This window comes from Lentzea sp. NPDC102401 (genome assembly GCF_044765805.1).
GTDB lineage: Bacteria > Actinomycetota > Actinomycetes > Mycobacteriales > Pseudonocardiaceae > Lentzea > Lentzea sokolovensis.
The window spans coordinates 12467-123554 of sequence record NZ_JBIWKS010000019.1; the positions used below are offsets into that span (position 1 = coordinate 12467).

At 68.7% G+C, this 111088-nt stretch carries 117 protein-coding genes, 1 tRNA gene and 3 pseudogenes (1 of these 121 only partly in view); 53 read left to right on the forward strand and 68 right to left on the reverse strand.

From position 1 onward, the window contains the following. Positions 1–100 precede the first annotated feature (100 nt). A complete protein-coding gene (locus ACIRG5_RS43310; RefSeq protein WP_030474606.1) occupies positions 101–469 on the reverse strand; it encodes an iron-sulfur cluster assembly accessory protein in 369 nt (122 codons plus the stop codon). 184 nt (positions 470–653) lie between these two features. Further along, positions 654–1700: a glycerate kinase gene (locus ACIRG5_RS43315; protein WP_402916402.1), complete on the reverse strand. Its 1047-nt coding sequence runs from the start codon at positions 1698–1700 to the stop codon at positions 654–656. A gap of 42 nt (positions 1701–1742) precedes the next feature. Between ACIRG5_RS43315 and ACIRG5_RS43320 the strand changes: the two genes are divergently transcribed. The 3 genes from ACIRG5_RS43320 to ACIRG5_RS43330 are packed head-to-tail and all read left to right on the forward strand — an operon-like array spanning position 1743 to position 4024. Continuing rightward, complete coding sequence (locus ACIRG5_RS43320) at positions 1743–2369, forward strand: DUF3043 domain-containing protein (protein ID WP_402916404.1); 627 nt, start codon at positions 1743–1745, stop codon at positions 2367–2369. Between the two features lie 3 nt (positions 2370–2372). After that, a complete protein-coding gene (locus ACIRG5_RS43325; protein WP_402916406.1) occupies positions 2373–3005 on the forward strand; it encodes a class I SAM-dependent methyltransferase in 633 nt (210 codons plus the stop codon). Between the two features lie 32 nt (positions 3006–3037). Continuing rightward, positions 3038–4024 (forward strand): aldo/keto reductase family protein, encoded by a 987-nt coding sequence (locus tag ACIRG5_RS43330; protein ID WP_330270061.1) that lies wholly within the window; start codon positions 3038–3040, stop codon positions 4022–4024. On the opposite strand, the gene ACIRG5_RS43335 is transcribed toward ACIRG5_RS43330, so the two are convergent. Next, positions 4021–4221 (reverse strand): hypothetical protein, encoded by a 201-nt coding sequence (locus tag ACIRG5_RS43335; protein ID WP_402916408.1) that lies wholly within the window; start codon positions 4219–4221, stop codon positions 4021–4023. The genes ACIRG5_RS43330 and ACIRG5_RS43335 overlap by 4 nt on opposite strands. Positions 4222–4237: 16 nt before the next feature. On the opposite strand from ACIRG5_RS43335, the gene cobU reads away from it, so the two are divergent. The 3 genes from cobU to cobS are packed head-to-tail and all read left to right on the forward strand — an operon-like array spanning position 4238 to position 6568. Then, entirely contained in the window at positions 4238–4789 is a 552-nt protein-coding gene (gene cobU / locus ACIRG5_RS43340; protein ID WP_402916410.1) for a bifunctional adenosylcobinamide kinase/adenosylcobinamide-phosphate guanylyltransferase, read from the forward strand. Beyond that, positions 4786–5856 (forward strand): nicotinate-nucleotide--dimethylbenzimidazole phosphoribosyltransferase, encoded by a 1071-nt coding sequence (cobT, locus tag ACIRG5_RS43345; protein WP_402916412.1) that lies wholly within the window; start codon positions 4786–4788, stop codon positions 5854–5856. Before cobU ends, cobT begins: the two co-directional genes overlap by 4 nt. Positions 5857–5866: 10 nt before the next feature. Further along, a complete protein-coding gene (gene cobS, locus ACIRG5_RS43350) occupies positions 5867–6568 on the forward strand; it encodes an adenosylcobinamide-GDP ribazoletransferase (RefSeq protein ID WP_402916414.1) in 702 nt (233 codons plus the stop codon). On the opposite strand, the gene ACIRG5_RS43355 is transcribed toward cobS, so the two are convergent. Continuing rightward, positions 6565–7656 (reverse strand): branched-chain amino acid aminotransferase, encoded by a 1092-nt coding sequence (locus ACIRG5_RS43355; RefSeq protein ID WP_402916416.1) that lies wholly within the window; start codon positions 7654–7656, stop codon positions 6565–6567. The two genes, cobS and ACIRG5_RS43355, sit on opposite strands and share 4 nt — an antisense overlap. Positions 7657–7748: 92 nt before the next feature. On the opposite strand from ACIRG5_RS43355, the gene ACIRG5_RS43360 reads away from it, so the two are divergent. After that, positions 7749–8027 carry a hypothetical protein gene (locus ACIRG5_RS43360; RefSeq protein WP_402916418.1) on the forward strand — a complete coding sequence of 93 codons (279 nt, stop codon included), beginning with the start codon at positions 7749–7751 and terminating at the stop codon, positions 8025–8027. Here the strand turns inward: ACIRG5_RS43360 and ACIRG5_RS43365 are convergent. Continuing rightward, entirely contained in the window at positions 7957–9192 is a 1236-nt protein-coding gene (locus ACIRG5_RS43365) for an APC family permease (RefSeq protein ID WP_402916420.1), read from the reverse strand. The genes ACIRG5_RS43360 and ACIRG5_RS43365 overlap by 71 nt on opposite strands. Before the next feature lie 199 nt (positions 9193–9391). Here ACIRG5_RS43365 and ACIRG5_RS43370 point away from each other — a divergent pair, with 199 nt between their 5' ends. Then, entirely contained in the window at positions 9392–10864 is a 1473-nt protein-coding gene (locus ACIRG5_RS43370) for a leucyl aminopeptidase (RefSeq protein ID WP_319978414.1), read from the forward strand. 249 nt (positions 10865–11113) lie between these two features. Here the strand turns inward: ACIRG5_RS43370 and ACIRG5_RS43375 are convergent, their stop codons facing one another. Continuing rightward, positions 11114–11482, reverse strand: coding sequence for a VOC family protein (locus ACIRG5_RS43375; protein WP_402916423.1), 369 nt, complete (start codon positions 11480–11482; stop codon positions 11114–11116). Positions 11483–11543: 61 nt separating this feature from the next. On the opposite strand from ACIRG5_RS43375, the gene ACIRG5_RS43380 reads away from it, so the two are divergent. Next, complete coding sequence (locus ACIRG5_RS43380) at positions 11544–12002, forward strand: MarR family winged helix-turn-helix transcriptional regulator (RefSeq protein WP_402916425.1); 459 nt, start codon at positions 11544–11546, stop codon at positions 12000–12002. A gap of 66 nt (positions 12003–12068) precedes the next feature. Further along, positions 12069–12533 (forward strand): OsmC family protein, encoded by a 465-nt coding sequence (locus ACIRG5_RS43385; protein WP_402916427.1) that lies wholly within the window; start codon positions 12069–12071, stop codon positions 12531–12533. On the opposite strand, the gene ACIRG5_RS43390 is transcribed toward ACIRG5_RS43385, so the two are convergent. After that, positions 12530–12856 (reverse strand): oxidoreductase, encoded by a 327-nt coding sequence (locus ACIRG5_RS43390; protein ID WP_402916429.1) that lies wholly within the window; start codon positions 12854–12856, stop codon positions 12530–12532. The genes ACIRG5_RS43385 and ACIRG5_RS43390 overlap by 4 nt on opposite strands. A 179-nt stretch (positions 12857–13035) precedes the next feature. Between ACIRG5_RS43390 and lpdA the strand changes: the two genes are divergently transcribed. From lpdA to ACIRG5_RS43420, 6 genes are all read left to right on the forward strand, one after another. Then, positions 13036–14424 carry a dihydrolipoyl dehydrogenase gene (gene lpdA / locus ACIRG5_RS43395; RefSeq protein ID WP_402916431.1) on the forward strand — a complete coding sequence of 463 codons (1389 nt, stop codon included), beginning with the start codon at positions 13036–13038 and terminating at the stop codon, positions 14422–14424. Positions 14425–14475: 51 nt separating this feature from the next. Beyond that, positions 14476–16224, forward strand: coding sequence for a 2-oxoglutarate dehydrogenase, E2 component, dihydrolipoamide succinyltransferase (gene sucB, locus ACIRG5_RS43400; protein WP_402916433.1), 1749 nt, complete (start codon positions 14476–14478; stop codon positions 16222–16224). 159 nt (positions 16225–16383) lie between these two features. Then, complete coding sequence (locus ACIRG5_RS43405) at positions 16384–17274, forward strand: TIGR01777 family oxidoreductase (protein WP_402916435.1); 891 nt, start codon at positions 16384–16386, stop codon at positions 17272–17274. Then, positions 17271–17861: a phosphatase PAP2 family protein gene (locus ACIRG5_RS43410; RefSeq protein WP_402916437.1), complete on the forward strand. Its 591-nt coding sequence runs from the start codon at positions 17271–17273 to the stop codon at positions 17859–17861. The genes ACIRG5_RS43405 and ACIRG5_RS43410 overlap by 4 nt, the downstream gene beginning before the upstream one ends. Next, positions 17818–18552, forward strand: a complete 735-nt coding sequence (lipB, locus tag ACIRG5_RS43415) for a lipoyl(octanoyl) transferase LipB (protein ID WP_402916439.1) — start codon at positions 17818–17820, stop codon at positions 18550–18552. The genes ACIRG5_RS43410 and lipB overlap by 44 nt, the downstream gene beginning before the upstream one ends. Before the next feature lie 43 nt (positions 18553–18595). Then, entirely contained in the window at positions 18596–19090 is a 495-nt protein-coding gene (locus ACIRG5_RS43420; RefSeq protein ID WP_402916441.1) for a hypothetical protein, read from the forward strand. Positions 19091–19131: 41 nt separating this feature from the next. Here ACIRG5_RS43420 and ACIRG5_RS43425 read toward each other — a convergent pair whose 3' ends face one another. From ACIRG5_RS43425 to ACIRG5_RS43435, 3 genes are read right to left on the reverse strand one after another with little or no spacing between them, the layout of a single operon-like run. After that, on the reverse strand, positions 19132–20061 hold the full coding sequence (locus ACIRG5_RS43425; RefSeq protein ID WP_402916443.1) for an LLM class F420-dependent oxidoreductase: 930 nt from the start codon (positions 20059–20061) through the stop codon (positions 19132–19134). A gap of 10 nt (positions 20062–20071) precedes the next feature. Then, entirely contained in the window at positions 20072–21070 is a 999-nt protein-coding gene (locus ACIRG5_RS43430) for a CaiB/BaiF CoA transferase family protein (protein ID WP_402916670.1), read from the reverse strand. Continuing rightward, the gene (locus tag ACIRG5_RS43435) at positions 21067–21369 is read right to left on the reverse strand and encodes an antibiotic biosynthesis monooxygenase family protein (protein ID WP_402916444.1); all 303 of its coding nucleotides are present in this window, start codon (positions 21367–21369) and stop codon (positions 21067–21069) included. The genes ACIRG5_RS43430 and ACIRG5_RS43435 overlap by 4 nt, the downstream gene beginning before the upstream one ends. Positions 21370–21463: 94 nt before the next feature. Between ACIRG5_RS43435 and ACIRG5_RS43440 the strand changes: the two genes are divergently transcribed. Next, on the forward strand, positions 21464–22240 hold the full coding sequence (locus tag ACIRG5_RS43440) for a cyclase family protein (RefSeq protein WP_319978427.1): 777 nt from the start codon (positions 21464–21466) through the stop codon (positions 22238–22240). Positions 22241–22425: 185 nt separating this feature from the next. Here ACIRG5_RS43440 and ACIRG5_RS43445 read toward each other — a convergent pair whose 3' ends face one another. From ACIRG5_RS43445 to ACIRG5_RS43480, 8 genes are all read right to left on the reverse strand, one after another. Continuing rightward, on the reverse strand, positions 22426–23343 hold the full coding sequence (locus ACIRG5_RS43445) for an acyltransferase domain-containing protein (protein ID WP_402916446.1): 918 nt from the start codon (positions 23341–23343) through the stop codon (positions 22426–22428). Between the two features lie 67 nt (positions 23344–23410). Beyond that, the gene (locus ACIRG5_RS43450; protein ID WP_402916448.1) at positions 23411–24625 is read right to left on the reverse strand and encodes a ketosynthase chain-length factor; all 1215 of its coding nucleotides are present in this window, start codon (positions 24623–24625) and stop codon (positions 23411–23413) included. Further along, on the reverse strand, positions 24622–25890 hold the full coding sequence (locus tag ACIRG5_RS43455) for a beta-ketoacyl-[acyl-carrier-protein] synthase family protein (protein WP_330270081.1): 1269 nt from the start codon (positions 25888–25890) through the stop codon (positions 24622–24624). The genes ACIRG5_RS43450 and ACIRG5_RS43455 overlap by 4 nt, the downstream gene beginning before the upstream one ends. Next, positions 25887–26600, reverse strand: a complete 714-nt coding sequence (locus tag ACIRG5_RS43460; RefSeq protein ID WP_402916450.1) for a hypothetical protein — start codon at positions 26598–26600, stop codon at positions 25887–25889. The genes ACIRG5_RS43455 and ACIRG5_RS43460 overlap by 4 nt, the downstream gene beginning before the upstream one ends. Next, positions 26600–26722, reverse strand: coding sequence for a hypothetical protein (locus ACIRG5_RS43465; protein WP_402916452.1), 123 nt, complete (start codon positions 26720–26722; stop codon positions 26600–26602). Before ACIRG5_RS43465 ends, ACIRG5_RS43460 begins: the two co-directional genes overlap by 1 nt. Before the next feature lie 75 nt (positions 26723–26797). Continuing rightward, positions 26798–27733: an aromatase/cyclase gene (locus tag ACIRG5_RS43470; protein ID WP_093600029.1), complete on the reverse strand. Its 936-nt coding sequence runs from the start codon at positions 27731–27733 to the stop codon at positions 26798–26800. Positions 27734–27762: 29 nt separating this feature from the next. Then, a complete protein-coding gene (locus ACIRG5_RS43475) occupies positions 27763–28014 on the reverse strand; it encodes an acyl carrier protein (RefSeq protein ID WP_093600032.1) in 252 nt (83 codons plus the stop codon). A gap of 159 nt (positions 28015–28173) precedes the next feature. Then, positions 28174–28983 carry a BTAD domain-containing putative transcriptional regulator gene (locus ACIRG5_RS43480; protein ID WP_402916455.1) on the reverse strand — a complete coding sequence of 270 codons (810 nt, stop codon included), beginning with the start codon at positions 28981–28983 and terminating at the stop codon, positions 28174–28176. A 209-nt stretch (positions 28984–29192) separates the two neighbouring features. On the opposite strand from ACIRG5_RS43480, the gene ACIRG5_RS43485 reads away from it, so the two are divergent. The 5 genes from ACIRG5_RS43485 (at position 29193) to ACIRG5_RS43505 (ending at position 37001) form a co-directional block, all read left to right on the forward strand. Continuing rightward, positions 29193–29378, forward strand: coding sequence for a hypothetical protein (locus ACIRG5_RS43485; RefSeq protein WP_402916457.1), 186 nt, complete (start codon positions 29193–29195; stop codon positions 29376–29378). Continuing rightward, the gene (locus ACIRG5_RS43490; protein ID WP_402916459.1) at positions 29375–31639 is read left to right on the forward strand and encodes a TOMM precursor leader peptide-binding protein; all 2265 of its coding nucleotides are present in this window, start codon (positions 29375–29377) and stop codon (positions 31637–31639) included. The genes ACIRG5_RS43485 and ACIRG5_RS43490 overlap by 4 nt, the downstream gene beginning before the upstream one ends. Further along, positions 31639–32310 carry a hypothetical protein gene (locus ACIRG5_RS43495; RefSeq protein ID WP_402916461.1) on the forward strand — a complete coding sequence of 224 codons (672 nt, stop codon included), beginning with the start codon at positions 31639–31641 and terminating at the stop codon, positions 32308–32310. Before ACIRG5_RS43490 ends, ACIRG5_RS43495 begins: the two co-directional genes overlap by 1 nt. Before the next feature lie 99 nt (positions 32311–32409). Then, entirely contained in the window at positions 32410–34674 is a 2265-nt protein-coding gene (locus ACIRG5_RS43500; RefSeq protein WP_402916463.1) for a sensor histidine kinase, read from the forward strand. A 62-nt stretch (positions 34675–34736) separates the two neighbouring features. Continuing rightward, on the forward strand, positions 34737–37001 hold the full coding sequence (locus ACIRG5_RS43505; RefSeq protein ID WP_402916465.1) for a sensor histidine kinase: 2265 nt from the start codon (positions 34737–34739) through the stop codon (positions 36999–37001). Here ACIRG5_RS43505 and ACIRG5_RS43510 read toward each other — a convergent pair. Beyond that, on the reverse strand, positions 36985–37992 hold the full coding sequence (locus ACIRG5_RS43510; RefSeq protein WP_402916467.1) for a ketoacyl-ACP synthase III family protein: 1008 nt from the start codon (positions 37990–37992) through the stop codon (positions 36985–36987). The genes ACIRG5_RS43505 and ACIRG5_RS43510 overlap by 17 nt on opposite strands. Positions 37993–37997: 5 nt before the next feature. Beyond that, the gene (locus ACIRG5_RS43515; RefSeq protein ID WP_402916469.1) at positions 37998–38585 is read right to left on the reverse strand and encodes a flavodoxin family protein; all 588 of its coding nucleotides are present in this window, start codon (positions 38583–38585) and stop codon (positions 37998–38000) included. A gap of 108 nt (positions 38586–38693) precedes the next feature. On the opposite strand from ACIRG5_RS43515, the gene ACIRG5_RS43520 reads away from it, so the two are divergent. Continuing rightward, positions 38694–39299 carry a DNA-binding response regulator gene (locus ACIRG5_RS43520; protein ID WP_090070935.1) on the forward strand — a complete coding sequence of 202 codons (606 nt, stop codon included), beginning with the start codon at positions 38694–38696 and terminating at the stop codon, positions 39297–39299. A gap of 22 nt (positions 39300–39321) precedes the next feature. Here ACIRG5_RS43520 and ACIRG5_RS43525 read toward each other — a convergent pair whose 3' ends face one another. Genes ACIRG5_RS43525 through ACIRG5_RS43535 form a run of 3 tightly spaced genes read right to left on the reverse strand, consistent with a single transcriptional unit; the run spans position 39322 to position 41655 of the window. Next, entirely contained in the window at positions 39322–40539 is a 1218-nt protein-coding gene (locus tag ACIRG5_RS43525; RefSeq protein ID WP_402916472.1) for an NAD(P)/FAD-dependent oxidoreductase, read from the reverse strand. 1 nt (position 40540) lies between these two features. Continuing rightward, positions 40541–41320: an SDR family NAD(P)-dependent oxidoreductase gene (locus ACIRG5_RS43530; protein WP_319978442.1), complete on the reverse strand. Its 780-nt coding sequence runs from the start codon at positions 41318–41320 to the stop codon at positions 40541–40543. 11 nt (positions 41321–41331) lie between these two features. Continuing rightward, complete coding sequence (locus ACIRG5_RS43535) at positions 41332–41655, reverse strand: 2Fe-2S iron-sulfur cluster-binding protein (RefSeq protein ID WP_093600065.1); 324 nt, start codon at positions 41653–41655, stop codon at positions 41332–41334. A gap of 152 nt (positions 41656–41807) precedes the next feature. Between ACIRG5_RS43535 and ACIRG5_RS43540 the strand changes: the two genes are divergently transcribed. Continuing rightward, positions 41808–42251 carry a DinB family protein gene (locus ACIRG5_RS43540; RefSeq protein WP_402916475.1) on the forward strand — a complete coding sequence of 148 codons (444 nt, stop codon included), beginning with the start codon at positions 41808–41810 and terminating at the stop codon, positions 42249–42251. 113 nt (positions 42252–42364) lie between these two features. Further along, positions 42365–43783 carry an alpha/beta fold hydrolase gene (locus tag ACIRG5_RS43545; RefSeq protein WP_402916477.1) on the forward strand — a complete coding sequence of 473 codons (1419 nt, stop codon included), beginning with the start codon at positions 42365–42367 and terminating at the stop codon, positions 43781–43783. A 57-nt stretch (positions 43784–43840) separates the two neighbouring features. Here ACIRG5_RS43545 and ACIRG5_RS43550 read toward each other — a convergent pair whose 3' ends face one another. Together ACIRG5_RS43550 and ACIRG5_RS43555 are read right to left on the reverse strand one after the other, a co-directional pair. After that, positions 43841–45073, reverse strand: coding sequence for a cytochrome P450 (locus ACIRG5_RS43550; protein ID WP_401039557.1), 1233 nt, complete (start codon positions 45071–45073; stop codon positions 43841–43843). Positions 45074–45103: 30 nt separating this feature from the next. Next, a complete protein-coding gene (locus ACIRG5_RS43555) occupies positions 45104–45862 on the reverse strand; it encodes an SDR family oxidoreductase (RefSeq protein ID WP_319978446.1) in 759 nt (252 codons plus the stop codon). A 99-nt stretch (positions 45863–45961) separates the two neighbouring features. Here ACIRG5_RS43555 and ACIRG5_RS43560 point away from each other — a divergent pair, with 99 nt between their 5' ends. Further along, positions 45962–46291, forward strand: coding sequence for a hypothetical protein (locus ACIRG5_RS43560; RefSeq protein ID WP_319978447.1), 330 nt, complete (start codon positions 45962–45964; stop codon positions 46289–46291). Positions 46292–46344: 53 nt separating this feature from the next. Here the strand turns inward: ACIRG5_RS43560 and ACIRG5_RS43565 are convergent, their stop codons facing one another. Together ACIRG5_RS43565 and ACIRG5_RS43570 are read right to left on the reverse strand one after the other, a co-directional pair. After that, positions 46345–47355 (reverse strand): zinc-binding dehydrogenase, encoded by a 1011-nt coding sequence (locus tag ACIRG5_RS43565; RefSeq protein WP_402916480.1) that lies wholly within the window; start codon positions 47353–47355, stop codon positions 46345–46347. 13 nt (positions 47356–47368) lie between these two features. After that, positions 47369–48583 (reverse strand): cytochrome P450, encoded by a 1215-nt coding sequence (locus ACIRG5_RS43570; protein ID WP_402916482.1) that lies wholly within the window; start codon positions 48581–48583, stop codon positions 47369–47371. Between the two features lie 124 nt (positions 48584–48707). Here ACIRG5_RS43570 and ACIRG5_RS43575 point away from each other — a divergent pair, with 124 nt between their 5' ends. Then, positions 48708–49832 carry an epoxide hydrolase family protein gene (locus ACIRG5_RS43575; protein WP_402916484.1) on the forward strand — a complete coding sequence of 375 codons (1125 nt, stop codon included), beginning with the start codon at positions 48708–48710 and terminating at the stop codon, positions 49830–49832. Continuing rightward, positions 49829–51235 carry an MFS transporter gene (locus ACIRG5_RS43580; protein WP_402916486.1) on the forward strand — a complete coding sequence of 469 codons (1407 nt, stop codon included), beginning with the start codon at positions 49829–49831 and terminating at the stop codon, positions 51233–51235. The genes ACIRG5_RS43575 and ACIRG5_RS43580 overlap by 4 nt, the downstream gene beginning before the upstream one ends. A gap of 46 nt (positions 51236–51281) precedes the next feature. Here ACIRG5_RS43580 and ACIRG5_RS43585 read toward each other — a convergent pair whose 3' ends face one another. Continuing rightward, positions 51282–52490, reverse strand: a complete 1209-nt coding sequence (locus ACIRG5_RS43585) for a cytochrome P450 (protein WP_402916488.1) — start codon at positions 52488–52490, stop codon at positions 51282–51284. A 142-nt stretch (positions 52491–52632) separates the two neighbouring features. Between ACIRG5_RS43585 and ACIRG5_RS43590 the strand changes: the two genes are divergently transcribed. Then, positions 52633–53469 carry an NAD(P)H-binding protein gene (locus ACIRG5_RS43590; protein ID WP_402916490.1) on the forward strand — a complete coding sequence of 279 codons (837 nt, stop codon included), beginning with the start codon at positions 52633–52635 and terminating at the stop codon, positions 53467–53469. A 66-nt stretch (positions 53470–53535) separates the two neighbouring features. Here the strand turns inward: ACIRG5_RS43590 and ACIRG5_RS43595 are convergent, their stop codons facing one another. Continuing rightward, positions 53536–53988: a hypothetical protein gene (locus ACIRG5_RS43595; RefSeq protein ID WP_402916492.1), complete on the reverse strand. Its 453-nt coding sequence runs from the start codon at positions 53986–53988 to the stop codon at positions 53536–53538. Between the two features lie 173 nt (positions 53989–54161). Here ACIRG5_RS43595 and ACIRG5_RS43600 point away from each other — a divergent pair, with 173 nt between their 5' ends. Together ACIRG5_RS43600 and ACIRG5_RS43605 are read left to right on the forward strand one after the other, a co-directional pair. Beyond that, a complete protein-coding gene (locus ACIRG5_RS43600; RefSeq protein WP_093600101.1) occupies positions 54162–54386 on the forward strand; it encodes an acyl carrier protein in 225 nt (74 codons plus the stop codon). A gap of 9 nt (positions 54387–54395) precedes the next feature. Next, the gene (locus tag ACIRG5_RS43605; RefSeq protein ID WP_402916494.1) at positions 54396–55436 is read left to right on the forward strand and encodes a ketoacyl-ACP synthase III family protein; all 1041 of its coding nucleotides are present in this window, start codon (positions 54396–54398) and stop codon (positions 55434–55436) included. A gap of 53 nt (positions 55437–55489) precedes the next feature. Here the strand turns inward: ACIRG5_RS43605 and ACIRG5_RS43610 are convergent, their stop codons facing one another. Beyond that, positions 55490–56971 carry an amino acid adenylation domain-containing protein gene (locus ACIRG5_RS43610; protein WP_402916496.1) on the reverse strand — a complete coding sequence of 494 codons (1482 nt, stop codon included), beginning with the start codon at positions 56969–56971 and terminating at the stop codon, positions 55490–55492. A gap of 141 nt (positions 56972–57112) precedes the next feature. Between ACIRG5_RS43610 and ACIRG5_RS43615 the strand changes: the two genes are divergently transcribed. Beyond that, a complete protein-coding gene (locus ACIRG5_RS43615) occupies positions 57113–57586 on the forward strand; it encodes a hypothetical protein (protein ID WP_402916498.1) in 474 nt (157 codons plus the stop codon). 119 nt (positions 57587–57705) lie between these two features. Here the strand turns inward: ACIRG5_RS43615 and ACIRG5_RS43620 are convergent, their stop codons facing one another. From ACIRG5_RS43620 to ACIRG5_RS43630, 3 genes are all read right to left on the reverse strand, one after another. Beyond that, positions 57706–59457, reverse strand: coding sequence for an MFS transporter (locus tag ACIRG5_RS43620; RefSeq protein ID WP_402916499.1), 1752 nt, complete (start codon positions 59455–59457; stop codon positions 57706–57708). Between the two features lie 245 nt (positions 59458–59702). Continuing rightward, entirely contained in the window at positions 59703–60782 is a 1080-nt protein-coding gene (locus ACIRG5_RS43625) for an acyl-CoA dehydrogenase family protein (protein ID WP_402916501.1), read from the reverse strand. Between the two features lie 21 nt (positions 60783–60803). Further along, entirely contained in the window at positions 60804–61229 is a 426-nt protein-coding gene (locus ACIRG5_RS43630; RefSeq protein ID WP_319978460.1) for a nuclear transport factor 2 family protein, read from the reverse strand. Positions 61230–61392: 163 nt separating this feature from the next. On the opposite strand from ACIRG5_RS43630, the gene ACIRG5_RS43635 reads away from it, so the two are divergent. Next, a complete protein-coding gene (locus tag ACIRG5_RS43635; RefSeq protein ID WP_093600122.1) occupies positions 61393–61875 on the forward strand; it encodes an SRPBCC domain-containing protein in 483 nt (160 codons plus the stop codon). Positions 61876–61951: 76 nt separating this feature from the next. Here the strand turns inward: ACIRG5_RS43635 and ilvN are convergent, their stop codons facing one another. From ilvN to ACIRG5_RS43650, 3 genes and pseudogenes are all read right to left on the reverse strand, one after another. Continuing rightward, a complete protein-coding gene (gene ilvN, locus ACIRG5_RS43640) occupies positions 61952–62218 on the reverse strand; it encodes an acetolactate synthase small subunit (protein WP_402916506.1) in 267 nt (88 codons plus the stop codon). After that, positions 62218–63936: pseudogene (locus ACIRG5_RS43645) on the reverse strand (acetolactate synthase large subunit); the annotation flags it as partial. The gene ilvN and the pseudogene ACIRG5_RS43645, both read right to left, overlap by 1 nt. A 5-nt stretch (positions 63937–63941) precedes the next feature. Beyond that, positions 63942–64757, reverse strand: a complete 816-nt coding sequence (locus ACIRG5_RS43650; RefSeq protein WP_030474542.1) for an AfsR/SARP family transcriptional regulator — start codon at positions 64755–64757, stop codon at positions 63942–63944. A gap of 543 nt (positions 64758–65300) precedes the next feature. Between ACIRG5_RS43650 and ACIRG5_RS43655 the strand changes: the two genes are divergently transcribed. Next, the gene (locus ACIRG5_RS43655) at positions 65301–66269 is read left to right on the forward strand and encodes a sensor histidine kinase (RefSeq protein ID WP_402916508.1); all 969 of its coding nucleotides are present in this window, start codon (positions 65301–65303) and stop codon (positions 66267–66269) included. A 207-nt stretch (positions 66270–66476) separates the two neighbouring features. Here the strand turns inward: ACIRG5_RS43655 and ACIRG5_RS43660 are convergent, their stop codons facing one another. From ACIRG5_RS43660 to ACIRG5_RS43670, 3 genes are all read right to left on the reverse strand, one after another. After that, complete coding sequence (locus tag ACIRG5_RS43660) at positions 66477–67082, reverse strand: DNA-binding response regulator (RefSeq protein WP_093600134.1); 606 nt, start codon at positions 67080–67082, stop codon at positions 66477–66479. A gap of 276 nt (positions 67083–67358) precedes the next feature. After that, complete coding sequence (locus ACIRG5_RS43665; protein ID WP_402916511.1) at positions 67359–68042, reverse strand: SDR family oxidoreductase; 684 nt, start codon at positions 68040–68042, stop codon at positions 67359–67361. A gap of 67 nt (positions 68043–68109) precedes the next feature. Next, the gene (locus ACIRG5_RS43670; protein WP_402916513.1) at positions 68110–68700 is read right to left on the reverse strand and encodes a TetR/AcrR family transcriptional regulator; all 591 of its coding nucleotides are present in this window, start codon (positions 68698–68700) and stop codon (positions 68110–68112) included. 89 nt (positions 68701–68789) lie between these two features. Between ACIRG5_RS43670 and ACIRG5_RS43675 the strand changes: the two genes are divergently transcribed. The 3 genes from ACIRG5_RS43675 (at position 68790) to lipA (ending at position 71216) form a co-directional block, all read left to right on the forward strand. Next, positions 68790–69098, forward strand: coding sequence for a hypothetical protein (locus tag ACIRG5_RS43675; protein WP_402916515.1), 309 nt, complete (start codon positions 68790–68792; stop codon positions 69096–69098). Then, positions 69095–69985, forward strand: coding sequence for an oxidoreductase (locus ACIRG5_RS43680; RefSeq protein WP_402916517.1), 891 nt, complete (start codon positions 69095–69097; stop codon positions 69983–69985). The genes ACIRG5_RS43675 and ACIRG5_RS43680 overlap by 4 nt, the downstream gene beginning before the upstream one ends. A gap of 229 nt (positions 69986–70214) precedes the next feature. Then, complete coding sequence (gene lipA / locus ACIRG5_RS43685) at positions 70215–71216, forward strand: lipoyl synthase (RefSeq protein ID WP_402916519.1); 1002 nt, start codon at positions 70215–70217, stop codon at positions 71214–71216. A gap of 125 nt (positions 71217–71341) precedes the next feature. On the opposite strand, the gene ACIRG5_RS43690 is transcribed toward lipA, so the two are convergent. Genes ACIRG5_RS43690 through ACIRG5_RS43730 form a run of 9 tightly spaced genes read right to left on the reverse strand, consistent with a single transcriptional unit; the run spans position 71342 to position 75161 of the window. Then, positions 71342–71881, reverse strand: coding sequence for an alkaline shock response membrane anchor protein AmaP (locus tag ACIRG5_RS43690; RefSeq protein ID WP_402916521.1), 540 nt, complete (start codon positions 71879–71881; stop codon positions 71342–71344). Continuing rightward, complete coding sequence (locus ACIRG5_RS43695) at positions 71878–72396, reverse strand: DUF6286 domain-containing protein (RefSeq protein ID WP_402916523.1); 519 nt, start codon at positions 72394–72396, stop codon at positions 71878–71880. The genes ACIRG5_RS43690 and ACIRG5_RS43695 overlap by 4 nt, the downstream gene beginning before the upstream one ends. Further along, entirely contained in the window at positions 72393–72740 is a 348-nt protein-coding gene (locus ACIRG5_RS43700; protein WP_402916525.1) for an Asp23/Gls24 family envelope stress response protein, read from the reverse strand. Before ACIRG5_RS43700 ends, ACIRG5_RS43695 begins: the two co-directional genes overlap by 4 nt. A gap of 2 nt (positions 72741–72742) precedes the next feature. Next, positions 72743–72919: a hypothetical protein gene (locus ACIRG5_RS43705; protein ID WP_402916527.1), complete on the reverse strand. Its 177-nt coding sequence runs from the start codon at positions 72917–72919 to the stop codon at positions 72743–72745. 11 nt (positions 72920–72930) lie between these two features. Next, the gene (locus ACIRG5_RS43710; RefSeq protein ID WP_402916529.1) at positions 72931–73374 is read right to left on the reverse strand and encodes an Asp23/Gls24 family envelope stress response protein; all 444 of its coding nucleotides are present in this window, start codon (positions 73372–73374) and stop codon (positions 72931–72933) included. A 57-nt stretch (positions 73375–73431) separates the two neighbouring features. Then, positions 73432–73725, reverse strand: a complete 294-nt coding sequence (locus tag ACIRG5_RS43715) for a hypothetical protein (RefSeq protein WP_402916531.1) — start codon at positions 73723–73725, stop codon at positions 73432–73434. Beyond that, entirely contained in the window at positions 73719–74066 is a 348-nt protein-coding gene (locus tag ACIRG5_RS43720) for an Asp23/Gls24 family envelope stress response protein (protein ID WP_402916533.1), read from the reverse strand. Before ACIRG5_RS43720 ends, ACIRG5_RS43715 begins: the two co-directional genes overlap by 7 nt. A 4-nt stretch (positions 74067–74070) precedes the next feature. Continuing rightward, on the reverse strand, positions 74071–74613 hold the full coding sequence (locus ACIRG5_RS43725; RefSeq protein ID WP_402916535.1) for an Asp23/Gls24 family envelope stress response protein: 543 nt from the start codon (positions 74611–74613) through the stop codon (positions 74071–74073). After that, on the reverse strand, positions 74604–75161 hold the full coding sequence (locus ACIRG5_RS43730; RefSeq protein WP_402916537.1) for an RNA polymerase sigma factor: 558 nt from the start codon (positions 75159–75161) through the stop codon (positions 74604–74606). The genes ACIRG5_RS43725 and ACIRG5_RS43730 overlap by 10 nt, the downstream gene beginning before the upstream one ends. Before the next feature lie 184 nt (positions 75162–75345). Between ACIRG5_RS43730 and ACIRG5_RS43735 the strand changes: the two genes are divergently transcribed. Then, positions 75346–75552, forward strand: coding sequence for a CsbD family protein (locus ACIRG5_RS43735; RefSeq protein WP_266043508.1), 207 nt, complete (start codon positions 75346–75348; stop codon positions 75550–75552). Positions 75553–75600: 48 nt separating this feature from the next. On the opposite strand, the gene ACIRG5_RS43740 is transcribed toward ACIRG5_RS43735, so the two are convergent. The 9 genes from ACIRG5_RS43740 to ACIRG5_RS43780 all read right to left on the reverse strand — a co-directional run bounded on the left by ACIRG5_RS43740 (position 75601) and on the right by ACIRG5_RS43780 (position 81262). Next, positions 75601–76626 carry a saccharopine dehydrogenase family protein gene (locus tag ACIRG5_RS43740; RefSeq protein WP_402916540.1) on the reverse strand — a complete coding sequence of 342 codons (1026 nt, stop codon included), beginning with the start codon at positions 76624–76626 and terminating at the stop codon, positions 75601–75603. 9 nt (positions 76627–76635) lie between these two features. Next, entirely contained in the window at positions 76636–76929 is a 294-nt protein-coding gene (locus tag ACIRG5_RS43745; protein WP_330270135.1) for a hypothetical protein, read from the reverse strand. Between the two features lie 86 nt (positions 76930–77015). Continuing rightward, positions 77016–77501: a GNAT family N-acetyltransferase gene (locus ACIRG5_RS43750; RefSeq protein ID WP_402916542.1), complete on the reverse strand. Its 486-nt coding sequence runs from the start codon at positions 77499–77501 to the stop codon at positions 77016–77018. A gap of 13 nt (positions 77502–77514) precedes the next feature. Then, entirely contained in the window at positions 77515–78717 is a 1203-nt protein-coding gene (locus ACIRG5_RS43755) for a cytochrome P450 (RefSeq protein WP_402916544.1), read from the reverse strand. 56 nt (positions 78718–78773) lie between these two features. After that, complete coding sequence (locus ACIRG5_RS43760) at positions 78774–79145, reverse strand: hypothetical protein (RefSeq protein ID WP_402916546.1); 372 nt, start codon at positions 79143–79145, stop codon at positions 78774–78776. 72 nt (positions 79146–79217) lie between these two features. After that, positions 79218–80075, reverse strand: coding sequence for a hypothetical protein (locus tag ACIRG5_RS43765; protein WP_402916548.1), 858 nt, complete (start codon positions 80073–80075; stop codon positions 79218–79220). 98 nt (positions 80076–80173) lie between these two features. Next, positions 80174–80248, reverse strand: a tRNA-Val gene (locus ACIRG5_RS43770). Positions 80249–80284: 36 nt separating this feature from the next. Further along, positions 80285–80749, reverse strand: coding sequence for a peroxiredoxin (locus ACIRG5_RS43775; RefSeq protein ID WP_402916550.1), 465 nt, complete (start codon positions 80747–80749; stop codon positions 80285–80287). 81 nt (positions 80750–80830) lie between these two features. Beyond that, positions 80831–81262 (reverse strand): DUF3052 domain-containing protein, encoded by a 432-nt coding sequence (locus tag ACIRG5_RS43780; protein WP_191305365.1) that lies wholly within the window; start codon positions 81260–81262, stop codon positions 80831–80833. A gap of 319 nt (positions 81263–81581) precedes the next feature. Here ACIRG5_RS43780 and aceE point away from each other — a divergent pair, with 319 nt between their 5' ends. Continuing rightward, a complete protein-coding gene (aceE, locus tag ACIRG5_RS43785) occupies positions 81582–84341 on the forward strand; it encodes a pyruvate dehydrogenase (acetyl-transferring), homodimeric type (protein WP_402916552.1) in 2760 nt (919 codons plus the stop codon). A 48-nt stretch (positions 84342–84389) separates the two neighbouring features. Here the strand turns inward: aceE and ACIRG5_RS43790 are convergent, their stop codons facing one another. From ACIRG5_RS43790 to pnuC, 4 genes are all read right to left on the reverse strand, one after another. Next, positions 84390–84824, reverse strand: a complete 435-nt coding sequence (locus ACIRG5_RS43790; protein ID WP_402916554.1) for a GNAT family N-acetyltransferase — start codon at positions 84822–84824, stop codon at positions 84390–84392. Further along, a complete protein-coding gene (locus ACIRG5_RS43795) occupies positions 84817–85617 on the reverse strand; it encodes a DUF4279 domain-containing protein (RefSeq protein ID WP_402916556.1) in 801 nt (266 codons plus the stop codon). The genes ACIRG5_RS43790 and ACIRG5_RS43795 overlap by 8 nt, the downstream gene beginning before the upstream one ends. A gap of 115 nt (positions 85618–85732) precedes the next feature. Next, positions 85733–86905, reverse strand: a complete 1173-nt coding sequence (locus ACIRG5_RS43800) for a M14 family metallocarboxypeptidase (RefSeq protein WP_402916558.1) — start codon at positions 86903–86905, stop codon at positions 85733–85735. Continuing rightward, positions 86902–87525 (reverse strand): nicotinamide riboside transporter PnuC, encoded by a 624-nt coding sequence (gene pnuC / locus ACIRG5_RS43805; protein ID WP_402916560.1) that lies wholly within the window; start codon positions 87523–87525, stop codon positions 86902–86904. Before pnuC ends, ACIRG5_RS43800 begins: the two co-directional genes overlap by 4 nt. A 55-nt stretch (positions 87526–87580) precedes the next feature. Between pnuC and ACIRG5_RS43810 the strand changes: the two genes are divergently transcribed. Further along, positions 87581–88690: a phytase gene (locus ACIRG5_RS43810; protein ID WP_402916562.1), complete on the forward strand. Its 1110-nt coding sequence runs from the start codon at positions 87581–87583 to the stop codon at positions 88688–88690. Then, a complete protein-coding gene (locus ACIRG5_RS43815) occupies positions 88678–89715 on the forward strand; it encodes a winged helix DNA-binding domain-containing protein (RefSeq protein ID WP_402916564.1) in 1038 nt (345 codons plus the stop codon). The genes ACIRG5_RS43810 and ACIRG5_RS43815 overlap by 13 nt, the downstream gene beginning before the upstream one ends. Here ACIRG5_RS43815 and ACIRG5_RS43820 read toward each other — a convergent pair. From ACIRG5_RS43820 to ACIRG5_RS43830, 3 genes are all read right to left on the reverse strand, one after another. Next, positions 89712–90755: a glucose-1-phosphate thymidylyltransferase gene (locus tag ACIRG5_RS43820; RefSeq protein ID WP_402916566.1), complete on the reverse strand. Its 1044-nt coding sequence runs from the start codon at positions 90753–90755 to the stop codon at positions 89712–89714. The genes ACIRG5_RS43815 and ACIRG5_RS43820 overlap by 4 nt on opposite strands. 140 nt (positions 90756–90895) lie before the next feature. Then, on the reverse strand, positions 90896–91666 hold the full coding sequence (locus ACIRG5_RS43825; RefSeq protein ID WP_330270150.1) for a mechanosensitive ion channel family protein: 771 nt from the start codon (positions 91664–91666) through the stop codon (positions 90896–90898). A 207-nt stretch (positions 91667–91873) separates the two neighbouring features. After that, complete coding sequence (locus ACIRG5_RS43830; RefSeq protein ID WP_402916569.1) at positions 91874–93430, reverse strand: alpha/beta hydrolase; 1557 nt, start codon at positions 93428–93430, stop codon at positions 91874–91876. A gap of 504 nt (positions 93431–93934) precedes the next feature. On the opposite strand from ACIRG5_RS43830, the pseudogene ACIRG5_RS43835 reads away from it, so the two are divergent. Beyond that, positions 93935–94702 (forward strand): annotated as a pseudogene (locus tag ACIRG5_RS43835) (PucR family transcriptional regulator); the annotation flags it as partial. On the opposite strand, the pseudogene ACIRG5_RS43840 reads toward ACIRG5_RS43835, so the two are convergent. Beyond that, positions 94677–94781: pseudogene (locus ACIRG5_RS43840) on the reverse strand (hypothetical protein); the annotation flags it as partial. The pseudogenes ACIRG5_RS43835 and ACIRG5_RS43840 sit on opposite strands and share 26 nt — an antisense overlap. A 164-nt stretch (positions 94782–94945) precedes the next feature. Between ACIRG5_RS43840 and ACIRG5_RS43845 the strand changes: the two are divergent. From ACIRG5_RS43845 to fabF, 4 genes are read left to right on the forward strand one after another with little or no spacing between them, the layout of a single operon-like run. Further along, positions 94946–95875, forward strand: coding sequence for an ACP S-malonyltransferase (locus tag ACIRG5_RS43845; protein WP_402916571.1), 930 nt, complete (start codon positions 94946–94948; stop codon positions 95873–95875). Then, a complete protein-coding gene (locus ACIRG5_RS43850) occupies positions 95875–96864 on the forward strand; it encodes a beta-ketoacyl-ACP synthase III (protein WP_402916573.1) in 990 nt (329 codons plus the stop codon). Before ACIRG5_RS43845 ends, ACIRG5_RS43850 begins: the two co-directional genes overlap by 1 nt. A gap of 46 nt (positions 96865–96910) precedes the next feature. Then, entirely contained in the window at positions 96911–97147 is a 237-nt protein-coding gene (locus tag ACIRG5_RS43855; RefSeq protein WP_089950824.1) for an acyl carrier protein, read from the forward strand. Beyond that, positions 97144–98379, forward strand: a complete 1236-nt coding sequence (fabF, locus tag ACIRG5_RS43860; RefSeq protein ID WP_402916575.1) for a beta-ketoacyl-ACP synthase II — start codon at positions 97144–97146, stop codon at positions 98377–98379. Before ACIRG5_RS43855 ends, fabF begins: the two co-directional genes overlap by 4 nt. Positions 98380–98858: 479 nt before the next feature. On the opposite strand, the gene ACIRG5_RS43865 is transcribed toward fabF, so the two are convergent. Further along, positions 98859–99431 carry a hypothetical protein gene (locus ACIRG5_RS43865; RefSeq protein ID WP_402916577.1) on the reverse strand — a complete coding sequence of 191 codons (573 nt, stop codon included), beginning with the start codon at positions 99429–99431 and terminating at the stop codon, positions 98859–98861. Positions 99432–100034: 603 nt separating this feature from the next. Between ACIRG5_RS43865 and lanKC the strand changes: the two genes are divergently transcribed. The 4 genes from lanKC to ACIRG5_RS43885 all read left to right on the forward strand — a co-directional run bounded on the left by lanKC (position 100035) and on the right by ACIRG5_RS43885 (position 106266). Next, a complete protein-coding gene (gene lanKC, locus ACIRG5_RS43870) occupies positions 100035–102596 on the forward strand; it encodes a class III lanthionine synthetase LanKC (protein ID WP_402916579.1) in 2562 nt (853 codons plus the stop codon). A gap of 34 nt (positions 102597–102630) precedes the next feature. Continuing rightward, entirely contained in the window at positions 102631–102789 is a 159-nt protein-coding gene (locus ACIRG5_RS43875) for a SapB/AmfS family lanthipeptide (RefSeq protein WP_402916581.1), read from the forward strand. A 142-nt stretch (positions 102790–102931) separates the two neighbouring features. Continuing rightward, positions 102932–104548 (forward strand): ABC transporter ATP-binding protein, encoded by a 1617-nt coding sequence (locus tag ACIRG5_RS43880; protein WP_402916583.1) that lies wholly within the window; start codon positions 102932–102934, stop codon positions 104546–104548. Beyond that, positions 104548–106266 (forward strand): ABC transporter ATP-binding protein, encoded by a 1719-nt coding sequence (locus ACIRG5_RS43885; RefSeq protein WP_402916585.1) that lies wholly within the window; start codon positions 104548–104550, stop codon positions 106264–106266. The genes ACIRG5_RS43880 and ACIRG5_RS43885 overlap by 1 nt, the downstream gene beginning before the upstream one ends. Before the next feature lie 30 nt (positions 106267–106296). Here the strand turns inward: ACIRG5_RS43885 and ACIRG5_RS43890 are convergent, their stop codons facing one another. Both ACIRG5_RS43890 and ACIRG5_RS43895 read right to left on the reverse strand, forming a co-directional pair. Continuing rightward, positions 106297–106800: a DUF3145 domain-containing protein gene (locus tag ACIRG5_RS43890; protein ID WP_402916587.1), complete on the reverse strand. Its 504-nt coding sequence runs from the start codon at positions 106798–106800 to the stop codon at positions 106297–106299. A 200-nt stretch (positions 106801–107000) separates the two neighbouring features. Beyond that, entirely contained in the window at positions 107001–108341 is a 1341-nt protein-coding gene (locus ACIRG5_RS43895; protein ID WP_402916589.1) for a S8 family peptidase, read from the reverse strand. Positions 108342–108484: 143 nt separating this feature from the next. Here ACIRG5_RS43895 and ACIRG5_RS43900 point away from each other — a divergent pair, with 143 nt between their 5' ends. The 3 genes in view from ACIRG5_RS43900 to ACIRG5_RS43910 are tightly spaced (at most 20 nt apart) and all read left to right on the forward strand, a layout consistent with a single transcriptional unit that may run on beyond the window. Beyond that, positions 108485–109717: a hypothetical protein gene (locus ACIRG5_RS43900; RefSeq protein ID WP_402916591.1), complete on the forward strand. Its 1233-nt coding sequence runs from the start codon at positions 108485–108487 to the stop codon at positions 109715–109717. A gap of 12 nt (positions 109718–109729) precedes the next feature. Further along, positions 109730–110089, forward strand: a complete 360-nt coding sequence (locus ACIRG5_RS43905; RefSeq protein WP_402916593.1) for a VOC family protein — start codon at positions 109730–109732, stop codon at positions 110087–110089. Positions 110090–110109: 20 nt separating this feature from the next. Then, positions 110110–111088, forward strand: partial view of a dihydrolipoyl dehydrogenase family protein gene (locus tag ACIRG5_RS43910; RefSeq protein WP_402916595.1) — the 5' portion only. Its footprint extends 362 nt past the window's final position; the window shows 979 of its 1341 coding nt (coding positions 1–979); the start codon lies at positions 110110–110112; its stop codon lies off the right edge, out of view.

Consider the following 111088-nt stretch of genomic DNA (forward strand, 5'->3'; position numbering starts at 1 on the left):
GCCCGCGGGGGGGGGGGGCGCCCGGGCCCCGCCCCCCCCCCCCCGGGGGCCGGGCCCCCCCCCCCCCCCCCCCCCCCCCCCGCCTCTCCGCGTGTTCGCCTTAGTGGAACGAGTCGCCGCAGGCGCAGGACCCGCCGGCGTTCGGGTTGTCGATCGTGAAGCCCTGCTTCTCGATCGTGTCCACGAAGTCGATGACAGCACCTTCGACGTACGGGGCGCTCATGCGGTCTACGGCGACCTTCATGCCGTTGAAGTCGACCATCGCGTCACCGTCGAGCGCACGCTCGTCGAAGAACAGCTGGTAACGAAGGCCGGCGCAACCACCGGGCTGGACGGCGATGCGCAGGTGCATGTCATCGCGGCCCTCCTGGTCGAGCAGCGCCTTGGCCTTGACGGCGGCCGCATCGGTCAGCGTCACGCCGTGGCTGGGCGCCTCAGTGGTCGAAGCGGCATCCTGAGCGGTCGTCATGGCTCTCCTAAGAGGTCCTTTGCGGGCGGTTCACCCATCAACAACACGGGCGTTCCCCGCCTTGTTCCGCTTCCCATGGTCCCACAACGGCAGGCCGGATCGCCTCAAGTGTCGACTGTCACGTAGACCACGCTCAAGCCAACCGATATATCAGCCGACCGGGAACACGCCGATGAGCACGGCTTTACCCGGACACCTGTCGCGACCACTGCCTCGCCACGTGCTGGGCCGTTGCAATGAGACTTTTGCGGGCGTCCGCAATCGACTTTTGCACAGAGCCGACGTGCTCGGACACCGAGTAGGCGGCCTGGACGCCGGCGGCGCCCATCTCGCGGCGGCCGACGCTGACCTGGCCCGCGATGGCGATGCACGGGATGCCGCGTTCGGCGGCGCCCGAGGCGACGGCGGTGATGAGCTTGCCGCGCAGTGACTGCCAGTCGAAGCTGCCTTCACCGGTGAGGACGACGTCGGCGTCGTCGAGGGCGGCGTCGAGGCCGGTGAGTTCGCGGACTAGGCCCGCGCCGGACGTCACCGCCGCGCCCAAGGAGAGGAGCGCGGCGCCCAGGCCGCCCGCCGCTCCGGCGCCCGGAATGTCGGACACCGGTTTGAGGACGTCCATGGCAGCTAGCTTCGCTTCGAGGCGTTCGACGGCTTCCAGGGACGCGCCCTTTTGCGGTCCGAACGTGTGCGCGGCGCCGTGCGGGCCGAGGAGCGGGTTTTCGACGTCGGATGCGGCCACGAGCGATATATCAGTGAGGTCGACGCCCGCGTCCTCCAAGGCGGCGAGCATGCCGGCGCCGCCGTCGGTCGTGCCGGAGCCGCCGAGGCCGACCGTGATGACATCGTTGTCATGCGCGGCTGCCGCGATGAGCTCGCCGACGCCTCGCGTCGTTGCCGTCTCGCAGGACCGTGGGCGGAGTTCGGCGGGGATGAGGTGGAGGCCGCAGGCTTCGGCGGACTCGATGTAGGCGACGCGTCGACCGTCGGTGTGCACGCTGAGCCAGCGCGCCTCGACCGGTTCACCGAGCGGGCCCGTCACGCTGATATATCGGATGTCTCCGTGGGTGGCGGCGTGCAGGACGTCGACGAAGCCGGGGCCTCCGTCGGCCAGCGGGCGTTGGGTGACGACGTCGTCGGGCTTGGCGTCGTGCCAGCCGGTGGCGATGGCGTCAGCGGCCTCGCGGGCGGTCAGGGTGCCGCCGAAGCAGTCGGGAGCGATGAGTACGCGCACCTCGCGAAAGGTACAGAAGAACCACTGTCCTACCCTGTCGTCGTGAGGTTCCTGCGTCGCAACGCCGCTGATACCGATGCCCCGGCCACCGAGTCGGCCGGCGAGGCCATCGACTCCAACCGCTCCGCGGGCAAGGGCAGGCCCACGCCCAAGCGGCGTGAGGCCCAGGGCAGGCGTTCCGGGCCGGTGCCGCCGCCTCCCCGCACGCAGCGCGAGGCGTTCAAGCGCATGCGCGGCAACAAGGTGAGCAAGGAAGACCGCCGTGCCGCGGCCACCGAGCGTCGCCAGCGCATGATGGCGGGCGACGACAAGTACCTGCTGCCGCGTGACCGCGGTCCGGTGAAGGCGTACATCCGCGACCTCGTCGACTCGCGGCGCAACCTCATGGGCCTGTTCATGCCGCTCGCGGTCCTGGTGTTCGTGGCGCTGCTGACGCCGTCGCTGGCCGTGCAGCGGTACGCGACGCTGGCGACGACGTTCATGCTGATCGCGATGATCATCGAAGGCCTCGTGCTCGGCCGCCTCGTCACGCGCAAGGTGCGGGCGAAGTTCCCGACCGAGCCGATCAAGGGTATTTCGATCGGCTGGTACTCGTTCATCCGCGCGAGCCAGATCCGCAAGTTGCGCGTGCCCAAGCCGCGGGTGAAGCCGGGCGACGCGATCAAGTAACCGATGCGCGCGAAGCCGTTCAAGCTTCAACTGCCGGAGAAGCTCTGGTGGGACCACAACGCGTGGTACCGCCGGTGGCTGCTCCGGCAGTTGCCGTCACGGGCCCAGTCGGCGCTGGACGTCGGGTGCGGCCACGGCGTCCTGGCGCGGTCGATCCCGGCTGACGAGGTCACGGCCATCGACGCCAGCGCCCGCATGATCGAACTCGCGAGCGCCACGAGCAGCCGGGTGCGGTGGATCCACGGGGACGTGCTCACCCACGACCTCGGGCAGTACGACGTCGTCACGGCCGAGGCGAGCCTGCACCACCTCCCGCTACGCGAAGGCCTCACGCGGCTCGCCGAGCTGACCAGGCCCGGCGGCACGCTGATCGTCGTCGGGCTCTACCTGACGGCCACACCGGCGGACTGGGCCGTGGAGATGGTGACGTTGCCCGCGAACGCGATCGTCGGCGTCGCCAAAGCCGTCAACGGAACAGCTGGCAAGCCGCACGACGTCGACATGCCCGTCGTGATGACCGCTCCGACGTTGAACGAGATCCGCACGGCAGCACGGGAGATCCTGCCCGGCGCACGCGTCCGCAGGCACCTGTTCTGGCGGTATTCCATGGTGTGGCACGCGCCCGAAGTTCATTAGCAGCACGAACGATTTCGGCTAAGCTCGGATGTATGAAGTTCCGTCGACTCGGCCGCAGCGGCCTGTCCATCAGTGAGATCTCGTACGGCAACTGGCTCACGCACGGTTCCCAGGTCGAGGAGGACCAGGCCCACGCCTGTGTGAAGGCCGCGCTGGAGTCGGGGATCACGACCTTCGACACCGCCGACGTCTACGCCAACACCGCCGCGGAGTCGGTGCTCGGCCGGGCGCTGCAGGGTCAGCGGCGCGAGTCGCTCGAGATCCTCACCAAGGTCTACTGGCCGACCGGTCCCGGCGGCCCCAACGACCGCGGGCTCGGCCGCAAGCACATCATGGAGTCGGCCAACGCGTCGCTCAAGCGCCTGCAGACCGACTACGTCGACCTGTACCAGGCGCACCGGTTCGACTACAGCGTCCCGCTGGAAGAGACGATGCTGGCGTTCGCCGACCTCGTCCGCCAGGGCAAGGTCCTCTACGTCGGTGTCTCCGAGTGGACCGCCGACCAGATCACCCGCGGTGCCGCGCTGGCCCGTGAGCTCAACGTCCCGTTCGTGTCGCACCAGCCGCAGTACTCGATGCTGTGGCGCGTGATCGAGCCGCAGGTCATCCCGGCGTGCGAGCGCGAGGGCCTGAGCCAGATCGTCTTCTCCCCCGTCGCGCAGGGCATCCTGACCGGCAAGTACCTGCCGGGCGCAGACGTTCCCGAGGGATCACGCCTGGCCGACGCGCGCGGGTCGCAGATGATCGCGCGCTGGATGCGGGACGACGTGCTCAACGCCGTTCAGCAGCTCAAGCCGATCGCCGAGGAGGCGGGCATCACGCTCGCGCAGCTCGCCGTCGCGTGGGTGCTGAAGAACCCGAACGTCGCCTCCGCGATCATCGGCGCGTCGCGTCCTGAGCAGGTCTTCGAGAACGTCAAGGCCATCGACGTCGAGCTCGGCGACGACGTGCTCACGCAGATCGACAAGGTCCTCGAAGGCGTCATCACCGACGACCCGCGGCTCACCGCCCAGGGCTAACCCGCTGGGTGCAGGCTCATCGGGCCGTACACCTCGGATTCCGACCGCAGCAGCGTGACCTGCTCGACCCCGGCGTCGAGCAGGTCACGCCACTGCGCGCTGAACCAGTCCTCGGCCTCGGTCTGCTCGGCGAACGTCACATCCGGGCCCGCGACGTCGCGTCCCTGTGCATCCTGGTAGCGCCAGCGGTATTCCACGGACGAAGGCTAACTCTTGTCATCTCGGACGCTCGTGCTCGGCGGAGCGCGGTCAGGCAAGTCAGCGCACGCGGAAGGTCTGCTCACCGAGGCGACCGTGACCTACGTCGCCACCGCGCGCAGATACCCGGACGACCCGGACTGGGACGCACGCATCGCGCAGCACGTCGCGCGGCGTCCGTCCACATGGCACACGGTCGAGGCGTCGGCTCCGGCCGATCTGCCCGCCCTGCTCACCGCCACCCAGTACGAGGACCCGCCGATACTGGTGGACGACCTGTCGACGTGGCTGGTCGGCGTACTGGACGACGCCAACGCGTGGGAAGGCGCCGAAGACGAACACGGCGGTGAAGCGATCGCGAGCGGCATCGACGCGATCGTGCGCTCGGTCGCGACCTGCCGGGCGCGACTGGTGCTGGTGACGGCGGAGGTCGGCCTCGGCGTCATTCCGTCGACGCGTTCTGGCAGGCTCTTCCGAGATCACCTCGGTGCGCTCAACGCGCGCGTCGCCGAGGTGTGCGACGAGGTCATCCTGCTCGTCGCCGGCATCCCGTTGAAACTGCGATGAGGAGTGACCAGGTGAGCACCGAGTTCCCGCCGGTCGAACCGCCGGACGAGACCGTTCTGCGCGAGGCCGAGGCCCGGCACGCGGTGCTGACCAAGCCGGTCGGCTCGCTCGGACGGCTCGAGGAGCTGGGCAACTGGATCGCGGCCTGCCAGGGCGTCGTGCCGCCCAAGCCGTTCGTGCGGCCGCGTGTCGTCGTGTTCGCGGGCGACCACGGCATCACCGCTCAGGGCGTGTCGGCGTTCCCGAGCGAGGTGACCGGCCAGATGGTCACGAACTTCCTGACCGGCGGCGCCGCCGTGAACGTCCTCGCGCAGGTCGCGGGCGCCACGGTGCGCGTGGTCGACATGGCCGTCGACGCGGACACCCCGGCCGCGGTCAGCCAGCACAAGGTGCGGCGCTCGTCCGGGTCGATCGACCGCGAGGACGCGCTCACCCGTGAGCAGTGCGAGCTCGCGATCGCGGCCGGCCGTGCGCTGGCCGACGAGGAGGTCGACGCGGGCGCCGACGTGCTCGTCGCCGGTGACATGGGCATCGGCAACACGACGCCCGCCGCCGTGCTGATCGCGTCGCTGACCGGGTCGGAGCCCGTCGCGGTCGTCGGGCGCGGCACCGGCATCGACGACCAGGCATGGATGCGCAAGACGGCGGCGATCCGGGACGCGCTGCGCCGGGCCCGCCTGGTGATCAGCGACCCGATCGCGTTGCTCGCCACGGCCGGTGGCGCCGACATCGCCGCGATGGCAGGGTTCCTGGCACAGGCCGCCGTGCGCAAGACGCCGGTCGTGCTCGACGGTGTCGTCGTCGGTGCGGCGGCTGTCGTCGCCGAGGAGTTGGCGCCGGGTGCGCGCGAGTGGTGGGTGGCCGGGCACGAGTCGGCCGAGCCCGCGCACGCGATCGCGCTCGGGCATCTCAACCTCAAGCCGCTGCTGCAGTTCGAGATGCGGCTCGGCGAGGGGTCCGGCGCGGTGGCGGCGCTGCCGTTGCTGATCTCGGCGGTGAAGGTGCTCGCGGAGATGGCGACGTTCGAGAGCGCCGGCGTCACCAACCGAGAAGATACGACGGGGTGAAGCTCCGCCCGTGAAACTGGCGTTCTCCTGGCTGACGGTCCTGCCGTTGCGCGTTGACGACGTCGACGAGCGAGCGGCAGGACGGGCCATCGCATGGACGCCCGTCGTCGGCGTCGTCATCGGCGCGTTCGTCGTCGGCGTCCTCAAGCTGCTGGCGATATCCAATATATCGGCGCTCGTGGCCGGATTTCTGGTCGTCGGCGTCGTCGCGCTGTCGACACGCGGTATGCACCTCGACGGGCTGGCCGACGTCGCCGACGGGCTCGGTTGCTACGGACCGCCGGAGCGTGCGCTCAAGGTCATGAAGGACGGCGGCGCCGGACCGTTCGGCGTCGTCTCGCTGATCGTGGTGCTGGGTGCCCAGGCCGCCGCACTCCCCCACGCTCAGTGGGGTGTCGTGCTGCTCGCGTTCGCGACGAGCCGGGCGACGTTCGGCATCTGTTGCATGCGTGACATACCCGCCGCACGGCCTGAGGGGCTCGGTGCGCTCGTTGCGGGCACACAGCATCCGTTGATGGTCATCGGCACGTGGGTGGTGCTCGCTGCCGCGGCGATTCCGCTCGGATGGCGCGCGGTCGTCGCCGTCGTCGTCGCGTTCGCGCTCGTGTGGCTGCTGGTGAAGCACACCGGAAAGCGTTTCGGCGGCATCACCGGTGATGTGCTCGGTGCTGCCGCCGAAATCGCGCTTCTGGCCGTGCTGGTGATCGCCTAACCCCAGAGCTTGGTCATCCAGCCGTGGGTGTCGGCGACGTGGCCGTGCTGCAGGCCGGTCAGGCGCTCGCGCAGCTGCTTCGTCACCGAGCCGGTGCCGCCGTCGGCGATGTCGAACTCGCCACCGGCGTGCTTGACGTGGCCGACCGGCGTGATGACCGCGGCCGTGCCACAGGCGAAGACCTCGGTGAGCTCACCGGAGGCGTTGGCCTTCTCCCACTCGTCGGTCGAGATGCGGCGCTCCTCGACGGTCAGGCCGAGTTCGGCCGCCAGCGCCAGCAGTGAGCTCCGGGTGATGCCGGGCAGCAGCGTGCCGGTCAGCTCGGGCGTGATCACCTTGTCCCCGAAGACGAAGAACAGGTTCATGCCGCCCATCTCCTCGACCCAGCGGCGTTCCACCGCGTCGAGCCAGACGACCTGGTCGCAGCCCTTCTCGGCGGCCTGCGCCTGCGCCACGAGGGACGCGGCGTAGTTGCCGGCGAACTTGGCCGCGCCGGTGCCACCGGGAGCCGCGCGGACGTACTCGGTCGAGAGCCACACGCTCACCGGCCGGACGCCGCTCGCGAAGTAGGAGCCGGCCGGGGAGGCGATCAGCACGTAGAGGTACTCGGACGCGGGTCGCACGCCGAGGCCCTTCTCCGTGGAGATCATGAACGGCCGCAGGTAGAGGGACTCCTCCTCGGCCGAGGGCACCCAGCGGTCGTCGACCGCGAGGATCTGCCGCACGGACTCCAGGAAGAGCTCGTCGGGAAGTTCGGGCATCGCCATGCGGCGGGCCGAGGAGCGGAAGCGCTCGGCGTTGGCCTCAGGGCGGAAGGACGCGATCGAACCGTCGGGCTGCCGGTAGGCCTTGAGCCCTTCGAAGATCGCCTGGCCGTAGTGCAGCACCATTGCCGCGGGGTCCAGTGCGAGGGTGGAGTACGGGCCGACTTCAGCGTCGTGCCAGCCCTTCTCGCGGTTCCAGCGGATCGTCACCATGTGGTCGGTGAAGTGCTGCCCGAAGCCCGGCTTGGCAAGTACCTCCGCTACGCGCTCCGGGGTCGCCGGGTGCGGGTGGGGAGTCCGGGTGAAAGGCAACTCGCTCGTCATGTGAGCACGGTAACCCGCAGGTGGGGATACGGAAAATCCTGTTCCCAAAACTCGGACGTCCTACTAAGTGAACCTCGATAGAGTCCCCTGCCATGACCGAGCCGGAAAGATCTTCGAAGGGTGCGGACGTCCGCACGGTGCTGCAGGCCGCGCTGCTCGTCCTGGGCACCGGCATGACGTTGCTCGACGGCTGGGTGATCGGCGGTGTCGGTGGTGTGGTCGGCGCGGTGTTCCTCGCCGTGTTCTTCCTGGCCGGCTACTACGGCATCGCCAAGAACGGCCCGTCCAACAACGGCCGCGTCATCGGGCTTGCGGTGTGTGTTGGCGTGACGCTGCTCGTCTTCCTCTCAGTGACGCTGTCAGGCCAATGAGCCCGGTGCCGACGCCCAGTCCCGCGATGGAGATCAGCATCGCGGGAATGGGCATGCTCATGGCGAGCAGCACCGAGAGCCCGAGGCCGAGACAAGCCGTGCGCATGGGCCACGTGCGGTCGTTCTGCAGCAGGACTCGAGCAGACGCGTTCGTGAAGGCGTAGTAGAACAACGTCGCGCACGCCGCCACGCCCAGCGCCATCCCGAACGGCATGAGCACCAGGGCGAGCGCGGAAGCGACGACCACGACGAGCGTCAGCGCACCGGGCTTGAGGCGGGTCGGCAGGTCGCCGTCCTCGGCCAGTCCGGTCAGCGTGCGGTGGGCGGACGCGAGGACGAAGTGCAGCGCGGCCACACCGGCCACCGCCGCGGCGATCTGCACGAGCGGCACCAGCGCCGCCGAGTCCGCCGCGACCAGTGCGTCACGCAGCGGAGCTGGTGACAACGCGAGGCGCGCGCTACCGAGCTGACGGAGCACACCGGCGCCCACGGCGAGACTGACCACGAACGACAGTCCGATGAGGACCGGAATCGCGATCTTCAGCACGGACGGCGAGTGGTGCTTCTCACCGCGATGCGGGGCGGTGATGCGTTCGAAACCGGCGAACGCCATGAACATCAGGCCGGCGACGCCGACGAGTTCGTTGACGGTGCCCGCCTCCCCCGCCGACGGCACGGGCGCGATCGAGAAGCTCGCCGCGACGACCAGCGCCAGCACGCCGAGAACGACCACGGACACCAGCACGCTGACACCGGCCGTGAAGCGGAAGCCGACCGCGCCGAGCAACGCCGTCGCGACGACAAGAGCGAGCGCGCCGATCAACGGCTGGTCCGGCACCACGTACGCGCCGAACATCGACGCCACCGCGGCCGCCATGGCGAACCGGCCCAGCAGGTGTGCGCTCGCTGTCATCCTTGCGGGCCACACGCCGAGCTGCGCGCGCACGTATCCGTAACCGCCGCCGACGTCGGGGTAGGCGCGGGACTGGTCGGCGGTCGAGAAGGCCGAGCAAAGGGCGGCGAACGCGGAGATGGCCAGCGCCGGGAGCACCCACCAGCCCGCAAGACCTGCGGCTGGAGCGAATCCGGCGAAGACCCCCGCACCGAGCACCGCGGGAAGACCGAGCGCGACCGTCGTGACGATCTCGCGAGGCGTGTGGGTCACGGGTACACGTTCTCAGATGCGGCATCCGGCCGTAACCACCCGGTCGACTGATGCGTGAAACGGGCGAATCGCCACTGTGCGCAACTGTCAACGTCACGGATTGCGGCGATCGTGGCGGGGCTGGGCATTAGTGGGACAGTCCGACCTTTAGCATGAGTCACGATTCCGAGCCCCGCCCGCAACAACCCTGGAGCAGCACGTGACAGCCCCGAAGCTGGCCCTCACCGAGGGTGACCTGAGCACCACCGCCGCGGACGCAGTCGTCGTGGGCACCCTGCAGGGTGCGGACGGTCTGGAGCTCGCACCCGGTGCCGAAGCTGTCGCCGCCGCGTTCGACGGCGCGCTGCTCGACGTGCTCGGCACCCTGCGCGCGTCCGGCAAGGCCGACGAGCTGGTGAAGGTGCCGACGTTCGGCAAGATCGCCGCCCCGCTCGTGCTGGCCGTCGGCCTCGGCAAGTCCGCAGGCGAGGAGCAGGTGCGTCGCGCGTCCGGTGTCGCCGCCCGCGCGCTGGGCGGCAAGAAGCGCGCGATCAACACGCTCGCCGCCCTGCACGTCGGTGCGGCGGCCGAGGGCACGCTGCTCGGTGCCTACTCGTTCACCGAGTACAAGTCCGACAAGGGCGAGGGCCCGGTCGTGAAGGTCGACCTGCACGCCGCCGGTTCCAAGGAGAACAAGGCCGCGCTGAAGGCCGCCGTCGCGATCGCCGAGTCCGTCGCCATCGCGCGTGACTTCATCAACACGCCGCCGAACGACCTCTACCCCGCCTCGTTCGCCGCCCGCGCGGAGAAGCTCGCCACCGCGGCCGGTCTCGACGTCGAGATCCTCGACGAGAAGGCGCTGAAGAAGCAGGGCTTCGGCGGCATCCTGGGCGTCGGCGTCGGTTCGACGCGCCAGCCGCGCCTCGTGCGCATCTCGTACAAGGGCACGAAGGCCGTCAAGAAGGTCGCGCTCGTCGGCAAGGGCATCACGTTCGACACCGGCGGCATCTCCATCAAGCCGGCCGCGGGCATGGACGAGATGACCTCGGACATGTCGGGTGCCGCCGCGATCGTCGCCACGATGGTGCTCGCCGCGAAGCTCAAGTACCCGCTGGAGATCATCGCGTCGATCCCGATGGCGGAGAACATGCCGTCCGGTGACGCCTACCGCCCCGGCGACGTGCTGACCATGTACGGCGGCAAGACCGTCGAGGTGCTCAACACCGACGCCGAGGGCCGCCTGATCCTGTCCGACGCCATCGTGCGCGCGTGCGAGGACAACCCCGACTACCTGATCGAGACCGCGACGCTGACCGGCGCTCAGGTCGTCGCCCTCGGCAAGCGCACCTCGGGCGTCATGGGCTCCGACGAGTTCCGCGACCGCGTGGCCGCCATCGGCACCGCCGTCGGCGAGTCGGCGTGGGCGATGCCGCTGCCCGAGGAGCTGCGCGCGGACCTCGACTCGCGCCTCGCGGACCTCGCGAACGTCACCGGGCACCGCTGGGGCGGCATGCTCGCCGCCGGGCTGTTCCTGCGCGAGTTCGTGGCCGAGGGCGTGCAGTGGGCGCACATCGACATCGCGGGTCCGGCATTCCACACGGGTGGCCCGTACGGCTACACCTCGAAGGGCGGCACCGGTGTTCCGGTGCGGACCATCGCGGCTGTTCTGGCGGACATCGCGGCCAACGGCTGAGCAATTCTTTCTGCGCACGGGCGGAGCTCCTCCGGGGGCTCCGCCCGTTGCGTTGCAACTGATATATCGGCTGCTTCACCGCCACTGAACAGCACTTTTGCAACGAGTCTTTTGACTTCGTCCGCAAACGTGTCGTTGCAAGGGTGCGCCAGGAAGGGGCTTGGCGAGGCGGCTGAAATGTGCCGCGCGGGTGTCTGTGATGGCGGCTTGCCAATTCAGCGATAGGCGCGGAGAAGGCCTGCGAACATTTCAGGCGCGGTCGTGGAGAGTGATCTGGTAGCCGTCGGGGTCGGCGAAGGTGAACGTCCGGCCGAAGGGGCCGTCGCTCGGCGCGGAGACGATGGTGTGTCCGTCGGCGGCGAGAGTGTCGTGGATGGCCTGGACGTCTGTCGCGTGGAACCAGATCGCGGCGCCGATGCCGGGCTGGGTGACGGAGGCGAGATCGGTGCCGGGGACGACGTCGCGGAGTGCGAACGCGATCGGCTTCGTCTCGAAGACGACGGCGTGCGGAGGTCCGGCCGGCGAGCGGACGAGGCCGAGGTACCGCTCGTAGAAAGTCTGCGAGGCGTCGAGGTCACGTGCCTGGAGTGAGATGAAGTCGGGGCCGGTGGCGGCCATGGGATACTCCTTGTCTTCGTGTCAGTATTCTGACACGGCCAACCTATGTCAGAATACTGACATGAGTCAAGACGGTGCCGGCGTCGACCTGGAGACGTCACTGGGCTACCTGCTGAAAGAGGCGTCGAGCGTGCTCCGCGCGGCCATGGAGGAGGTGCTGCGGCCGCTCGGGATGAGCGTGACGCACTACTCCTGCCTCGAACTGCTGGCGCAGCGGCCGGGGTTGTCGAACTCGGAGCTCGCACGGGGCGCGTTCGTGACGCGGCAGTCGATGAACGTGCTGCTCCAGGCCCTGGAGCGGGACGGCTACGTGACAAGGCCCGCGGCGGCACCGGTCGGGAAGGTCCTTCCCACGCGGCTCACGCCCCGCGGACAGCAGAGTCTCGAGAAGGCGTCCGCGGCGGTCCGGTCCGTCGAGGTCAGGATGCTGGCCGGTCTGACAGAGGCCGAGCAGGCAGGCGCGTTCCGAATCCTGCGGGGCATGATCCATTCCCTGCGCGACGGCGGCGACGGCGCGTAACCGGTTCACGGAGATGGCGGTCGCTCAGGGCTGTGCTCCGAGCCCCGGCGGGAGGAGTATTTCCACATGGGGACGCATCGCTACGAGGCCGACGTCGTCTGGACCGGGAACACCGGGAGCGGCACTTCCGGGTACAAGTCCTACGAGCGCGCGCACGAGGTTCGGGTCGAGGGCAAGGAGACGATCCTCGGGTCGTCCGATCCGTCGTTCCGGGGTGACCGCGGCCGGTACAACCCCGAGGAGTTGCTCGTCGCGTCGCTCTCGCAGTGCCACATGCTCTGGTACCTGCACCTCGCGTCGACCAACGGTGTCGTCGTGACCGAATACCGCGACCACGCCACCGGCGTCATGGCCGAACATTCGGACGGGTCCGGGCGGTTCACCGAGGTGGTGCTCAACCCCGTCGTGACCGTCGCCGATCCCGCGACCAAGGAGACGGCACAGGCGTTGCACGAGAAAGCGCATTCGATGTGCTTCATCGCGGCGAGTGTCAATTTTCCCGTTCGGCACGAGCCGATCGTGAGGATTTAGAGTTCGCCGGAAGCCTTTTTGCGCGCGGTGTAGTCGCGCATGCGCTTCGGGTAACCCACGATGCCCGCGTCGTAGATGGGCATGCCGAGTTTGCGTGCGAACGACCGCGCGGCGTCCGGCGAGGCGACTCGGCGGCGAGTCCACTCGCCGTCGTGAGCGACCAGGACCACAGTGGTCTCGGTCACCGTCGTCTTCGGCTCCACATAGGCCTCGACGCCCTGACGGCTCTTCGTCCACTGTTCGAGATGGCTCGTGTCCTGGCTCGAAGCGGTCCGCAGCACACCTGCGCGCGGCTTCCTGCGAAAACGATCGAACAGCCCCATCGAGCACCTCCAGCGCTTCCCTCCACCATGGTGCCAGGTAAGGGTGTTATGAGTAGGTGAATGATCAGAGCCGGGCGTGGTGTCCTATGCCGGATCACCGCGCTCCGGCAACTAGTGACAAGATGGCCGCGTACCTCGCGCGCACCCGCGCGTAGTAAGTAATCCCGAGGAGATCCGAAGTGACTTCGCCGGAACTGGAGTCGGCCACCAACGCCGATCTCGTCATCCTCGGCGGTGGTTCAGGTGGCTACGCCTGCGCGTTCCGCGCGGCCGAGCTCGGCCTGTCCGTCGTCCTGGTCGAGAAGGACAAGCTGGGTGGCACCTGCCTGCATCGCGGTTGCATCCCGACCAAGGCGCTGCTGCACGCGGCCGAGGTGGCGGACAACGCCCGCGAAGGCGACCAGTTCGGCGTGAAGAGCTCGCTCGAGGGCATCGACATCGCCGGTGTCAACTCGTACAAGGACGGCGTGGTCTCGCGGCTCTACAAGGGTCTGCAGGGTCTCGCGAAGGCCAACAAGGTCACCTTCGTCGAGGGCGCGGGCACGTTCGTCGGCCCGAACACCGTCGAGGTGAACGGCCAGCGCTACGTCGGCAAGAACGTGGTCCTCGCGACCGGTTCGTACGCCCGGAGCCTGCCCGGTCTGGAGATCGGCGGCCGGGTCGTCACCAGCGACCAGGCGCTCAACCTGGACTTCATCCCGGAGAAGGTCGTCGTCCTGGGCGGCGGCGTCATCGGCGTGGAGTTCGCCAGCGTGTGGCGTTCGTTCGGCGCCGACGTGACCATCGTCGAGGCCCTGCCCCGCCTGGTGCCGGCCGAGGACGAGTACGCGTCCAAGCAGTTGGAGCGCGCGTTCCGCAAGCGCGGCATCAAGTTCAAGACCGGCGTGAAGTTCACCGGCGCCACCCAGTCCGACTCGGGTGTGTCGATCACGCTGGAGAACGGCGACGTCCTCGACGCCGACCTGCTGCTCGTCGCGGTCGGCCGCGGCCCGAACAGCGCGGGTCACGGCTACGAGGAGGCCGGGATCACGATCGACCGCGGCTTCGTCATCACCGACGAGCGCCTGCGCACGAGCCTGCCGAACGTCTACGCCGTCGGCGACATCGTCCCCGGCCTGCAGCTCGCGCACCGCGGGTTCCAGCAGGGCATCTTCGTGGCCGAGGAGATCGCCGGCCAGAACCCGAAGGTGATCGACGAGGCGGGCATCCCGCGCGTCACCTACTGCAAGCCCGAGGTCGCCTCCGTCGGACTCAGCGAGGCCGCGGCCAAGGAGAAGTACGGCTCGGCCGAGGTCTTCATCTACGACCTCGCGGGCAACGGCAAGAGCCAGATCCTCAAGACGGCCGGTGGCGTGAAGCTCGTCAAGGCCCCCGACGGCCCCGTCGTCGGCGTGACGATGGTCGGCGAACGCGTCGGCGAGCTCATCGGTGAAGCACAGCTGATCTACAGCTGGGAGGCTTACCCGGAGGACGTGGCTCCGCTGATCCACGCCCACCCGACCCAGACTGAAGCCCTCGGCGAGGCGTTCCTCGCCCTGGCCGGCAAGCCGCTGCACGTGCACGGCTGACCGTTCCCCACACAAAGTCAGCCACACGAGAGCACGAGGAGTCAGCGAACAATGGCCTTCTCCGTCCAGATGCCCGCACTCGGTGAGAGCGTCACCGAGGGCACGGTCACCCGGTGGTTGAAGCAGGAAGGCGACCGGGTGGAGGTGGACGAGCCGTTGCTCGAGGTCTCCACCGACAAGGTCGACACCGAGATCCCGTCCCCGGCGGCCGGTGTCCTGCAGAAGATCGTCGCGCAGGAGGACGACACCGTCGAGGTCGGCGGTGAGCTCGCGGTCATCGGTGACGGCGACGCCGCCCCCGCCGCCGAGCCCGCCCCCGCGCAGGAAGCTCCCCAGCAGTCGACGCCGTCCGCGCCGCCCGCCGAGGAAGCCGCTCCCGAGCCCGCCCCCGCCGCCGAGGCTCCGGCCGCGCCGTCCGGTGGTCCGGCCGAGGGCACCGACGTCACGATGCCCGCGCTCGGCGAGTCCGTCACCGAGGGCACCGTCACCCGCTGGCTGAAGCAGGTCGGCGACAGCGTCGAGGTCGACGAGCCGCTGCTCGAGGTGTCGACCGACAAGGTCGACACCGAGATCCCGTCGCCGGTCGCGGGCACGCTGCTCGAGATCAGCGCCGGTGAGGACGAGACCGTCGAGGTCGGCGGCAAGCTCGCCGTCATCGGTTCGGGCAGCCCCGCGCAGTCGGCGCCCGCTCCGGAGAGCAAGCCCGAGCCGAAGCAGGAGTCCGCTCCCGCCCCGGCCCCGAAGCAGGAGTCCGCACCGGCTCCGGCTCCGAAGCAGGAGTCCGCACCCGCGCAGCAGCCAGCTCCCGCTCAGGAGTCCGCACCGGCTCCGGCCGCGTCTTCTTCCGACGACGCGAACGGCACGCCGTACGTCACTCCGCTCGTGCGCAAGCTCGCGTCGGAGAACGGCATCGACTTGGGCTCGCTCAAGGGCACCGGTGTCGGCGGCCGCATCCGCAAGCAGGACGTGCTCGCCGCCGTCGAGGCCAAGAAGGCCCCGGCTCCGGCACCGGCCGCTCCTGCCGCGTCGGCTCCGGCCGCTCGCACCGCCGCGCCGGCCGCGGCCGACAACTCGGGCAAGCGCGGCACCGTGCAGAAGCTCCCGCGGCTGCGTCAGATCGTCGCGCAGCGCACGCGTGAGTCGCTGCAGATGTCGGCCCAGCTCACCCAGGTGTTCGAGGTCGACGTGACCAAGATCGCCCGGCTGCGCAACCAGGCCAAGAAGGCGTTCGAGGCTCGTGAGGGCGCGAAGCTCACGTTCCTGCCGTTCTTCGCCAAGGCCGCCATCGAGGCCCTCAAGGCCCACCCGGTGCTCAACGCGTCGATCGACGAGGAGCGCAAGGAGGTCACCTACCACGGTGCCGAGCACCTCGGTCTGGCGATCGACACGGAGCGCGGCCTGCTCAACGCCGTGATCCACAACGCCGGTGACCTGAACCTGTCGGGCATCGCCCACAAGATCGGTGACCTGGCGGCGCGTGCCCGCTCGAACAAGCTCACGCCCGACGAGCTCGCCGGCGGCACGTTCTCGCTGACCAACCTCGGCAGCAACGGCGCGCTCTTCGACACCCCGATCATCCAGCAGCCGCAGGTCGGCATCCTGGGCGTCGGCGTGGTCAAGAAGCGCGCGGTCGTCCTGACCGACGAGGACGGCAACGACACCATCGCGATCCGTTCGATGATGTACCTCGCGCTCACCTACGACCACCGCCTGGTCGACGGTGCCGACGCGGGCCGCTTCCTCACGACGGTCAAGAACCGTCTCGAGGAAGGCGCGTTCGAGGCCGACCTCGGTCTCTGACCCGCGTTCACCAGCACTGATATCCGATATATCGGATATCGCCTGGATAGTGTGACCTGAAGGCCATCCCGGTTTGCCGGGGTGGCCTTCGGCACATCCTGGGTCCGGTATGCGAAGTACGGCTGTGCACGTGATGCGTCAGTGGGGAACGATCTAGGTATGCGCGTAGTCATCGCGGGATCGTCGGGATTGATCGGCACGAGCCTGGTGGCGTCCATGCGCGCCGCCGGCCACGAGGTGCTGCGGCTGGTGCGCCGCAAAGCCGCCGCGCCCGACGAACGCGGATGGGACCCGTACGCCGGGCGCATCGACGACGGAACGTTCGACGGCGTCGACGCCGTCATCAACCTGTGCGGCGCCGGCATCGGCGACAAGCGGTGGGACGACGCGCGCAAGCAGGTCCTGCACGACAGCCGGATCGTTCCGGCCGAGGTGTTGTCGGCGGCGGTCGTCGAGCACGGGGTGCCGACGCTGGTGAGCTCGTCGGGCGCCCACTTCTACGGCGACACCGGATCGCGCCTCGCGGACGAGGACGCACCGGGCGGCCACACCTACATGTCGCGGCTGACCCAGGACTGGGAAGCGGCGACGTCCGTGGCGCAGGAAGGCGGCGTGCGTGTCGTACTAATGCGCACCGCTGTCGTCGTCTCTCCGTCCGGTGGCGTTTTCGGGCGGTTGAGGCCGGTCTTCCAGTTCTTCCTGGGCGGCAAGCTCGGGTCCGGGGAGCAGTACTTCCCGTGGGTGTCGCTGGACGACGTCGTGTCGGCCTACCGGTTCGTCGTCGAGCACGACGACGTCCGCGGGCCGGTCAACGTCGCCGGTCCGACGCCGGTCACGAACGCCGAGTTCACCAAGGCGGTCGGTGCCGCGCTGCACCGGCCGACGCCGTGGACCGTGCCGGCGTTCGCCCTGAAGACGTTGCTCGGCGGTGAGATGGCCGAGGAACTGCTGCTCAGCGGTCCCGGCCTGACGCCGAAGGTGCTGGAGAGCCGCGGCTTCCACTTCCTGCACCCGGCACTGCCGGCGGCGCTGAACGCGGCGGTCGCGTGACCCGAGTCGTCGCGGCACTCCTGCTGATCTCGTGGATCCTCCTGGGACTCCCCGAGATGACCGGGCTCGACGTGTGGGTGCACGACGAGTTGCCCCGGCCGGAGTGGCTGCGGGACACGGCGTTCGGGGTGGGTCTGGTGCTCGGGCCGACGATCGGGTGGGCCCTCGCGGCTGTGTTGTTCGTGCTCGCCTGGAAGCGGCGTGATCCGCGGCTGTGGAAGGCGTTGGCACTGCACGCGCTGTGCTGCGCGACCGTGCTGACGAGGTTCCTGTTCGACCGCGTCCGGCCCATCGAGTACCACCTGCCCAGCTATCCGAGCGGGCACACGGTGGCGGTCGCGTCCACGGCGTTCACACTGGTCGTGCTGTTGCGCCGGACCACGTGGAACGTAGCCCTGTGGGCCGTGCTCGCGGTGCTGGTGGGCGGCTTCGCCAGGGTCGTGCTGGAGATGCACTGGGTCACCGACGTCATCGGCGCCGTGCTGGGTGTGACAGGCGTTGGACTCGTGGCAGCACTCGCTCTGGGGTTGGTAACGTCGGGTCGTGAACTCGTGCCGCACTTCGTCAGACCCCGTCGTGATCCGTGAGCTGGGGCTCATCGACTACATGACGGCGTGGGACCTCCAGAAGGAGATCGCGGAGGCGCGCGCAGCCAGTGGTAGTACCGGCCCGGACACCCTTCTGCTGCTCGAACACCCGCCCGTCTACACCTGCGGCAGGCGCACCCTCGACGAGGAACGCCCACGCGGCGGCAGCACCCCGGTCATCGACGTCGACCGCGGCGGCAAGATCACCTGGCACGGACCCGGCCAGCTGGTCGGCTACCCGATCGTCAAGCTGACCGAGCCGATGGACGTCGTGGAGTACGTGCGGCGCATCGAACAGGGCCTGATCGACGTGTGCGATCAGCTCGGCGTGCACACCGGCCGCATCGAGGGCCGCAGCGGCGTGTGGCTGCCCGCCGACGACCGAGGCCCGGAGCGCAAGGTCGCCGCCATCGGCATCCGCGTGCAGCGCGGCGTGACCATGCACGGCTTCGAGATCAACTGCAACGCCGACCTCGGCGCGTTCGGCGACATCATCCCGTGCGGTATCAAGGACGCGGGCGTCGCTTCTCTCTCGCACGAACTGGGCCGCGACGTCACCGTCGCCGAGGTGCTGCCGCTCGCCCGTGACGCTGTGCTCGCCGCGCTCGACGGCACGCTCCCCCTGACGGACCGCACTTTGACCCGCACTGGCCCCGTCGCTCCGGGTATCACCTTCGCTAGCATTCCGTAGCCCTGCGGCGGGGAAGTCGCGGGATCGCGGAGGAGGGTGCGTCGTGAGCTTGTCCCGACGCCAGTTTTTCACGGCTGCCGGATTGACGGCGCTGGCAGGTGGAATCAGTTCGAACGGGCCGGTGGCGGCGGCCGCGCCCGTGCGGACGTGGAGCGGTGAGATCCAGGTCAGCGACTGGGAGCGGTACTACCTCGGGCTTGACGGTGGAGCGCACCAGAAGGCGCTCGGCGCGTTGAACATCGCCTGTCGCGACGGCGTCCGCGCCGACGAGCAGTACCTGATGGTGCCGGTCGAGTCCGTGCGACGGGCGGCCCTGGAGTTCGGCGACCACGCGGCCGCCGACATGTTGCGCGACCGGTTCGGTCTGGACTCGCCGTCGATGCTCGGACGCGGCCTCAAGCTCGTACTCGGGCAGGACGGGCTGGAGCGCCGCTACCTCGACGAACCCGCGTTGCAGCTGCGATACATCGGATATCGGCGGCGGTTCGCGGACCACGTTCTGCCCGTGCCGTCAGCGGTGCGCAAAGCGCTCGCCTGATATCCGATGTCCAATACCCGATATATCAGCTCACCGACATATCAGAGTTGAGGCGCGACGTCCGACGCGATGTCGGTGATGTGGTCGAGGTCCGCGAGGTCCAGCGTCTGCAGGTACACGCGCTGCACACCGGTCGCCTCCCGCCAGGCGCCGATGCGGTCGACCACCTCGGCCGGGGTGCCGGCCAGGCCGTTCTGCTTGAGCTCGTCGACCTCGCGGCCGATCGCGGCGGCACGGCGGGCGACGTCGGCGTCGGTCCGGCCGACGCACGCGACGAGGGCGACCGAGCGGATGATCTCCTTCGGGTCGCGGCCGGTCTCCTCGCAGGCGGTGTCGACGCGGGCGAACTGCTCGACCGCGGCGTCGATGCCGACGAACGGCAGGTTGAACTCGGTGGCGTAGGACGCGGCCAGGGCGGGCGTGCGCTTGGCACCCATGCCGCCGATCAGCAGCGGGACGCGCTCCTGCGCGGGCTTCGGCAGCGCGGGCGAGTCGGTCAGCGTGTAGTGCTTGCCCTCGAACGAGAAGGTGCCGCCGAGCGGGGTCTCCCACAGGCCCGTGATGATCGCGACCTGCTCCTCGTAGCGCTCGAACCGCTCCCCCAGCGACGGGAACGGAAGCCCGTACGCGGTGTGCTCGGCCTCGTACCAGCCCGCGCCGATGCCGAACTCCACGCGGCCACCGGACATCTGGTCGACCTGGGCGACGCTGATGGCGAGCGGTCCGGGGTGCCGGAACGTCGCGGCGGTCATCAGCGTGCCCAGGCGGATCGTCGACGTGTCGCGGGCGAGGCCCGCGAAGGTGATCCACGGGTCGGTCGGGCCGGGCAGGCCGTCGGCCGAGCCCATCCTGAGGTAGTGGTCGGAGCGGAAGAAGGCGCCGTACCCGGCGTCCTCGGCCGTCCTGGCCACCCGGAGCAGGTCGTCGTAGCTCGCGCCCTGCTGGGGTTCGGTGAAGATTCGCAGTTCCACAAACCCGAATCTAGTCCGAGGAAAAGCGCGGTGCAGGCACAGCCGCCCCGTCCGCGGTGAACACTCCGCGTGCCACCAGGTGCGGATGTGCGGCCGCCTCCTCCAGGGTCAGCACCGGCGTCACGCAGGCATCGGAGGACCCGAACACCTCCGACCACTCATCGCGGCTCCTGGTCAGGAACGCCTCGGCGAACGTCTTGCGCAGCAACGGCCAGGAGTCGCGGTCCAGCTGCTCGGGCAGGTCGGCGGCGTTCAGTCCCAGACCGGCCAGCAGCAGCGCGTAGAACTGCGGTTCCAGCGACCCCACCGCGACGGAACGGCCGTCCGCGCACTCGTAGATCGAGTAGAACGGGCACCCGCCGTCGAGCAGGTTCGAGTCCGGCGAGTCCTCCCACACCGACTGCGCCTTCATCGACCAGATCATCTGCGCCAGCGACGCCACCCCGTCGACGATCGCCGCGTCGACGACCTGGCCGAGGCCGGTGCGCTGCCGTTCCCACAACGCCGCCAGCACGCCCAGCACCAGGTACAGCGAGCCGCCGCCGAAGTCACCGACCAGGTTCAGCGGTGGCTTGCCGATGGCGTGCAGCACGCCGGTGACCGACAGGTAGTTGATGTCGTGGCCGGCGCGCTGAGCCAGTGGACCGTCCTGACCCCACCCGGTCATCCGCGCGTAGATCAGCCCGGGATTGACCGCCAGGCAGTCGGAAGGCCCGAGACCGAGCCGTTCCAGCACGCCGGGACGGAAGCCCTCGATCACCACGTCGGCCGCCGAGATCAGCGACAGCACCGAGGCGCGGCCGTCCGCGGACTTCAGGTCCGCCGACACCGAACGCCTGCCGCGCAACAGGAAGTCGCGGGAGGCGTCCGGCACCACGGACAGGCCGCCGGACGGACGCTCGACGCGCACGACGTCCGCGCCGAGGTCCGCCAGCAGCATCGCGCCGTGCGGGCCGGGACCGATGCCGCCGAACTCGACGACCTTCAGCCCGTCGAGCGGACCCATCAGGCTTCTGCGGAGGCTTCGAACGACAGGCGCGGGTTGAAGATCGCGCCCGAGGACTCGGCCAGGCCGCGCATGGCCTTGGCGTGGTTGCCGAAGTCCGGGTGGGCCAGGGCCGCGCGCAGGGCGTCGGCGCTCTCCCACAGCGCGATGTTGATGTAGGACGCCGGGTCGTCGAGCTGACGCGACAGCGTGTAGCGGATGAGGCCCGGCTGCTCGCGCAGGAAGGCGGCCGTCTCGTCGAAGGCCTTCTCGAACTCCTCCGGGTCACCGGTGAGCGTGAAGCGGTTGAGGAAGGTGATCATGAGGTGGCTCCTCCAGAAACGGTGTCAGGCTAGGCAGAACCATGCCCACCGCGTCTTGAGACGTGCTCAAGGAACGCCCGCCAAGCTCGACCTCATGCGCATCATCGATCTGTCTTCCCACATTGACGCATCCGCGTACGAAGCGGACCCGGTGACGCACGAGGTGCTCACGGCCGCCCAGGGTGCCGAACACATGGCCGAGCAGCTCAAGGCGCGGCTCGGCATCGAGTTCGACGTCTCCGTGCTGCGGGACTCCGAGTTCCTCACGCTGGACCGGATCAGCCTGACCTCCCACACCGGCACGCACGTGGACGCGCCGAGCCACTATGGCTCGAAAACCACGTACGGCAACGGAATCCCCCGCCACATCGACGAGATGCCGCTGGAGTGGTTCCACAACCCCGGCGTGAAGCTCGACGTCCGCGGCCACGGCACCGGCGTCATCGGTGTCGAGGTGCTGGAGAAGGAGTTCGCCCGCATCGGCTACACGCCGAAGCCGATGGACATCGTCATCCTCGACACCGGCGCCGCCGAGCACGCGGGCACCCAGACCTACTTCACCGACTACACAGGACTCGACGGCCCCGCCACGAACTTCCTGCTGGACCTGGGAGTCAAGGTGATCGCCACCGACGCGTTCAGCCTCGACGCGCCGTTCCCGGACATCGTCAAGCGCTACCTGGCGACCAAGGACCAGAGCGTGCTCTGGCCCGCGCACTTCGCCGGCCGCGACCGCGAGTACTGCCAGATCGAGCGTCTCGCGAACCTGGAGGCGTTGCCGGACTTCGGGTTCACCGTCGTCGCGTTCCCCGTCAAGATCAAGGGCGCCGGCGCGGGCTGGACGAGGGCCGTCGCACTGCTCGACGACTGAAACCAGACGACCGGCTCTCAAGTGAGAGCTGAATCACCGTACCTACCTTGGTGGGTATGGACAACAGTGAATGGCCACCAGAGAACGAAGACCACATCGTCCGCGGAATCGACTAGCGACCGCCAAAGGGCCGCCCTCACCCAGAAGGATCCAATTCTGGAGAGGGCGGCCCTTTTATATCGCCGTCACACCAAACGAGCGCGTGCCGTATCCACGGTGTCCGCCGCGTCCAGCAACGGCAACACCTGTGAGGCGCCGGAACGCACGGCCTTCGTCCGCCGCGCGAACGACGTCAAAGTCTGTCCGGGACCGGCTTCCACCAGCAGAACGTCGTACATCGCCACGAGTTCGTTGAGCGCCGGTCCGAAGTAGACGGCGTCGGTCAGCTGACGGGTCCAGAACCGCGCGGACAACGCGTCCTCAGGAGTCATCAGCTTGCCCGTGTACCCGGAGTACAACGGCATCCGCGGCGCACGCGGCGAAGCGCTCCACGAAGCCAGGGCCTCGTCCACGGCGGGCTGCATCGCCGGGCTGTGGAACGGCGTCGACGCCGGCACGGTCACGACGATGTACTCGTCGGCTTCCAGTCGCGCCCGCACACGGGCCAACGGCTCGTCGGACCCGGCCAGCATCGTCTGGCGGGCCGAGTTCACGGCCGCGATCGCCACGTCGCCTTCCAGGTACGGCACCAGGTCCGCTTCCGAAGCGGCGACGGCCAGCATGCCGCCGGAGGGAATCGGCACGGCGGACAACACCCGGTCCCGCACCAGGGACACAGCTTCCTCCAGCGTGAACACCCCGGCCAGCGTCGCCGCGACGACCTCGCCCGCGGAGTGCCCGATCAACGCGACGGGCTTGACGCCCCACGACAGAACGGTGCGCCCCAGCGCGTAGTCGATCGCGAACAGCAACGGCTGGGCCCGCGACACGTGATCGACGTCCGCGCCGGAAAGCCAGTCCTCGCAGGCAAGAGAGCCGACCTCGCCGAACAGCTCGAACACCTCGTCGATCACCGAGGTGAACACGGCATCCGTGCCGTACAGGGACGCCGCCATCCGCGGGTACTGCGATCCCTGGCCCGGAAACATCAGTGCTACGTCCACAACACGCCTCCAGAAACGGCTCAAGGCCGTGAAGGGGACACCTTCACGGCCTTGAGGCACCTGACCTCTACCTGTACTCGCGAACCACCATGGCGGAGTTGAAGCCGCCCTTGCCGCGCCCGAGCACCAGGGCGGCCTTGATCTTGCCGTGCCGCGCCTCGTTCATGACGAGGTCGATCTCGTACTCCGGCACCAGGTTCTCGACGTTGATGGTCGGCGGGATCGCGCTCCAGTAGATGGAGAGGATCGCCGACGCCACGTCGAGCGAGCCACCACCGGCGAACAGACGCCCGGTCATGGTCTTCGGCGCCGTCACCGGCACGCCGAACGGCCCGAAGATGCCCTTGATCGCCTCGGCCTCGGCCTTGTCGAGCTCGGGGATGCCCGCCGCGTCGGCGAACACCACGTCGATCTCCGAGGCGTCCATGCCGGCGTCGCGCAGCGCCAGCTCGGCCGCCCGCTTCAGACCCGGCTCCCGCGACGGCATCTTCGAGTCGAACGTCGAGGCGTACCCGACGATCTCACCGTAGATGCGTGTCCCCGGACGGCCGGCCGCCGACTCCGGCGTCTCGACCACCATGATCGCGCCACCCTCGCCCGCGACGTACCCGGAGGCGTCGCGGTCGAACGGCAGGTAGGCGCGCTTCGGGTTGTTGTTGCGGGACAGGCAACCCGAGGCCTGGTGGGCAACCCACGCCCACGGGCACAGCGAGGAGTCCATGCCGCCTGTCAGGGCGAGCTGGACACCCTTGCGCAGCTGGCGCCGGGCGTGACCGATGGAGTCGATGCCACCGGCCTGCTCGGACACCACCACCGCGCCGGGACCGCGCGTGCCGTGCCGGATGGAGATCTGGCCCGTGTTGACCGCGTAGAACCACGCGAACGACTGGTACGCCGAGACGTACTCCGGACCCTGGTGCCACAGCTTCTGCAGTTCGCGCTGTCCGAACTCGTACCCGCCGGCCGTCGCCGCGGTGATGACCGCGATGTCGGTGTCGGGGATGTCGTTCGGCTGCACGCCCGCACCACGCAACGCCCAGTCCGTGCCGACCAGTGTCAGCCGCGTCATGTGGTCCGTCTGCGGCAGCAGGCGACCCTGCAGGTGCCGCCCTGCCTCGAAGCCAGGCACCTCACCGGCGATCTTCGCCCAGTAGTTCGCGCTGTCGAACCGGGTGATCGGCCTGATCGCCGGCTCCCCGTGCAGGGTCGCCCGCCAGTACGCGGTCGGTCCCAAACCGTTCGGAGACGCGATGCCGATCCCCGTCACCACTGCCCGAGTCACCGGCCTGCCCCTTCCACCTTTTTGAGCACCATGGCGCTCTGGAATCCACCGAAACCACTGCCCACGGTCAGGAGGGTGTCGACCTTCTTCTCGCGCGCCACCAGTGGCGTGTAGTCGAGGTCGCACTCGGGGTCCTGCTCGTGGAGGTTCGCCGTCGGCGGGATGAGGTCCTGCTCGAACGCCAGCAGCGAGCCGACGATCTCCAGGGAACCGATCGCGCCCAGCGAGTGCCCGATCATCGACTTGAAGCCGGAGACCGGGGTCTTGTACGCGTGCGCACCCAACGAACGCTTGAAGGCGGCCGTCTCGTGCAGGTCGTTCTGCTTGGTGCCCGACCCGTGCGCGTTGATGTAACCGACGTCAGTGGCGTCCGCACGCGCCTGCTTCAGCGCGATGTTGATGGCGTCGGACATCTCGATGCCCTCGGGGTGCAGGCCCGTCATGTGGTAGGCGTTGCACCGCGAGGCGAAGCCGGCGACCTCACCGTAGATGTGCGCACCGCGAGCGCGGGCGTGCTCCAGCTCCTCGAGCACGATGATCGCGCAACCCTCGCCCAGCACCAGGCCGTCGCGGGTCTTGTCGAACGGCCGGCACGCCGTTGTGGGGTCGTCGTTGCGGGTGCTCGACGCACGGATCACGTCGAAGCAGACCACGGTGATCGGGGAGAGCGGAGCCTCGGTGCCGCCGGTGACGACGACGTCCGCGGAGCCCTCCAGGATCAGGTCGGCGGCGTAACCGACCGAGTCGAGACCCGAGGTGCAGCCCGTGGAGACCACGGAGACCGGTCCCTCGGCGCCCACTGTCCACGCCAGCTCCGTCGCCATCGAGGACGGCGTGAAGTAGTCGTAGAGGTGCGGGACCGCGTAGGACGCGTCGACCTCCCAGTACTTGCCCCGGTCGGAGCCGACGATGAACTCGCGCTCCAGCGAGGTCGTGCAGCCGACGGCGGTGCCGAGCGAGACACCGATGCGGCCGGGGTCGAGCTGGTCGAACTCGATGCCGGAGTCCGACATCGCCTCACGACCCGCGACGACCGCGAACTGCGCGGCTCGGTCGAGCCGGCGGATCTCCTGCGGCGTGAGGCCTTCGCGCACTGGATCGAAATCTGCTTCCCCCGCCATGCGGGAGCGGTACGGAGACGCGTCGAAGTGCGTGATGTTGCGAGTCGCCGTACGCCCTTCGGACAGCAGTTGCCAATACGCCTTCGTTCCGATGCCACCAGGTGCGACCACGCCCACCCCGGTGATGACGGCGCGACGACTCATCGGACACCTCCAATCGCCTTCTGTGCGGACACGGTCTGCTCCAATCTCGGACAGGGCACGGGAGCGATACCTTTTTCTGCCGAATGAACCAATGGTGGAACGCCCCGATCGAGGCCACCTCGAACGACGGCGTAGGACCCCTGTACGAGTCCGGCCCCCGCATCGGCCGCGAACAGCTGTTTCGCTGCCGAGCCGCCGTCGTCGTCACATCCGAAACCAAGGGGCACACCGGTTTCCGCGACCGCCGCGACGATCTCGCCGATCTGGTCCGGCCACAGCTTGCCCGCTGTGTCGTGCAGCAACACGGTTTCCGCCCCAGCCTCCGCGGCGGTCAGCACGACCTCCAAAGAGTGTTCGGGGTCGATCAGCCAGCCGTCGAAGAAGTCCCGCGCCTCGACGATCACTCGTCGTTCGGCGCGCACGAGTTGACGCACGGCCTCTCGTACCACCGAAAAGCCGTGCCCTTGGACGACTATCGCCACCGCGGGGGTTTCCGCGGCGATGAGTGCGGCGAGATCCTCCGCACCGCCTGACGCGATGAGGGTGGCGGCCCGCAACCGGAGTTCGACGGCCGCCCGGTGGTAGAACGACCGGGCGGGCCTGCCTCCGTCGACGAACGTGACTCCGAGCGCGTCGAGGCGCCGCGCCGCGACCAGTCTGTCCGAAATGGACAGGCCGGTGCGGCGCAGCGAGATGTCGTAGAGCTTCATCAGAACCCCGACAGCAGTACTCGGGAGGCCTCGATCTCGTAGGCACAGGGCGCCACGTCCGAAGAGGGACAACCCTTGCGCTCGTGCTCGACCGCGGCCTTCTCCAGGTACATGGAGACCACGTAAAGTCCGTTGCGGCTTGCAGCGCGTGCTGCGGCAGTCAGTAACTCCGCGCCACCCAACCCCATCGCGTCACCTCACCCGTTCTCGGCGAATTCCTTGGCGTGCCGGAGCGTCGTGAGGCTGTTGGTGCCCAGCGCGTGACGGATGAGCTCGCGAGCGCGCTCGATCGTCCCGTCGGCTCCCAGCACCTCGGGGATGACCTCGGGCCGGATGACGACGGTGTGGTGCGACGTCGCCTCGATGCCGGCCTCGATGCCGTCGCCGATGTCCCTGAACGTCCACCGGCCGACGTGCGCCGCCATGATCGGCGGTGTGTGCGTCTGCTTGTAGACGATGCCGTCGTACGGGGTGCAGACCCGCACCGAGTGCGTGGTGTGGATCGACCCGTCCGGGCTGCGCGTGTCCATCTCCATGGACTGCACGCCGGTGACGGCTTCCTTGAGGTCCAGCTTCGCCACGTGCGGCAGACGCTCCGGCCACAGGTCCGACCGGTACAGGAACTCGTAGACGTCCTTGCGGCTCGCGTGGATCGTGATGCTGTCGGAGAACGACAGCACCAGCTTGTCGTAGTCGTCGCCGTACTCGGCCGCCCGCTTGAGGGCGGCGAGCTCGGCGTCGCTGTTGTTGTTGACGGCGTTCAGGATGAGGTCGACCGCCTCTGGCTGCGCCGCGGTGAAGTGGTGGAGCAGATCGACCCGCGTCGCCGAATCGGCGATCGGGACGATCCGCCACTCCCCACCCATCGTCTTCACCGGTGCCGCCGAACGCTCCTGCTCGAACTTGATGTGCAGGTTCGCCGGGTCGAGCTCGCGCCGGGACGTCCACGTGCGCACGTCACCGTTGGCGAACGCGTGCAACCGCAACCGCTCCGTCGAGCCATCCCGTTCGAACACCTCGGCCTGGACCGTGGGTCCGAAGATGTACGGCCAGGTCGTCACGTCCGCGACCAGGTCGTACACCACCTTGGCGGGAGCCCCGATCATGACCGTGTGCGTGGTGGTGTGCGTCATGTCCGTCTCCGTATCCCGAGTCGCCGGCGTCAGGCCGCGATCTGTCCGTTGACCTTGTCCAGCAACTGACGCGGCGTCTCGATGTACGCCAGCTCGTCGTCGGCGATGGCGGCACCGTGCTTGCGCTTGATCAGCGCGACCGTCTCCAGCAGGGCGAGGGAGTCGAAGCCCAGCTCGAGGAACGGGATGTCGAGAATGTCCTGGCCCGGCTTGAACGAGTCGTCGTCGCCCGCGGCCTCGTTGAGGATCTCTTTGAGTCCCTCGATGGTCAGTGCGCTCACGGCTAGCTTCCTTTCCTCCAGCGGGCGGTTTCCGCGCGCCCACGACTGAGGTTGTCACCGCACGCCTGTAAGCCAGTGGAGAGATTCTCGAAGAAACCGTTGCACGACAAGCAAAAACGGCCCGCGCCACAGTGTGGCGCGGGCCGCTGGAGCTGTGATCTAAGCCAGAAGGCGTTGCAGCTGACGGGTTTCGGCGCTGTCGAGGCGCGGGTCGGACGTCAGGATCGCGTGCTGCAAAGTCTGCAGGCGCGACGACGGTTCGACTCCAAGTTCCTCGATCAGGGTGTTGCGCAGGCCCTTGAACGCGTCGAGCGCCTGCCACTGCCGGCCCGCGCGGAACAGCGAGATCATGTACTGCGCGCACAGGTTCTCGTTCATCGGGTTCTGCACGGTCAGCACCGAGAGCTCGGACAGCAGCGCCTTGTGCTTGCCCATCCGCAGCTCGGCGTCGATGCGCGCTTCGAGCACGCCCAGCCTGGCCTCTTCGAGACGCACGATCTCGATGCCGAGCGGCATGCCCGGACGCACGTCCACCACTGCGGCCCCGCGCCACATCTCGAGCGCCTGGCGCAGCAGCCGGGAGGCGGAGACGTAGTCCTCGACGTCGTAGGCCTGCTGGCCCGCGCGGGAGAGACGTTCGAACTCGTGCACGTCGACGGCCTCCGGCGGCACGTCGAGCAGGTAGCCGCCGTAGCGCGTGACCAGCACTTCCTTCGCCGCGCCCTCACCGGAGGTCGCCAGCGCGTCGCCGATGAGCTTGCGCAGCTGCAGGATGTAGGTCTGCAGGGTGGTGCGGGCGCTGCGCGGCGGACGGTCTCCCCACAGTTCCTCGATCAGCGTGGGAACGGACACGACCTGCCCGGAGTGCAACGCGAGCAGCGCCAGGATCTGCCGTGGCTTGGCCGCGGTGGGCGTCACCGAGCGACCGTTCACCTTGGCCTCGACTGGCCCCAGGACCTTGATCTGCATCGCGACCCCTCCTTCGGTTCCGAGCACGGGATTAGTCTGCTCGGCCCAACGGCGGGGCGTTAGTGCACAGGCCATCGATGTCAGGTGAGTTCTGCCCGTGGCGGGTATGAAAACTTCATACGAAGGCGCATTAGCCGGTAACTACCGATCCATTAGCGCTGGTCCGCATGATTACCCACAACAATCACACGCAAACATCGGAGATGAACATGTACCCCACCGTCACCGTGGAGCACTTGTCTTCCGTCCCCACCGCCACAGACGACTCCGACGACATGAAGATCTACCAGTTCGACCGTGAAGCCTCGATGGACTGGACCTGGATCGTCGGCTCCACCGGCTGGACCTCGCCCGGCGACCGCTTCCAGGCTCACGAAGACGTCCTCGCGGCATGAGACCCGAACTGGCCGAACCGGGCGAGCAACGCATCGGGTTCAAACGACATCTCCGGCCGCAGATCGTGCAGGGTGAAGCCGTCTACCTCATCGGGGAATCCGGCGTCACGGCGATTTCCGGCACCCACGTGGAATCGCTCGCGCCGTTGCTCGACGGCACCCGCGACCTGGCCGCGCTGCTGCGCGACGTCCCAGCCGATCTGACCGCCGACACGGTGGCGCGCATGCTCACGCGCCTCGCCGCGGCGGGACTGATCGGCAGACGGGGCACGGAGGACGGTTCGGCCACGACAGAGGCCTCGCTCGCGTACTGGGACGCGGCGGGTCTCGACCCCACGGACGCGGCGGCGGCGACAACGACGTCGCTGGTCTCCGTCGTCGCGATCGGCGACATCGATCGTGGCGCGCTCGTGGAAGCCTTGCACCGCAACGGACTCACGGTCACCTCGGGGAGTGGTGACCTGACAGTGGTGGCGTGTGCGGACTACCTGGCCCCCGAACTCCGCGACGTCGATGCCGCACATCGTGCGGCGGGCACGCCGTGGCTGCTGGTCAAGCCGGTCGGGGCGCAGGTGTGCGTCGGTCCTTTCTTCACCCCCGGCGACGGCCCCTGCTGGCGTTGCCTGGCCGTCCGCCTGTCGGCCAACCGCAAGGCGGAGGCCCACGTGCGAGCGCGGTGCGGACAGCGTGGTCCCGCACCCCGTCCGGCCATCGGACTGCCGTCGCTGCAGGCGACGGCTCTGGACATCGCCTCGGTCGAGGCGACCAAGTGGCTCGCGGGTGTCCGCCACGAGACGCAGCAGTCGATCTGGAACTACGACAGCCTCACCATGAAGGTCACGCAACACGACGTGCGGCGCCGTCCGCAGTGTCACGGCTGTGGTGACCCCGAAGTTGTCGCGCGCAGGGCGTTCGAGCCGGTCGAACTCACGAGTCGCGTGAAGCGCTCCTGCGAGGGCGGCGGCCATCGGTCGTCGTCCCCGCAGGAGGTGCTCGACACCTACCGGCACCTCATCGGACCCGTCACCGGCGTCGTGCGGGAGATCCGCCGGAACGGTCGCGGGCCGGCGTTCTTCAACTCGTTCGTGTCCGGCTCGAACGTCGCGGCTACGGGCGAGGGCGTTGAAGGACTGCGTTCGTCGCTGCGCGCCGACACCGGAGGCAAGGGCGTCACTCCGCTCGACGCCCAGGTCGGAGCGCTCTGCGAGGCCGTGGAGCGGCGCAGTGGCACCTTCTTCGGCGAGGAGGCGCGGGTGAGCGGCAGCTACTCCTCGCTGGGCGACCTCGCGATCCACCCCGACGCCGTGCAGCAGTACCACCCGCGCCAGTTCGCGGACCGCCATGCGTGGAACGCGGACCACTCGGCGTTCCAGCACGTCACCACCCCGTTCGACGAGGACGAGGTGATGGACTGGTCCCCGCTGTGGTCGCTCACCGAGCAACGGCACAAGTTCCTGCCCACCGGCATGCTCTACTTCGGCGCCCCCTGTCCGCCGAGTGTCGCGTCGGACTCCAACGGCTGCGCCGCGGGCAGCAGTCTGGAGGACGCCATGCTGCAAGGACTGCTCGAACTGGTCGAACGGGACGCGGTCGCCATCTGGTGGTACAACCGCACGCCGGTGCCCGGCTTCGACCTGGACTCGTTCCGCGACCCGTGGATCAGCGAACTCCGCGAGGTGCACGCGGGCCTCGGCCGTGAGGTGTGGCTCCTCGACGTCACCGCGGACCTCGGCGTGCCGACGATGGTCGCCGTGTCCCGCCGCACCGACAACGGACCGCGCGAGGACATCATGTTCGGCTGCGGTGCCCACCTGGATCCCCGCGTCGCGGCACGACGCGCGCTCACCGAGCTGAACCAGTGCATGCCCGCCCTGTGCGGACAGGTGGACCTGTCGGAGTTCGACGTCGACATGCGGCACTGGATCGAGACCGTCCGGCTCGCCGACCACCCCTGGCTCGCTCCCGACCCCTCGGCGCCCGCGCGCGACGTCTACCACCACGGTCACGTCCACCGCCCCGACCTGACCGACGACATCCGCGCCATCCAGAGCACTCTGGAGGCCAAGGGGATGGAGGTGCTGGTGCTGGACCAGACCCGGCCCGACGTCGGACTCCCGGTCGTCCGGGTGGTGGTGCCGGGACTGCGGCACTTCTGGTCGAGACTCGCTCAAGGGCGCCTCTACGACGTTCCGGTACAACTTGGTCGGCTGGCACGACCGCGGCAGTACGAAGAGCTCAACCCGATCCCGTTGTTCATGTGATGCTCACCCGTCAGAGCGGAGGCGCCGTGGTGCCCACGCAGTCGCACATCCCCGAAGGGCGGCCGCTGTGGTCGTTGCTGGAGGACGCCTTCGTCGACGAGGGCGCCGAGCACCTGACGGTGCACGGCAGATGGGGTGCGATCGAGATCGCCGACACGAGCCCGCTCGTGCGCGAGGCGTTGCACCGGATGAGCCTCGGACCGGTGGCACTGGAGAACATCTCCGCCCTGCACGAGAACTTCGTGCGGTGGAAGACCGGCTCCGGGCCGTGCCTCATCTGGCGCAAGCTCAAGAACACGCTCGACGAGCTGGGCGGTTGTCTTGTCCCGTCGCTCGGGTTGAACGACGGCGCCGGGCCGATCCTGTCGGTCGTCGCGGTCACCCGTGACGCCGTTTTCGCGTTGCCGCACATCGATGAGGACGCGGTCGTCCGCATGCGGCCGCGCACCGAGATCGAGCGCCTCAACGGAGACCAGGCGCTGGCGTGCCCAGGACTCTCCTATCAGGTGATCCTGCACAGCGCGCCCGCCACGGAGATCGCGAAGTCGTTGCTGCACAGCGAGAACACGATCGCCGAGGTGGCCGAGGCGTTGCAGGTGGAGAAGACTCTGGTCGGAGATGTTGTCGCTTATCTGGCGGGGGCCGGACTCGTCGTCGTCCAGAGGTGTTGAGCCATCGCCATGTTGCTCCGATCGCGGATGGTAAAACGCGGGACTTCCCAGGAAGCGCCCGTATCATGGCCGCGTCCCGACCCTCGCGTGGGAGCTGCTGTGACGCTACGACAGGAACGCTCGTCGGTCTCCCGTCGTTTGGCGTACGTCGTGATCAGCGTGGTGTTCGCCAACTACCTCGGCAACGCCTTCATCTACGTCCTGCAGGCCGGCGCCACGCCGGTGCGGATCGTCGGCTCGCTGGCCTGCCTGCTCGCGATCGGCTACCTGCAGCTGGGAGTGTTCTCCCGGCCGGACGCGAACCTGCGGTCCACCAAGGCGTACCTGGCGCTGGGAGCGATGGCGCTGCTGGTGTTCGCGCCGGTGCCGTTCTTCGCCTACGCGTGGGGAGGCATGCCCGGTTTCCTGGCGGGAAGTTGCCTGCTGGTGCTGCCCGGCCGGGTGCGGTGGTTCGTGTTCGTCGGCGTGGCGCTGGCCAACGCCGCGACCAAGGCGGGACCAGGCGTCCAGTTCGGCCTGCTGGCCTACGCCGTGGCGGCGTCACTGGTCGCGGGCCTGGTCGTCTACGGCCTGTCCCGGCTGCCCTCCCTGGTCAAGCAGCTGGAGACGGCCAGATCGGACCTCGCCGACCTCGCGGTGTCGCAGGAACGGCTGCGGTTCGCCCGTGACCTGCACGACCTGCTCGGCTTCAGCCTGTCGGCGATCACGCTGAAGGTCGAGCTCGCCCGCAAGCTGATCGGCGAGCGCACCGACCACGCCCTGCGCGAGCTGGCGGAGATCCTCGGCATAGCCCGCGAGGCCCTGACGGACGTTCGTGCGGTGGCGTCGAGCTATCGCGAGCTGTCGCTGGCCGACGAGATCGAGTCGGCGCGGTCCGTGCTGACCGCGGCGGGCGTCACGGCCACGATCGACGTGGACGGCACCGAGCTCTCACCCCGGTCGCGGACGGCGCTCGCGACCGTGTTGCGCGAGGGCGTCACGAACCTGCTGCGGCACAGCGAGGCGTCCCGCTGCTCGATCACCATCAGCGGTGACGGCCGGATGGCGTCGATCGACATCGTCAACGACGGCGCGCCCGCCGAGACCCTCACCGACCGGGGCAGCGGCCTCGCGAACCTCGCGACCCGCACCGGGGCCGTCGGCGGGTCACTGCTGGCCCAGTCCTCCGCGGACGGCACCTACCGGCTGCACGCCGAGGTGCCGGCCGAACCGGTCCCGGCAGAACCGGCGAGCGACTCGCGACGACCGGCCGGTCCCCCGATCGCGACCCGGTTCGCGCAGGTGCTGCTCACGGCCGTGGTGGTCGGGTACGCCTTCATGGCACCGATGCTGGCGTCGTACAACCCCGCTGTCAGCGCGGCCGCACTCGCGACCGCCGCGGTCAGCAGCGCGGTGATCGCCACACTGGTGCTGACCATCGTGAGCCGTCCGCGCGTCCGGATGCACCCGGCGCTCGGTTACGCGGCGCTGGCCGGGCTCGCCGCCGCCGTGTACGTGCCGCAGTTCGTGTTCCACAACCCTTATCTGGGCGGTGTGCCGGGCTTCCTCGCGGGCTCCGCGGCGCTGATCCTGCCCCGGTGGTTCGGCTGGGCGGGGTTCGTGGCGGTCGTCGCCGGTCAGGGCGTCATCCAGGGCATGTTCCACTATCCGGCCGTCGACATCGCCTATGGCGTGATGGCGGCGATGAACCACGGACTCGTGCTGTACGCGCTGACCCGATTGCGTTCGATGGTGACCGAACTGCACGAGGCACGGGAGGAGCTCGCGACCGCGGCGGTGACGCAGGAAAGGCTGCGGTTCGCCCGCGACCTGCACGACCTGCTCGGCTACAGCCTCTCGGCGATCACGTTGAAGAGCGAGCTCACCCACCGGCTGGCCGTCGTCGATCCGGACCGGGCCCGGCAGGAACTCACCGAGGTGCTGGAGATCTCCCGCCAAGCCCTCGCCGACGTCCGGTCAGTGGCGCTGAGCTACCGCGAACTGTCGTTCGACGAGGAGACCCAGTCGGCGCAGGCGTTGCTGTCCGCCGCCGACATCAAGGTCACCGTGCGGATCGACGCCTGCGACCAGCTGCCCAAGGAGGTGACCGTGACGCTCGCGACCGTGCTGCGTGAGGGCGTCACGAACCTCCTGCGGCACAGCAAGGCCGAACACTGCGAAATCGTGCTCGCCAGCTCGCGTGACCTGGTCACGATGGACATCGTCAACGACGGCATCCCCACGGTCGAGCAGAGATCCCGTGACGGCAGCGGGATCGGCAACCTCACCACCCGCGTCCGCGCGCTCGGCGGCGACCTGCAGGCCGGACTCACGTCCGAGCACACCTACCGGCTCCGCGCCGAGATCCCGTTGCCGCTCAACTGAGTCACTCAACGACCGCGTGAGTGCCATCATGGCCGCGTCCCGACCCGTACGTGGGAGCCGCTGTGACGCCAGGACAGGAACACTCGTCGGTGTCCCGCCGGTTGGCGTACGTCGTCATCAGCGTGGTCTTCGCCAACTACCTCGGCAACGCGTTCCTCTACGTGCTGAACGCCGGTGCGACCCCGGCGCGGATCGCGGGCTCGCTCGCCTGCCTGCTCTCCATCGGATACCTGCAGCTGCGGGTGTTCTCCCGGCCGGGCACGAACCTGAGATCCCGTGGCGCGTACCTGGCGCTGGGCCTGATGGCGCTGCTGGTGTTCGTGCCGGTGCCGTTGTTCCCCAACGCGTGGGGCGGCATGCCGGGATTCCTCGCGGGCAGCGCCCTGCTGGTGCTGCCCGGCCGCGTGCGGTGGTTCGCGTTCGCCGCCGTGGCGCTGGCCAACCCCGCGACCAAGGCCGGGTACGGCGTCCCCACCGGCGTGCTGGCCTACTACGTGGCGTCCTCGCTGACCGCGGGCCTGGTCGTCTACGGCCTGTCCCGGCTGCCCTCGCTGGTGGCGCGGCTGGAGACGGCGCGTTCCGAGCTCGCCGGCCTGGCGGTGGCGCAGGCGAGGCTGGGGTTCGCCCGTGACCTGCAGGACCTGGTCGGTTTCAGCCTCGCGACGATCACGCTGAAAGCCGGCGTCGCCCGCGGGATGATCGGGGAGCACACCATTCGGGCGACGCACGAGGTCGCGCGGATCATCGGCATCTCCCGCGAGGCCCTGACGGACGTGCGCGCGGTCGCGTCGAGCTACCGCGAGCTGTCGCTGAGCGACGAGATCGAGTCGGCGCGGTCCGTGCTGGCGGCGGCGGGCGTCGTCACGACGGTCGAGACCGGCCACCCCGAGCTGTCGCCGCCGGCGAGGACCGCGCTCGCGACGGTGCTGCGCGAAGCCGTCTCGAACCTCCTGCGGCACGGTGGAGCGACCCGCTGCTCGATCACGATCGGCGGTGCCGGCCGAACGGTGTCGATCGACGTCGTCCACGACGGTGTGCCGGCGGGCGCCGGCCAGAGCGACGGTCTCACCACCCTCGCCACCCGCGTCGCCGCCGCCGGCGGATCGCTGCTCGCCCAGGTGGCCGGTCCGGACGGCACCTACCAGGTGCACGCCGAGGTGCCCGCCTCCCCCGCGCCGGCCGAGCCGGTGAGGAGGCCGCGGTTCTCCGGTCCGCCGATCGCCACGCGGTTCGCGGGGGCGCTGCTCACGGCGGTGGTGATCGGATACGGCGTCATGGCGCCGCTGCTGGCGTCGTACAACTTGGCGACCGGCTTGACCAAGCTCGCGGTCTGCGCGGCGAGCAGCGCGGGCATCGTCGCGCTGGTGCTCGGTGTCGTGAGCCGTCCGCGCGTCCAGCCCGGTCCGGCCGGCCACGCGGCGCTCGCCGGGATCGCCGTGCTCGTGCTCGTCCCCCAGTTCGTGTTCCACGACCCGTTCGTGGGCGGGGTCCCCGGCTTCCTCGCGGGCGCCGCGGCGCTGGTCCTGCCGCGGCGGCCGGGCTGGGCCGCGTTCGCCGTGGTCGTCGCCGGCCAGGGCGTTGTCCACGCCGTGCTCGGCTCCGCCCCCACCGACGTGGTGTGGGGCCTGATGGCGACGACGAACCACGGGCTCGCGTTGTACGCGCTGACCCGGCTGCGTTCGATGGTGACCGAACTGCACGAGGCGCGGGAGGAGCTCGCGACGGCGGCGGTGACGCAGGAAAGGCTGCGGTTCGCGCGTGACCTGCACGACCTGCTCGGGTACAGCCTCTCCGCGATCACGTTGAAGAGCGAGCTCACGCACCGGCTGGCCGTCGTCGATCCGGACCGGGCACGCCAGGAGCTCACCGAGGTGCTGGAGATCTCCCGGCAGGCTCTCGCGGACGTCCGATCAGTGGCGCTGAGCTACCGCGAGCTGTCGTTCGACGAGGAATCCCGGTCGGCGCAGGCGTTGCTGTCCGCCGCCGACATCGAGGTCACCGTGCGGATCGACGCCTGTGACCACCTGCCAGGAGAAGTGAGGGTGACCCTCGCGACCGTGCTCCGCGAAGGCGTCACGAACCTCCTGCGGCACAGCAAGGCCGAACACTGCGAGATCACGCTGTCGTCGTCACCGGACCTCGTCTCGCTGGACCTCACCAACGACGGAATCCCCTCCGTCGCAAGGAAGTCCTCCGACGGCAGCGGGATCGGCAACCTCACCACCCGCGTCCGCGCGCTCGGCGGCGACCTGCTGGCCGGCCCCGTCTCCGAGCAGACCTACCGGCTGCACGCCGAGATCCCGTTGCCGCTCAGAGCATCTCGATGACCGCGCAGCCCCAGCTGTAGCCGGCGCCCACGCCGAACATCACGATCCGCTGGCCCGACGTGGCCTTGCCCGTCTGCACCAGGTGGTCGAAGCTCGCGAACTGGTCGCCGGCACCGAGGTGCCCGACCGTGCGGCTCCACGACCACGTGGTGCGCTCCGGGTCGATGTCGTACGGGCGCAGGTAGTTCACGTCCAGCCGGCGGCGGCCGAAGTGCGGCAGGATGATCCAGTCCGCGTCACCGATCTTCATGTCGGCGTCGGACAAAGCCTGTTCGACGGCGAGCGCCTGGCCCGCGTTGGCCTTGTTGATGCCGTAGGACAGTCCGAACTCGCGGCTGAACGTGTGCTTGGCCTCCTCGAAGTCCACCGGGATGCGGTGCGAGAACGGCGCGAGGCCGAACGGCACGTCGCCGCGGTGCAACGGTTCGAGATCCGAGTCAGCGTTGATGGCCAATGAAAGCAGCTTCGCGTAACCGCCACGAGTGGACAGCACGAGAGCCGACGCGCCGTCGCCGTAGGGCGTTCCGGGGTCTGTCTTCCAGCGGTCGATTCCCGGCAGGCAGAAGCGGTCTGAGGACGTCAGGAGGGCATCCCTGCCGGGACGGGCGACCAGGTAGGACACCGCGAGGTCCATCGCGGCCAGTCCGCCGTTGGACATCTGCCGGATCTCCAGAGCCAGGCAGGAGTTCCTGACCGTCTCGCGCTGGATGTAGGAACCGACCGGCCACAGGTCCTGGCCCTGGTGGTAGGTGGTGGCGTGCAGGATCAGGTCGACGTCGTCGGGCTGCGATCCCGCCCGTGCCAACGCGACCCGTGCCGCCTCGACCGCCATCTCGGCCGCCGACTCGTGCGGGGACACGGACACGGACTCGACGTCCGTGCGCGAGACGAGTTTCGGCTCGCACTCCCCCGACGCGATCGCGTCCGCGACGTTCAGCGTCGAGGGCAGGCGCACGCCGCTGCCATTGACGAAAACATCCTTCACTCGCACCGCGGTCAGACCTCCTTCAGAGCACGTGCGACGCGCACGACGCGTTCCGCCTGGATCTGGGCCGCCTGCAACGCGATCTCGTCGACCGGCAGGTTGTCCGCGCCCAGGACGTGAGAGGTGCCGTAGGGGTTCAGGTTCCCTCCCGGCGGCACGATGATCCCGCCGAAGTGGCAGACCATGTTGTAGATCGACACGAGCGTGGTCTCCATGCCCCCGTGCAGGCTGCCGCCCGAGGTGAACGCGCTGTAGACCTTGTCGGCCAGCAGACCGCTGAACCAGGCGGGCCCCAGCGTGTCGATGAACTGCTTGAGCTGCGCGGACACGTTGCCGAAGCGGGTCGGCGTGCCGAAGACGACGGCGTCGGCCCACAGCACGTCGTCGACCGACGCGACGGGCACGTCCGCGGTCTCCTCCAGGTGCGCCGCCCAGGCGGGCCTGGACCGCCACGCCGCCTCGGGCGCCAGCTCCACAGCCCGTACCAGCCGCACCTCGGCGCCGTGCTTCTCGGCCGTCTCGGAGATCTCCGAGGCGATCCGGTGAATCGTTCCCGTCGAGGAGTAGTACACGACTGTCACGTTGACGCTGCGTTCCATGACGCATCCCTTCGCGAGGCAGCTCGGTTCACCCTTGCCGGGCCGCCTTGATGTGGCGTGGAGCGCGACATGAACGTTGGGAGATATGGTGTCGCGCGGAGGGGCGCGATGATCAGGGTTCTGCTCGCGGAGGACATGCACATGGTGCGCGGTGCTCTCATCGCGCTGCTCAACCTCGAACCGGACATCGAGGTCGTGGCCGAGGTGAGCTCCGGCGACAAGATCGTGCCGGCCGCGCGCCAGCACGGTCCCGACGTCTGTGTGATCGACATCGACCTGCCGATCCTCGACGGACTGAGTGCCGCGTCGACGATCCGCGAGACGATGCCGCAGGTCAGGACGTTGATGCTGACGTCGCTGGGCCGTCCGGGGACGTTGCGCAGGGCGTTGGCGGCCCGCGTGGACGGTTTTCTGCTCAAGGACGCGCCGCCGACGGAGCTCGCCGACGCGATCCGCCGCGTCGCCGCCGGGGAACGCGTCGTGGACAGCCAGCTGGCCCTGGCCGCGTGGGACCGCGGCGAGTGCCCGCTGACCGACCGCGAGCTGGAGGTCCTCCGGCTGGCGGCGAACGGCGCCGACGCGCCTGACATCGCTGTCGCGCTGTCCCTTTCGGTCGGCACGGTCCGCAACTACATGACGACGATCATGACCAAGCTCAACGGCCGCAACCGGGTGGACGCCATCCGCATCGCCGAGGAAGCCGGCTGGCTCTGACGGCTCTGCGGACGGCATCTCCTCAGGCCGCCTTCTGCTGGCTGGCGCGCAGGTCGAAGCCGGGCCTGGCGACGATCTCCGGGGTGAGCGAGTTGCCGCCCTCCAGGATCCGGCGCCCCATCAGGAAGTCGATCGGCCTGTTGTAGGCCTCGATTCCAATCAACCTGTCATTTTTGAAGCAGAACACCGAGAACCTGCCCTCGGCCGGGTCGCCGACGGTGACCGTGCGGTCGTGGCCGTTGGTGAGGCCCGCGGTCTGCAGCTTCACGTCGTACTGGTCGCTCCAGAACCACGGCAGGGCGGTGTAGGGCTCCGCGCTGCCCATGATGGCCGCCGCGACCGTGGTGCCCTGGTCGGTGGCGTTCTGCACCGATTCCAGGCGGATCAGGCCGCCGGCGTGCGTGCTGGCGAACCGCGCGCAGTCGCCGAGCGCGTGGATGCGCGGGTCGACGGTGCGCAGGTGGGAGTCGACGAGGATGCCGTTGTCGACCGCGAGCCCCGCGCGCTGGGCGATCTCGGTGTTCGGGATGACGCCGATGCCCGCGACCACGAGGTCCGCGACGAGCACCGTGCCGTCCGTGAGCTCGACCAGGCCTTCCCTGACCGCGGCTACGCCCGTTCCGGTGAGGATCTGGACGCCTTCGCTGCGGTGGCGGTTGACGAGGTGCTGGGCCGTCTCCGCGGACACCGCCCGTTGCATCACCTGGCCCTGTGCCTCGACGACGGTCACCTCGTGGCGCAGTTTCCTGACCACGGCGGCGAATTCGAGGCCGATGAACCCTCCGCCGATGACGACGACGTCGAGCCCGATCTGGCCTTCGAGCCGCTGCCTGATCGCGTCCGCGTCGGCGACCGTGCGCAGGTTCAGCACGTGCTCGGCGCCGGGGATGGGCAACGGCCGCGGCCGCGCGCCCGTCGCGAACACCAGGTGGTCGTAGCTGATCGTGCGGGCACATCCCAGCACCGCGACCCGTGTCTGGCGGTCGACCCCGATCACCCGCTCGTTGGTCACGAGCTTGATGCCGTGGTCGTCGTAGTAGGAGTCCTGTCTCAGGACCAGCCCGGCGAGGTCGGTCTCCCCCGCCAGGTAGGCCTTCGTGAGCGGGGGCCGCTGGTACGGCGCGGCCTGCTCGTCACCGATGAGCGTGATGGGGCCGCGGTGTCCCTGCTCGCGCAGGGACACCGCGACCTGGCAGCCCGCCTGCCCGGCCCCGACGACGACTACCGACTCGCCGCGCATGTCAGTAGTTGCCCAGCCCGCCGCAGACGTTGAGCGCCTGCGCGGTGATCGAGGACGCGGTGTCCGTGGTCAGGTACGTCACGAGACCGGCGACCTCTTCCGGCGTGCTGTACCGACCCAGCGGGATCTTGGCGTTGAACTTCTCGAGGACCTCTTCCTCGGAGACACCCCAGTGGTTCGCGTAACCCTGGCGGACCCGGCTGGCCATCGGCGTCTCGACGTAGCCGGGGCACACCGCGTTGACGGTGATGCCGGACTTCGCGAGCTCGATGCCGACGGCCTTGCTGAACCCGACGACGCCGTGCTTGGACGCCGAGTAGGGCGCGGCGAACACGACGCCCTGCTTGCCTCCGGTGGAGGCGATGTTGATGATCCGGCCCCAGGACTGCTCGACCATCTTGCCGGTCGACAGCACCTCCTTGGTGAACCGGAAGACACCGTTGAGGTTGGTGTTGATGACGTCGAGCCAGAGGTCCTCGTCCAGCTCGGCGGTGATGCCGCCGCCACCGCGACCCGCGTTGTTCACGAGGATCTCGATGGGACCGAAGACCTCGACGGCCTTCTGCACCGCGGTGCGGATGTCCTCTGTGGACGTCACGTCGGAGGCGGCGCCGTCGGCCTCGATGCCTTCTTCACGCAGCTGCTTCACCGTGGTCTGGACGTTCTCGGCGTTGCGGGCCACGACGAAGACCGCGTGCCCCTCCCTGCCGAGGCTGCGGGCGACCTCGAGACCGATTCCGCTGGTGGCGCCCGTGACCAGGGCGACCCGTCGCTTGCTCATGCTTCTCTCCCTCAGAGTTGCTTCTCAGGCATGTGCACGACGAGCCCGTCCTGCTCCTCGGTCACGGGGATCTGGCAGCTCAGCCGGCTGTTCTCCTTGCGCTCGCAGGCGGTGAAGTAGAGAAGCTCGTCCTCCACCTGGTGCATCTGCGACAGCGGCTTGGTGTTCTCCGGATCGACGTACACGTGGCACGTACCGCACGAGGCCCCACCACCGCACTGGGCGACGATTCCCTTGATGCCGTTGAGAACCGCGCCGCGCATCACGGAGTCGTTCTGGGCAACGTCGACAACGGTCTCGATGCCGTCGTGCGAAACGTAAGTGATCTTTGGCATGGCAGTTCTCCCACGGATCTGCGGCTCGCCGGACGTGGTTCACCTTGAACGTCATCGCTTTGCACGTGGTGGAGACCACCTTGAGCGTTCATGGGCTTGCTGGAACGGCAAGTTCGCGTGCGTTCCTCTCCAGACCGACCGAGAATCGAGCCATGTCCAGGAAACGTGACCAACCTCCGCCGCCGGGGAAGGGTGGGAGCGAGGCAGAGGTCCTGCGCGGGTTCCTCGACTACCTGCGTGCGGCGGTGGTCGCCAAGGTGGAGGACGTGCCGGAGCCACAGGTCCGGGCCGCCGCGGTGCCGTCAGGGACGAACCTGCTGGGACTGTTGCGCCACCTCACGTTCGTGGAGCGAGCGACGTTCCTGGGCGAGAAACCCAGGAGCTGGAAGGCGACGTTCCACGCGCCGGCGGACGACGACGTCTCCGACGTCGTGGCCAGCTACCGAGAAGCGGTCAGGCGCGCTGACGACGTGCTCGACGGCAGCACTGTCGAGGACGTCCGCTGGAGACTCGTGCACATGATCGAGGAGACCGGCCGGCACGCTGGGCACGCGGACGTCATCCGGGAGCTGATCGACGGCTCCACCGGACGCTGAGCGAACACTCCGTCCCGCCACGAACCGGGCGGGTGGCTCGCGGTTCCGCTGGCATTCGAGCAGGTCTTGCGACGCTGCGGTGTCGGCGTACACCCACACGCGGAGGTTCCACCGTGCCCCTCAAGGAGTTCTACGACCAGCAGGTGAACTGGTCACCGCCGTTCGAGGACGGCCTTGAACGCGCGACGGTCGTCGTGCCACGCGACTATTCCGACCCGGACGGTCCCAAGCTCACCATCGCGATCGCCCGTCTCAAAGCCACGGACAGGTCCCAGCGGCGCGGCGTCCTGCTGGCCGTCAACGGCGGACCCGGCGGCGATGGCGGCGACGGCCTCGGGCTGATCAAGCGTCTCGGCAAGCGGGTGCGGACCGCCTACGACCTCATCGGGTTCGACCCGCGCGGGTACGGCGAGTCCACCAAGCTCTACGCCGAGGTGACGATTCCCAAGGCGCCCTTCGACTCCCGGCCGCCGGACTCGCTCTTCGAGCAGCTGGCCGAGGACATGCGGCTGCGCGAGCTGGGATGTGAGAAGGGCGGCGGCGAGCTGCGCCCGCACATCACGACCCGCAACACCGCCCGTGACATGGACCTGATCCGGGTCGTGCTGGGCGAGGAGAAGATCTCGTTCGTCGGGTACGCGTACGGCGTGTACGTCGGCGCCGTCTACGGCACGATGTTCCCGGAGAACCTCGACCGCACGGTCCTCGACTCGTGCATCAATCCACAGTGGACCTGGCGCGAGCAGTTCGTCACACAGGCGGAGGCGGTCTACCGCAACGTCGCGCTGTGGGCGGACTGGACCGCCGAGCGCGACGGGCACTTCCACCTCGGCAACACCCCGGAAGCCGTCATCGCCGAGATCGAGGCCGTCGTCGAGAAGCTGGAAGAAGGCGACCAGATCCAGCTCCGCACGCTGTTCGACGGCGCGGTGGGCACGAGGTCCACGGACCGCGGGCAGTGGGACTCGCTGGGCTACCTGATCGGCGACCTGCGCACCACGTTGCAGGACGCCAACTACGAGAAGGCGCGGGCGCTGATCGTCGGGCAGGCCACCTGGCGGCCGCAGGACTCCGAGGGCGACCTGCGGGTCGGCGTGCTGGAGGCCATCACGCTGGAGACCTACTGGCCGCAGGACCTGGAGGTCTACTGGGCCGACGTCCGCAAGCACCGCGCCGAGCACCCGTACGGGTACGGCGTGCTGCGCGCCCAGCCGTGGGTCGGCGCGTTCCGGACGTTCGAAAGCCTGGAGCCGCCGACGAAGCTCGCCCAGCCGGGCTACCCCAAGGGCCTGGTGGTGCAGGCCGACGGCGACCCGATGGACCGCGTCGAGGGCGGCATCGAGCTGGCCGCGCTGCTGGACCACCCGCTCGTCCTCATCGAGGACTCCGGCGACCACGAGGTGTACGGGTTGGCGGGCAACGAGGTTCTCGACTCGCTGGTCGACGACTACCTCGTCGACGGCGTGCTGCCGGCGAGCAAGCACACCAGGATTCCCGGGCACGTGCAGCGCCCGGACATCCCGAAGGACTGACGGCACAACGCAAAGGGGCCCCGCACCGAGGTGCGGGGCCCCTTTCGCATCAGAACCTCAGTCCTCCGCGGGGATGTCCCACGTGACCGGCAGCTCCCACAGGCCGTAGATCACGGCGCCTTCCTTGCGCGGGATCTCCAGGAACGGCTTGGCCAGCCGCAGCGACGGGATCCGCTGGAACAGCGTCGACCACACCAGCTGCATCTCCAGGCGCGCCAGGTCGGCACCGATGCAGTGGTGCAGGCCGTGGCCGAACCCGAGGTGCTTGCGGGTGCCGCGCTCCAGGATCAGCTTCTCCGGCTCCGGGAAGATCTCCGGGTCGCGGTTGCCGTTGAGGCCCAGGCACAGGATGCCGTCGCCGGCCTTGATGGTCTTGCCGCCGATCTCGATGTCCTCCAGCGCGACGCGCGGGATGGCGGTGTCACCGATGGTCGCGAGGCGCACCAGCTCCTCGACGGCCGGTTCGATCATGCCCTCCGGGTCGTCCAGCAGCAGCTTGAGCTGGTCCGGGTTCTCCAGCAGCGCGGCGGTGCCCAGCGACAGCATCGAGGCGGTGGTCTCGTGGCCGCCGTTCATCAGCAGGCGGATCATGTTGAACAGGTCGCGGCGCGTGTACTCCTCGCCGGACGCGGCGTACTCGGCCATCGCACGGCTGAGCAGGTCCTCGCCGGGCTCCTTCTCCTTCAACGTGATCAGCTTGTCGACGTAGGCGTTCACCTCGACGATCGCGGCCTGACGCTGTTCTGGCGTCGAGTGGCCGCCGAGCAGACAGGTGCCGTGCTCGATGAAGAAGTCGTGCTCGTCCTGCGGGATGCCGAGCAGCTCGCAGATGACCGTCATCGGCACGGCGAGCGAGAACTCGCGGTGGAAGTCGATCGGCGGCGTCATGTTCAGGATCTTGTCGATGTACTCGTCGACGATCTCCTGGATGCGCGGGCGCAGCCGCTTCACCTGGCGGTTGGTGAACGTCACGGCCGCCTTGCGCCGGGTCTTGGTGTGCTCCGGGTTGTCGTAGCCGATGAACGACGTCTCGGTGCGGAACTCCGGCGGCGCGATGAAGTAGAACGGGAAGTTGTCGTGCTTGCGCGACGCGCTGATCCGCGGGTCCGTCAGGAGCTGCTTGATGGTGTGGTAGCCGCTGATCGTCCAGATCCGCAGCCCGGAACCGGTCAGCGTCACCTCGACGACGTCTTCCTCGGCCATCTCGGTGTACTGCGCGGGCGGGGTGAACGGGCATGTGCGCTTGTACGGGAACGTGTCCACACCTGGCTCGGTGGCGCTGCTGGTCATCTGGGTCTTCCTCCTAGTCGAAAAGTTGGCTCACGCCAGATCAGCGCCGCCATCGAGCGTGATGACTTGACCGGTGACCCACGAGCTCGCGGGCTCGGCGAAGCGGGTGATCCACGGAACGACGTCGTCGACCTCGCCGGTGCGCCCCAGAGGCGTCTGCGAGGCCTGGAAGCCGAAGTAGCCCTCGACCTCCTCGGGGCTCAAACCGTTGGCCGAGTAGACCTCCGTGCGCACCGCGGCGGGCGCGACCGCGTTGACACGGATGCCCTGCGGGGCCAGTTCGAGGGCCCAGCTGCGCACCAGGCTGTCCACGGCGGCCTTGCTGGCGCCGTACACGCCACCGCCCGGCACCGCGATGTGCCCGGCGTTGCTGGAGACGAACACGATGCTGCCGCCAGGTGAAGTCAGCTGCGGCAACAGCTTGGCGGTCAGCACCAGCGGGCCGACCAGGTTGGTGTCCAGCACGTCCCGCGCGGTGGCGAGGTCGAACCCCGCGACCGGCGTGAAGCGGAAGATGCCGGCGTTGTGGACGAGCACGTCCACCTTGCCGCCGCCCATTTTCACGGCGTCGGCGACCTTCTGCGCGCCTTCGTCCGTCGTCACGTCCGCGACGACGGCGGTGATCGCGGGGTGCAGGGCGACGACCTCGGTGAGCCGGTTCTCCCGGCGGCCGGTGATGATCACGTTCGCGGCGCCGAGGTCGGCGAACGCCAGCGCCGCCGCGCGGCCGATGCCGGTTCCCCCACCCGTCACGACGACCTGCTGTCCGGCAAATGGTGCGTCCGACATGACGCCTCCAGCTTCTTTCCACTCGGTAGGGCAGTCGACGTCAACCCTGCTCGGTGACCCTTGAGTCCAGGTCTAGCTGGGGCGGAAACCCTGGGGAGCATGGGAACTCTTGCGGTGGGCAGGTGGCGCGCCCGAGTCGGCAGACCCGGTGGCCACACGGAGAGCGAGTTCGAGTTCGCGCGCGACGGCACAGCGATGCTGGTCGTGGGCGGAAAGGGAGCCGGGACGTGGACCCAGACGGGGCCTGACACGTTCAGCTACCGGATCAACGAGGAGTTGACCGAGGCACCAGGAACGATCGAGATCGCCCAGGACGCCGTGCTGCGCGGTGACGAGTTCGTCAGCAACGGCAACGCGGTGGTGCGCCTGGCGAACGGCACCACGGCAAGGGAAGCCGCGATCCAGATCACGGCACAAAGGCTGGGCTAGCACCTCGAAGGGGGCGCCGATCAATCAAGGCGCCCCCTTCTCACCAACGCGCGTCAGGAGACCTTGACCGTCACGTTGCCGGTGTACTTGCCCGCCAACAACGACAGCAACGCCTGCGGCGCGGTCCTGACCCCACCCTCGTCGACGATGGTGTGCGGGAAGACGAACCTGCCCTCCTGCAACCACTGTCCGAAGTGGACGACCCAGTCCTGGATCTGCTCCGGCAGGTGGTAGCAGGCGAACGGGCGGATCTCCAGGTGCTTGGTGATCGCCGTCATCAGGTCGATCCGCGGGTGCTCGGCGCCGTCGTTCTGGTTGGACAGCTCGCCGCACAGCGCGAACCGGGCGTGCGGACGTGCCGCCTGGATCGCGGCCTCGAACTGCTCACCGCCGACGTTGTCGAAGAACACGCTGATGCCGTCCGGCGCCAGCTCGCGCAGCCGGTCGCTCACCGGGCCGTCCTTGTAGTTGAACGCGGCGTCGAAGCCGAGCTCGTTCACCAGCCAGTCGACCTTCTCCTGGCTGCCGGCCGAACCGATCACCTTGGCGCCACGGGCCTTCGCGATCTGCCCGGCCAGCGACCCGACACCACCGGCGGCACCGGTGACGAACACGACGTCGCCCTCGCCGGCCTGCGCGATGGTCGCCATGCCGTAGTAGGCCGTCGGCCCCTGCGACAGGAAGTAGACCGGCGAAGGCACGTAGTGCGGGTTCTGCTTGATGAACTGCTGCGCGGGTCCGACCCAGTACTCCTGCCACGGGCCGAACGACTGCACGAGGTCGCCGACCTCCAGGTCGGGGCTGTTCGACTTCACGACGGTGCCGACACCACCGCCACCCGCGGGGTCGCCGACCTTCCACGGCGGCACGCCGGGAATCTGGCAGTCGGACCTCATGAACTCCTTGAAGGCGGCGGCCACCGACACGTAGTCGACGCGCACCAACACCTCACCGTCACCGGGCTCGGGGACGGCCACCTCGACGACGTCGAAGTGCTCGAGGGTCAGGTCGTCCTCGACGTGCTTGGCGAGCCTGACCTCCCACTGCTTCTCGGGGATGCTCATGGCTCTCCTTTATCTATCCCCAGGTGACGGGGAGGCTGACGAGTGAGTGGTTGATTTCGCCCTGGTGCCACTGCAGGTCCTCGTAGGGCACCGCGAGCCGGAGGTCCGGGAAACGGCGGGTCAGACCTTCGATGGCGATCGCCATCTCCATGCGCCCCAGCTGCTTGCCGAGGCAGTAGTGCACGCCGTGCCCGAACGCGATGTGCGGGTTCGAGGCGCGGTCGATGTCGAGCTGCTGAGGATTGTCGAAGATGTCCTCGTCGCGGTTCGCCGACGACAGCACGAAGAACACCGCGTCGCCCTTGGCGATCTTCTGCCCGCCGAGCTCCAGGTCCTCTGACGCGATGCGGTGGAAACCCGTGGTGTCGGTGGCGAAGAGGTTGACGTGCCTCAGGAGTTCCTCGACGGCCGCGGGGATCAGCGACGGGTCGGCGACGAGCCGCCGCCACGTGTCCGGGTGGTCGTGCAGCAACGCGAGCACGGAGTTGGAGATCTGGTTCGCGGCGGTGTCGAAGCCGGCGCCGATGAGGGTGAACGCGAACGTCACCAGCTCCTGCTCGCTCAGCTTGTCGTCGTTGTCCCGCGCGGAGATCAGGTCGGACAGCATGTCCTGGCCGGGCTTCTCGCGCTTCTGCGCGATCAGGCCCATGACGTACCCGGCGAGCCTGCCGAACGCCCGCATCGGCGCCTCGGGGTCGTTCTCGTCGAACGTCGCGAACGCCCGCGCGTCCGTCTCGAAGATCTTCAGGTCCTCGGTCGGCACGCCGAGCAGGTCACCGATGATCGTGAGCGGCAGCGGAACACACAGCGCCTCGACGAGGTTGACCGGCGCACCCTTGAGCTCGATCGCGTCGAGCAGCTCGTCGGCCACCTTCTGCACGCCCGCGCGCATCGCCTCGACCTTGCGGACGGTGAACGCGCCCATCACCAGCTTGCGCAGCCGGGAGTGCTCGGACCCGTCCAGCGAGATGATCATCTCGGGGGTGGTGGTCATGGCGCCGCCGACCTGGGGAGCACCTTCGACGCACGTCAACGCGCGGCTCAGCCTGGAGTCGGCGAGCCCGGCGCGGACGTCCTCGTACTTGGTGATCACCCAGGTCGGCGTGCCGGAGTTGGTGGGTACCTTGGCAACGGGGCACTCGGCCCGCAGCTTGTCGTACTTGGGGTCCGGGCCGCGGTAGGAGGAACCGCTGAACGGGAACTCCTCGTCCAGTTCAAGGGGCAGCACGGGAACACCTCCGGGGTGGTTACTTCGGCCTGGCCTCGCGCCGAACCTTGCTACGCGCACCTCGAAGGCGGCTCGAAACCTGAATGTCGACCGGGATTTGAGCCCCCGTACCTATCTTCGCGCCATGGACACTGCACTCGTGCCGTTCCGGGTCGAGGTTCCCGACTCCGAACTGGCGGACCTCACACGACGGCTGGCAGCGACCAGGTGGCCGGACGCGGAGACCGTGGACGACTGGTCGCAGGGCATGCCCCTGGCCTATGCCAAGGACCTGGCCGAGTACTGGGGAGGCGTCTACGACTGGCGCGCCACGGAAGCGAAGCTGAACGCCATCCCCCAGTTCAAGACGGAGATCGACGGCGTCGGGATCCACTTCCTGCACGCGCGTTCCCCGCACCCGCAGGCGAAGCCGTTGCTGCTCACGCACGGCTGGCCGGGTTCGGTCGCGGAGTTCCTCGACGTCATCGAGCCGCTGACCAACCCGCCGGACCCGGCCGACGCCTTCCACGTCGTCGCGCCCTCGTTGCCCGGCTACGGTTTCAGCGACAAGCCGACCGGAACCGGCTGGACGCTGGAACGCATCGCCGCGTCGTTCGTCACGCTGATGGGCCGTGTCGGCTACGACAGGTTCTACGCGCACGGCAACGACTGGGGCTCGTTCATCACGGGCATCCTCGGCCACATCGCGCCGGACCACGTCGAGGCCATCCACCTCGTCATGCCGTTCGCTCCGGCCCCCGAGGCGGAAGTCCAGCTGACACAAGAGGACTACAAAGGTCTCGGCGCGCTCAAGGAGTTCGCCGCCAAGGAGTCCGCGTACGCGGCGGTGATGAACACCAAGCCGCAGTCACTGGCGTACGGGTTGACCGACTCCCCCATCGGCCAGCTGGGCTGGGCCGGTGAGAAGTACTGGTCGTGGAGCGACCACGACGGGGACGCGGAGAAGATCATCTCGCGCGACCGGATCCTCGACATGGTCTCGGTGTGCTGGTTCACCGCCACGGCCGCGTCGTCGGGCCGGTTGTACTGGGAGAGCTACAACAAGTCCCCGCTCACTCAAGTCGGCGTGCCGACCGGGTTCTCGGTGTTCCCCGCCGACGCGCGGATGCCCAAGGCGTGGGCCGAGCACCGGTTCACCGACCTGCGCTACTGGCGGGAAATGCCGTCCGGCGGCCACTTCCCCGCGCTGGAGAACCCGGCCGTGCTCGTCGAGGAGCTGCGGACGTTCTTCCGCCTGGTGCGCTCATGACGGCCACGCTCAGCAAGCCGGGGACGAAACTCGGCCTGGTGCTGGCCGTCTGCTGCCTGGCGCAGTTCATGAACGTGCTGGACGCGTCGGTCATGAACGTCGCCCTGCCCTCGATCTTCGAGGACCTCAGGTTCGAACGGCACGACCTGCAGTGGGTCAACAGCGCGTACACGATCGCGGTGTGCGGCTTCCTGCTGCTGGGCGGCCGGCTCGCCGACCTGTTCGGGCAGCGCCGGGTGTTCTTCTTCGGCGCGGCCCTGTTCACGGTCGCGAGCGCGGTCGGTGGCATGGCGACCTCGCCCGGCACCCTGATCGCGGCCCGCGGGTTCCAGGGCCTGGGCGCGGCCGTGATGGCACCGGCGTCGCTCACGGTCCTCGGCACCACGTTCCGCGATCCCACCGCCCGCGCGAAGGCTTTCGGCTGGTGGAGCGCGGTGTCCGGCACGGGCGGGGCGGTCGGCGTGCTGCTCGGCGGCATCGTCACCGAGTCGCTCGGCTGGCGCTGGGTGCTGCTGATCAACGTCCCGCTCGGCATCGCGCTGGTGGCCATGATCCGCGGCGCCGTGCCCGAGACACCGAGCAACGGCGGCCGCAAGGCACTCGACGTCCCCGGCGCGTTCACCGTGACGATCGGCCTGATGGCGCTGGTCTACGGCATCGCGCAGTCGCACGAGCTCGGCTGGGGTTCCTGGCAGGTCGCCGGATCGCTCGCGCTGGCGGTGGTCCTGTTCGCGTTCTTCCTGCGCCAGCAGACGGTGTCGAGCCACCCGCTGATGCCGCTCGGCATCTTCCGCAACCGCGCGGTGACCGCGGCGAACATCGTGGCGTTCTTCGCGATCGCCGCTCTGTTCAGCACCTTCTACTTCCTGACGCTGGTGCTGCAACAGGTGATGGGCTTCAGCCCGTTGCAGACCGGCCTCGGCTACCTGCCGTTGTCGATCGGCATCGCGCTCGGCGGCTTCGGCGTCGCGCGGATCGTGCCGAAGATCGGTCCGCGGCCGGTGCTGATCGCCGGTCTGCTCACGGCGACCGTCGGGTTGTCGTGGGTGTCCACAGCGGACGAGTCGTCGACGTTCCTGGGCTCGATCCTGGTGCCGACCACGTTGCTGGGCCTGGGAATGGGCGCCGTTCTCAACGCGACCACGAACGCCGCGACGTCCGGTGTGCCGCGCGAGCAGGCGGGTCTCGCGTCCGGTCTGCTCAACACGATCCGCCAGATGGGCAGCGCGATCGGCCTGGTCGTGCTCGCGACGATGTCGTCGGCTCGCGCGGATTCCCTGCTGGCCCAGGGTGAACCGTTGCAGCACTCGCTCGGTTCCGGTTTCGGGCTGGCGTTGTTCGGCGCGGGTGTCTTCACCTTCTGCGGTGCGCTGGCCGCGATCGCCGTGCCCCGCAAGAAGTAGTCCGCACAGCAAAGGGCCCCCGGTTGATCCGGGGGCCCTTCGAGTTTCAGAAACCTTTGCCGTGCAGGTCGACCGGCAGCGCGACGAGCCGGTGGTTCATGTCGGCCTTCTGCCACTCCAGTTCTTCCTCCGCGACGGCGAGGCGGGCGGCCGGGAAGCGCCGGGTCAGTTCCTCGAACGCGGTGGTCAGCTCGATGCGCGCGAGCGGGGCGCCGAGGCAGCGGTGGATCCCGTACCCGAACGCGAGGTGCGCGTTGTCGGTCCGCGTGAAGTCGAGCGTGTCGGGGTCGGTGAACAGCGTCTCGTCGCGGTTCGCCGAGTTGGTCGACACGAACACCGCGTCGCCCTGGGGAATCGTCACGCCGAACAACGTCACGTCCTCGGTGGCGATCCGCGGCAGACCGGTCGTGTCGTTGGTGGACAACGTGATCCAGCGCAGCAGCTCCTCGACCGCCGCCGGCACCTCCTCCGGCCGCTCCCCCAGCCGAACCCACACGTCGCGGTGGTGTCCCAGCAACGTCAGGACCGAACTGGCCAGGTGACAGGCCGTGGAGTCGCCACCGGCGCCGAGCAACGTGTATCCGAGGCCGATGAGTTCGCCGACCTCCAGCCTGTCGTCGCCGATCCGCGCCTCGGTCAGCGCCGACAGCACGTCGTCGCCGGGCGCGGCCGTCTTCCCGAACACCAGCGCGGCCATGAACTCGCCGAGCTGCTCGCCCGCCGCGGCCGCCAGTTCCGGCGCGTCGACGGCGGCGAACTCCCGGATCAGTCGTGCGAACGTGTCGCGGTCGTCGGCGGGCACACCCAACAGGTCGCTGATCGCGATGATGGCCAGGGGGAACGTGAACTTGCCGAGCAGGTCGACCGGCCCCTCAAGAGCGTCGGCGTCCGCCTGGTCCAGCAACTCTGTCACCAGCCGCTGGATTCTCGGTCGCATGGACTCGATCCGGTCGACCGAGAACGCCTGCGACACGAGGTCGCGCAGTCTCGTGTGCGCCGGCGGGTCCAGCGAGATGATCATCCCGGGCGGCGCCTGGAACAACCCGGGAAAGGTCGGTGCCGATGGTTCATAGGACGCCGCACGGGAAAACCGCACGTCGTCGAGCACCACGCGGACCGAGTCCTGCGTGGTCGCGATCCAGCAGTGACCGCCGCCGGTCGCGGGCAGGCGCACGACAGGACTCGACGCGCGGAACCCGGCGAACTCCGGCGCCGGACCGCGGTGACTGGATCCGGGAACGGGAAAGGAAACCACCGTGCGCTCCTCGCAGCTCTGGACAGTGTTTTCGCAGGTTAGGAGCCCTGACCTGAAGCACGGTCCAGCGCCGTTCGAGTGACCGGGTGAACGCTGTGCGTGATCAGCCATCCAGGCGAACCACCCAATTCGGGAGATCCACATGACCATCCTCGTCACCGGGGCGCGCGGCAACGTCGGCCGTCGCGTGCTCCAGCGGCTTTACGCGGCGGGTCACAGCCTCCGCGCGTCCGGCCGCAATCCCGCGGAACTCGACGTGCCCGAGGGCGTGGAAACAGTCGCGCTCGACCTCAACGACCCGGAGACGTTCGTCGCGGCCCTCGCCGGTGTCTCCAAGGTGCTGCTCTACGCCGAGCCCGACGGCATCGTGAAGTTTCTCGACGAGGCCGAGAAGGCCGGCGTCGAGCAGATCGTGCTGCTGTCGTCGAACACCGTGGGCCTGCCGGGCGCCGACCAGGACCCGTTGGCACACCACCACTTGCTCGTCGAGGAGGCCGTGGTCACGTCCGGCCTGAACTACACCATCCTGCGGCCCGGCGCTTTCATGAGCAACGCGTTCGGCTGGAGCTACTCGCTGCAGGCGGGCGACACCATCGACCAGGTCTTCCCCGAGGCCCAGGTGGCCCCGGTGCACGAAGATGACATCGCTGACGTGGCGGTCATCGCGCTCACCGAGAAGAAGCTCCAGGACGAGATCGTCGACCTCACCGGCCCGGAGTCGCTGACGTTCCGCCAGGAACTGGAGATCGTCGGTGACGTGCTCGGCCGCGAGCTCGTGATCAACGGCCTGACCCGCGAGGAGGGGGAGGCGCAGATGAGCAACTTCGTGCCGCCGCCCGTCCTCACCTCACTGCTCAACCAGTGGGAGGCCGCGGTCGGCGTCGTCGCGGACACCAGTGCCACGGCCGAACGGATCACCGGCAAGCCGGCCCGCACGTTCCGCCAGTGGGTCGAAGAGCACGCCTCGTTCCTGGTGTGACCGCCCCACGGGCCGGAGCCGGGATGAGGGCGGCGGACCCGTCCCGGCTACGTCCGTGCGCGGGTCCTACACGCGAGCCATCGTGAACGTGATGTTCGAGGTGCCCAGGTTCGTGCCGTCCGCGAGGAAGAACGTGGACGGGCCGGAGCTGGTGAAGTTGTCCGGTCCACTTTGGACGGCGTCCTGGTCGAAGTCGACGTAGGCGAAGTAGGCTCCGTTCTCGTCGTAGACCTTCTCGCCGCGGAACTTGTAGTGGAACTTGTTCACGCCGGTCGACCACCAGGTGCCCTGGGTGGTCGTGTTCTGCTCGTTGGTGACGAACACCTTGCCGTTGGCCTTGAACTGCAGCTGGGTCGGGTGGTCGCCGTCCGTGCGGGTCACGTACCCGGTCCAGGTGCCCACCGGTGTGCAGGTCGCGTTCGCCGCGGTCGCCATACCCGTTAAAGCGAGCAGCACCACGGCTGTGACCGCTGCTGTGCGCGCGAAGACGGTCGAACGTTTCGGAGTGAACGTCTGCATCTGTGTGGCTCCCAGTCCCGGTTGCGTGCGACGGACGCGCGCAACCGTGGACGACTCGCCTCGGCCCAAACTCCAGAACGGCTCGAACACGCGGTTTTCCGCTGCGGCCCAAGCTCATCTCAACCCGGGTAACGCAAAGTTTTCGTTACTCAAGGGCTGACAGGGAGGACACCGTGGCCGAACGGGAGACAGAGCTCTGCGAGCTGTTCGGGGAGGTGCTCGGGGTACCGGGGATCGAACCGGAGGACCACTTCTTCGACCTGGGAGGACATTCGCTGCTGGCGTCGAAGCTGGTCAAGCAGGTCCACGAGCGGTACGGCGTCCGCGTCCCGTTGCGCAGCTTCTACGAGGACCCGACGGCGCGCGCCGTCGCCAAGCAGCTGGACCAGGCAGCCTAGGAGTTCGAGATGCGATGGAATGACCTGTACATCGCCGGTGTGGGCACATATCTGCCCGAGCAGGTCGAGACGGTGGACGACGCCATCGCGGCCGGCCGGTACACAGAAGAGAAGAAGGCCATGAACGGCTACCGGGAGCTGCGGGTCGCGGCCCCTGGTGAGACCGGTCCCGTGATGGCCGCCAGAGCCGGTGTCGAGGCCGTGGAACGCTCGGGGCTCAGTCCGCTGGACTTCGGCCTGACCGTGCACGCCTCCCTGTCCCACCAGGGACTCGACCTGTGGACGCCCGCGAGCTACGTGCAGGCCAACACGGTCGGTGGCAGCGGACCGGCGTTCGAGGTCAAGCAGGGCTGCAACGGCTTCATGGCCGCGGTGGCCCTGGCTGCCTCCTACCTCTCTTCGCACAAGGACCTGCCGGCCGCGCTCGTGACCGCGGGCGACGCCTTCCACCTGCCCTACTTCGACCGGTGGGCCTCGGAGGAGCAGAACGTCAACGGCGACGGCGCGGGGGCGCTCGTCCTGTCGAACCGTTCCGGCTTCGCCCGAATCCGCTCCATCCACTCGCACGCCGACTCGACGCTCGAGCAGATGTCGCGCGGCTACGCGCAGTGGACGACCGGCCCGTTCGCGGACGGCAAGACCCTGCAGCTCAACAGCGGCGTGGAGGACTTCCTCCAGAACGCCGACGTCGACCTCGACGACATGATCGCGCGCATCGGCGGCGGAGTGCGGCACTCGCTCAAGATGGCGTTGTACGAGGCGGAGATCGAGCTCGCCGACGCCCGTTTCTTCCTGCACCAGCAGCTCGCGGAGACCATTGTCACGCACGGCATCTGCGGACTGCTGGGCGTCGACCGCACCTCCACCACGTACGACTGGGCCAAGCAGTACAGCATGGTCGGCACCGCGGACATCGCAGTGGGACTCGACCACGTGCTGGCCGAGCGCGACCCGCGGCCCGGTGACCTGATCGTCCTGCAGTCGTCCGGCGCGGGGTACGTGTGGACCGCGGCCGTGCTGGAGATCCTCGAAGTTCCCTCCTGGGTCTAGAGAACGTGAAGAAGTGGGCGGGCTCTCCCTGCGAGCCCGCCCTTTCGCCTGCCTCAGATGTAGAGCGACTTCGAGTTCCAGTCGGGTTCCGGAAGAGCCTTGCGGTCGGTCTTGCCGTTGCTCGTGATCGGCAGCTCGTCCACCACGACGAACCCGGCCGGCACCATGTGTTCGGGCATGGTCGCGCGCAAGCCGGCCCTCAGCGCCCGCTTGTCCAGCTCTTCACCGGACTTCACCACCCACGCGATCAGCCTTCGGTCACCGCTGGGGTGCGTGCGGACGCCCACCGCCGCGGCGCGCACCTGCGCGTGTTCGGTGAGTGCGTTCTCCACCTCGCCCGGCTCGATCCGGAACCCGCGCAGCTTGAACTGGTCGTCCATCCGGCCGAGGAACTCCACGACGCCGTCCGGACGTTTGCGGGCCTGGTCGCCGGTGCGGTAGTAGCGCACGCCGTTCCAGCTGCCGCGCACGAACTTCTCGTCGGTGAGCTCCGGCCGCATCCAGTAGCCGCGTCCCACCTGGGCGCCGCCGGCCCACAGCTCGCCGGGGATGCCGTCCTCGACCGGCGTCCCGTCGTCGCCGACGACGACCACCTCGGTGTTCTGCAGCTGGGTGCCGATCGGGAGGGTGCCACCGAGCTCCTCGTCCGCGCCGACGCGGTGGCACGTGACGAACGTGGTCGCCTCGGTCGGGCCGTAACAGTTGATGATCTGCACGCCGGGAAGCGCCTCACGCAGTCGCCGGACGTGCGGCACCGACAGGACGTCGCCACCGGACATGACCGTGTGCAGGCCTTTGAACGCGTAGACGTCGACGTCGATCTGCCGGTGGAACAAGGCGGCCGTGAGGAACAGGATGCTGATCTCGTTGGCCCGCAGGAGATCGCCGAGTTCCTCCGCCTGCACCACACCGGGTGGCGCGAGGACGAGCCGGGCCCCGTTGAGCAGGGCGCCCCAGATCTCGAACGTGGCCGCGTCGAACGCCACCGTGGCGAGCTGGAGGAACCGGTCCTGCTCGGTGATGTCCATGTAGTTCGGGGCGCTGACCAGGTTCACGATGTTGCGGTGCTCCACCATCGCCGCCTTCGGCCTGCCCGTGGAGCCCGACGTGAACATCAGGTAGGCGACGTCCTCCGGGGCGACGGCGGGCAGCTCGTCCACAGTGGACCTGGAGCCCCGCGGCGGCACCTTGACCGTGGTGAAGCCGGCGAAGAACCGGCCCACCACCAGGGAAACCTGGGCGTCCGAGAGCACCATCGAGACCCGTGACTCGGGGTCCTCCGGATCGAGCGGCACGTACGCCGCGCCGGCCTTGAGCACCCCCAGCAGTGCCACGACGAGCTGCGGCGACCGTTCCAGGCACACCGCCACCCGGTCGCCGGGCCGCACCCCGGACTCGACGAGCTCACCGGCCAGGGCGTCCGACCACCTGTCCAGCTCGGCATAGCTCAGGGACCCCTGTTCCGCGGACAGCGCCACCGCGTCGGGCGTCCTGGCCGCCCGGCAGCGGAACGCGTCGGTCACCGATGTGGACATGCCCAGCTCCTCTCGCTTTCCCCCATCCTGCGCACCCCACCTCGACTCCCCCTCGGGTCACAACTGGCGCTACAGGGGTGTTTGAGCTGCCCGAACGACACTCAGCGCGTCCGCTGCCCCACCTCATCGGAGGCGCATCCCATGAACGTCCGCAAGAAGGCTCTGGCCGCCGTGGCCGCCTGTGTGCTGGCAGTCCCCGTCGTCGCCGCCGCTGGTGCCAACGCGAAGCCCAGCTACGAGAACGCGCTCGTCGGCCGCTGGGACCTCACCGTCACCATCCACATCGAGGAACCGCCGCTGCTCACGCCGCTGTTCTGCGACTTCACCGCCGACTACCAGCTGCACTGCGAGACCAAGCCCGGCTACCCGGACCAGCTGGAGGGCCGGGGAGTCTGGACCGCGCAGAAGGACGGCCAGTTCAGCTTCTGGATCACGCACCACGCCCACCGCGACGAGAACGGCAACCCGGTCGGTTCGATCAACGCGAGCCACCTGGGCAAGATCAGCGCGAACAAGAAGAAGTTCACCACCAAGGCGCACACCTACATCAACCTCAACGACGGCACCCCGTGGCAGGGACCGGTCAACGTCGAGGGTGACGCCAAGCGCATCTGAAGCTCTTGTGCGAGAAGGCCCCTCACCGGCGGTGAGGGGCCTTCTCGTGTATCGGGCGCTGAAATGCCCTGAGGCCCCAGGCGGATCGCCTGGGGCCTCAGGATTCCAACGGGAGAGAACTACGCCTTGGCGGTCTCCTCAGAGCCCTCTTCGGCGCCTTCCTCGGCCGGTGCGCCCCACTCCTCCTGCTTCAGCCAGCGAGGCAGGAAGGAGGCCAGCAGCAGCGCCAGTGCGGCGAAGCCGAAGCCCACGTACAGGGTGGTGCGGAACGCGTCCGTGAAGGACTGCCCCGCGGCCTGCTGCGAGTACTTGTCGGCGATCGCCTTGGCCTGCGGGTCGGCCTGGACCGCGGCACACGCCGAAGCCTCCGGAGTACCGGAGAACGTGGTGGCGGCACAGGTCTGGAAGGCACCCGCGAGTTCGGTGGCCTTGGCGTCGGCGACACCGGCGGTCACGAGCTCCTGGCGGACCTGCGGGGCCAGCGACTCCGCGTTGGTGGCGCCGTGGGAGGCCAGCGGCGCGAAGAACGCCAGCGTCACGACCGAAATGCCGACCGCGAAACCGAGCTGCTGCTTGGTGTTGATCAGGCCGGATGCCGCACCCGCGTCCTCGTGCGGCACCTCCTGCAGGGCGAACAGCGCGATCGGCGTCGCGGTCATACCGAAACCGAGACCGATCAGCAGCAGTCCGGGCACGAGGCCCCAGCTGGTGATGTCGGGGCTGACGGAGAACAGCAGCACCGCGACACCGACGGCGATCACGACGGCGCCGACCTGAAGGACGGCGCGACCGAACTTCGGCACCAGCGCGATGACCGAGGCCGACGCGGTGATGAAGGCGCCGATGCAGAACGCCAGCAGCGTGACACCGGTCCGCAGCGGCGAGAAGCCCAGACCCTCCTGCAGGTACAGGTACAGGGCCAGCATGAACATGCCGGTGAACGAGAACATGCCCAGCATCAGCGCGAGGGCCGCGGAGAAGCTGCGGGACTTGAACAGGCTCAGCGGAACCAGCGGCATGCCGTCCTTGCGCTGCTTGGCGCGCTCGTAGGCGACGAAGCCGATGAAGCCCACGACGGACGCGGCCATCAGCACGAAGCCCCACGCCGGCCAGTCCATCTCACGGCCGAAGGTCAGCGGGAACAGCAGGGCCGTGAGGCTCAGCGTCGCGATGACGACACCGACCAGGTCGAGCCTGATGCGGCTCGGCGCCTTCGACTCGTTGATGTACTTCCAGCCGAGGACGTAGCCGATGATGCCGATCGGGACGTTGACCAGGAAGATCGAGCGCCATCCGAAGTCGAAGATGTTCGCGGCGACGAGCACGCCACCGACGAGCGGCGCGATCGTGGCGGCGAGACCGCCGATGGTGCCCTGGATGGCGAAGACCGCGCCCTTCTCCTTGTCGGGGAAGGTGACGTGGATGATCGACATGACCTGCGGGACCATCAGGCCGGCCGCGAGCCCCTGGGCCAGACGGGAGATCACGAGCATCTCGGGGTTGACCGCGATGCCGCACAGGAACGACGTGAGCACGAAGCCGAGCACGCCGAGCTGGAACATGCGGCGACGGCCGTAGATGTCGCCGAGACGCCCACCGGTGATCAGTGTGAGCGCGAACGCGAACACGTAACCGGCGGTGATCCACTGCAGCTGCACGAAGCTCGCGCCCATGCCGTGCTGGATCGCGGGAAGCGCGACGTTGACGATGCTGCCGTCCAGCATGTCCATGAACGTCGCGACCGTCATGATGATGAACGCGATCCAGCGGCGCGGGTCTGCCGCCGAAGGCGCGTCAACGACCTCAGCCGCCTGCGCAGCGGCAGTCGCCGGTGGCGACTCCAGGTCGGGATTGGTATTGGTGGAGGTCACGATTTCTCCTCAAGTGACTTGTTTCGCTGCGCACGACAGGCGATGGGTCTGGACTCGTCGATGGCTGAAAGCCGGTCGAGTTGAACGAGGTCCCACCTCCTGCCTGAAAAACGACTGCCGGTCGATGACCTTCAGGGTGATCCCCTCCGCTTGAGTCCCGGTCAGGTCGCGGCGGAGCGTTTCGCGCGCACGCCGAAGGCCCTGGTGCCGGGGAGGTGGGCACCAGGGCCTTCTCGAGCCCGGGGTCAGCCGTAAAGCGACGCCGGATAGGTGCGCACGGACGCGGTCTCGTACCGCAGGGCGACGTGGCTGGAGCAGCTCACCACGTCACGCCAGAACCGTTGCAGCGCACCGCCTTCCGCGAGTCCGCTGGTGCCGGCGGCCCGCACCAGGCCACCGACCGCGTCGACCAGGACCTCGGCCGCGTAGGCGACGTTGCGCTCGTTGCGCGCCATCGCGGCAGGGGTGAACTCGCGGTCGTCGAGCACCCTGGCGTTCTGCTCCACGAGCAGTCTCGCCGACTCGACCTGGCCCGACGCGCGGACCAGGTCGACCGCGGACGTCACGGCCTGCTTCTTCCCCGACAGCACCGCAACGCACGCGTCGAGCGCTCCCATCGCCGCACCGACGGCCGGAGCGGCGAACGTGAGGCCGCCGACCGCCTGGAACGGGACGTTGTGGCTCGGCACCGGCGACCAGCTGGTGCCGGTGAGGAGATCCGCCCGGTCGAGTGAGAGGTGAGCGGGCACGAACACGTCGTCCACCACGACCGCATGGCTGCTGGTGGCCTTCATGCCGACGCTGTCCCACGTCTCGAGGACGGTGAAGTCCTTGCGCGGCAGCGCGAAGAAGCGACCTTCCTCGCCGACCATGCCGCACAGCAAAGCCCAGTCGGCGAAGTCCACGCCGCTGACGTAGGTCCACCGGCCGCTGAGCCGGTGGCCGCCGTCGACGATGGTGCCCTTGCCCATGGGTGGCTGGCCGGTCACGATGAACGTGTCCGGGCCGGACGCCCAGATCTCGTCATGACCCTTCTCGGGCAACAGCCCCGCGAACCGGGACGAGTACGCGGACAGCGACGCGCACCACGCCGCGGCCGAGCAGCCCTGTCCGACGGTGAGGACCGCCTGGGTCAGTTCTTCGAAAGTGCCCTGCGAGCCACCGCGTTCGGCTGCGACGAAGTGCCGCGCGAACCCGGCCTCGCGCAGTGCCTCCACGACCTCGGGAGCCAGTTTGCGGGTGGCGTCGGCGTCAGCCGCGTGCTCCGCGGCGATCAGCCTGACCTTTTCCGCGAGCGCGACGAGCCCGGTGTTCTGAGCAGTCACCTCGTCACCTCCTGGGGAACTTCACGCAGCCTGAACGGGCAGGTCGCGATGAATGGTGCGGGACTTGGTGTAGAGCGTGCCGTCGATGCGCACGAGCACGTCGTCGATGGAGAAGGTCGGCTCGAAGCTGACCACGCCCTCGGCGGTCGTGCGGGTGACGAGCGACGCGTAGCTGACGTTCAGCGTGTTCTCGTCGACCTCTTCGATCAGGTAGTGGTCGTTCCAGTGCCGCACGGCGACGCCCTTGTAACGGGGCAGCGCGGCGCTGGCGCCGGCGATCAGGGCCGCCCGGCCCTCGACCTTCTCGCTCCGGTGGGCGTGGTCGGTGACCCCGTCCTCGGTGAACGTCTGGGCGTAGCCCTCCACGTCCAACGCGTCGAGCAGCCGCATCTGCCGGGCGTAGAACGTCTGAACCTCGATGTGGACCGCAACATTGACAGGGGACACGACAACTCCTCGGTCTGCCGGTTTCGCTACCGCGAATATGGGTGCGGCCGCTGGACATCCGGTCGAGTCGTCCTGGTTCGACCCCGGTTCCAGGTGGGGTTGAGACAAACCGGGCAGGGTCGAAGGCGACATCTCCCTTACTAGAACTCGCGAGGAGGGCCACATGGCCTCAACTCCCGATGTCGCCAAGTCGGTGACGGTCGAGGCGACGATCGAGCAGGCGTTCGCGATCTTCGCGTCGAAGCCGATCGAGTGGTGGCCGGAGTCGCACGTGTTCGTCAAGGACCGGCAGGCCATCACGATCGAACCGTTCGTCGGCGGGCGCTACTTCGAGCGCGGCGCGGACGGCGAGGAGATCGCCTGGGGCACCATCACCGAGTGGGACCCGCCGAAGCGTCTCGTGATGACGTGGCGCGTCGGCCCCTACTGGCAGCCGATCTTCGACGACGAGAAGGCCTCGTTCATCAAGGTCGACTTCGAGGTCGTCGGCCCGACGACGACGAAGGTCACGCTGACCCACGCCGACCTGCACCGTCACGGCGAGATCGCCGAGGGCATCCACAAGGCGCTCGACGGCCCGTCGCCGGGCGAGACGCTGGAGACGTACGCCCGCGTCATCGAGAAGCACGTCCCGAAGGCTGCCTGAGAGACCCCGGAAGTCTTTCAGGCGAACAGAGAAACGGCCGCCCCAAGCCTCCGGGGCGGCCGTTTCCTCGTGCGTTCTAGGCGCCGAGCTCGATCGCTTCGTCGTGCGTGCGGTCGACGACGTTCTTGACCTCGACGACCCGGCCGAGCTGCTTGATCAGCTGGACGATGGTGCGGCCCGGCTGCAGCTCGACGACGACGTCGAGGCGGGACAGATCGCCCCGTTCGGCCGGCGCGAGGCTGAGCGACTCGACGTCGACGCCACGGCTGGAGAACAGCACCACGATCCGTGCCAACGCGCCGGGTTCGTTGCGCAGCAACAGGGAAAGCGAATGTCTGGTCATCACTCTTCCTCGTCGAACAGGGGCCGGATGCCCCGCGCGGCCATGACCTCGTCGTTGCCGGTGCCCGCGGCGACCATCGGCCAGACCTGGGCGTCCTGTCCCACCACGAAGTCGACGACGACGGGCCGGTCGTGGACCGCCATCGCCTCCAGGATGGTTCCGTCCACTTCGGACTGGCTGTCGCACCGCAGGCCGACGCAGCCGAGCGCGTCGGCCAGCTTCACGAAGTCGGGGTGGCGCTGGTGCGTGCCGAGCCTGGTGTTGGAGTAACGGCCCTCGTAGAACAGGGTCTGCCACTGGCGGACCATGCCGAGGTTGCCGTTGTTGATGATCGCGACCTTGATCGGGATGCCTTCGGCGGCACAGGTCGCGAGTTCCTGGTTGGTCATCTGGAAGCAGCCGTCGCCGTCGATGGCCCACACCGTGCGGTCCGGTGCGCCCGTCTGCGCGCCCATCGCCGCCGGCACCGCGAAGCCCATCGTGCCCGCGCCGCCGGAGTTGATGAACGAGCCGGGGCGTTCGTACCTCACGTACTGCGCCGCCCACATCTGGTGCTGGCCGACGCCCGAGACGTAGATGGTCTCCGGGCCGGCGAGCTTGCTGATCCGTTCGATCACGTACTGCGGCGCGAGCATGCCGTCGGCGGGCCAGTCGTACCCGAGCGGGTAGGTGGTGCGCAGCCCGCCGAGGTAGTTCCACCAGTCCGTGAGATCGGTCTTCCTGGTGATCACGGCTGAGAGCGCTGCCATGACGTCGCGGCAGTCTCCGATGATGCCGACGTCCGCCTTGCGGTTCTTGGAGATCTCGGCGGGGTCGATGTCGGCGTGGATCACCGCGGCGTGTGGGGCGAACTCCGGCAGCAGTCCGGTGACCCTGTCGTCGAACCGGGTTCCGAGCGCGATCAGCAGGTCGGCCCGCTGCAGCGCGGCGACGGCGGGCACCGTGCCGTGCATGCCCGGCATCCCCAGGTGCAGCGGATGCGAGTCGGGGAACGCGCCACGGGCCATGAGCGTGGTGACGACCGGGATCCCGGTCTTCTCGGCGAGCCTGTGGAGCTCTCCCGCCGCGCCGCTGCGGATCACGCCGCCGCCGATGTAGAACACCGGCCGCTTCGACGACCCGATCAGCTGGGCGGCGTTGCGGATCTGCACCGGCGAGAGCACCGGCCGCGACGGCGTGACGAGCTTCGCCGGTGTGTAGGTCGTGGCGGTGGCCAGCACGTCCTTGGGCAGGTCCACCAGCACCGGGCCCGGCCGCCCCGATGACGCGAGCTTGAACGCCTCGGCGATCACCCGCGGAATGTCGGCCGGGTCGTGCACCTGGAAGCTGTGCTTGGTGATCGGCAGCGTGATGCTGCGGATGTCCGCCTCCTGGAAGGCGTCCGTCCCGATCACCGACCTCGCCACCTGGCCGGTGATCGCCACGATCGGCACCGAGTCCATGTAGGCGTCCGCGAGCGGTGTCACCAGGTTCGTGGCCCCAGGCCCTGATGTCGCCATGCAGACGCCCACTCGTCCGGTCGCCTGCGCGTACCCCTGGGCAGCGTGGCCGGCGCCCTGTTCGTGGCGCACCAGCACGTGCCGGATCTTCGAGTCGAACAGCGGGTCGTAGGCGGGCAGGATCGCCCCGCCGGGCATTCCGAAGATCACCTCGCAGCCGACGTCCTCGAGCGCCTTGATCAACGCACCTGCACCGGTGGTATCCACGGTTGCTCCCCGAACTTTCAGCCCGCGAGCTGGCGCTCCAGCTGGCGCGGCGACAACGGCTTGTCGAGCGACGGCTCGGAGCTCAGGATCGCCCGCTGCAACTGACGCAGCCTTTCGGACGGCTCAAGTCCCAGCTCTTCGATCAACGTGTCGCGCAGCGACTGGTAGGCCTCCAGCGACTTCCACTGCCGGCCCGCCCGGTAGAGCGCGAGCATGTACTGCGCGCACAGGTTCTCGTGCATCGGGTGCTGCGCGGTGAGCACCGACAGCTCGGACAGCAGCGACTGGTGCTTGCCCAGCTGCAGGTCGGCCTCGATGCGGGTCTCCAGCACGCCGAGGCGGCTCTCCTGCAACCGGGTGACCTCCATGCCGAGCCGGACGCCGATCTGCACGTCCACGAGCACCGGTCCGCGCCACACCTCGGCGGCACTGCGCAGCAACCTGCTCGCCGACTCCAGGTCGCCGATCTCGAACGCCCGCTGACCCGCGCTCGCGAGCCGCTCGTAGCTGCGGACGTCGACGCTCTCCGGCGGAACGTCCAGCATGTAGCCGCCGTAGCGGGTCACCAGAACGTTCTTCGCGACACCGGGACCCTCGCCCGGCATGGCCGCCTCGATGCGACGGCGCACCTGCAGCACGTAGGTCTGCAAAGTGGTGAGTGCGCTGCGTGGCGGTGTCATCCCCCACAGCTCTTCGATCAACGTCGGAACCGTGACGACGTGTCCTGCCTGGAGTCCGAGCAGCGAGAGCACCTGCCTGGGCTTCACCGCGCTCGGCGCGATCGAGACGCCGTTCTCCCGTGCCTCCAGCGGTCCAAGAACCTTGATCTCCATTGGAGCTCCCCTGCTCAGCGGCGGACGACTTGGTCGTGCCATCAAGTTCACCTGAGGCGGGCTATCGGACGCCACGTATCCGGCCATGACTCTCGGATGGCGAACTACTGCACCCGGTGTGAGATATTCATATGCTCAAACGAACCCAAACCGTCCCGCCTCGTAATCGTCCGACCACGAGCAGTGACAGCTGCGAAAAATACTCGGCCATTGGCGTGACATTGAGCCGCGAGTCAATGCGACTTCGCATTCTGAACCGATTCAGTTGCCGTCCCGAACTGCTCTCGGATGTCTAGTATTCGGCCTGGGCGCGCGCCGTGCGAGCTGTTTGACCGGCGTTGACACTCAGACTTTGCTCTGGAGCGGTTTGCTCTTGGGGGGCACGTGAATGCTTCGCCTGCGATACCGAGATACCGCGCGATCATCGTCGCGGTGTTCGCCGCGGTGTGCCTGACCGACCTGACGCGCGCGCTACTTCTCACCGGCGAAGTCACCGAATTGGCGGTGTCGGTCATTGATTTAGCGGTACTTGTCCTACTGCAAGTGTCGTATTTCCGTCGTCTGAGCGCCCTCTGGCGACACCTCGCACTGGCAGCCCAGGCCGCGCTCCTGATCCTGCCGTACGCCCTCTTCGGCCATTCCTGGACGGGCGTGGCGGGCCTCGTCGCCGGCAACGCCCTCCTGATCCTGCGCCCGGCGTTCGGCTGGTCGATCTTCGTGGCGACGGTGGTCGCGACCGGCCTCGCCCAGGCGGCCCACGGCGAGGCGATGATGGCCACCACGGCCACCGCACTCCTGCTCGCGGGCCTGGCCACGGGCTTCGCGACCCACCGCGACTGGCCCGCTCCTGTCGCCCCCGAGCCCCACCCTGCCGCTCCCCTGGTCGTGGACCCCGTGGTCACCACCACCGCGGCGGTCACCGCCGAACGCGTCCGCGTCGCCCGCGACCTGCACGACCTGCTCGGCTACAGCCTCAGCGCGATCAAGCTGAAGAGCGAACTGGCTCACCGGATCGTCGCCGACCGCCCGGACCACGGCTGGGAGTTCATGCAGGAGCACATCACCGATATATTGGATATCACCCACCACGCCCTGGCCGACGTGCGTTCCCTGGCCCGCGCCTACCGCCCGCTGTCGCTGGCGGACACGTCCGACTCGGCCAAGGCGATGCTGGCGGCGTCGAACATCGACGTCCGCGTCGAACTGGCCCACGACCCGCTGCCGGAGCCGCTCGAGACCGTCCTGGCCGCCGTCCTGTGCGAGGCCGTCACGAACGTCCTGCGCCACAGCGACGCCAGCACCTGCACCATCGGCGTGCGCCAGCGCGGCGCCACGATCCTGCTCGACGTCATCAACGACGGCGCGGCCGACCGCGCGGCCTCAGCCGACTGCAACGGCGTCCGCAACCAGGCCGAACGCATCAAGGCCGTCGGCGGCACGTTCAGCGCCCGCCACATCGGCGACGGCTCGTTCCACGTCCACGCCACCATCCCGGCGACCCCGGAGCCCTAGCCTCCAGGACCCCGCAGCCACCGCGCACACCGATATATCAGCGCGCCCCGCCGCCGTTCGCCCCAAAGACGATCTTCCCACACACCCCTGACCTGGCCCTTAGCAACGAGTCTTTGGACTTCGTCGTCAAAAGACTCGTTGCAATGGTCCCGAAGAGGGCTCCGCGAAGATCAAGAGCAGCCTGTCCGGAACCGCCCAGGAGCCGGCTCAGAACCAGCCGGACTTGCGGGCGATGCGGACGGCGTCGACCCGGTTGCGAGCGTCGAGTTTGGCCGTCGCCGCCGTCAGGTAGTTGCGGACCGTGCCGACCGACAGGAACAGCGTCGTGGCGATTTCCATGGCGTCCGCACCGTCGGAGGCGAGTCGCAGCACTTCCAGTTCGCGTGGCGTCAGAGGGCACTCGTCGGTGTCCCACGCGGAAAGAGCGAGCTGCGAGTCGATCACGCGCCGACCAATTGAGACACCCCGAATGGCGTCAGCGAGTTCTCCGACTGGAGCATCCTTGAGGATGAAGCCATTCACACGTGCGTTGAGCGCGCGGCGCAGTGTGCCCGGCCGGCCGAGGCTCGTGAGAATGAGTGTGCGCGTCTCCGGTGCGGTGTCGTGGATCACGGTGGCGGCAGAAAGGCCGTCCATACCCGGCAGGTCGATGTCGAGCACCGCTACGTCCGGTTTGTTCTTCTCGACCGCCGCGATGATTTCGTCACCCGTTGCGACCGACGCGACGACCTCAATATCCGGTTCAAGATTCAACAAGGCGACCAAAGCACCGCGGACCATTTGCACGTCCTCGGCTAGTAGCACTCTGATCATCCGACCCCCTTGCTTGCCCCCAGGTCACCATTTCGAGTCTTACACTCGGTGACCATGCAGGACAAGCATTGAGCCCGGGTGCGCCGAGCGTTACTCCAAATGCGCTAGAAGCAATTAATGAGTTTAATCGGCGGATGACAAGGGGTCACCACTCGCTCACAGATAGCTCAGGGACCGAATCGGGTACCGGGACGACTCGAGCGTTGCCCGAGCACAAAGCGGTACAAGCGATTCGGTCCCCGAGGCAGGTTCTGAAGAGATCATCGCGGCGACGACTCAGCGGGTCTCGCCCCACCGCTCCAGCAGTTCCAGGCCGCCGTCAACGGTGATCACCTGACCCTGAATCCACGCGGCCTCGTCGGTGCAGAGCAACGAAACGGCGTTCGCGATGTCCTGCGGCAGCGTTACGCGACCGGACGGGCTCTTGATCGCGAGCCGGTCCACGAGGTCCGGATCGATGTTCATGGGGCCGTTGTCCACAACGGTGGTGACGACGGCGTTGACCGCGACCTTGTACCAAGCCATTTCCAGCGCGAGCGTCCGAATCACGCCGTGCACCGGTGTCACCGTGTAGCCGGCGATGACCACACGGCCGCCGTCGACGAGAGCCTTGGCGAGCGGCTCCACGATGTTCAGCAACGGCGTGAGGTCCGGCGACACGGCGTGGTGCACGAAGAAGTCGAGCTGCCCGCGTTCCTGCTTGACCTGGTCGAGCAGGAAGCGGACCGAGTGCTCGTCGTGGATGTTCAGCTTGGTGACCGCCACCGAGCCGGGCTTGCCCGCGAGCACGGTCTTCGCGCGCTCCAGGTCGACGTTGTCCTCGTCGGATGTCGTCAGGATGACGTGGGCGCCGTTGTCGCAGAGCTTGCTCGCGATGGCGAGGCCGAGCCCGTGCGTTCCCGACGTGACAACTGCGATCTTGCCGTCGAGTCCCAGGCGCGTGTTGACAGGTTCGATCATGATGCCGACCACCTCTGTTGTCCGCGTGGTGATCGACGTTGCGCCCGGCCGCTAGGGCCGAACTCGACTACTTCTTGCGCAAACCCTCCAAAACACGCAGGATCGCGCGTTCGACCTCACGCCCGGTGCGCTTCGGATCGGACGAACTCGCGATGGTGCTCGCGCACGCGGACAGCGCGCCGAACAGCAGCCGGGCCATGATCTCCACCGGCGCTTCCTCGATCTCACCGGCGTCCACGAGCAGCTGCACCGCCGTGCGGAGCAGACCGAAGCCGAACTGCTCCTCCGCCTCACGCCAGCGTTCCCAGCCCATCACCACCGGTCCCTCGTGGACGATGATCCGCTGGTACTCCGGCTCCAGGCACTTGCGGACGTACGCGCGCAGACCGGCGACCGCGGTGTCCCAGGGGTCGCCGTCCGCCGTGACCACCGCGGTCAGCGAGGCGATCGACCGGGTCTCGACCTGGGTGAAGGCCGCCTCGAACAACGCCTGCTTGCCGCTGAAGTGGTGGTAGAGCGCACCTTTCGTCACGCGGGCGCGTTTGACGACCTCGTCGAGCGAGGTGCCGGCGTAACCGCGCTTGGTGAAGAGGTCGACGGCGCTGTCCACCAACGCCTGCCTGGTCGACTCCGAGTACTCGGAGCGTCGAGTTCGCACGACCGAAACGTATCTCACATACCGACGGTACGTACCGGTGGTATGTTCGTGTCATACCGAGGGTATGCGAGAAACCGGGGGTACGAGACATGGGCTGGGCAGACCACTACCGTCGCCGCGACGCGCTCGACGCCGTCCTGCGCGACGCCCGCCGCGACCCGTCCGCGCCGCTGATCGTCGATCCCGACGTCTTCGGCTCACTGCAGGAACTGCTGCTGGCGCTCGACCACCGCTGGCAGAACAAGCTGACCGCCCGGATGGAGAGCGCCGGGCTGACCGGCCACGTCGACGAGGGCCGCGTCATCGCCGAACTCGCCGCCGAGGAGCCGGTGTTGCGTGCGGTACTGGACACACACCTGTCGCTCGGCAGCTACCGGGCGGTAGGAATGACTCCATGAGTCGTTGGACCGAAGCCGACATCCCCGACCAGACCGGCCGCACAGTCCTGGTGACCGGCGCGAACTCCGGCCTCGGCCTGCGCACCGCCCAGGTGCTCGCGGCCAGGGGTGCCCACGTGATCATGGGCTGTCGCTCGGTCCAGCGCGGGGAGACCGCGCGACGCACCGTCAAGGGGTCGGCCGAGGTCCTCGAACTCGACCTCGCCGACCTCGCCTCCGTGCGCGCCGCGGCGGAGAAGGTCGAGAAGCTCGACGTCCTCATCAACAACGCGGGCATCATGGCCGTTCCGAACGGCCGGACCGTCGACGGCTTCGAGCGCCAGTTCGGCACCAACCACCTGGGCCATGCCGCCTTGACGTGGCTGCTGCTGCCCGCTCTGAGGCAACGTCCGGGCGCACGCGTCGTGACCGTCGCTTCTCTCGCGCACCAGTACGGCCACATCGACTTCACGGACCCGAACTTCGACCGCCGCCCGTACACCCTGCGCGGGTCGTACGGTCAGTCGAAGCTCGCCAACATCCTGTTCGCACGCGAGCTGGAGCGCCGCTCATCGGACGTGACCTCCATCGCGGCCCACCCCGGCCTGACGGCCACCGAGCTCACCAACAACATGGCCGACGCGCACAAGTCGGTGATCCTGCGGGTCGGCGGCAAGATCAGCCACCTGTTCTCTCAGTCCGTCGAAATGGGCGCGCTGCCGCAGCTCTACGCGGCGACGTCACCCGAAGCGCGGGGCGGCGAGTACTACGGTCCGGACGGTTTCAACGGCTTCCGCGGCCACCCAGCCGTGGCGAGGATGACCGCCGCCGCGCGTGACGACCTGGCCGCGAACCGCCTCTGGGAACTCACGATCAAGCTGACCGGAATCGCTCCAGATCTTCCGTAGGGGTGTCGGCGCCCTCGCCTGGGGGAGCGGGAAGGCGCCGACGAGGCCCGGTCGTCACCTTCGGGCCGGGAACATCTTCAGCCCGGAAGTGTGGTTCATGTTCGGCGCGACCTGCGTGAACAACAGATCGTGAACAACGAGCGCTCCACCAGAAGCCCGGTTCTGGCACTTAGCCTGACCTGGTAGTGCGTGACCCCGGACACTTGAGCTCGCAGCGTAGGGTGATGACGTGACTGTGGTACCTGAGGGTCGGAAGCTGCTGCGGCTCGAGGTCCGCAACAGCCAGACGCCGATCGAGAAGAAGCCCTCGTGGATCAAGACCAGGGCGAAGATGGGCCCCGAATACCGGGAGCTCAAGAGTCTGGTCAAACGCGAAGGCCTGCACACGGTCTGCGAAGAGGCCGGCTGTCCCAACATCTACGAGTGCTGGGAAGACCGCGAGGCCACGTTCCTGATCGGCGGCGAGCAGTGCACCAGGCGCTGCGACTTCTGCCAGATCGACACGGGCAAGCCCGCCGACCTCGACCGCGACGAACCGCGTCGCGTCGCCGAGTCGGTCCAGGCCATGGGCCTGCGCTACTCCACGGTCACCGGCGTCGCCCGTGACGACCTGGAGGACGGCGGCGCGTGGCTGTACGCGGAGACCGTCCGCCAGATCCACGAGATGAACCCCGGCACGGGCGTCGAGCTGCTGATCCCGGACTTCAACGCGGTCCCGGAGCAGCTGGCCGAGGTCTTCGAGTCCCGTCCCGAGGTGCTCGCGCACAACCTGGAGACCGTGCCGCGGATCTTCAAGCGCATCCGCCCGGCGTTCACCTACGAGCGTTCCCTCGAGGTGATCACCAAGGCCCGCGAGTTCGGCCTGGTCACCAAGTCGAACCTGATCCTCGGCATGGGCGAGACCCCCGAGGAGGTCACGGAGGCGCTCTCCGACCTCCACGACGCGGGCTGCGACATCATCACCATCACCCAGTACCTGCGCCCGTCGCCGCGGCACCACCCGGTCGAGCGCTGGGTGAAGCCGGAGGAGTTCGTCCAGCACAAGGAGACGGCCGAGGAGATCGGCTTCCTCGGCGTGATGGCGGGCCCGCTCGTCCGCTCCTCCTACCGCGCCGGCCGCCTCTACGCGCAGGCGAAGCAGAAGCGCGGCGAGGACCTCCCGGAGAACCTCCAGCACCTGCTGACGGTGTCGGCGTCCCAGGAGATCACGAGCCTGCTCGCCCCGCGCTGAGCGGAGTGAACGGCGAGCAAACCGATATACCAGCTGGTCACCCGCCCAGGGTGACCAGCTGTTTTGCATCCGGATGCAAAAGACGTTTGCGGGCGTCCGCAAACGTCTTTTGCACAACCGATATATCAGTGCACTCGGGCGTCGGCCTTCGAGGGCGACATGCGGAACTCCACGGTGGCGTGCAGGTCCGGTGTGCCGAGCGCTTCCCGGAGGCGTGGCAGGCCCTCGTCGTCGATGCGGCGGCGGATCCCCCGCAGATCTGCGTCGCCGTGGGCGCGGACGACGAGGGCCAGGCGCGGGGCGGTGTGCGGACCGGTCAGCGCGGCCTCGACCTTGCGCACACCGGGGTAGGCGGTGACCTCTTCGGCGAACGGCGCGGCGGCCGTCGCCGTGGTGATGCGGGTGGCGCCGGCCTCGTCGGCCCAGCGCCAGGCCGCGACCTTGCGGCGCGGGATCTGGGCGGCGAGCCAGCGCAGGCACAGCAGTGCGATCACCACCGCCGCGGCCGCGATCACCCACAGCACCCACGTCGGTGGCAGCGCTGTGCCGGGTAGCAGTGCGGCGGAGCGGTCCACCCGAGGCACGTAGCCGTAGTGGACGGCGGCCGCGAAGGCCCCGGCCAGCATCAGCACCAGGCCCAGCAGGCCGAGGAGGAATCGGTTCACGGTGTGCTCCTGAGTGCCTTGACCCGCACCACGACCTGCGGCGGCCGGGCGAGGGCGAACTCGTCGACGCGGTGTTCGACGGCCGCGCGGACGGCGTCACCCAGGCCGTCGACCACGGCGCGCCGGGTGCGCACCACCGCGCGAACCCGGCGGCGGCGCACCTTCACGGCAGCGGATTCGACGCCGTCGACGACGGCAGCGGACCGCAGGGCGTTGCGCAGGCCGCGCACCGACACCGCGGTGTGCTGGTCCAGGGCCGCCGTCCGCGCCCTGCCGGGCACGACCGCGACGAGGAACAGCACCAGTCCGATGGCCGCGGCGACCCCGCCCGCCACGGCCACCCCCTGAGCCGACCACGTCGTGTCGTGCAGCAGGCCGGCCAGGGAGTCGTACGGCAGCAGGGGCGTCTCGCCCACGGCCAACTGGATCGCGCACACCGCCACCAGGACCGACGCGGCCAGCAGGACGAGCGCCGTGAGCGTGGCGGGCAGGGCCCGGCGGGAACGGCGGGTCACAGGACCCTCCTCACCGGAGCCGCGTCCGCCCGCAGCACGCCGACCGAAACGTCCACGACGGACACTCGCAGGCCGGTGAGCTCGGCGACCCGTTCGACCAGGTGGGCGCGCACCCGGGCAGCGGTCGACGCGACCGGTGCCGGGTAACGCAGGTCGAGGCGCGCGTCGAGCGTGGTCACTCCCCCGGTCACCCGTGCGGTGACCGCGCAGTCGAGCACGTCCGGCACCTCCATGGCGGCGCGCCCGGCGATGCGGCCCACCGCGCGGTCCGCGACGGTGGTCAGACCTGGCTGTGCCGCACCAGGTTGTGCGACACCTGGTTGGGCGGCGAGCGGTGTGATCATCGTCAGTCCCGATCCCTGCCCAGCAACTGCGCGAGGTCGAGCTTGCCCTCGGCGACCCGGCCCGCGACCAGGCCGAGCGCGCCGAAGACGAGCACGACCAGGAACGCGCTGAAGCCCCCGAACGCGGCGGCCAGGCCGAGCGCGAGCCCGGTCAGCAAACCCAGTGCGGTGGTGCTCATGGCGGTTCCTCTCACTGCACGCGAGTGGTTTCGGGCTTCTCTTCGCCCTCGGAGTCACTCGGGATGTGCACGTCGTTGACGTTGATGTTGACCTCGACGACCTCAAGGCCGGTGATCTGCTCGATCGCCGTGATCACGTTGGTGCGCACCGACTTCGCGAGGTCCGCGATCGGCACGCCGTACTCGACGACGAGTTCCAGGTCGACCGCGGCCTGCTTCTCGCCGACCTCGACCGACACGCCCTGGCCCGCGCTCGCGGTGGCGCCGGGAATGCGGTCGCGCAACGCGCTCAGTGCCCGCGTCGCGCCGCCGCCCAGCGCGTGCACGCCCCGGATCTCCCGCGCCGCGAGGCCGGCGACCTTCTGCACGACGACGTCCGCGATGGTGGTGGATCCCTTGTCGGTCACCAGTTTCCCGGCCGCGACACCGTTCTTCTCCACAGTCTGCGTGCTCATCGCAATCCCTTCCTTCGAAGCGTTCACATCAGAAAGACACCGCCTGCGGCCGAAACGTCACGACCCGTTCAGGTGATCGAGGGCACGTTTGTCCACATCGGTCACCACGATCCGCACGACGGCCTTTTCCCATTGCGTGCCAAGGAGAACCGACTTCAGCGCCGCACCGGCCTCCGCGAGCGCCAGCGGCAGCCGGGTGGCGACGACCCGGACGCACACCAGTCCGTCCTCGACGTCGACGGCCAGTGCGTCGACGTCCCAGGAGATCCACGAGCGGGCGGGTTCGGGTGCCGACGGGCGCAGTCCGTCGACCTTCTCCAATGCCTTCAACAACTCCGTCACGATCACCATGCGACGTCCACGATCGTCACGAGAACGGACTCCACCTCGACGCCGGTCAGCTCCGGCACGAGCGCGCGCACCGACCGTTGCACGGCACGGGCCACAGCCGCGGCCTGGTCCTGGCCCGAGATCACCACGTCCACCTCCAGCACCGCGGCCGTTCCCGACCACCGCACCCGCACGCCTTCCACCGGCGCGGGCTGCAATCCCTTGATCTGCTGCCTCGTCGCGCGCACCACCGAACTCACCAGGCCGGCCACACCCGGCTGCACGCGCACGCCGGGGACCCGCTCGGCCGCGTGCACCGCGACCGCCGCCACCGCCGGAGCGGACACGACTGTTTCGATCACTCGCTCATCCTTCGAGAACGTCGGACACGACGAGGTCCAGGCGGGCGAGCCGCACACCGATCCGCGCGGAGGCCGCGGCCAGCACCCGGCGCCGCACCTCGTCGTACGCCTGGTGCGTGACCTGGCCGGCGGTGATCGCGATGCTCAGTTCGACCTCGATCACCGGGTCCATGCCGGTCGACTCCGGTGCTTCGACGACACGGCACCCCCGCGCCCGCACGCCGTCCACACCGTCCGCCGCGTAGCGCAGCACCGCCGCGACCGCGCGCGTGCTGATCCGGGCCAGTCCGTCGCCGGGCAACGGCACGACGTCGGACCGCCGCACGTCGGCGCGCACCGCGGACATCACGCGGCTGACCAGGTCGAACGGTGGCTCGACCTCTTCGCGGACCATCTCCGCGGTCGCCTCGCGCAGAACCAGCAGACTTTCCCGCACCGCCCCGCAGTGCGGGCACGAGCGCGTGTGTTCGTCGGAGAGGTCTATCGCCTCCCAGACCTCTTCTACGTCCCGCCCGCACGGCAGGACGTAGTCGGACGTCACCGCCACGGCGCCATCACCTCCGCGAGTTGTGCCCGTGCCCGCGCGAGCCTGCCGCGCACCGACTGCTGGGTCGTGCCGATCGCCTCGGCGATCTCGTCGTAGGACCGGCCGTGGACCTCGCGCAGCACCCAGCACGCCCGTTGCTCAGGGGTGAGGTCGCGCAGCGCGGCCTGCAACGCGTCGAGCTGCGCGCTCACCTCCACCGCGCGGTCGGGCCGGGTGCGCGGCGCCGGCGACTCGTGCTCGTCGAGCTCGGTGTCGGCGTGCGGTTTGCGCTTGCGCAGCACGTTCAGGCACTGGTTGGTGGTGGTGCGGTAGAGCCAGCCGAGAAACGCCCCGTCGTCGTTGAGCTGCCCGAGCCGCCTCCACGCGGTCAGGAACACGTCCTGCACCGCGTCCTCGGCGTCGCCGGTGCTGCCCACGATGCGCAACGCCAGCCGGTACATCGGACCCTGATAACGGCGCACGAGCTGCTCATATGCCCTCATGTCGCCGTCACGGGACCTTGCCACCAGCGTGGCATCGTCGAGTGCGGCTGCTTCGGCCACGCTCATGCGCACACCCCCGCCCAATTTTTGCTTTGTCGCCCGATGGACACGTTCGAACGCGGAACGTCACGCGGTTCCCTGATTTCCCGCCCGTGATCGCTCTCACCCGGTTTTCACCCGGTCGTGGCGTGACGAAGCTGCGGGGACGGGCATCGAACAGGCGTCAGACCAACCAGCTCAGGAGGACGCGATGTCGCTGTCGGACAAGATCGGCAACAAGGCGGAAGAGCTCGGCGGCAAGGCCAAGGAGACCGCGGGTGAGGTCACTGGCGACGAGCAGCTCGCGAACGAGGGCCGCGCCGATCAGGCGAAGGCGGCCGTCAAGGACGGCGTGGAGAAGGTGAAGGACGCTGTCGGCGGGGTCGTCGACAGCGTCGCCAAGCACCTCAAGAAGTAGAGCACCTCTAGAAGTAAAGAATCTCAAGCAGGAGTTAGAGGCTCTAACTCACGCGAAGCGGATCTCGCCCGCGACGACGCCGTCGAGCTCGCGCACGAAGTCGGCGCCGAACGCGCTGGACGGAGTGTGCGAGCCGGGCGCCACGCCGTTGATCTTGCCGATGGCGCGGAGCACGGAGTCCGCGGTGAGGCTGTAGGCGTTCGGGGTGGTGATCGCGCATTCGACCTTCGACTGCGCGTCCCACGCCTCGCCGAACACCTCGGCCCTGGTGTTGGCGCGCTTGCGCTCGTCGGGGCCCTTCACCTTGCCGGCGACGGTCTTCGCGACGTTCTGCACGAACGGCGTCTGCAGGACGGGCGCGAACACCTGCTGCAGTTGCCCGAGCATGCCCGGCACGGTGGTGAACGTCGTGATGTTCGGGATGCCGGTCGAACGGTAGGCGGTGCTCACATCGCCCCAAGGGATGCTGCCGACCTCACGCGGCCCGGACCGGAAGTAGGCGGTGCGCCGCCGATGCCCGATGCGGACGCTCTTCAGGTCGCCGTTCACACGGATCCGCCCACCCACGGCGGCGGCCTCGACGGACGTCTTGGTCGTGCCCGCGCTCGCCCCTCCCCCGACGACGAACGCGAGGTCGAGGTGCGTCGCGGACGGCAGGGCGTTCTTCAGGATCGCGGCGAGGCAGTCCGTGGGGACGACGTCGAACCCGGCGCCGGGCAACAGCACGATGCCGGCCTTGCGCGCGTCGACATCCCTCATGCCGATGGACTCGAAGACGTCGATCTCGCCCGTGATGTCGAGGTAGTGCGTGCGGGTCCTCAGGCAGGCGTCCACCATCGCGGTGGACGTGTGCGCGAACGGTCCCGCGCAGTGCACGACGGCGTCGACGTCCTCGAGATGCGCCCGCGCCTGGCTCAGGTCGAACGCCCGGTGCTCGAGCCCGAGGGCGGCGGCGATCGGCTCGACCTTCTCGAGCGAACGCCCGGCGAGGATCGGCCGCTCCCCGCGCTGGACCGCGAGCTCGGCGATGAGGCGTCCGGTGTAGCCGTTGGCGCCGTAGACCATCCACGTCATGCCGCGACCTTACCGGCGAGTAGCCCGTCGGGAACCGACCAAAGAGCCGATCAGCAGTAGCGCGCCCACCGCCGCCATCGGCAACGCCCAGAGCAGCCGCCGATGCCTGAGATCGGCACAGATGTCCACATAGGCCGGACTGACCGCGGAGGCCGCGGGCTCGTCGAAGCCGAGGCCGAGGCTGTTGCCGCACGGGATCAGCGACCCGCTCGGCGCCTCGACGGCCAGCGTCACGAACAGGATCGCACCTCCACCGAGCAAGAACGCGAGACCGACCACGAAGGCGAACGTGCGCACTGACATGAGCAAAAGTTACGTCTCAAATGGACTTGGGGATAGCCCTGGTCAGCCGCATTGGGGTTGATCCCCTAATCCCCCGCTGAACGCTCTCACGCCCCCGCGTCCCACGATGCGGGCGAAAACGAGTAGCGCTGCTCCACCCGGCCGTTGCGCGGATGCTGTGCGGGTGCACCGACCTTGATCCACCCGAGGCGTTCGTAGAGCCGCACGCCCCGGACGTTGTCGACGTAGACCAGCAACTCGGCCTTCTCGTATCCATTCTTGATCAACACATCGGGCAACGCGCGCAGCAACGCCTCGCCGACGCCCTTGCCCCACGCGTCCGGGTGCACACCCACGTAGTTGATGTACGCGATGTTCGTCTCTTGTGGACCTCCGGCGAGGAAACCCACCGCCTCACCGCCTTCCTGCGCAAGCAGTAGCAGCGAAGGCTCGTTCGCGAGAGCGCTCTCCACACCGGGACGCGCCGCTTCGAGCGACGGAACCTCGTCGTAGCCGTCCCGCTCGGCAACCGCGCGCGCCCAGATCAACGCGGCCGTGTCGACGTGTTCCGGTCCCCCTTGGATGATCTCCACGCGGTCCAGCGTGTCAGCGCCGGAGCACGACCGGAAGCGATTTAAGGCTGGCCATGATGTCGTTGTGCGTCACCGCGGGCTGCTCGTCGCCCGAGTAGCTGGTGCGCGGGAAGCGGCTCGTGAGGTGCCGCAGCACGGTTTCGGTCTCCAGCCGGGCGAGCGCCGATCCCAGGCAGAAGTGCGGGCCGTGGCCGAACGTCACGTGACCGGTCGTCTCGCGGTCGAGCCGGTACTCGTCGGCCTTGTCGTGTGCCCGCGGGCATCGTCCGGCGGCGCCGAGGTTGATCAGCAGCAGCGTGTTCTCCGGAACCGTCGTGCCGCCGATCTCGACCGGCTCGGTGGTGATGCGGTGCGTGGCGCTGCGGACCGGCGAGTTGTGGCGCAGCGTCTCCTCAACGAGGCGTGGCACCAGATCGGGGTCTTCGGCGGCCTCGTGCCACAGGTCGTTGTCCAACGCGTCGTGCACCACGTTCGCGATGAGGCTCGCTGACGTCTCGTGCCCCGCGACGACGAGAAGGAACGCCATCGCCATCAGTTCGTCGTGACTCAGGTGGTCACCATCGTCGCCCGCGGCCGTGCTCAACGCGCCGAACAGCGATCGGGGGTCCAGGCCGTTGCTCGTGAGCAGCGCGTGGAAGTAGCCGCCCAGTTCGTCGCTCGCCGGCTGCGACACCTCGGGTTCCATCGACATCATCGTCTCGATCAACGTGCGGACGTGCGCCCGATCTCCGGCCGGCAGCCCGAGCACCTCGCCGATCACGTGCATCGGCATCGGCACGGCCAGCTCCGCGACGAGGTCGATCTCCTCGTTCTCGGGAAGCCTGGCGATCAGTTCCGCGCTGATCTCCTCGATGCGCGGCGCGAGCTGCTGCACCGCCTTGCCGTTGAACGCCTTCACCGCGAGCGCCCTCAGCCGGGCGTGCTGCGGGCTGTCGCTGTTGAGCATGCTCGGCCCGAAGAGACCGGCGAGGTCCGTCTGCGTGCTTCCCAGTTCGGCGAGCTGGCGTTTGATCTCGCGCTGCAGGGCCGCGCTGTCCTTGGAGAGCCGCTGGTCGGTGAGCAGCTGACGGCTGAGCTCCAACCCGACCGTGACCACCTGCATCTCGACGCCGTTGGGCAACGTCACGGGGTGCAGGGGCCCCTCTTCCCGTGCGTCGTCCTCGATCCGGTGGTGGTCACGTGCGCGCAAATCGCCGCCGGTCAACAAGTTCGACATGGCCGGTCTTCGCCTCCGTTTGGATTCGACTAAGACCGTTCTACCGTGATCGCCGTCTATCGGAACGAGTCCAACGCGGTGATCGTCTCCACCGCGGGCAGTCGGGGCGGCTCCGCGGCGATGGCCTTGCGCCCCAGCACCCACTCCGGAAGGTGATGCCGCAGCGCTGCCCGCCCCTGAGCCGTGATGTCGACCGGTGCCGCCATCCCGTGGTCCATTGCCCGTTCGGGCGCGACCCACGTGATCCAGTCCCGCAACCGCAGGACCTCGAGGTCGTCCGAATCCCACTGCTTGGCGGGCCGGTGCTCCAGGTACCAGCGCGTGGCGCCGCGGTGCACACCACCCTGCTCCACGAGGGCGAGCAGCTTCACCTGCTCCTGTGTGACAGTGGTGGGGACGGGTTTCGCGGCCTTGCCCTTGCGCTTCACTGGTAGTCGTCGTCCTTCGGAGATGGCGAACCTCGAACAAAGTACGGCACCGTCTCAGTTCGTTCCAGAGGGTCACGAGCAGTAGAAGGGCTCGGACATGTAGCAGTAGACCGAATTCGTCTTGCTGGTCGTGCGGAACGGCTTTCCGTTGTTGCGAACGGTCTGCACACCGCTCTTGCCCCCGGCCGACCAGTCGAGCTCGATCACCCACGTGCAGTCGCACGACAAGGTGTGGGCGGAGAAGGTGAAGACCTCCGGCTGGGTCGAGGAAACGCTGTAGGGGAACCGGATCGGATCGCCCCTCAGCCCTTCCGCCGCCAGACTGGCCGCGGCCTCCGGATCCAGGTCGTCCGGGAAGCTGACCGGCTGTTCCCGGTCCAGGTCGACGTCCATGTAGTGCGCGTTCACCGGCTCCCCGCACTGACCGCTGAGAATCGTTCCTGTCAGCGGCGACTTCCTCTCCAGCACCTTGACCCGAATACCGGTGATCACGACGTTGCTGGTCGCCTCATGCCCCTGTGCGGTGATGGTGAACGACGCCTCGCTCGCCTGCGCGCCATCCCTGGTGTGCTCCCACGTGGCCCACTGGTCCGACCGGATCGACGGATCGGACACCGCTGCGAGTTCGGCCGGCGACTTCGAAGCCACCCAGGCGAACCGGCATCCGTCCGTGAGGGTCTTCACAGCGACCGCCAGCGGTTCGGACGGCTTGGACGGTGAGCTGCGGACGAGCACCACGGCGACCGCGGCCGCGAGAAGGCAGACGACGATCACGACCGCCCACCTCGGACCGAGGTTGAACATGAAGGTGTTGCCGCGGAAGACGCCGATGTTGCCGCGGCTGCTGCCCAGCTGGAAGACCGTGCCCGCGTCACCCTCGACGGTGTTGGCGGTCTGGGAAGGCGGGCCCTGCTCGGGTCTCTCGTGCACCGGACGACCTCCTGCGCCGCAGCGGGGATCCACGCCCTTGCTGCTTCGACCGAGATCGTTGAGGTGTTACGGAATTCCACGCGAGGAGATCTGAACGGTGGTGGGCGCGACAGGGATCGAACCTGCGACCGCTCGGGTGTAAGCCGAGTGCTCTTCCGCTGAGCTACACGCCCCGGCCCGGCGCCGCGAAGCGCTGGGGTACAGCTACATCATGCCTTGAGGGAGGTTACGGCCTTCTTCCAGGCGTCCTGATCGCGGGCCTCACCCGGCGCGTTCACCTCGGCGAAGCGGACGACGCCGACGGTGTCGATCAGGAACGTACCCCGCAGCGCCATACCGACGGCCTCGTTGAAGACGCCGTAGGACTGCGCGACGGCCCCGTGCGGCCAGAAGTCCGACAGCAGCGGGAACTGGTAGCCCTCCTGGTTCGCCCACGCCTTCAGCGCGAACGGGGAGTCCACGGACACGCCCAGCACCTGGACGTTCTCGTCCTCGTAGGTCGCCAGTTCGTCGCGCAGCTGGCAGAGCTCGCCCTGGCAGGTGCCGCTGAACGCGAACGGGTAGAAGACCAGGAGCACGTTCTTCTCGCCACGGAACGACGACAACTTCACACGCTGCTTGTTGTAGTCGTTGAGCGTGAAGTCCGGGGCCTCCGAACCGACCTCGACCGCCATGAGCCAAACCCCTCCGGTGCGACAAAGGACCACGAACGCGCTGGGCGCCCGTGGTTCAACCCTATGTCAGCCCGATGAGGGTCAGCGCTTGGCCTTGGCCGACTTCGGCCACACCAGGCGGATGCCCGCCCAGTCGTCGGCGACGCTGATGTTGGAGGTCTGGGACAGGCCAGCGGTGGGGACCGCTTCGGCGACGTCGCTCGGCTCCACGTGGCCGGGGCGGCCGGTCTTCGGGGTGAGAACCCAGATCACGCCGTCCTCGGCGAGCACGCCGGTGGCCTCGAGAAGGGCGTCAACCAGGTCGCCGTCGTCCTCCCGCCACCAGAGCAGCACGACGCTCACGGTCTCATCGGCCTCCTCGTCGAGGAGATCTCCCCCGATCCGCTCCTCGACTGCGGCACGCAAGGCGTCGTCGACGTCCTCGTCCCAGCCGAGTTCCTGGACGACCATGCCCGATTCGATCCCGAGCTTCTCGGCGACGCCGATCTTGCCGGCGTCTTCCGCGGCGACCACGGTTTTCACTCCTCCAACTACGCAAGAGCGACAGCCCTAAGACTGCCGCCAGAGTCCGTTACTCGGGCTAGCGAACACTGTCAGCTACCTCCGGCGCAACTGTTGACCACTTGACACGCCGTAACGGGTACCCCTGTGGAGTTCCCTAGACTGGCATGAGGCACGCTCTACATACCTCTTATCGCGCGCGCGTGAGCGACACGATCCAGAACTACCGACCGGTAGCGATGACGAAGTCGCCACGCAAGGACAACGATAGGAGCGCGTGGCACGGTTTCCGGGCCATCGCGTGTACCGCCAACGAAGCCGAGGAGACACCTTGAGCCCGCAGAACACAGGCCCCGAGCGGGTACGTGTCATTCGCGACGGTCTCGCAGCCCACCTGCCGGACATCGACCCCGAAGAGACGTCCGAGTGGCTGGAGTCGTTCGACGAGGTGCTCAAGGGCGGCGGGCAACAGCGGGCTCGCTATCTGATGCTTCGCCTGCTGGAACGCGCGGGCCAGAACCAGGTCGGCATCCCCTCGCTGACCAGCACGGACTACGTCAACACCATCCCCACCGAGCGGGAGCCGTGGTTCCCCGGTGACGAGGAGGTGGAGCGTCGTTACCGTGCGTGGATCCGCTGGAACGCCGCGATGACGGTGCACCGCGCGCAGCGGCCTGGCGTGGGTGTCGGTGGACACATTTCGACCTACGCCTCCAGCGCGTCGCTCTACGAGGTCGGCTTCAACCACTTCTTCCGCGGCAAGAACCACCCCGGCGGCGGCGACCAGATCTTCATCCAGGGCCACGCCTCCCCCGGCGTGTACGCTCGCGCCTTCCTCGAGGGCCGGCTGAGCGAGCACCAGCTCGACGGCTTCCGCCAGGAGTACTCGCACGCCGGACCGGGCGGCGGTCTGCCGTCGTACCCGCACCCGCGCCTCATGCCGGACTTCTGGGAGTTCCCCACGGTCTCCATGGGCATCGGCCCGATGAACGCGATCTACCAGGCGCGGTTCAACCGCTACCTGCGTGACCGCGGCTTCAAGGACACGTCCGACCAGCACGTGTGGGCGTTCCTCGGCGACGGCGAGATGGACGAGCCCGAGTCGCGCGGCCTGCTCCAGCTCGCCGCGAACGAGCAGCTCGACAACCTGACGTTCGTGGTCAACTGCAACCTGCAGCGCCTCGACGGCCCGGTGCGCGGCAACGGCAAGATCATCCAGGAGCTGGAGTCGTTCTTCCGCGGCGCCGGCTGGAACGTCATCAAGGTCGTCTGGGGCCGCGAGTGGGACGCGCTGCTGCACGCGGACCGCGACGGCGCGCTCGTCAACCTGATGAACAACACGCCCGACGGCGACTACCAGACGTACAAGGCGAACGACGGCGCGTACATCAAGGAGCACTTCTTCGGCCGCGACCCGCGGACGAAGGCGCTCGTCGAGCCGATGACCGACGACGAGGTGTGGAACCTCAAGCGCGGCGGCCACGACTACCGCAAGGTCTACGCGGCCTACAAGGCGGCGACCGAGACCGTCGGCCAGCCGACCGTCATCCTCGCCAAGACGATCAAGGGCTACTCGCTCGGCAAGCACTTCGCGGCGCGCAACGCGACGCACCAGATGAAGAAGATGACCCTGGACGACCTCAAGGGCTTCCGGGACAGCCTGCGCATCCCGATCTCCGACGAGGTGCTCGAGAAGGACCCGTACCTGCCGCCGTACTACCACCCCGGGCAGGACAACCAGGAGATCCAGTACATGCTGGAGCGCCGCCGTCAGCTGGGTGGTTTCCTGCCGGAGCGCCGCACGAAGTCCAAAGCGCTGGTGCTGCCGGGCGACAAGGTCTACGAGGGCATCAAGCGCGGCTCCGGCAAGCAGGAGGTCGCCACGACGATGGCGTTCGTCCGGCTCGTCCGCGACCTCGCGAAGGACCCGGAGATCGGCCCGCGCATCGTGCCGATCATCCCGGACGAGGCACGAACGTTCGGCATGGACTCCATGTTCCCGACGCAGAAGATCTACAACCCGAACGGCCAGGCGTACACCTCGGTGGACGCCAACCTGATGCTCGCCTACAAGGAGTCCGAGCAGGGCCAGATCCTGCACGAGGGCATCAACGAGGCGGGTTCCACGGCGTCGTTCACGGCGGTCGGCACGTCCTACGCCACGCAGGGCGAGCCGATGATCCCGATCTACATCTTCTACTCGATGTTCGGCTTCCAGCGCACGGGCGACGGCCTGTGGGCGGCGGCGGACCAGATGGCGCGCGGCTTCGTGCTGGGTGCCACCGCGGGCCGCACCACGCTGACCGGTGAGGGCCTGCAGCACGCCGACGGCCACTCGCTGCTGCTGGCGCACACGAACCCGGCCGTGGTCTCGTACGACCCGGCGTGGTCCTTCGAGGTGGCGCACATCGTCAAGGACGGTCTGCGCAGGATGTACGGCGAGAACGCCGAGAACGTCTTCTACTACATGACGGTCTACAACGAGCCGTACGTGCAGCCGGCCGAGCCGGAGGGCCTGGACGTGGAAGGCCTCCTGCGGGGCCTCTACAAGTACCAGGACGGCCCGCAGACCGGTGGCCCGCGTGCCCAGATCCTCGGGTCCGGCGTGGGCCTCCCGTGGGCTCTCAAGGCGCAGAAGCTGCTCGCCGAGGAGTGGGGCGTGTCGGCGGACGTGTGGTCCGCCACGTCGTACTCGGAGCTGCGCCGCGACGCCGTCGAGACCGACCGCCACAACCTGCTGCACGTGGACGCGGAGCCGCGCGTGCCGTACGTGACGCAGGTGCTCAAGGACGTGCAGGGCCCGGTCATCGCCGTCTCCGACTGGGCGTCGGCGATCCCGGACCTGATCCGCCCGTACGTCCCGACCGACATGACGACCCTGGGCACGGACGGCTTCGGCTTCTCCGACACCCGCCCGGCCGCCCGCCGCCACTTCCTGGTGGACGCGGAGTCCGTCGTCGTCGCCACGCTGGCCGCACTGGCCAGGCGCGGCGAGGTCGAGCAGGCCAAGGTCGTCGAGGCGTCCCGCAAGTACCGCATCAACGACGTGCAGGCCGCTGGGCCTTCCACGGGCGACGCGGGTCTGGCCTAGCCACTCGCTGATCCGAAGGGCCGCTCCGCACGCGCGGGGCGGCCCTTTTCACGCCCTGAGGGCGTACTCGGTGAACTGACCGGCGATGGTGAACCCCAGACGCCGGTAGACGGGCTCACCGTCCTCAGAGGCCTGCAGGACGGCAATGCGGTAGCCCTCGGCGCGTGCGGTGCGCAACGCGGCCAACGTGATCGCGCCGCCGTAACCTCGCCGGCGTTCTCCGGCGAGGGTCGCGATGTTGTAGATCCCGGCGACCCCGGCGTGCAGGAACACCTCTGCAGTGCACACCGCCCTGCCGTCCACGTACCCGGCGAGGTAGCGCGCCTGGCCGGTCAACGCGTGAGGGGCGGCCTCCGCGTAGAAGCGGCGAACCGTCGCCGCAGGCGGATCCCAGTTCGCGGCCAGGATCGTGGCGTAGTCGGCGAGGTCGGCCTCCGTGGTCACCGCGCGGATCTCCAGCCCCTCGGCGTGCGGCTCAGGCAACGGCGTCGGCGAGGTCCAGCCACATCGCGGCCTCGGTCTCCGCCTGCACGACACCGGCCTGGGCCAGCACCGCGCCGAGACCGGCCGGGGTCGAGGCAGGGCCGATCCACCACGAGTGCGGACGTCCGGTCGCCCTCACCGCGGTCACGGTCTCGGCGACGCGAGCGGTCACGTCGTCCGAGGTGAACCTGGCCGCCGCGACGATGTTGAACGTGTCGTCGTCCAGGCCGCTGTCCGCGATCACCAGGTCGTCCGTCTCGGCCACGGTCGCGCCCGCGAGACGCCGATGCAGGTGGCACGCGTGCTCGGCGAGGTTCTGCTCCATGCTCGTCAACAGGCCGGTGGTGACCTGACGCAACGGTTCGTCGGCAGGCTCGACGAGGTCGTACTCGTCGACGTCAAGAGAGGCGCGCACCGACGCGAGGAAAGCGAGTGACTCGGCGGAGATCCACCAGCCGAGCCCGGCTCGATCGTCACCTCTGTCGCCGTCCCGGCAGTAGCGCACGATGACCAGACTGGCTGATATATCGGATATCGCCGTGAGCGCGACGAGTTCGTCGTGGACGGGACGCAGCCGGTCGACGACGTGCTCGATCTGCTCGTCGAGCCGCTTCGCGCCGCGGTCGACGATCTTCCAGGCATGTGCTCGCGGGATGTCGCGCTCCGGTCGCTTGGTGCCGCGGACGAGTGCCTCGTCGGGCTCCAGCCCGAGACGCTGAGCGATCTCGGCGGCGGACACGGAGTCGCTCTTGAGGGCGAAGTAGGCGTACTGCTCGACACGCACGACGCCCATCGGACCACGTCGCCAAGATCACCCGCGACCAATATATCAGTCCGTCGACACACCCTATGCAATGGACGTTTGCGGTCGACCGCAAACGTCCATTGCAAAAGTCCAGGTCAGGGAGCTAGCACTGGGCAACGGGCTGGGCTGCCAGGAGCGGGCCGTCGGCTCGCGCGTCCAGCAGCAACGGAACCAAGGCACGGGCCTCCTGCTTCAGCGGCACGATGCGGTCGCCGCCTCGCAGGTACTGGGACGTGATGCCGTGCAGCGCCAGTTCGTCCTGCACGTCGCGGTACTGCGCACCGGTCAGCACATAACCGCAAGGCGGAGTGGTCACCACATCGGACGGATCCGGGGCCTGGTTGTCGGCGCCGCCGAAGTAGATCGGCCCGGCGCGGACGGCGCGCGACGCCGCGTTGGCCGCCTCGATCGCCGAGCGGTTCGTGCGGACGAACGACTGGGTGCCGTCCAACGCGAGCAGGTGGGACTGGACGCGGTAGGCCGGGGTGCCGTCGATGTTGGTCTCGACCAGCAGGCCCATGCCGTGCTTCAACCCGCCCGTGTTGCGCAGGATGCGTTCCTGGCCGTCGCCCGCCACCTGGCGCACGGGCTCGCCGGTCACCGGGTCGACGTAGATGCCGTAGACGCCGGACGTGCGACCGGCCGCTTCCACCGAGGGCCGGACATAGGAGCGGGACAGCGACTCGGACAGGTCATGAACCCCGGGAGCGACGTTGAGGTTGCGCGGCCACAGCCAGAGGACGTCCTTCACGTAGTAGGGCTCGGACGGGCCGAACTCGTGCAGGTCGTGGATGACGTCGGGCTGCCAGTCGCGGATCACCGAGGCCATGGCGCGGGCCTCTGCGGAGCGCAGCAGCAGGTGGTCGCGGTTGATGTCGATGCCGGCGGAGTTGCCGCGGGTGTCGGCGACGCGGCCGTCCGGGTTGGCGTTCGGGACGAACAGGTAGGTCACGTCGGACGAGCGCGGCAGGGAGCGCATGCGGATCAGGCACGCCTCGCGGCCGGCGGGTTCGTCGCCGTGCTGGGAGCAGACGAAGAGAACCACCGTGCGCGCGGAGCGGGAGCCGACGCGCACGAGTTGGACAGGGCGGCCCTGGGCGGTGACGCCGATCTCCGAGACGGGGAGGCCGGTAGCACGCAGGTAGGCCTGTTCCTCGGCCTCGGTGGTCCACTTGCCGGTGAGCTCGAATCCGGTGCGCGGCACAGGTGCGGCGACGGCCGGAACGGCTGCCAGCGACGAGACAGCGGTCAGTAACGCGATCAACAGTCCCCTCATAGAGGAGACTTTGCCGCCTGTGTCAACCGGCGGGCGGTGCGGTTCCAGTCGACGAAACCGTGGATCACCAGGCCCGCGAAGATCACGTAGACGAACGCGCTGAAGTACAGGCCCGACTGGATCTGCAACGGCACGCCGACGGCGTCGACCACCAGCCACACCAGCCAGAACTCCACCAACCCCAGGCCCTGCAACGCGAAGGCCAGGATCGTGCCGATGAAGATCGCTGCGTCCGGCCACGGTGCCCACGAGGCGTCCAGAACGTCCAGCACCAGCGCGAACGCGACCGTGCCGACGACGAAGGCACCGGCCACAGCGGCACGTTCACGCCAGGAACCCTTGCGCACCACCACGCCGAAGACCGGGTCACGGCGACGCACCCACGCGTACCAGCCGTAGACCGCGATCGCACCAACGGCGACCTGCCGGGTCGCCAGGCCACCCAGGTGCGCCGACATGTAGACGGTGAACAGCAAAGCGACGGAGACCAGCTGAACGGGCCAGGTCAAGAGTGAACGGCGCTGCGCGAGGAACACCACCGCGAGCGCCAGCACCTGCCCGACCAGCTCCGTGTAAGCGATCTTCTGGCCGAAGAGCGTCAATCCCACGTCGTACCACACGGTCTGTTCCCCCGCGGTTCAGTCGCAGTACATCGGTGTTTCCTACGGTCCCACCATGTCATCTTCCTTAGCACTGGCGCTCGTCCCTTTGTTCCTCACCACCCCTGTGCCGCCCGTCATCACACCGACGGTCATCACGCAGACGTTCGAGGAGCCCGCCGACGCGGACGACCCGGCCATCTGGGTGAACCCGCGCAACGCCGAACGCAGTGTGGTCCTGGGCACGCTCAAGGAGGGCGGCTTGGCTGCGTTCGACCTCAACGGCCGCACGATCGGCGTCTACCCGGCGCCGCTGCCTCCCACGCCGGACGCGAAGCCCGGCCGCTTCAACAACGTCGACGTCCTCGGCGACCTGGCGTTCGTCAGCGACCGCGGCCGTGACCGGGTCCGGGTGTTCCAAGTGGACGAACGCGGCGCGAAGGACGTCACGAACCCCGCCACGAAGCCGGTGTTCTCCAGGACCGAGGCAGAGGTCGACGAGCAGCACACCGCGTACGGCCTGGCCGCCGGTCACGTCGACGGCAAGGACGTCGTCGTCACCAGCCGGCGCAACGAGACCAGCATCGCGCTCCTCCAGGTCGTCAAAGGCCCCAGGTACGACACCAGGAAGGTGTCCACTCTGGACCTTCCGAGCACGTTCACCCTGCCCAACGGCAAGAAGTGGACCGTGTGCGGCGAGCCCGGCGAGGGCCCGCAGGTCGAGGGCATGGTGATCGACGAGCAGACGAACACCCTGTACGCCGCGCAGGAGGACGTTGGCATCTGGCGCATCCCGTTGCGCTCCAACGGCTTCGGCAAGCCACAGCTCGTCGACAAGGTCCGCACGTGGGGCGCGCCGCAGAAGTACGACCCGGAGACCGAGGAGTGCGAGGCCGACGGCCCGAACCCCGGCTTCGGTGGCAAGTGGCTCGAAGCCGACGCCGAGGGCCTCACGATCGCGAACGACGTGCTGCTCGCGTCCAGCCAGGGCGACTCGCGGTTCGTCGCCTACCGCAAGGCGGACATGAAGCCGCTGAAGGACTTCCGGATCAAGGACGTCGAACACTCCGACGGCGCCGACATCGTCCTGGGCAAGCTGAACCTGCTCGTCGTCCACGACGGCGAACGCCCGAACGGCACCGGATTCGCGTTCGTCCGGCATAACCTGTCCCGATGGGGACTCTGAGCCTGGGCCAGCTCAACAGAGCGCTGATCGAACGCCAGATGCTGCGCGAGCGCGCGAACCAGAGCGCGCTCGCCACCATCGAGCACCTCGTCGGCGTCCAGGCGCAGGAACCGAAGTCGCCCTACGTCGGCCTCTGGACGCGACTGAACGACTTCCAGCCGAACGAGCTCGAAGACCTCCTGACCACCAGGAAAGCCGTCCGCATGCTCCTGATGCGCGGCACGATCCACCTGGTCAGCGCACGGGACGCGCTCGCTCTGCGCCCCCACATGCAGCTCCGGCTCGACCGCGAGCTGCAGAGCGGCCCGTTCGCCGGTCGCCTCAAGGGCCTCGACTTCGACGAGATCGCCGCAGCGGGCCGCGAGATCCTCGACGAGACCCCGCAGGGCACCGCGGACGCCGGCAAGCAGCTCAGGCAACGCTGGCCCGACCGCGAACACACAGTTCTCGGCAACGCGCTGCGCAACAAGCTCGCCCTCGTCCAGCTTCCGCCGCGCGGCCTGTGGCACAGCAGCGGTAGGGCCGTCTGCACGACCGTCGAGAACTGGCTGGGCAAGCCTCAGAACGCCATGGACAAGGAAGAACTCGTCCTGCGCTACCTCAGGGCCTTCGGACCGGCCACCGTCATGGACGCCCAGCAGTGGTCCGGTCTCACGAAACTCGCCGAGACGTTCGCGGCACTGCGCCCGCGGCTCGCGACGTTCCGCAGCGAGGCGGGCAAGGAGCTCTTCGACCTCCCCGACGCCCCGCGTCCCGACCCGGACGTCCCGGTCCCCGTCCGGCTCCTGCCCGAGTTCGACAACATCCTGCTCGCCCACGCCGACCGCAGGAGGGTCATCGCCGACGACCGGCTCGGCGTCGTCATCGGCGGCAGGCCCACGGTCCTCGTCGACGGCTACGTGGTCGCCACCTGGGCGATCACCAAAGAGCGCCGAATCACCGTCGACTACATCGACCAGCTGGACAGGAGCAGGCAGAAGGCGGTCGCCGAGGAGTGCGACCGCCTTCAGGACTGGATCAGCTAAGCAGCGACCTCGACGTGCGCGCCGTCGCCGACGACCAGCCGGTGCTGGCGCGCCGAACCGACGCGGGCCCGGCGGCCGATCAGCGACGTCTCGATGCCCGAGACGTTGTGCACGGACGCCTCGTTCAGCACGATCGAGTCGGCCACCCCGGACTCGACGATCCGGCAGTCCGCGCCGATCGACGTGTACGGCCCGATGATCGACTCCTCGACCAGAGTCCCGGCGCCGATGATCACGGGCCCGACGATGCACGATCGCACCACGCGCGCACCCTCCTCGACCACGACGTCACCGATCAGCCGGGACTCGTCGTCGACGATGCCCTGGATGTCGGTCCGCAGGCCCATCAGCAGCTCGCGGTTGCACTCCAGCACGTCCTCGACCTTTCCGGTGTCCTTCCAGAACCCCGAGTACATCCGCGCCCGCACATCGCGTTCGTGCGTCACCAGCCACTGCAGCGCGTCGGTGATCTCGAACTGGCCGCGCCACGACGGCTCGATCGCGTCGACGGCGGCGTGGATGGCGGGGGTGAAGAAGTAGACGCCGATCATCGCGAGGTCGCTGCGCGGTTCCTGGGGGTGCTCGATCAGCCGCGTCACGCGCGAGTTCTCGTCCACCTCCGCGACGCCGTACAGGCGCGGGTCCTCGACCTTGTCCACGAGCACCTGCGCGGACGGCCGCAGCCGCTCGAACTCGTCGGCGATCTGGGCGATGCCCTCGACGAGAACGTTGTCGCCCACGTACATCACGAAGTCGTCGTCACCGAGGAACGGCCGGGCGATCCGCACGCAGTGCGCGAGGCCCAGCGGCACGTCCTGCTGGATGTAGGTGATCGAGACACCCAGGTACGCGCCATCGCCGAACAGCTCGGAGATCTCCTGCGCGCCATCACCCACGACGATGCCGATGTCGGTGATCCCGATGTCCCGCAGGTTCTCCACGACGTACTCGAGCACCGGCTTGTTCGCGATGGGGACGATCTGCCGTGGCAGCGAGTATCCGGCCGGGCGTACGCCCGCGGACAGCACAAGGGCTTTCATAGGTCCTCCACCGCGACGGAACAGTTCGGGTGGACACGAGGCTGCGGCCGGGCGCTGGATCGAAACTGGAGAACTGTCAGAACACCAGAAAGGGGCCCTGTGCGAGATGTTTCGCGCAGGGCCCCTCCAGGTACTGAGAACTACCTCTCGGACATCGGGGTGCCCGACGGAGGCGTCTGCATGTCACCCATGCGGCCGCCCACGGTGGACGGCATCTCCTGCGACGCACGCGGCATCGGCGACTGGACCTGCGCCTCGTCCTGCACGCGGGTCAGCCAGCCCTCCCAGCGCTGCTGCATCGGGCGGACCAGGCCGCCACCCACACCGATGACGATCACGCCGGCGACGGTGGCGAGCACGGCGATCAGGACCGGCATGGTCACCGAGACGGCGATGCCCAGCTGGTTGAGCGCCGCGATGACGCCGAGCGCCATCACGAAGCCGTAGGTGATGTTGCCCAGGATCTTCGTGTACGAGCGCTGGCCGAGCGCTCCGGTCACGAGGCCCTTGAGCGCCGTGCCGATGGCCGACGCGACGATCACGAGCACCATCGCCACGACGATGCGCGGCAGGTACGCGATGACCTCGTTGAGCAGCGTGCTGACCGGGTTCGAGGCGCCGAAGACGCCGAACGCCAGCTGCAGCGCGATGAGCAGCACGAAGTAGTACACGATCTTGGCGATCAGGCCGGAGGCGTCCATCGACGACTGCCGCATCGCGCCGTTGAGGCCGGACTTGTCGACGAGCTTCTCGAAGCCGACGCGCTTGAGCAGGAACTGGACGCCCTTGGCGAGCGCCTTCGCGATGAACCAGCCGATGACCAGGACGAGCAGGAAGCCGAGCAGCTTCGGCACGAACGTGGCGATCATCGCCCACGCCTGGCCCAGGCCCTCGGTGATTTGCGAGCCCACGGGCCCTCCTATGAACAAAGTTGCGGTGAGTGAAGATCAGACGAGGTGATCGTTTCGTGGATCACACCGCTCCACAACTTCGACACCGCTACACGAAAGGGTGGCTGACGTGGATTTTTGTCGCAATACAGTCCAGAGTGGAACCACCGGTGGGGACCGGGGAGAGGGAAGCGCCCGCCACGCTCCGTGGCGGGCGCTTCCACATTTCTACGGCCGTGCGGACAGCCCCCGGCCGTCCAGATAGGCCTGGATCCCCTCAGGGGACAACGCGGGGGCCGCGCCGCCCTGACCGTCCTTGGGCACGTCCGGCCGAGGGTCACCGGTGCACTCGGAACTGCTGCCCGGCAGCGCCCCGTCGATCAGGTACCGGTTGACCTTGTCGTCGACGCACTTGTTGCCGCCGTTGTAGAGACCGTGCTTGCCCTCGTCGGTGACGGTGATGAGGTTGTGCCCGAGCCGCTGGGCCATCGCCGGGCCGCTCGCGTACTGGGTCTGCGTGTCGCCCTCCGACTGCACGACGACGCCGATCGGATAGCCGTTGCGGCCGATCCTGACCGGCTGCTCCGGCGGCGTGAACGAACGGAACGTGCAGGTCATCGGCGCGGCCCGCACGATGCCGAAGCCGTACGGGTAGCGCTCCCGGAACATCCGCATGTCCTCGTAGTAGACGTGCAGGTCGGTCGGCCAGTCCGACTCGCAGGTGACCGTGTCGAACACGCCCGACCGCAGTTCCTCCAGCCCGGTCCTGGCGAGCACCTCACCGGCCTTGGCACCCTCGGCGTTGTCCGGCTTCTCCCCCGACCGCAGCTTGATCACGATCGACGCCAGGTCCGACCACAGTGGACGGTAGCGGGCACCGACACCCGTTGCGCCGTCGAAGGAGGAGCGGTCGTGCTCACCGATCGGCGACGAGTGCAGCTTCGCCGCGACCTTCTCGACCTCGGCCAGCACCTCGTCGCGGGACTTGCCCAGCCCGAACTTCTCGTTGCGCTCCCCCGCCCACGCCGCCCACGCCTCGACGTCCATCCGGTACGCCACGGCCTGCTGGCGGAACTGCTCGTGCCAGACCCACTCCGGGTGCACGGCCGAGTCGAGCACGCTGCGGTCGAGCCGGTTCGGGAACAACGTCCCGTACACCGCGCCCAGGTACGTGCCGTAGGAGTAGCCCAAGTAGTTGATCTTCTGCTCGCCCAGCACGGCACGCACGACGTCCATGTCCCGCGCGGTGTTCGCGGTGCTGATGAACTGCCGGATACCGCCGCCCGACTTCTGGCAGGCCTCCTCGGCCTCGCGCGCCTCGGCCGCCCACTTGCCGAACTCGCCGTCCGCGGGCCGGGACTCCGGCTCGGCGATCGCGGGCGCGGTGCGGCAGTTCAGCGCCGTCGAACCACCGACGCCGCGCGGGTCGATGCCGATCACGTCGTAGACCTGCGAGAGCTCGGACTTGCCCAGGAACAGCGGCAGACCGAGCCCGGAACCGCCAGGTCCACCCGGATTGGTGAACAGCACGCCGCGCCTGCGGTCGGCCGCCACCGCCTTCTTCCTGCTGATCGTCAGGTTGATCCTGTCGCCGCCGGGTTTGGCGTAGTCGAGCGGCGCGACGAGCGTGGCGCACTCCAGCTCAGCGAGCTTTCCGGTGCACTGCGCCCACTTCACCGGTTGGGCGTGGAACTCGGCGAGCGGGTCGGGCGGATCGGCCGCGGCGGTCACGCTCGTCGTCAGCAACGCCACCACGCTCAGGGCAAGTGCCGGGAACCTACGCAAGACGAACCTCCGCGCCGCACTGAAAGAGCTCTGCCGCCCGACGGTATGGCCGCGCAAACACCCACATGGGTTCTGTCACCCATCCCGGTGATGTCCCCTCCTGAGCCCTAAGCTGCGGGTATGACCAGCAGCAAGGCGAAGGAGGAGCACCCGCCCACGCTCTCCGCCCGCACGATGCGCAAGATCGAACGCGCGTCGGGCTCACTCGCCACCGCCAGCGTGGCCGAGATGGAACGGCGGCTGTCGTGGTTCGCGCGAATGCCCGCGGACCAGCGCGCGAGCGTGTTGCTGCTGATCCAGAACGGCGTGGCCGGGTTCGTCGAGTGGCTGCACGACCGGCAGCAGGCGATCCGGCTCACCGCGGACGCGTTCCGCAGCGCCCCCAAGGACATCTCCCGCTGGGTCAGCCTGCGCCAGACCGTGGAACTGGTCCGGATAGCGCTGGAGCTGTTCGAGGAGCAGATGCCGCAGATGGCGGCGGACGAGGCGGAGCGCGCGCTGCTGATGGAGGGCGTGCTGCGGTACGGGCGGGAGATCGCCTTCTCGGCCGCCACCTCGTACGCGACCGCCGCCGAGGCGCGAGGCGCCTGGGACGCGCGGCTGGAAGCGCTGGTCGTGGACGGCATCGTGCGTGGCGACCCCGAGGAGTCGCTGCTGTCCCGCGCGGCCGCGCTCGGCTGGGACCCGGCGATCGAGGCCACGGTGCTGGTCGGCAATCCCGGCGGCGAGGACCCTCCGGCGATCATCTACTCGGTGCGCAGCAAGGCCGCCAGGGCCGGTCGGCCGGTGCTGCTGTCCGTGCAGGGCTCCCGGCTCGTCGTCGTGCTCGGCGGCCCGACCGAGACCGGCGAGGACGTGCTGGGCCGCATCTCCGAGGGTTTCGGCGAGGGCCCTGTGGTCGCCGGACCCACCGTGACCAGCCTTTCCGAGGCTCATCGCAGTGCCAGTGACGCGCTGAGCGGCCTGCGCGCGGTCGTCGGCTGGCCCGCCGCGCCCCGGCCCGTTCGCTCGCTCGACCTGTTGCCGGAACGCGCGCTGGCAGGCGATCCGGAGGCCGAGTGGCAGCTGGTCGACAGGGTCGCGCGGCCGTTGGAGGACGCCGGCGGCGCGTTGCTGGAGACCGTGGACGCCTTCCTGGAGGTCGGGGGCGTGCTGGAGACGTGCGCGAAAAGACTGTTCGTGCACCCGAACACGGTCAGATATCGCCTTCGGCGCGTTCAGGAAATGACGGGAAGAAATGCACATGACGCTCGAGACGCGCTTGTGCTTCGCGTCGCTTTGTCTGTAGGACGCCTTGCTCGCGCCCGGGGCCTGTGGTAGCCGAACGAGCTGTGACGGACTTCGCACACATCCGTTAGGGTGAGGGCCAAACGACCCCTCACCGCGCTGAGCTGGGCTTACGTAGCGGAGCGTTCACCTGACAGACACTTTTGTAGGAACTCTACAAATACGATCGCAGTACTTCGTTCTTTACAGCATGGGGTACCGGTGGGTTCACCAGCTTTAGTAATCGACGTGATCGCACTCCTCGCGCCCGGACAAGGGTCCCAGACGCCCGGCATGCTCACCCCCTGGCTCGAACTGGAGGGGGCCGAGAAGCAGGTCCGGTCGTGGTCGGAGATCACGGGCCTGGACCTCGTGCGTCTCGGCACCACCGCGGAGGCCGACGAGATCGTCGACACCGCGATCACCCAGCCGCTCGTCGTGGCTCTCGCGCTGCTCGCGTTCGGTGAGCTGCGCCGCCGCGTCGAACTGCCCTCCGCCGTGATCGTCGGCGGCCACTCGGTCGGCGAACTCGCCGCCGCGGCGGTCGCGGGCGTCATCAGCGCCGACGACGCCGTCGCCCTGGCCGCCGTGCGCGGTGCCGCGATGGCGCAGGCCTGCGCCCTGGAGCCGACCGGCATGGCCGCGGTGCTCGGTGGCGACGAGCCGGAGGTGCTCGCGCGCCTCGAGGAGCTCGGCCTCGTGCCCGCCAACCGCAACGGCGCCGGCCAGATCGTCGCGGCCGGTCCGCGTGCCGCGCTCGACGAGCTCGCGGAGAACCCGCCGGGCACGGCGAAGGTCCGCAAGCTGGCCGTCGCGGGCGCCTTCCACACCAGGTACATGGCGCCGGCCGAAGACGCCGTGCGCGCGCGTGCCGCCGAGGTCACCACGCACGACCCGTTGCTGCCGCTGCTGTCCAACAAGGACGGTCAGGTCGTCACCGAGGGCACCGAGGTGCTGCGGCGCCTGGTCTCGCAGGTCACGAGCCCGGTCCGCTGGGACGTCTGCCAGGCCACCCTCGTCGAGAAGGGCATCGCCGGCTCGATCGAGCTGCCGCCCGCCGGCGCGCTCACGGGTCTCGCCAAGCGTGCGATGAAGGGCACCTCCACCCTCGCCCTGAAGACCCCTGACCAGTTCGAGAAGGTCGCGGAGCTCTTCGAGACCGTTGGAGCCGCGCAGTAATGATTCCCTCTGGGACAGGCTTTCAGGCCCCGCAGGCAGCTGCGGGTAGCCGCATCATCGGTCTCGGCAGCTACCAGCCCGAGACGGTGGTGAGCAACCACGACCTCGCCCAGCGCATGGACACCTCGGACGAGTGGATCCGCGAGCGCGTCGGCATCGTCAACCGGCACGTGGCGGCCAAGGACGAGGGCGTCGTGGACATGTCCGTCGCTGCGGGCACCAAGGCGATCGCGGACGCGGGCCTCACGGCGGCCGACATCGGCGGCGTGATCGTGGCGACGTGCACCATGCCGTCGACGATCCCGAACGCCGCCGCGCAGGTCGCCACCCGGCTGGGCATCACCGCGGCGGCCGCGTTCGACCTGAACGCCGCGTGCGCGGGCTTCTGCTACGCCGTCGCGACCGCCGCGGACATCGTTCGCGGGGGCGCGGTGCGCAACTTCCTCGTCATCGGCGCGGAGAAGCTCACCGACTGGACCCACCCCGACGACCGCTCGACCGCGATCATCTTCGCGGACGGCGCGGGTGCCGTCGTCGTCGGCGCCAGCGACGAGAACCACATCGGCCCCGTCGCCTGGGGCTCGGACGGCACGATGTCCGAGGTCATCAGGATCGACGACCGCGACTCGTTCATCCACCAGGAAGGCCAGACGGTCTTCCGGTGGGCGACGACCCAGATCGCACCGGTAGCGCTCCGTGCCGCCGAACTCGCGGGTGTCGAACTGTCCGAAGTGGACGTGTTCGCCCCGCACCAGGCCAACCTCAGGATCATCGAGGCCATCGCCAAGCGCCTGCGCAACAATGGTGCGCGCGAGGACCTGAAGATCGCTCGAGACATCGTCGAATCCGGCAACACCTCCTCGGCCTCCATCCCCATGGCACTGGACCACATGCGGGCGGCGGGCGAGATCTCCTCCGGAGACGTGGTGCTGATGGTCGGGTTCGGCGCGGGCCTGTCCTACGCGGGACAGGTGGTCCGGTGCCCATGAGTACCACCCAGAGTTTGTTCATCGTTTCAATCGAAAGGGAACTTCAGTGAGCGACAACGTCCTGACCGGTCTTGCCGAGATCGTCGAAGAGGTCGCCGGCGTTGCCGCCGACGACGTCACCGCTGAGAAGTCCTTCGTGGACGACCTCGACATCGACTCGCTGTCGATGGTCGAGATCGCCGTCCAGGCTGAGGACAAGTTCGGCGTGAAGATCCCGGACGACGAGCTGGCCAACCTCAAGACCGTTGGTGACGCGGTGAACTACATCACCAGCAACAAGTGAGTTCGGGCATCGAGGTCGTCATCACCGGGCTGGGTGCCACCACCCCGCTCGGTGGTGATGTCACGTCCACCTGGGACGCGCTTCTGGCAGGCAAGAGCGGGGTCGGCCCCATGACCCACGAGTGGGTCGCGAAGTACGACCTGCCTGTCAAGATCGCGTCCGAGCTCGTGGTGGACCCGACCGAGGTGCTCCCCCGAGTGGAAGCTCGACGCCTGGACCGCTCCGAGCAGGTCGCCATCGTGGCGTCCCGCCAGGCCTGGTCCGACGCGGGACACGACGACGACACCGTCGACCGCCAGCGCCTCGCCGTGATCATCGGCACGGGCATCGGCGGCGCGATCACCCTGCTGACCCAGGACGACCTCCTGGAGCAGCACGGCCTTCGCAAGGTGTCGCCGCTGACCGTCCCGATGCTCATGCCGAACGGCCCGGCCGCGCACGTGGGCCTGGAACTGAAGGCACAGGCGGGCGTGCACGCCCCGGTCTCCGCCTGCGCGTCCGGCGCGGAAGCCATCGCGTGGGCCTACCGCATGATCATGTCCGGCGAAGCCGACGTGGTCGTGGCAGGCGGCGCGGAAGCGTGCATCACGGCGATCCCGGTGGCGGGCTTCTCGCAGGCCCGCACCATGAGCACCCGCAACGACGAGCCGCAGAAGGCGTCGCGCCCGTTCGACACGGCCCGCGACGGCTTCGTCCTCGGCGAGGGCGCGGGCGTCATGGTCCTGGAACGCCGCGAGTTCGCAGAGGCCCGCGGAGCCAAGATCTACGGCCGTCTCGCCGGCATCGGCACGTCGGCCGACGGCTACCACATCACCGCCCCGGACCCCGAGGGCGTCGGCCAGTCGCGCGCCATCGCCGCAGCCCTGCGCTCCGGCGGCATCGACCCGTCCGACGTCGGCCACGTGAACTGCCACGCCACCTCCACCCCGGTGGGCGACGTCGCGGAAACCGTGGCCATCCGCAAGGCGATCGGCGACCACCCGGTCCTGACCGCCCCGAAGGGCTCCCTGGGCCACCTGCTGGGAGCAGCAGGCGCGGTCGAGGCCATCATCACCGTCCTCTCGATCCGCGACGGCATCGTTCCCCAGACCCTCAACCTGGAGAACCTCGACCCGGCCGTCACGCTGGACGTGGTGGCGGGCGAACCCCGCAAGATCAAGCTGGACGCCGCGGTGAACGACTCGTTCGGGTTCGGCGGCCACAACGTGGCCCTGGCCTTCACCCCGGCCTAAGCACCACCCGTTCCACCGCACGCCCCGGTCCGTTCAGCGGCCCGGGGCGTTGCGCTTTTCGCCGTGGCCGTGGGGTTTGGGCACGCTCGCGCAGGGGTCCCCTCGGGTTCAGCGTCCCCCGCGACCCAACGTAGCGAGTGGGTCTGACAGTCCCGCGAGAGCGAGAACGGCAGGCTGGACAAGGCGAGACGGGACGGCACGGCGGAGCGAGACCGAGCAGGGCGACGCGAGGCAGGGCGACGCGAGGCGACGCGAGGCAAGGCGGAGCGAGGCAAGGCGGAGCGCGGCAAGGCGCGGCGCGGCAAGGCGGTCCGCACGCGATGCCGCAGGCGAGCCGGCCCTACCGCGCACTCGTGGGTAGGCATCCCCACCTGCGAAGCACTCATTAGGCGAGCCCGTCCGAACGCGCGCTCACGTGATCCGCAGATCGCACACGATGCCGAAGGCGGAACGAACGCAAGGCCGAAAAGCCGAACGCCTCAGCACTTCTCCATCTGAGGGTTCCGGTTCTCCGCCGCCTCATCCACCTTCAACATCCCGCCCTCCCACACCAGCACGTACACCACCCGCCACCGAATACACCTCTCCGGCAACGCGGGCGGAGCCTTGGCTACGTCCTGAGTGGACACGAACGAGATCAACACCCGCAGCCGCCGAGTGACCACATCGGTCTCGACCCGCTGCACCACCATCCCGCCGTCCTGAGTGGTCTCGTACGCCGCAACCCAGGAAGCCTCAGGCGTGGACGAAACCCGCCGGGCCGACACCACTCCGCGCCAGGCGTCGAAGTCCCGGGAGTTGATCGCGTCGAAGTAGGCCTGCAGCACCCGCTGCACAGCGGTCCGATCGGGATGGGTGAACGAGTCCGGGCTGAGCCGGACCTCCGTGGACCCCGGCAACGGCCCGGCGACGGACGAGGACGCGACCACGGGCGCCCCCTTGGCCTCGGCCGGACGCGAGTACACGGTCCGGCCCACCATCCCTGCCGCCACCGCGGCACCGGTGATCACCACCACGGCCGGCACCAGCCAGCGGCTTGCCACGCTCCCCACACGCGCAGCCTAGCCGCACGACACGCCGGACAGCAGAGGGCCGCTCACGAAACGTGTCTCGTTACAACAAAACACGGATTTCACTCGAACGATTACATCACATAGGGATTTGGGCGGTTGCATGTAGCAAGACAATGTTTGATACATAATAAGTCGGTAACCAATCTCATCCTACGAATGGGTTCCAACGGGCCATGCCTTACCGCCATTCGGCCGTATCAAACACGCAATGGCAGCCAATTTTGGCTTCACTCGTAAAGAGCAACCGACACAGCGCGTACACGAAGTTTGCACCCACCCAACTATACGTCGCGGTCGGACTGGAATACCGCAGCTCAGAGGCACCCCAGATCAGGAACGCCCCGGTGTCGTTTAGCGAAAACGCGGCATACCCCGACCAAACCGACCGGCAGCAAACATCTCAACCGGGTGAGATGGGCCCAAACCTCATCACGAGAAGTCACATACGCACCGGTAACCGAGGTTCTTTCGGACACGAACGGGGTACCCATATGACCCTAACGGCGGATTCCCCATAGCTCCGAGATTGTGCGGAAATATGCGCATCAAAGAAACGAAAAACGAGTCAGGGAGGCGAATTCGGTGGACCTCAGATACGAGGCGTACTGCTTCGCGGATCGGCAGTTCTACGATCTGCAGAGCAGCACCGAAACCACTCCCGCGGACGACTTCTCCACCGAACTCCCCGCGCTTCCTCCCGACTGGGTCACGGTGGAGCGCAACGTGTGGCGGCACCACCACCCGACGGGTGTGCAGCTCCCCAACCAAGGGTGGAAGATCCACGTTTCCGCTGGACTCGACAACGCCGGCAAGGTGCTCAAGGCGGCTTTCGACTACTGCGTCGAGCGCCGGATCCCGTTCAAGTACCTGCAGACGATCTCGATCGTGCTCGCCCGCAACTCGAAGTACGCGCCCCGTGAGGGCAGTGGCAAGCTGATCACGATCTACCCGACGGGCACGGAGCAGCTCCGGCAGATCCTCACCGAGCTCGGCGCCCTGCTCTCCGGCGAACACGGGGCCTACGTCCTGAGCGACCTGCGGTACGGCAAGGGCCCGCTCTACGTGCGCTACGGCGGATTCTCCGAGCAGTGGCTCGAGGTCGACGGGCAGCAGGTGCTCGCGATCGAGGGGCCGGACGGCGAGCTCGTCGCGGACAAGCGCAAGCCGGTCTTCAGCGTGCCGGAGTGGGTCGAGCTGCCGGACTTCCTGGCGCCGCACCTCGCCGAGCGCAACGCAGGCGACCCGGAAGCCTTCCCGTACCAGATCAAGCGATCACTGCACTTCTCCAACGGCGGCGGTGTCTACCTGGCGACGCGCAAGAGCGACGGCAGGGAGGTCGTGCTCAAGGAGGCACGGCCGCACGCCGGACTCGACCGCGAGGGCCGCGACGCCGTGGCACGGCTGGAGCTCGAACACCAGATCCTCACCAGGCTGAGCGGCGTCCAGGGCGTGCCGGAGGTGTACGACCGCTTCACCGAGTGGGAGCACCTCTTCGTCGCGATGGAGTTCATGCCGGGGCGCTCGCTCGGGCAGTGGCTCGGCCACAACTACCCCTTGACGCACAAGGAGGCCACCGACGAGAAGCTCGCCGAGTACCGGGAGCGCGCGCTCACCCTCGTCGGCAAGGTCGAGGACCTGATGGCGCGGGTGCACGACCGCGGGGTCGTGTTCGGCGACCTGCACACGCTCAACATCCTGGTCGATGACGACGACGAGATCTCGCTGATCGACTTCGAGCTGTCGTCCACGATCGAGAACGTGCACCGGCCCACGCTCGGAGCGCCGGGTTTCCAGGCGCCCGCGGACCGCGAGGGCTTCGAGATCGACGAGCACCCGCTGGCCGCGCTCAAGCTGTGGATCTTCCTGCCGCTCAACACGGTGCTGGAGCTCGCACCCGCGAAGCTCCCCCAGCACCTGCAGGTGATCAAGCAACGTTTCGGGCTCTCCGACGAGTACTGCCAGTCGATCGCCGGCGTGCTCACCTCGCGCGTCGACCCGCCCGCCGACCCGGCGTTCACCCAGTTCGACGAGGAGAACCCGGACTGGACGGTCGTGCGCAAGGAGATCGCCACGGCGATCCTGCACAGCGCGACTCCGCAACGGACCGACCGGCTGTTCCCCGGCGACATCGAGCAGTTCGAGGTCGGCGGCACGTGCTTCGGTCACGGCGCGGCGGGTGTGCTGCACGCGCTCGACGTCAGCGGTGAAGGCCGCTACCCCGAGCACGAGGACTGGCTGATCAGGACCGTGCTGCAGGATCCGCCGAAACAGCCGGGTTTCTTCGTCGGCGCACACGGCATCGCTCACGTGCTGGAGAACTTCGGCCACCACGACGTCGCGACCGAACTGGTCGAGCGCTATGCCGCGCTCGTCCCCGCCACGCAGGACCACGGGCTGAGTGCCGGACTGTCCGGCATCGGGCTCAACCTGCTGCACTTCGCGGACACCCGCCGCGACGACAGCTTCGCCGCGCACGCCGAGGAACTGGCCGAACGGCTCGCGAAGCAGCTGGCCGGCGCACCGGGACCCGGTGACAAGGCCAGGGCCGGTCTGCTGCACGGCTGGTCGGGACCCGCGTTGTTCTTCCTGCGGATGTTCGAGCACACCGGCGAACGACGCTGGCTCAGGGTGTCCGAGCAGGCGCTCGAACGCGACCTGGCCGAGACGATGGTCGCGCTGGACGGATCGCTGCAGGTGCGCGACGGCACCTTCCGGTCCTTGCCGTACGTCGGCATCGGTGGTGCGGGCATCGCGATGGTGCTCACCGAGTTCGCCGCGGTGGCACCGGAACGCCCGTGCGTCGAGAAGCTGCCAGGACTGCTCAGCGGCTGCACCGGCGAGTTCGTCATCCAGCCCGCCTTCACGCTGGGCAGGGCCGGACTCATGGCCACCCTCGCTCACGCGACGCGCCACCGGCCGGACGAACAGCTCGAACACTCGGTCCAGGTGCACCTGCGGGCACTCGGCTGGCACGCCGTGCGCTTCGGTGCCGGGATCGCGTTCCCCGGCATCCAGCTGCGCCGGCTCTCCATGGACCTCAACACCGGCGGCGCGGGCGTTCTGCTCGCCATCGCGTCCACAGTGGACGGCCGCTCACCACTGCCCTTCCTGGGCTCACGAACGCCGGTCCTCACCGACCGGTAGCAAGAAGATCGATTCCTCGAATTAGGAGACAGTCATGGGCTTCATCCTCGACATGCAGGACCTCGAGACCCCCGAGGCGCCGAGCAACGCGATGGCGTCGGGTGGCGGCGGCGGTGGCGGCTCCACGACCGCGTCGAACGCGTCGCTGCTGCTCCCGTGCTCGCACAGCACCGTCAGCCTGCTGGCCTGCTGACATCGCCTCAACTGAACCACCGCGGTGAGTGAGCGGCATAGGCGAAGTATGCCGCTCACCCGCCAACTGCAGGGCCCGGCAGCCGGCCAGCTGTCGGGCCCTTGCTCATGATGCGCCCTGACGACCCCCGGAGGAACAGCCGATGGCCAGACCCGGTGACGCTCTGCTGTTCTCCGTCGTGCGGCGGGACGTACGCCCGTGGCTGCTGCTGCTCAACGCCGCGGTGGCCACCACCAGCGCCCTGTTGCTCCCCACCGCGCTCGCCAACGCCGTGGACATGGCGTTGAGCGGAACGTTCGTACTGGTCACCGTCCTGTTGCTGCTCCTGCTCGCGGCCGTGGAGATCGTCGGGGACGCGATCGGCATCGTGCTCGCGGCGAGCATCACGGCCCGCGCCACCGCGTGGCTGCGCAAGCGGCTTTCCCGCCATCTCCTCCTGCTCGGTCATCCGCCGCGGTTCGCCGCGGGTGACGCGGTGAGCAGGCTGACCGGTGACTGCGGCAACGCCGGCGGTGTCGTGGTCACCGTGCTGTCCCTGGTCATCGCCGCGGTGTCGTCGGTGGGTGCCGTCGTCGCACTGGCGTTGCTGGACTGGCGGCTCGCCGCGGTGTTCGCGGTGAGCGTCCCGCTGGCAACGTTCCTGGTCCGCTCCCACATGCAGCTCACCGCCGACGACGTGCTGGCCTACCAGGAGGTCTCCGGCGAGATCTCGGCCCGCCTGCTCGACGCGGTGGCCGGCAGGCACACGATCGCCGCGGCGGGCATCGCCGACCGCGAGTCCGGACGGGTGTTGCAGCCACTCCCCCGCCTCGCCGCGGCGGGCGCCGGCATGTGGCGCACTCAGGCGAAGATGATGTGGCGCGCGGGTCTCCTGCTGCCGGCGGTCGAGCTGGCCGTGCTCGTCGCCGCCGGTTTCGGCATTCTCCAGGGCAGGCTGAGCACCGGTGACGTGCTCGCCGCCCTCGGCTACACCGCGCTCGGCATGGGCATCGTCGGGCAGATTCCGCAGCTCACCGCCCTGGAACGCACGCGCGCCTCCGCCACCAGGATCGCCGAGGTCCTCGACACCCCGGTACCGGGAAAAGCCGTCTCCGCGCCGTCGAGCGGGTGCATTCAGCTGCGCGACGTCAGCGTGGAAGGCGCGCTGCACGACGTGAGCCTGACGATCCCCGCAGGTGCGTTCACCGCCGTGGTCGGCAGTTCCGGCGCCGGCAAGTCGACGCTGGCGGCGGTGCTCGGCGGACTGTCCCCTGTGGACTCGGGCGAGGTGTCGGGAGAGGGTTCCGTCGGCTACGCCTTCGAGCGTCCCGCGCTGCTGGGCGCGACCATCGGCCGTTCGATCGGCTATGGAACGGACGCGGACGAGATCCAGGTGCGGGACGCGGCCGTCGCCGCTCAGGTGCACGACGTGCTGATCCGTCTGCCGCAGGGCTACGAGACCCCGCTGGCCGACGCCCCGTTGTCCGGTGGCGAGGCGCAACGGATCGGCCTCGCCCGCGCGATCGTGAGAGATCCCAAGGTGCTCGTGCTCGACGACGCCACCGCCAGTCTGGACACCGTGACCGAGGCCAAAGTGGACAAGGCACTGACGACAGCACTTCCCGGCCGGACCAGGGTGGTGGTGACGCATCGCCCGGCCACGGCCGCGAGAGCCGATCTCGTGGTGTGGCTGGAAGACGGCCGGATCCGCGGCACCGGCACCCACCGGGAGCTGTGGACCGACGAGGACTACCGCGCCGTGTTCACCGGGGGCGAGTGATGCGTTTCTACCTCTCCACGCTGGCAGGACACCGCAGAGGCGTCCTGATCCTGCTCGGCTGGTCCATGCTCGAGGGCATCCCGGCGTTCTTCGGCGGCAAGCTCGTCGGCACCGCCGTCGACCAGGGCTTCGCCGCGGGAGATCCGCTGGCCGGCGTGCTGTGGCTGCTCGCGTTCGCCGCGCTCGCGGTGGCGGGCGCACTCGGCCAGCGGCAGGTGTTCGCTCGACTCGGCGACGTCGTCGAGCCCATGCGCGACGCTCTGGTCACGCGGGTCGTGAACGGTGTGCTGGACGACCCGACGCACCGCAGGACACCGGACGCCAGCGCGGTCGCCATGATCACCAGGCACGTCGAGGTGGTGCGCGACGCCACCGCGGGCGTTCTGGTGCAGGCTCGTGCACTTCTGGTCACGACGGTCGCCGCGCTCATCGGCCTCGCGACCACGGCCGCCGCGCTGATCTGGCTGGTCGTGCTGCCGATCGTGGCCGCACTGGTGCTCTTCGGCCTGCTGCTTCCCTCGCTGGCCAAACGACAACGCGATGTCGTGATGGCCGACGAAGGCACGGCGGAAGCGTCCGGCGCGGTGCTGACCGGGCTGCGCGACGTCGCCGCCTGCACCGCGTCGGCCGAGGCGTACCAGGACGTCGCGAGGCAGGTCGACCGACAGGCCAGAGCCTCCGTCACCGTCGCGTGGGCGAACGCGTTGCGCGCCACGGTGATCGCGATCGGCGGCTTCACCCCGATCGTGATGCTGGTCGCGTTCGCTCCCCCGCTGGTCGCCTCAGGACAGCTCACCACGGGTGCTGTCCTGGCGGCGGTCGTCTACCTGACCAGCAGCGTGAACCCCGCGCTGCACGGCCTGGCCCGCACCACCAGCACCGTCGTGATGCGGTTGATGGTCGCGCTCAAACGACTTCAGGAGGCCGCGCCGCGCTCCGGCGGGGAGATCGGCACCGAGATCCCGGCCAACGGCGAGTTCGTGCTGCGGGACGTCACGTTCGGCTGGAGCCCGGACGCGGAACCGGTGCTGCGCGGCCTGTCGCTCGACCTGCGCCCCGGCGACCACCTCGCGGTGGTCGGCCCGTCCGGCATCGGCAAGTCCACAATGGCCAGTCTGCTCACCGGCCTGATGCCACCGGACAACGGCTGTGTCCTGTTCGGCGGTGCCCCCGTCGACCGGGTGGCGCCGACGATCAGGCACCACGCGATCGCACTGATTCCGCAGGAGACCTACCTGTTCACGGGCACCGTGCGAGAAAACCTCACGCTTCTCGCGCCGTGGGCGACCGACGAGGATCTCGTCGACGCGGTGAAAAAGGTCGGCGCCAAACCACTTCTGGACGGACTCGGTGGCCTGGACGCTCTGCTCGGCCATGGCGGAGAAGGACTTTCCGCTGGTGAGGCCCAACTGCTGGCGCTCGCGCGGGTGTTCGTCACGTCCGCGAGCGTCGTCATCCTCGACGAGGCGACCTCGCACCTGGACCCCGCCGCCGAAGCCAGGGTCGAACGGGCTTTCGCGCGACGGGACGGGATTCTCGTGGTGATCGCGCACCGGCTGAGCTCGGCGCTGCGAGCGAACCGCGTGCTGGTCATGGACGGCGGCAAGCCGTTGCTCGGCTCCCACGAGCACCTGCTCAAGACGTCCGCGCTCTACGGGCAGCTCATGCTGGCCTGGGATCCCACCCACCGCGAGGAAACCCCGCTGCCCAAACGGTGAGCGGGGTCCACACAGGACTAAACAGTTCCGTCAGCCGACACGGTGCAGCCAGGTCACCGGAGCGCCGTCGCCCGCGCGACGGAACGGTTCCAGCGCGTCGTCCCACGCCGCACCGAGCAGCTCGTCGACGCCGTGCGCGAAGGATTCGCCGCCTCTGGCACGTACAGCCAGTGACCTCAGCTGGTCCTCGTTCACGACGATGTCACCGTTCGCCGACGTACGGGCGTGCCACAGCCCCAAAACGGGTGCGAAACAGAAGCGCTCGCCGTCCTGACCGGAGGACGGTTCCTCGGTCACCTCGAACCTGAGCATGGGCCACGCGCGCAGCGCAGCCACTAGTTTGGCGCCGGTGCCGGCGTCTCCGGTCCATGCGCATTCAGCGCGCAACTGGCCTGGTGCCGCGGGTTGCGCTGCCCACCTGAGGTCTACCCGGACACCGAGGGTGCCCGAGATCGCCCACTCGACGTGCGGACAGACCGCAGACGGCGACGAGTGGACGTAAACCACGCCACTGGTGCTGCCACGGGTGTTCACTGCTGACCTCCGCTACTCGACGAGGGACGTCTTCCCCTACGCCTTTGTCGAGTGTGAGGTGATCACCGTGGAACCCGTTCGCTGCATTCTGCCTCGACTTGAGGCAAGTCCGCCATAAGAACCAGCTCGATCATCACCCGACCGGGGCAGATACAGGTCTTAAGTCCCGATCTCCCGGCCGAGCGATGCCTGATCGTGATCTACAGAGCGTTTACCGCGGCCACCACGTCGACTAGACCCGTGCCCTTGTCGAACGACGAGGTGTAGGGGCCGACAGGCCCGTAACCGGTGCCGTACTTGTGGGCCGTCGACTTCAGCGCCCGCTCGATGTCGGCCGGGGTCGCGGAAGGCTTGGCCTGGAACAGCTGTGCGACGATCCCGGCGATGTGCGGCGCCGCCATCGACGTGCCGCTGATCGTGTTGAAAGTGCCGAGGTCGAGCAGTCCCGGTCCGTTCTGCGGATTCAGGCCGGTCGCGCAGATCGGCAGGTAGAGCCGGCACGACGAGGTGATGTTCTCCCCCGGCGCCGAGATGTCCGGCCACGTCGCGGAGTCCGTGGCGAGACCGCGGGACGAGAAGTCCGACACGGCGCCGTCGCGGGTACCGGTCTCCTGGTCGTTGTAGGAGGCGACAGAGATCACGCCGGGGGTCGGGTCGATGCCCGGCGGGTTGGACAGGTTCGCTGAACCATCGCCGCCGTCGTTGCCGTTCGCCCACACCACGACGACGCCTTCGGCCACGAGCTGTCGTTGCAGTTTGACAGTGACCGACTCAGGGTCGAACGCACCGCCGCCAGATGGCCCATAGGAGTTGTTGATCACCTTGATCGGCGGGCAGGTCGAGGCGGGCACACCGGCGCCGCACGGGGCCCGGTGGTTCTCCAGCACCCAGTTCAGCGCGGCGTCCGCGCCGAGGATGAGGATCGCCGCCCCGGTCGAGATCACGACGCCCTTCGCGCCCGGCGCCGCGCCGTGGATCACCGGTCCGCCGGTGGTCTGCACGTCGCCGCCGATCGCGATGCCGGTGACGTGGGTGCCGTGGCCGCCCAGCGACGTCGTGTCGGTGTCGAGGAAGTTCGGCACCGGCACGATGCAGTTCGTCTGCGTCGAACCGTCCAGGCACAGGCTCTTCAGGTTGCGGACGATCCGGCCGCCGAACGACGGGTGGTTCGGGTCGACGCCCGAGTCGATCACCGCGACCGACACTCCCGCGCCGGTCAGCCCGAGGCTGTTGCGGGCGTCGAGGCCACGCGTGGCGGTGTGCGAGGTCGACCCGAGGAACTTGATCTGTCGCTGGACCTCGACGCGCGTCACGCCCGCTTTGGCCCTGGCGGAGGAGATCTGCGCGGAGTCACCCCGCGCGGCCACCACGCCGATCTTGCGGAAGCTCGTGAGCTTCTGCAGACCGGCCGCTTCCACCGCCTGTTCCGCGGCGGTGATGTCGGCTCCGTGAACGTAGACCGTGGAGGTCGGTGCGGCCGTCGCGACAGGGGATGCGACGGCCACCAGCAGTACGGCGAGCAGTGCAGCGCGTGTGTACATGGACCCTCCGTGAACATTGGCAGGCAATCCATCTAACGAGTGATCCACTTATCGGTGACGGGCATCACTCAATGTCTCGACCGGCTGCGTTGGGACGACCCCGGACCGCTACGGTGTCCCCCCGTGCGGAAAGGTAGGGACTCGTGCGGCTGATCCGTCTGGGCGCTGAACCCTCGGCCATTGGGGCGGACGTCCGCGCCGCCCTCACGGCCTGCGGCGCGGGTACCCAAGCTCTGGGTGGCGTTGCGCTCATCGGCGTGCAACCACCCGACTGCCCGGTGCCGCTGGACGCGATCGTCGTGCTGCCCAAGGGCGTTCTCGTGATCGTCGGCGTCGACCTGCCCGACCCCGCGCTGAAACTGGAAGCACCGCTCGGCGGTCCGTGGACGATCGACGGCTGGCCGCTGGTCGCCCAGGACGGCGCGCCCAACCCTGCGACCGAGGCGGTGGCGGCGGCGACCGCGGTGGCGCAGCGGATCCAGGCGATGCGCGCGGAACCGCTCCCGGTGAGCACCGTCGTGGCGGTCGGCCCGTTCGTCGATCAGGTCGTGCAGCCGACGGTCGACCTCAACCGCGGCGTGCGGGTGCTGCACCCCAAACCGTCCACTTTGCTCAGTGCGGCCCGTGAACTCGCGACGTCGACGGTGCCCTGCACGGCCGACCACGCCGTGAAGCTCCTCGCGATCCTGCAGACCACCGGCACGCCGCCGGACGCGCGGTCGCTGCTCTCCGAGGGTTTCAGCGACGCGGTGTCCGATCTCGCGTCCGCCAACACGATGCTGATCCCCAAGGCCGCGATGGGGCAGCTCATCTCCCGCAAACGCTTGCCGGGCAAGCTGACCTGGCCGTACCTCGCGGTCGCGGCGGTGGTCGCGCTGATCCTCGTCACCTGGCTGGTGGTGGCGCTGCCCGGCGACGACAAGCCGGCCGACGCGACGCCCGCGCCGACGTCCGCGCAGCCGACGACGGTGGTCGTGGACGGCACGACGTTCGTGCCGAAGGAGATGAAGAAGGACCAGGACTGCCAGGCGCAGGCGTTCGGCGACGTGAAGGCGTGGCTGATCGCGAACGACTGCGGCGTGCTGCTGCGCGCCACCTACGAGACGACGGTGCAGGGCAAGCCGGCGACCGTGCTGGTGGCGGACATGGACCTGTACGACGCGCCCAGCGCGAAGTCGTTGCACGCGGTCGTCGTGCTGCCGGGATCCGGTGGCGTGCACGGCCTGGACGGCAAACCGCTGGAGAACGCGGCTTTCGCGAACGGCACCAAGGGCAGCCACGTGACGCTGGCGTTCGCGGTGTGGTCCGGCGGCGCGGGCGACCAGACGCTCGATCCGATCGCCAAGCAGGCGTTGCGGCTTCCCACCACCCGGTAGAGGGTGGAGAGCATGGTCGGACAACTTCGTTCAGTGGTGCTTGACTGCCCGAATCCCTCCGAACTGGCGTCGTTCTACGAGAACCTGCTCGGTGCCGAACGGCTGGCCGGTGGTGACGACACGTGGGTGGTGATCGTCACCGGAGGCACGCGGATCGCGTTCCAGCTCGCGCCGGAGTACCAGCCGCCCGCGTTCCCCGATCCGCGCGGCTCGCAGCAGTTCCACCTCGACGTGCTGGTGGAGGACGTCGAGGAGGCCGAGCCGAAGGTGCTGGAGCTCGGCGCGAAGCTGGTGAGCAAGGACAACGACGACACGTTCCGGGTGTACACGGACCCGGTCGGGCACCCTTTCTGCCTCGTGTGGCTTTCCTGATCCAGGCCTAATGTGGCGCCATGGACTTCGACGTCATCGTCATCGGTGGTGGCCCCGTAGGTGAGAACGTGGCTTGGCGGACGGCCGCGGGTGGCCTGTCCACCGCCATGATCGAGAAGGAGCTCGTCGGCGGCGAGTGCTCGTACTGGGCGTGCATGCCTTCGAAGGCGCTGCTGCGTTCCGGGCACGCGCTCGCCGCCGCGAAGCGGGTCAAGGGTGTGGTCGGCGGGTCGCTCGACGCGGCCGCGGTGCTGGAGCGGCGCACCGGTTTCACCTCCAACTGGGACGACACCGGCCAGGTCAAGTGGGCCGAGTCGGAGAACATCCACGTCATCCGCGGCGACGGTGAGGTCACCGGCGAGCGTGAGGTCACCGTGGGCGGAGAGGTGTACCGCGCCCGCCAGGCCGTGGTGGTGTGCACCGGCAGCGTGCCGAAGATGCCGCCGCTGGAAGGTCTTGCCGACACTCCTGTGTGGACTTCGCGCGAGGCCACGTCGGCCCGTGAGGTGCCGGAGTCGCTGGTCGTGCTCGGCGGCGGTGTCGTCGGCGTCGAGATGGCGCAGGCGTGGGCGCGGCTCGGCTCGAAGGTGAAGCTGGTGGTGTCCGGTGACCGGCCGCTGCCGAAGTTCGAGGAGTTCGTCGGCCCGCTGGTCGTGGAGGGCCTGGAGGAGGACGGCGTCGAGGTGCTGCTGGGCGGCCGCGCCTCGTCGATCAAGCCGGGCGAGCTGACGTTGCAGGACGGCCGCGTCGTGCGGGGGGCGCACATCCTCGTCGCGACCGGGCGGGTACCGGCGACCAAGGACGGCAAGCCGCTGACCATCGACGACTCCGGTCTGGTGGCCGGTGTGGACGGCCGGTGGCTGTACGCGGCCGGTGACGTCACCGGGAGGGCGTTGCTGACGCACCAGGGCAAGTACCAGGGGCGGGCGGTCGGCACGGCGATCCTGGAGCGGTCGCGCGGGTTCGAGCCGAAGCAGTGGTCGGCGGGCCAGGCGTGGG

Bases quoted from the DNA above. Each gene is read 5' to 3' on its own strand.
- ACIRG5_RS43480 (WP_402916455.1), bottom strand. From the start codon at position 28,983: ATGCAGATCAAGGTCCTGGGGCCAGTCGAGGCCAAGGTGAACGGTCGC.
- ACIRG5_RS43615 (WP_402916498.1), top strand. From the start codon at position 57,113: ATGAACGTCCGCAAGAAGGCTCTGGCCGCCGTGGCCGCCTGTGTGCTG.
- ACIRG5_RS43325 (WP_402916406.1), top strand. From the start codon at position 2,373: ATGCGCGCGAAGCCGTTCAAGCTTCAACTGCCGGAGAAGCTCTGGTGG.
- ACIRG5_RS43490 (WP_402916459.1), top strand. From the start codon at position 29,375: ATGAGACCCGAACTGGCCGAACCGGGCGAGCAACGCATCGGGTTCAAA.
- ACIRG5_RS43495 (WP_402916461.1), top strand. From the start codon at position 31,639: ATGCTCACCCGTCAGAGCGGAGGCGCCGTGGTGCCCACGCAGTCGCAC.
- ACIRG5_RS43735 (WP_266043508.1), top strand. From the start codon at position 75,346: ATGTCGCTGTCGGACAAGATCGGCAACAAGGCGGAAGAGCTCGGCGGC.
- ACIRG5_RS43470 (WP_093600029.1), bottom strand. From the start codon at position 27,733: ATGACGCACACCACCACGCACACGGTCATGATCGGGGCTCCCGCCAAG.
- ilvN (WP_402916506.1), bottom strand. From the start codon at position 62,218: ATGACCAGACATTCGCTTTCCCTGTTGCTGCGCAACGAACCCGGCGCG.
- ACIRG5_RS43610 (WP_402916496.1), bottom strand. From the start codon at position 56,971: ATGTCCACATCGGTGACCGACGCGTTCCGCTGCCGGGCGGCCAGGACG.
- ACIRG5_RS43330 (WP_330270061.1), top strand. From the start codon at position 3,038: ATGAAGTTCCGTCGACTCGGCCGCAGCGGCCTGTCCATCAGTGAGATC.
- ACIRG5_RS43745 (WP_330270135.1), bottom strand. From the start codon at position 76,929: ATGTCAGTGCGCACGTTCGCCTTCGTGGTCGGTCTCGCGTTCTTGCTC.
- cobT (WP_402916412.1), top strand. From the start codon at position 4,786: ATGAGGAGTGACCAGGTGAGCACCGAGTTCCCGCCGGTCGAACCGCCG.
- ACIRG5_RS43385 (WP_402916427.1), top strand. From the start codon at position 12,069: ATGGGGACGCATCGCTACGAGGCCGACGTCGTCTGGACCGGGAACACC.
- ACIRG5_RS43710 (WP_402916529.1), bottom strand. From the start codon at position 73,374: ATGAGCACGCAGACTGTGGAGAAGAACGGTGTCGCGGCCGGGAAACTG.
- ACIRG5_RS43360 (WP_402916418.1), top strand. From the start codon at position 7,749: ATGACCGAGCCGGAAAGATCTTCGAAGGGTGCGGACGTCCGCACGGTG.
- ACIRG5_RS43850 (WP_402916573.1), top strand. From the start codon at position 95,875: ATGATTCCCTCTGGGACAGGCTTTCAGGCCCCGCAGGCAGCTGCGGGT.
- ACIRG5_RS43605 (WP_402916494.1), top strand. From the start codon at position 54,396: ATGCGATGGAATGACCTGTACATCGCCGGTGTGGGCACATATCTGCCC.
- ACIRG5_RS43795 (WP_402916556.1), bottom strand. From the start codon at position 85,617: ATGGGCGTCGTGCGTGTCGAGCAGTACGCCTACTTCGCCCTCAAGAGC.
- ACIRG5_RS43390 (WP_402916429.1), bottom strand. From the start codon at position 12,856: ATGGGGCTGTTCGATCGTTTTCGCAGGAAGCCGCGCGCAGGTGTGCTG.
- ACIRG5_RS43650 (WP_030474542.1), bottom strand. From the start codon at position 64,757: ATGGAGATCAAGGTTCTTGGACCGCTGGAGGCACGGGAGAACGGCGTC.
- ACIRG5_RS43375 (WP_402916423.1), bottom strand. From the start codon at position 11,482: ATGGCCGCCACCGGCCCCGACTTCATCTCACTCCAGGCACGTGACCTC.
- ACIRG5_RS43565 (WP_402916480.1), bottom strand. From the start codon at position 47,355: ATGAGCATCCCCGAGAAGCAGTGGGAGGTCAGGCTCGCCAAGCACGTC.
- ACIRG5_RS43885 (WP_402916585.1), top strand. From the start codon at position 104,548: ATGCGTTTCTACCTCTCCACGCTGGCAGGACACCGCAGAGGCGTCCTG.
- ACIRG5_RS43730 (WP_402916537.1), bottom strand. From the start codon at position 75,161: ATGAGCGTGGCCGAAGCAGCCGCACTCGACGATGCCACGCTGGTGGCA.
- ACIRG5_RS43440 (WP_319978427.1), top strand. From the start codon at position 21,464: ATGCGCATCATCGATCTGTCTTCCCACATTGACGCATCCGCGTACGAA.
- ACIRG5_RS43595 (WP_402916492.1), bottom strand. From the start codon at position 53,988: ATGCAGACGTTCACTCCGAAACGTTCGACCGTCTTCGCGCGCACAGCA.
- ACIRG5_RS43380 (WP_402916425.1), top strand. From the start codon at position 11,544: ATGAGTCAAGACGGTGCCGGCGTCGACCTGGAGACGTCACTGGGCTAC.
- ACIRG5_RS43895 (WP_402916589.1), bottom strand. From the start codon at position 108,341: ATGTACACACGCGCTGCACTGCTCGCCGTACTGCTGGTGGCCGTCGCA.
- ACIRG5_RS43550 (WP_401039557.1), bottom strand. From the start codon at position 45,073: ATGACCAGCAGCGCCACCGAGCCAGGTGTGGACACGTTCCCGTACAAG.
- ACIRG5_RS43680 (WP_402916517.1), top strand. From the start codon at position 69,095: ATGAGTCGTTGGACCGAAGCCGACATCCCCGACCAGACCGGCCGCACA.
- ACIRG5_RS43540 (WP_402916475.1), top strand. From the start codon at position 41,808: ATGTCCAGGAAACGTGACCAACCTCCGCCGCCGGGGAAGGGTGGGAGC.
- ACIRG5_RS43800 (WP_402916558.1), bottom strand. From the start codon at position 86,905: ATGAGGGGACTGTTGATCGCGTTACTGACCGCTGTCTCGTCGCTGGCA.
- ACIRG5_RS43460 (WP_402916450.1), bottom strand. From the start codon at position 26,600: ATGAAGCTCTACGACATCTCGCTGCGCCGCACCGGCCTGTCCATTTCG.
- ACIRG5_RS43775 (WP_402916550.1), bottom strand. From the start codon at position 80,749: ATGGCGGTCGAGGTCGGTTCGGAGGCCCCGGACTTCACGCTCAACGAC.
- ACIRG5_RS43515 (WP_402916469.1), bottom strand. From the start codon at position 38,585: ATGGAACGCAGCGTCAACGTGACAGTCGTGTACTACTCCTCGACGGGA.
- ACIRG5_RS43740 (WP_402916540.1), bottom strand. From the start codon at position 76,626: ATGACGTGGATGGTCTACGGCGCCAACGGCTACACCGGACGCCTCATC.
- ACIRG5_RS43575 (WP_402916484.1), top strand. From the start codon at position 48,708: ATGGACACTGCACTCGTGCCGTTCCGGGTCGAGGTTCCCGACTCCGAA.
- sucB (WP_402916433.1), top strand. From the start codon at position 14,476: ATGGCCTTCTCCGTCCAGATGCCCGCACTCGGTGAGAGCGTCACCGAG.
- ACIRG5_RS43310 (WP_030474606.1), bottom strand. From the start codon at position 469: ATGACGACCGCTCAGGATGCCGCTTCGACCACTGAGGCGCCCAGCCAC.
- ACIRG5_RS43660 (WP_093600134.1), bottom strand. From the start codon at position 67,082: ATGATCAGAGTGCTACTAGCCGAGGACGTGCAAATGGTCCGCGGTGCT.
- ACIRG5_RS43875 (WP_402916581.1), top strand. From the start codon at position 102,631: ATGGGCTTCATCCTCGACATGCAGGACCTCGAGACCCCCGAGGCGCCG.
- ACIRG5_RS43535 (WP_093600065.1), bottom strand. From the start codon at position 41,655: ATGCCAAAGATCACTTACGTTTCGCACGACGGCATCGAGACCGTTGTC.
- ACIRG5_RS43810 (WP_402916562.1), top strand. From the start codon at position 87,581: ATGTCATCTTCCTTAGCACTGGCGCTCGTCCCTTTGTTCCTCACCACC.
- ACIRG5_RS43525 (WP_402916472.1), bottom strand. From the start codon at position 40,539: ATGCGCGGCGAGTCGGTAGTCGTCGTCGGGGCCGGGCAGGCGGGCTGC.
- ACIRG5_RS43715 (WP_402916531.1), bottom strand. From the start codon at position 73,725: ATGGTGATCGTGACGGAGTTGTTGAAGGCATTGGAGAAGGTCGACGGA.
- ACIRG5_RS43820 (WP_402916566.1), bottom strand. From the start codon at position 90,755: ATGAAAGCCCTTGTGCTGTCCGCGGGCGTACGCCCGGCCGGATACTCG.
- ACIRG5_RS43755 (WP_402916544.1), bottom strand. From the start codon at position 78,717: ATGTCGAACTTGTTGACCGGCGGCGATTTGCGCGCACGTGACCACCAC.
- ACIRG5_RS43530 (WP_319978442.1), bottom strand. From the start codon at position 41,320: ATGAGCAAGCGACGGGTCGCCCTGGTCACGGGCGCCACCAGCGGAATC.
- ACIRG5_RS43405 (WP_402916435.1), top strand. From the start codon at position 16,384: ATGCGCGTAGTCATCGCGGGATCGTCGGGATTGATCGGCACGAGCCTG.
- ACIRG5_RS43675 (WP_402916515.1), top strand. From the start codon at position 68,790: ATGGGCTGGGCAGACCACTACCGTCGCCGCGACGCGCTCGACGCCGTC.
- ACIRG5_RS43520 (WP_090070935.1), top strand. From the start codon at position 38,694: ATGATCAGGGTTCTGCTCGCGGAGGACATGCACATGGTGCGCGGTGCT.
- ACIRG5_RS43905 (WP_402916593.1), top strand. From the start codon at position 109,730: ATGGTCGGACAACTTCGTTCAGTGGTGCTTGACTGCCCGAATCCCTCC.
- ACIRG5_RS43635 (WP_093600122.1), top strand. From the start codon at position 61,393: ATGGCCTCAACTCCCGATGTCGCCAAGTCGGTGACGGTCGAGGCGACG.
- ACIRG5_RS43555 (WP_319978446.1), bottom strand. From the start codon at position 45,862: ATGTCGGACGCACCATTTGCCGGACAGCAGGTCGTCGTGACGGGTGGG.
- ACIRG5_RS43455 (WP_330270081.1), bottom strand. From the start codon at position 25,890: ATGAGTCGTCGCGCCGTCATCACCGGGGTGGGCGTGGTCGCACCTGGT.
- ACIRG5_RS43560 (WP_319978447.1), top strand. From the start codon at position 45,962: ATGGGAACTCTTGCGGTGGGCAGGTGGCGCGCCCGAGTCGGCAGACCC.
- ACIRG5_RS43665 (WP_402916511.1), bottom strand. From the start codon at position 68,042: ATGATCGAACCTGTCAACACGCGCCTGGGACTCGACGGCAAGATCGCA.
- ACIRG5_RS43485 (WP_402916457.1), top strand. From the start codon at position 29,193: ATGTACCCCACCGTCACCGTGGAGCACTTGTCTTCCGTCCCCACCGCC.
- ACIRG5_RS43880 (WP_402916583.1), top strand. From the start codon at position 102,932: ATGGCCAGACCCGGTGACGCTCTGCTGTTCTCCGTCGTGCGGCGGGAC.
- ACIRG5_RS43590 (WP_402916490.1), top strand. From the start codon at position 52,633: ATGACCATCCTCGTCACCGGGGCGCGCGGCAACGTCGGCCGTCGCGTG.
- ACIRG5_RS43580 (WP_402916486.1), top strand. From the start codon at position 49,829: ATGACGGCCACGCTCAGCAAGCCGGGGACGAAACTCGGCCTGGTGCTG.
- ACIRG5_RS43435 (WP_402916444.1), bottom strand. From the start codon at position 21,369: ATGATCACCTTCCTCAACCGCTTCACGCTCACCGGTGACCCGGAGGAG.
- ACIRG5_RS43705 (WP_402916527.1), bottom strand. From the start codon at position 72,919: ATGAGCACCACCGCACTGGGTTTGCTGACCGGGCTCGCGCTCGGCCTG.
- ACIRG5_RS43700 (WP_402916525.1), bottom strand. From the start codon at position 72,740: ATGATCACACCGCTCGCCGCCCAACCAGGTGTCGCACAACCTGGTGCG.
- ACIRG5_RS43815 (WP_402916564.1), top strand. From the start codon at position 88,678: ATGGGGACTCTGAGCCTGGGCCAGCTCAACAGAGCGCTGATCGAACGC.
- ACIRG5_RS43355 (WP_402916416.1), bottom strand. From the start codon at position 7,656: ATGACGAGCGAGTTGCCTTTCACCCGGACTCCCCACCCGCACCCGGCG.